At 61.7% G+C, this 113022-nt stretch carries 104 protein-coding genes and 2 pseudogenes (1 of these 106 only partly in view); 48 read left to right on the forward strand and 58 right to left on the reverse strand.

Annotated elements, in window-relative coordinates:
• Positions 1-281: 281 nt before the first annotated feature.
• Positions 282-1400, reverse strand: a complete 1119-nt coding sequence (locus tag EIY72_RS26675) for a transporter substrate-binding domain-containing protein (protein WP_093222624.1) — start codon at positions 1398-1400, stop codon at positions 282-284.
• A 488-nt stretch (positions 1401-1888) separates the two neighbouring features.
• Between EIY72_RS26675 and EIY72_RS26680 the strand changes: the two genes are divergently transcribed.
• Both EIY72_RS26680 and EIY72_RS26685 read left to right on the forward strand, forming a co-directional pair.
• Positions 1889-2944 (forward strand): alpha/beta hydrolase, encoded by a 1056-nt coding sequence (locus tag EIY72_RS26680; protein WP_093222621.1) that lies wholly within the window; start codon positions 1889-1891, stop codon positions 2942-2944.
• Positions 2945-2963: 19 nt separating this feature from the next.
• The gene (locus EIY72_RS26685) at positions 2964-4127 is read left to right on the forward strand and encodes a (R)-mandelonitrile lyase (RefSeq protein WP_093222616.1); all 1164 of its coding nucleotides are present in this window, start codon (positions 2964-2966) and stop codon (positions 4125-4127) included.
• On the opposite strand, the gene EIY72_RS26690 is transcribed toward EIY72_RS26685, so the two are convergent.
• The gene (locus EIY72_RS26690; protein WP_093222612.1) at positions 4115-5008 is read right to left on the reverse strand and encodes a LysR family transcriptional regulator; all 894 of its coding nucleotides are present in this window, start codon (positions 5006-5008) and stop codon (positions 4115-4117) included. The genes EIY72_RS26685 and EIY72_RS26690 overlap by 13 nt on opposite strands.
• Before the next feature lie 439 nt (positions 5009-5447).
• On the opposite strand from EIY72_RS26690, the gene EIY72_RS26695 reads away from it, so the two are divergent.
• The 7 genes from EIY72_RS26695 (at position 5448) to EIY72_RS26725 (ending at position 12288) form a co-directional block, all read left to right on the forward strand.
• Positions 5448-6665, forward strand: coding sequence for an acyl-CoA dehydrogenase family protein (locus EIY72_RS26695; RefSeq protein ID WP_093222607.1), 1218 nt, complete (start codon positions 5448-5450; stop codon positions 6663-6665).
• A 36-nt stretch (positions 6666-6701) separates the two neighbouring features.
• A complete protein-coding gene (locus tag EIY72_RS26700) occupies positions 6702-7211 on the forward strand; it encodes a flavin reductase family protein (RefSeq protein ID WP_093222602.1) in 510 nt (169 codons plus the stop codon).
• 101 nt (positions 7212-7312) lie between these two features.
• Positions 7313-8242 carry a VOC family protein gene (locus tag EIY72_RS26705; protein WP_093222598.1) on the forward strand — a complete coding sequence of 310 codons (930 nt, stop codon included), beginning with the start codon at positions 7313-7315 and terminating at the stop codon, positions 8240-8242.
• Between the two features lie 27 nt (positions 8243-8269).
• The gene (locus EIY72_RS26710) at positions 8270-9136 is read left to right on the forward strand and encodes a fumarylacetoacetate hydrolase family protein (RefSeq protein WP_093222594.1); all 867 of its coding nucleotides are present in this window, start codon (positions 8270-8272) and stop codon (positions 9134-9136) included.
• 61 nt (positions 9137-9197) lie between these two features.
• On the forward strand, positions 9198-10133 hold the full coding sequence (kce, locus tag EIY72_RS26715) for a 3,5-dioxohexanoate:acetyl-CoA acetone transferase (protein ID WP_093222590.1): 936 nt from the start codon (positions 9198-9200) through the stop codon (positions 10131-10133).
• 150 nt (positions 10134-10283) lie between these two features.
• Entirely contained in the window at positions 10284-11462 is a 1179-nt protein-coding gene (locus EIY72_RS26720; protein WP_093222587.1) for an OmpP1/FadL family transporter, read from the forward strand.
• A gap of 70 nt (positions 11463-11532) precedes the next feature.
• The gene (locus tag EIY72_RS26725) at positions 11533-12288 is read left to right on the forward strand and encodes a TetR/AcrR family transcriptional regulator (protein ID WP_231985568.1); all 756 of its coding nucleotides are present in this window, start codon (positions 11533-11535) and stop codon (positions 12286-12288) included.
• A gap of 109 nt (positions 12289-12397) precedes the next feature.
• On the opposite strand, the gene EIY72_RS26730 is transcribed toward EIY72_RS26725, so the two are convergent.
• Positions 12398-13744 carry a DUF1254 domain-containing protein gene (locus EIY72_RS26730; protein ID WP_371315396.1) on the reverse strand — a complete coding sequence of 449 codons (1347 nt, stop codon included), beginning with the start codon at positions 13742-13744 and terminating at the stop codon, positions 12398-12400.
• Between the two features lie 343 nt (positions 13745-14087).
• Here EIY72_RS26730 and EIY72_RS26735 point away from each other — a divergent pair, with 343 nt between their 5' ends.
• A complete protein-coding gene (locus EIY72_RS26735) occupies positions 14088-14996 on the forward strand; it encodes a LysR substrate-binding domain-containing protein (protein WP_093230577.1) in 909 nt (302 codons plus the stop codon).
• A 75-nt stretch (positions 14997-15071) separates the two neighbouring features.
• Here the strand turns inward: EIY72_RS26735 and EIY72_RS26740 are convergent, their stop codons facing one another.
• Positions 15072-16772 carry a BCCT family transporter gene (locus EIY72_RS26740; RefSeq protein WP_093222573.1) on the reverse strand — a complete coding sequence of 567 codons (1701 nt, stop codon included), beginning with the start codon at positions 16770-16772 and terminating at the stop codon, positions 15072-15074.
• A gap of 406 nt (positions 16773-17178) precedes the next feature.
• On the opposite strand from EIY72_RS26740, the gene EIY72_RS26745 reads away from it, so the two are divergent.
• From EIY72_RS26745 to EIY72_RS26780, 9 genes and pseudogenes are all read left to right on the forward strand, one after another.
• Positions 17179-18369, forward strand: coding sequence for an aromatic ring-hydroxylating oxygenase subunit alpha (locus EIY72_RS26745; RefSeq protein ID WP_093222568.1), 1191 nt, complete (start codon positions 17179-17181; stop codon positions 18367-18369).
• A 10-nt stretch (positions 18370-18379) separates the two neighbouring features.
• Entirely contained in the window at positions 18380-19825 is a 1446-nt protein-coding gene (locus tag EIY72_RS26750) for an aldehyde dehydrogenase family protein (RefSeq protein WP_093222563.1), read from the forward strand.
• A 10-nt stretch (positions 19826-19835) separates the two neighbouring features.
• A pseudogene (locus EIY72_RS30180) lies at positions 19836-19997 on the forward strand (rubredoxin); the annotation flags it as partial.
• 39 nt (positions 19998-20036) lie between these two features.
• Positions 20037-21221, forward strand: a complete 1185-nt coding sequence (locus EIY72_RS26755; protein WP_231985596.1) for an FAD-dependent oxidoreductase — start codon at positions 20037-20039, stop codon at positions 21219-21221.
• 10 nt (positions 21222-21231) lie between these two features.
• Complete coding sequence (locus EIY72_RS26760) at positions 21232-22560, forward strand: NAD(P)/FAD-dependent oxidoreductase (protein WP_093222552.1); 1329 nt, start codon at positions 21232-21234, stop codon at positions 22558-22560.
• Positions 22557-22928, forward strand: a complete 372-nt coding sequence (locus tag EIY72_RS26765) for an ethanolamine utilization protein EutQ (RefSeq protein ID WP_093222548.1) — start codon at positions 22557-22559, stop codon at positions 22926-22928. The genes EIY72_RS26760 and EIY72_RS26765 overlap by 4 nt, the downstream gene beginning before the upstream one ends.
• Before the next feature lie 15 nt (positions 22929-22943).
• The gene (locus EIY72_RS26770) at positions 22944-24101 is read left to right on the forward strand and encodes an MFS transporter (RefSeq protein WP_093222544.1); all 1158 of its coding nucleotides are present in this window, start codon (positions 22944-22946) and stop codon (positions 24099-24101) included.
• A 191-nt stretch (positions 24102-24292) separates the two neighbouring features.
• Positions 24293-25003, forward strand: a complete 711-nt coding sequence (locus tag EIY72_RS26775) for a ferric reductase-like transmembrane domain-containing protein (RefSeq protein ID WP_093222540.1) — start codon at positions 24293-24295, stop codon at positions 25001-25003.
• Complete coding sequence (locus tag EIY72_RS26780; RefSeq protein WP_093222536.1) at positions 25000-25392, forward strand: cytochrome c3 family protein; 393 nt, start codon at positions 25000-25002, stop codon at positions 25390-25392. Before EIY72_RS26775 ends, EIY72_RS26780 begins: the two co-directional genes overlap by 4 nt.
• Here EIY72_RS26780 and EIY72_RS26785 read toward each other — a convergent pair.
• Both EIY72_RS26785 and EIY72_RS26790 read right to left on the reverse strand, forming a co-directional pair.
• Positions 25386-25925, reverse strand: coding sequence for an ester cyclase (locus EIY72_RS26785; RefSeq protein ID WP_093222531.1), 540 nt, complete (start codon positions 25923-25925; stop codon positions 25386-25388). The genes EIY72_RS26780 and EIY72_RS26785 overlap by 7 nt on opposite strands.
• The gene (locus tag EIY72_RS26790) at positions 25913-27028 is read right to left on the reverse strand and encodes an alkene reductase (protein ID WP_093222527.1); all 1116 of its coding nucleotides are present in this window, start codon (positions 27026-27028) and stop codon (positions 25913-25915) included. The genes EIY72_RS26785 and EIY72_RS26790 overlap by 13 nt, the downstream gene beginning before the upstream one ends.
• 109 nt (positions 27029-27137) lie before the next feature.
• Between EIY72_RS26790 and EIY72_RS26795 the strand changes: the two genes are divergently transcribed.
• From EIY72_RS26795 to EIY72_RS26810, 4 genes are all read left to right on the forward strand, one after another.
• A complete protein-coding gene (locus tag EIY72_RS26795; RefSeq protein ID WP_093222522.1) occupies positions 27138-28049 on the forward strand; it encodes a LysR family transcriptional regulator in 912 nt (303 codons plus the stop codon).
• Positions 28050-28185: 136 nt separating this feature from the next.
• On the forward strand, positions 28186-28992 hold the full coding sequence (locus EIY72_RS26800) for a lytic transglycosylase domain-containing protein (RefSeq protein WP_093222517.1): 807 nt from the start codon (positions 28186-28188) through the stop codon (positions 28990-28992).
• A gap of 246 nt (positions 28993-29238) precedes the next feature.
• Complete coding sequence (locus EIY72_RS26805; protein WP_231985567.1) at positions 29239-30708, forward strand: DUF1254 domain-containing protein; 1470 nt, start codon at positions 29239-29241, stop codon at positions 30706-30708.
• Positions 30709-30771: 63 nt separating this feature from the next.
• Complete coding sequence (locus EIY72_RS26810) at positions 30772-32067, forward strand: DUF1254 domain-containing protein (RefSeq protein ID WP_093222508.1); 1296 nt, start codon at positions 30772-30774, stop codon at positions 32065-32067.
• Positions 32068-32196: 129 nt separating this feature from the next.
• Here EIY72_RS26810 and EIY72_RS26815 read toward each other — a convergent pair whose 3' ends face one another.
• Together EIY72_RS26815 and EIY72_RS26820 are read right to left on the reverse strand one after the other, a co-directional pair.
• Complete coding sequence (locus EIY72_RS26815; RefSeq protein WP_093222503.1) at positions 32197-33399, reverse strand: FAD-dependent monooxygenase; 1203 nt, start codon at positions 33397-33399, stop codon at positions 32197-32199.
• Positions 33396-33917, reverse strand: coding sequence for a MarR family winged helix-turn-helix transcriptional regulator (locus EIY72_RS26820; RefSeq protein WP_093222500.1), 522 nt, complete (start codon positions 33915-33917; stop codon positions 33396-33398). Before EIY72_RS26820 ends, EIY72_RS26815 begins: the two co-directional genes overlap by 4 nt.
• A gap of 253 nt (positions 33918-34170) precedes the next feature.
• Between EIY72_RS26820 and EIY72_RS26825 the strand changes: the two genes are divergently transcribed.
• Positions 34171-35412, forward strand: coding sequence for an NADH:flavin oxidoreductase (locus EIY72_RS26825; RefSeq protein ID WP_093222496.1), 1242 nt, complete (start codon positions 34171-34173; stop codon positions 35410-35412).
• Between the two features lie 148 nt (positions 35413-35560).
• Here the strand turns inward: EIY72_RS26825 and EIY72_RS26830 are convergent, their stop codons facing one another.
• The 6 genes and pseudogenes from EIY72_RS26830 to EIY72_RS26855 form a co-directional block, all read right to left on the reverse strand.
• On the reverse strand, positions 35561-36409 hold the full coding sequence (locus EIY72_RS26830; RefSeq protein ID WP_231985566.1) for a lipid-binding SYLF domain-containing protein: 849 nt from the start codon (positions 36407-36409) through the stop codon (positions 35561-35563).
• A gap of 120 nt (positions 36410-36529) precedes the next feature.
• Positions 36530-36847: pseudogene (locus EIY72_RS26835) on the reverse strand (N-acetyltransferase family protein); the annotation flags it as partial.
• 6 nt (positions 36848-36853) lie between these two features.
• Positions 36854-37555: an arsenical resistance protein ArsH gene (gene arsH / locus EIY72_RS26840; RefSeq protein ID WP_093222487.1), complete on the reverse strand. Its 702-nt coding sequence runs from the start codon at positions 37553-37555 to the stop codon at positions 36854-36856.
• Positions 37556-37567: 12 nt separating this feature from the next.
• A complete protein-coding gene (locus EIY72_RS26845) occupies positions 37568-38038 on the reverse strand; it encodes an arsenate reductase ArsC (protein ID WP_093222482.1) in 471 nt (156 codons plus the stop codon).
• 27 nt (positions 38039-38065) lie between these two features.
• Positions 38066-39349, reverse strand: coding sequence for an arsenic transporter (locus EIY72_RS26850; protein WP_093222477.1), 1284 nt, complete (start codon positions 39347-39349; stop codon positions 38066-38068).
• 23 nt (positions 39350-39372) lie between these two features.
• On the reverse strand, positions 39373-39720 hold the full coding sequence (locus tag EIY72_RS26855; RefSeq protein ID WP_093222472.1) for a metalloregulator ArsR/SmtB family transcription factor: 348 nt from the start codon (positions 39718-39720) through the stop codon (positions 39373-39375).
• A 265-nt stretch (positions 39721-39985) separates the two neighbouring features.
• On the opposite strand from EIY72_RS26855, the gene EIY72_RS26860 reads away from it, so the two are divergent.
• Entirely contained in the window at positions 39986-40582 is a 597-nt protein-coding gene (locus EIY72_RS26860; RefSeq protein ID WP_093222468.1) for a DJ-1/PfpI family protein, read from the forward strand.
• A gap of 302 nt (positions 40583-40884) precedes the next feature.
• Here the strand turns inward: EIY72_RS26860 and EIY72_RS26870 are convergent, their stop codons facing one another.
• Positions 40885-41919, reverse strand: a complete 1035-nt coding sequence (locus EIY72_RS26870; RefSeq protein ID WP_093222463.1) for a sensor domain-containing diguanylate cyclase — start codon at positions 41917-41919, stop codon at positions 40885-40887.
• 195 nt (positions 41920-42114) lie between these two features.
• Between EIY72_RS26870 and cynR the strand changes: the two genes are divergently transcribed.
• Together cynR and EIY72_RS26880 are read left to right on the forward strand one after the other, a co-directional pair.
• The gene (gene cynR, locus EIY72_RS26875) at positions 42115-43011 is read left to right on the forward strand and encodes a transcriptional regulator CynR (protein WP_093222459.1); all 897 of its coding nucleotides are present in this window, start codon (positions 42115-42117) and stop codon (positions 43009-43011) included.
• A 33-nt stretch (positions 43012-43044) separates the two neighbouring features.
• Complete coding sequence (locus EIY72_RS26880; protein WP_132680187.1) at positions 43045-44604, forward strand: sensor domain-containing diguanylate cyclase; 1560 nt, start codon at positions 43045-43047, stop codon at positions 44602-44604.
• 59 nt (positions 44605-44663) lie between these two features.
• Here the strand turns inward: EIY72_RS26880 and EIY72_RS26885 are convergent, their stop codons facing one another.
• The 5 genes from EIY72_RS26885 to EIY72_RS26905 form a co-directional block, all read right to left on the reverse strand.
• Positions 44664-46037 (reverse strand): DUF1329 domain-containing protein, encoded by a 1374-nt coding sequence (locus tag EIY72_RS26885; protein WP_093222454.1) that lies wholly within the window; start codon positions 46035-46037, stop codon positions 44664-44666.
• A 72-nt stretch (positions 46038-46109) separates the two neighbouring features.
• Positions 46110-46523 carry a GFA family protein gene (locus EIY72_RS26890; protein ID WP_093222450.1) on the reverse strand — a complete coding sequence of 138 codons (414 nt, stop codon included), beginning with the start codon at positions 46521-46523 and terminating at the stop codon, positions 46110-46112.
• Positions 46524-46545: 22 nt separating this feature from the next.
• Complete coding sequence (locus EIY72_RS26895) at positions 46546-47931, reverse strand: MFS transporter (RefSeq protein ID WP_093222445.1); 1386 nt, start codon at positions 47929-47931, stop codon at positions 46546-46548.
• Between the two features lie 72 nt (positions 47932-48003).
• A complete protein-coding gene (locus EIY72_RS26900; protein WP_093222441.1) occupies positions 48004-48513 on the reverse strand; it encodes a flavin reductase family protein in 510 nt (169 codons plus the stop codon).
• A gap of 61 nt (positions 48514-48574) precedes the next feature.
• Positions 48575-49636, reverse strand: a complete 1062-nt coding sequence (locus EIY72_RS26905) for an LLM class flavin-dependent oxidoreductase (protein ID WP_093222437.1) — start codon at positions 49634-49636, stop codon at positions 48575-48577.
• A gap of 88 nt (positions 49637-49724) precedes the next feature.
• On the opposite strand from EIY72_RS26905, the gene EIY72_RS26910 reads away from it, so the two are divergent.
• Complete coding sequence (locus tag EIY72_RS26910) at positions 49725-50648, forward strand: LysR family transcriptional regulator (protein WP_093222432.1); 924 nt, start codon at positions 49725-49727, stop codon at positions 50646-50648.
• Between the two features lie 5 nt (positions 50649-50653).
• Here EIY72_RS26910 and EIY72_RS26915 read toward each other — a convergent pair whose 3' ends face one another.
• Genes EIY72_RS26915 through EIY72_RS26930 form a run of 4 tightly spaced genes read right to left on the reverse strand, consistent with a single transcriptional unit; the run spans position 50654 to position 52433 of the window.
• Positions 50654-50836 carry a DUF1289 domain-containing protein gene (locus EIY72_RS26915; protein ID WP_093222427.1) on the reverse strand — a complete coding sequence of 61 codons (183 nt, stop codon included), beginning with the start codon at positions 50834-50836 and terminating at the stop codon, positions 50654-50656.
• A 2-nt stretch (positions 50837-50838) separates the two neighbouring features.
• Positions 50839-51195 (reverse strand): hypothetical protein, encoded by a 357-nt coding sequence (locus tag EIY72_RS26920; RefSeq protein WP_093222422.1) that lies wholly within the window; start codon positions 51193-51195, stop codon positions 50839-50841.
• Between the two features lie 37 nt (positions 51196-51232).
• On the reverse strand, positions 51233-52138 hold the full coding sequence (gene dmeF / locus EIY72_RS26925; protein WP_093222417.1) for a CDF family Co(II)/Ni(II) efflux transporter DmeF: 906 nt from the start codon (positions 52136-52138) through the stop codon (positions 51233-51235).
• 19 nt (positions 52139-52157) lie between these two features.
• Positions 52158-52433 carry a metal/formaldehyde-sensitive transcriptional repressor gene (locus tag EIY72_RS26930; protein ID WP_093222413.1) on the reverse strand — a complete coding sequence of 92 codons (276 nt, stop codon included), beginning with the start codon at positions 52431-52433 and terminating at the stop codon, positions 52158-52160.
• Between the two features lie 272 nt (positions 52434-52705).
• Here EIY72_RS26930 and EIY72_RS26935 point away from each other — a divergent pair, with 272 nt between their 5' ends.
• On the forward strand, positions 52706-53455 hold the full coding sequence (locus EIY72_RS26935) for an SDR family NAD(P)-dependent oxidoreductase (RefSeq protein ID WP_093222409.1): 750 nt from the start codon (positions 52706-52708) through the stop codon (positions 53453-53455).
• 58 nt (positions 53456-53513) lie between these two features.
• On the opposite strand, the gene EIY72_RS26940 is transcribed toward EIY72_RS26935, so the two are convergent.
• The 9 genes from EIY72_RS26940 to EIY72_RS26980 all read right to left on the reverse strand — a co-directional run bounded on the left by EIY72_RS26940 (position 53514) and on the right by EIY72_RS26980 (position 60932).
• Entirely contained in the window at positions 53514-54413 is a 900-nt protein-coding gene (locus EIY72_RS26940; RefSeq protein WP_093222406.1) for a LysR family transcriptional regulator, read from the reverse strand.
• A 104-nt stretch (positions 54414-54517) separates the two neighbouring features.
• A complete protein-coding gene (locus EIY72_RS26945) occupies positions 54518-54679 on the reverse strand; it encodes a DUF2986 domain-containing protein (protein ID WP_093222402.1) in 162 nt (53 codons plus the stop codon).
• Positions 54680-54738: 59 nt separating this feature from the next.
• The gene (locus tag EIY72_RS26950) at positions 54739-55428 is read right to left on the reverse strand and encodes a class I SAM-dependent methyltransferase (RefSeq protein WP_093222396.1); all 690 of its coding nucleotides are present in this window, start codon (positions 55426-55428) and stop codon (positions 54739-54741) included.
• Between the two features lie 104 nt (positions 55429-55532).
• Positions 55533-56054, reverse strand: coding sequence for a cytochrome C (locus EIY72_RS26955; protein WP_093222392.1), 522 nt, complete (start codon positions 56052-56054; stop codon positions 55533-55535).
• A gap of 209 nt (positions 56055-56263) precedes the next feature.
• The gene (locus EIY72_RS26960) at positions 56264-56785 is read right to left on the reverse strand and encodes a methylamine dehydrogenase light chain (protein WP_093222389.1); all 522 of its coding nucleotides are present in this window, start codon (positions 56783-56785) and stop codon (positions 56264-56266) included.
• Between the two features lie 18 nt (positions 56786-56803).
• A complete protein-coding gene (gene mauD / locus EIY72_RS26965) occupies positions 56804-57430 on the reverse strand; it encodes a methylamine dehydrogenase accessory protein MauD (protein ID WP_093222386.1) in 627 nt (208 codons plus the stop codon).
• 5 nt (positions 57431-57435) lie between these two features.
• Positions 57436-57975, reverse strand: a complete 540-nt coding sequence (locus EIY72_RS26970) for a MauE/DoxX family redox-associated membrane protein (RefSeq protein WP_093222383.1) — start codon at positions 57973-57975, stop codon at positions 57436-57438.
• Between the two features lie 11 nt (positions 57976-57986).
• Positions 57987-59135, reverse strand: a complete 1149-nt coding sequence (locus EIY72_RS26975) for an amine dehydrogenase large subunit (protein ID WP_093222379.1) — start codon at positions 59133-59135, stop codon at positions 57987-57989.
• A gap of 324 nt (positions 59136-59459) precedes the next feature.
• Positions 59460-60932, reverse strand: coding sequence for a PAS domain-containing sensor histidine kinase (locus tag EIY72_RS26980; RefSeq protein ID WP_093222372.1), 1473 nt, complete (start codon positions 60930-60932; stop codon positions 59460-59462).
• 222 nt (positions 60933-61154) lie between these two features.
• On the opposite strand from EIY72_RS26980, the gene EIY72_RS26985 reads away from it, so the two are divergent.
• The 9 genes from EIY72_RS26985 (at position 61155) to feaR (ending at position 69106) form a co-directional block, all read left to right on the forward strand.
• The gene (locus tag EIY72_RS26985; RefSeq protein WP_093222367.1) at positions 61155-62324 is read left to right on the forward strand and encodes an acyl-CoA dehydrogenase family protein; all 1170 of its coding nucleotides are present in this window, start codon (positions 61155-61157) and stop codon (positions 62322-62324) included.
• Between the two features lie 31 nt (positions 62325-62355).
• Positions 62356-62727: a hypothetical protein gene (locus tag EIY72_RS26990; RefSeq protein ID WP_093222363.1), complete on the forward strand. Its 372-nt coding sequence runs from the start codon at positions 62356-62358 to the stop codon at positions 62725-62727.
• A 3-nt stretch (positions 62728-62730) separates the two neighbouring features.
• Positions 62731-63201, forward strand: coding sequence for a nuclear transport factor 2 family protein (locus tag EIY72_RS26995; protein WP_093222357.1), 471 nt, complete (start codon positions 62731-62733; stop codon positions 63199-63201).
• Positions 63198-64343 (forward strand): amidase, encoded by a 1146-nt coding sequence (locus EIY72_RS27000; RefSeq protein ID WP_093222353.1) that lies wholly within the window; start codon positions 63198-63200, stop codon positions 64341-64343. Before EIY72_RS26995 ends, EIY72_RS27000 begins: the two co-directional genes overlap by 4 nt.
• 23 nt (positions 64344-64366) lie before the next feature.
• A complete protein-coding gene (locus EIY72_RS27005) occupies positions 64367-65650 on the forward strand; it encodes an aromatic ring-hydroxylating oxygenase subunit alpha (RefSeq protein WP_093222348.1) in 1284 nt (427 codons plus the stop codon).
• Positions 65647-66147, forward strand: a complete 501-nt coding sequence (locus tag EIY72_RS27010; protein ID WP_093222343.1) for an aromatic-ring-hydroxylating dioxygenase subunit beta — start codon at positions 65647-65649, stop codon at positions 66145-66147. Before EIY72_RS27005 ends, EIY72_RS27010 begins: the two co-directional genes overlap by 4 nt.
• A gap of 10 nt (positions 66148-66157) precedes the next feature.
• Positions 66158-66898 carry an SDR family NAD(P)-dependent oxidoreductase gene (locus EIY72_RS27015; RefSeq protein WP_093222331.1) on the forward strand — a complete coding sequence of 247 codons (741 nt, stop codon included), beginning with the start codon at positions 66158-66160 and terminating at the stop codon, positions 66896-66898.
• Between the two features lie 188 nt (positions 66899-67086).
• The gene (locus tag EIY72_RS27025; protein ID WP_093222326.1) at positions 67087-68037 is read left to right on the forward strand and encodes a PDR/VanB family oxidoreductase; all 951 of its coding nucleotides are present in this window, start codon (positions 67087-67089) and stop codon (positions 68035-68037) included.
• 151 nt (positions 68038-68188) lie between these two features.
• Positions 68189-69106, forward strand: coding sequence for a transcriptional regulator FeaR (gene feaR / locus EIY72_RS27030; RefSeq protein WP_093222322.1), 918 nt, complete (start codon positions 68189-68191; stop codon positions 69104-69106).
• 159 nt (positions 69107-69265) lie between these two features.
• Here feaR and EIY72_RS27035 read toward each other — a convergent pair whose 3' ends face one another.
• The gene (locus tag EIY72_RS27035) at positions 69266-69895 is read right to left on the reverse strand and encodes a response regulator transcription factor (protein ID WP_093222318.1); all 630 of its coding nucleotides are present in this window, start codon (positions 69893-69895) and stop codon (positions 69266-69268) included.
• A 259-nt stretch (positions 69896-70154) separates the two neighbouring features.
• Between EIY72_RS27035 and hpaC the strand changes: the two genes are divergently transcribed.
• Positions 70155-70667, forward strand: coding sequence for a 4-hydroxyphenylacetate 3-monooxygenase, reductase component (gene hpaC / locus EIY72_RS27040; protein WP_093222313.1), 513 nt, complete (start codon positions 70155-70157; stop codon positions 70665-70667).
• A gap of 79 nt (positions 70668-70746) precedes the next feature.
• Here hpaC and EIY72_RS27045 read toward each other — a convergent pair whose 3' ends face one another.
• From EIY72_RS27045 to EIY72_RS27090, 10 genes are all read right to left on the reverse strand, one after another.
• Positions 70747-71541 (reverse strand): ABC transporter ATP-binding protein, encoded by a 795-nt coding sequence (locus EIY72_RS27045; protein ID WP_093222308.1) that lies wholly within the window; start codon positions 71539-71541, stop codon positions 70747-70749.
• An 11-nt stretch (positions 71542-71552) separates the two neighbouring features.
• Complete coding sequence (locus EIY72_RS27050; RefSeq protein WP_093222303.1) at positions 71553-72314, reverse strand: ABC transporter permease; 762 nt, start codon at positions 72312-72314, stop codon at positions 71553-71555.
• 10 nt (positions 72315-72324) lie between these two features.
• Positions 72325-73086, reverse strand: coding sequence for an ABC transporter permease (locus tag EIY72_RS27055; protein WP_093222299.1), 762 nt, complete (start codon positions 73084-73086; stop codon positions 72325-72327).
• 355 nt (positions 73087-73441) lie between these two features.
• On the reverse strand, positions 73442-75712 hold the full coding sequence (locus tag EIY72_RS27060; protein ID WP_093222292.1) for a TonB-dependent receptor: 2271 nt from the start codon (positions 75710-75712) through the stop codon (positions 73442-73444).
• A 420-nt stretch (positions 75713-76132) separates the two neighbouring features.
• Positions 76133-77191: an ABC transporter substrate-binding protein gene (locus EIY72_RS27065; RefSeq protein WP_093222288.1), complete on the reverse strand. Its 1059-nt coding sequence runs from the start codon at positions 77189-77191 to the stop codon at positions 76133-76135.
• Positions 77192-77227: 36 nt separating this feature from the next.
• The gene (locus EIY72_RS27070) at positions 77228-78280 is read right to left on the reverse strand and encodes an ABC transporter substrate-binding protein (protein WP_093222284.1); all 1053 of its coding nucleotides are present in this window, start codon (positions 78278-78280) and stop codon (positions 77228-77230) included.
• A 20-nt stretch (positions 78281-78300) separates the two neighbouring features.
• Positions 78301-79461: an LLM class flavin-dependent oxidoreductase gene (locus EIY72_RS27075; protein WP_093222281.1), complete on the reverse strand. Its 1161-nt coding sequence runs from the start codon at positions 79459-79461 to the stop codon at positions 78301-78303.
• Between the two features lie 273 nt (positions 79462-79734).
• On the reverse strand, positions 79735-81567 hold the full coding sequence (locus EIY72_RS27080) for an ABC transporter ATP-binding protein (protein ID WP_093222273.1): 1833 nt from the start codon (positions 81565-81567) through the stop codon (positions 79735-79737).
• Positions 81560-83341 carry an ABC transporter ATP-binding protein gene (locus EIY72_RS27085; protein ID WP_093222271.1) on the reverse strand — a complete coding sequence of 594 codons (1782 nt, stop codon included), beginning with the start codon at positions 83339-83341 and terminating at the stop codon, positions 81560-81562. The genes EIY72_RS27080 and EIY72_RS27085 overlap by 8 nt, the downstream gene beginning before the upstream one ends.
• Before the next feature lie 36 nt (positions 83342-83377).
• On the reverse strand, positions 83378-84646 hold the full coding sequence (locus EIY72_RS27090; RefSeq protein WP_093222266.1) for an acyl-CoA dehydrogenase family protein: 1269 nt from the start codon (positions 84644-84646) through the stop codon (positions 83378-83380).
• Positions 84647-85000: 354 nt separating this feature from the next.
• Here EIY72_RS27090 and EIY72_RS27095 point away from each other — a divergent pair, with 354 nt between their 5' ends.
• A complete protein-coding gene (locus EIY72_RS27095) occupies positions 85001-86056 on the forward strand; it encodes an ABC transporter substrate-binding protein (RefSeq protein ID WP_093222261.1) in 1056 nt (351 codons plus the stop codon).
• Positions 86057-86071: 15 nt separating this feature from the next.
• Positions 86072-86803 carry a class II aldolase/adducin family protein gene (locus tag EIY72_RS27100; RefSeq protein WP_093222256.1) on the forward strand — a complete coding sequence of 244 codons (732 nt, stop codon included), beginning with the start codon at positions 86072-86074 and terminating at the stop codon, positions 86801-86803.
• A gap of 64 nt (positions 86804-86867) precedes the next feature.
• Here EIY72_RS27100 and preA read toward each other — a convergent pair whose 3' ends face one another.
• The 3 genes from preA to hydA form a co-directional block, all read right to left on the reverse strand.
• Positions 86868-88142: an NAD-dependent dihydropyrimidine dehydrogenase subunit PreA gene (gene preA, locus EIY72_RS27105; protein WP_093222252.1), complete on the reverse strand. Its 1275-nt coding sequence runs from the start codon at positions 88140-88142 to the stop codon at positions 86868-86870.
• Positions 88143-89510: an NAD(P)-dependent oxidoreductase gene (locus EIY72_RS27110; RefSeq protein WP_093222248.1), complete on the reverse strand. Its 1368-nt coding sequence runs from the start codon at positions 89508-89510 to the stop codon at positions 88143-88145.
• 213 nt (positions 89511-89723) lie between these two features.
• Positions 89724-91163, reverse strand: a complete 1440-nt coding sequence (gene hydA / locus EIY72_RS27115) for a dihydropyrimidinase (RefSeq protein WP_093222245.1) — start codon at positions 91161-91163, stop codon at positions 89724-89726.
• Between the two features lie 622 nt (positions 91164-91785).
• On the opposite strand from hydA, the gene EIY72_RS27120 reads away from it, so the two are divergent.
• Positions 91786-93270 (forward strand): NCS1 family nucleobase:cation symporter-1, encoded by a 1485-nt coding sequence (locus tag EIY72_RS27120; protein WP_093222241.1) that lies wholly within the window; start codon positions 91786-91788, stop codon positions 93268-93270.
• A gap of 89 nt (positions 93271-93359) precedes the next feature.
• On the forward strand, positions 93360-94640 hold the full coding sequence (locus EIY72_RS27130) for a Zn-dependent hydrolase (RefSeq protein WP_093222236.1): 1281 nt from the start codon (positions 93360-93362) through the stop codon (positions 94638-94640).
• 126 nt (positions 94641-94766) lie between these two features.
• On the opposite strand, the gene EIY72_RS27135 is transcribed toward EIY72_RS27130, so the two are convergent.
• The 8 genes from EIY72_RS27135 to EIY72_RS27175 all read right to left on the reverse strand — a co-directional run bounded on the left by EIY72_RS27135 (position 94767) and on the right by EIY72_RS27175 (position 104332).
• Complete coding sequence (locus tag EIY72_RS27135; protein WP_093222231.1) at positions 94767-96155, reverse strand: amidohydrolase family protein; 1389 nt, start codon at positions 96153-96155, stop codon at positions 94767-94769.
• A 13-nt stretch (positions 96156-96168) separates the two neighbouring features.
• The gene (locus EIY72_RS27140) at positions 96169-97521 is read right to left on the reverse strand and encodes a nucleobase:cation symporter-2 family protein (protein WP_093222224.1); all 1353 of its coding nucleotides are present in this window, start codon (positions 97519-97521) and stop codon (positions 96169-96171) included.
• Between the two features lie 280 nt (positions 97522-97801).
• The gene (locus EIY72_RS27145) at positions 97802-98848 is read right to left on the reverse strand and encodes a CobW family GTP-binding protein (RefSeq protein ID WP_093222220.1); all 1047 of its coding nucleotides are present in this window, start codon (positions 98846-98848) and stop codon (positions 97802-97804) included.
• A gap of 67 nt (positions 98849-98915) precedes the next feature.
• Positions 98916-99563 carry a UbiX family flavin prenyltransferase gene (locus tag EIY72_RS27150; protein WP_093222216.1) on the reverse strand — a complete coding sequence of 216 codons (648 nt, stop codon included), beginning with the start codon at positions 99561-99563 and terminating at the stop codon, positions 98916-98918.
• The gene (locus EIY72_RS27155) at positions 99560-100945 is read right to left on the reverse strand and encodes a UbiD family decarboxylase (protein WP_093222210.1); all 1386 of its coding nucleotides are present in this window, start codon (positions 100943-100945) and stop codon (positions 99560-99562) included. The genes EIY72_RS27150 and EIY72_RS27155 overlap by 4 nt, the downstream gene beginning before the upstream one ends.
• Before the next feature lie 246 nt (positions 100946-101191).
• On the reverse strand, positions 101192-102097 hold the full coding sequence (locus tag EIY72_RS27165; protein WP_008059304.1) for an amidohydrolase family protein: 906 nt from the start codon (positions 102095-102097) through the stop codon (positions 101192-101194).
• Positions 102098-102101: 4 nt separating this feature from the next.
• Positions 102102-103031 carry an amidohydrolase family protein gene (locus tag EIY72_RS27170; protein ID WP_093222204.1) on the reverse strand — a complete coding sequence of 310 codons (930 nt, stop codon included), beginning with the start codon at positions 103029-103031 and terminating at the stop codon, positions 102102-102104.
• A 377-nt stretch (positions 103032-103408) separates the two neighbouring features.
• Positions 103409-104332 (reverse strand): LysR substrate-binding domain-containing protein, encoded by a 924-nt coding sequence (locus tag EIY72_RS27175; RefSeq protein WP_093222199.1) that lies wholly within the window; start codon positions 104330-104332, stop codon positions 103409-103411.
• A gap of 118 nt (positions 104333-104450) precedes the next feature.
• Here EIY72_RS27175 and EIY72_RS27180 point away from each other — a divergent pair, with 118 nt between their 5' ends.
• The 5 genes from EIY72_RS27180 (at position 104451) to EIY72_RS27200 (ending at position 110177) form a co-directional block, all read left to right on the forward strand.
• Complete coding sequence (locus EIY72_RS27180) at positions 104451-104915, forward strand: (2Fe-2S)-binding protein (RefSeq protein ID WP_093222196.1); 465 nt, start codon at positions 104451-104453, stop codon at positions 104913-104915.
• Complete coding sequence (locus EIY72_RS27185) at positions 104915-107128, forward strand: xanthine dehydrogenase family protein molybdopterin-binding subunit (RefSeq protein ID WP_093222192.1); 2214 nt, start codon at positions 104915-104917, stop codon at positions 107126-107128. Before EIY72_RS27180 ends, EIY72_RS27185 begins: the two co-directional genes overlap by 1 nt.
• A gap of 5 nt (positions 107129-107133) precedes the next feature.
• A complete protein-coding gene (locus tag EIY72_RS27190) occupies positions 107134-108024 on the forward strand; it encodes a LysR substrate-binding domain-containing protein (RefSeq protein WP_093230572.1) in 891 nt (296 codons plus the stop codon).
• Positions 108025-108252: 228 nt separating this feature from the next.
• Positions 108253-109749: a helix-turn-helix transcriptional regulator gene (locus tag EIY72_RS27195; protein ID WP_093222188.1), complete on the forward strand. Its 1497-nt coding sequence runs from the start codon at positions 108253-108255 to the stop codon at positions 109747-109749.
• Positions 109750-109925: 176 nt separating this feature from the next.
• Positions 109926-110177, forward strand: coding sequence for a DUF1652 domain-containing protein (locus tag EIY72_RS27200; protein ID WP_093222184.1), 252 nt, complete (start codon positions 109926-109928; stop codon positions 110175-110177).
• A gap of 519 nt (positions 110178-110696) precedes the next feature.
• On the opposite strand, the gene EIY72_RS27205 is transcribed toward EIY72_RS27200, so the two are convergent.
• The 3 genes from EIY72_RS27205 to EIY72_RS27215 form a co-directional block, all read right to left on the reverse strand.
• A complete protein-coding gene (locus EIY72_RS27205) occupies positions 110697-111464 on the reverse strand; it encodes an SDR family oxidoreductase (RefSeq protein ID WP_085687598.1) in 768 nt (255 codons plus the stop codon).
• A 20-nt stretch (positions 111465-111484) separates the two neighbouring features.
• Complete coding sequence (locus EIY72_RS27210) at positions 111485-112552, reverse strand: phosphotransferase family protein (protein ID WP_093222180.1); 1068 nt, start codon at positions 112550-112552, stop codon at positions 111485-111487.
• Positions 112553-112696: 144 nt separating this feature from the next.
• Positions 112697-113022 carry the 3' end of a 2-hydroxyacid dehydrogenase gene (locus EIY72_RS27215; protein ID WP_093222175.1) on the reverse strand. Its footprint extends 640 nt past the window's final position, so 326 of the gene's 966 nt are visible here — the last part of the coding sequence; the start codon falls outside the window, past its right edge — the gene reads right to left on this strand; it ends in the stop codon at positions 112697-112699.

The raw sequence follows: 113022 nt of genomic DNA on the forward strand, positions 1-113022 counted from the left end.
TTGCGCGCGATGATTTTTACTAAATTGGTGTGCAGAAACTACATCCATACCTAGAGCTCCGAGTCGTATCACCTCAACTATAGCTTCGTGTCGTAACCAGCCACTGGCGAACGTCCGCTTCTGGCCGTTTCCTGCCTGTCGCAAAGGGACGCAGTCGACCCATAGCGGCAGGTCAGTTCGTCTACGAAACCAGGGGCGATTCATTCCACGGCGCAACCTCAACCCGCTCCGGGATTGTGCATGTGCGATCGCGGACTTTCGCCGTGGGCATGCGCAGGTGCCTATCTACTGGGTGAAAACCACTTGGTGTAGATCAGTTCGTAGGTCCCGTCCTCGTACAAGGCGAGCAGTGCCTCGTTGATGGATTTGCGTAACGGGCTGCCGGTAGGCACGGCGATTCCGTATTTTTCCGGCCTGAAAAGCGGCCCGACGACGATCAGGGCGCCGTTGCCGCGCTTTGCGGACCAGTACTGAAGGGTGGGCGCATCATAAACGATGGCCTGCACGTCCCCATGGGTCAGCATCCGGATGCCATCGGCGGCGGTGTAGACGTTGACGAACGGCAGACTGTGCTGGGTAAGGTAATCCGCGGCGACAGACCCCGGTACCGTTGCGATCATTTTGCCTGTCAGGTCATCGGGGCCTCGAATGTTCGACTGCAGGCGCGCGATGGTCTGTGATGAGGTGACGGTCGCCGTCAGCTGGGCAATGAGCACCACGCCAATCAGCCACATCGCGGGCACGAGTATGCGCTTCCAGAGATTGGCGGCGTTGCGTTCACCGTGCTCGCCGGTTGCGATGATCAACATGGTCACCCACAAACCTTCGCCAATGGCGCGCAGGTAGGGCTTCTGAAAATTGGCATCTTGCTTGCGCTCGATCAGCCAGACCAGGTTGGCCAGGAGAAAGACGATGACCAGCGCAATACCCACGAGCTGACTGATGGCCAACCATGGGACTGACCAGAACGTTTCCATGAACGTGTCCTGGTTCTGCGCGCGCACCATGATCCGCAAGCCGGAGTCGAAATAGGGTAATGAGAAGTCCACGACCCTTTCCCTTTCGGGTGTCATGGTGATCGCGGCGATCGCCGCGTCCGCGTCGCCACGCTGCATGGCTGGCAATAAGTCGGCCCCTGCCGGTACTTTGACCCAGGAGAATTCAACGTGCATGCGCCGTGCGACTTCATTCCATAGATCGATACTGAAGCCCTCTGGAATAGTCGTTTGTGGCAGTACGAAGGGGGCGATATCGGCTATCGCGATGCGCAGAGGGGGGAGGGCGGCGCTCGTATGGCTTTTGCTCTCCTGAGTTTGGGATGCCTCCGCGGCGGGGACGATCACTAACATTAAAAGTGTCAGGCAACTGAGAGAGATCAGCCACCGAGCCGGTTTTTTCATCGCATCTCCCTAGGGCGGGGTGGGTCGATTGCAGCGTGAATGGATGTGCCAGTTACCGTTAAACGAGTCTAGCTGCACTGCGCTGAATCGCCCTTGGTATCGGAGACACCCCTAGCTTCCTATCGGGGTAACAGTGCCTTGGACATACGAGTCCGCTTTTGGCTGAATGCTGTCCACCACAACTGTGCCAACCCCACTCAAAATCACTCCCTCCCTCTACAGCGAACCTCGCAGCCAACCTGCACATTTATGTGAATCCGGTATCAGTGCTATGCGATTGGCACGGTTTATCGATCAATCCTTGAGCGGTACTTTGTTTCTCGGCGATATCTGACCCAGAGCAAGCGTCGCTGCAGCGCTTGCTCAATGAAGATTTTCCACGACGACCACATTTCCGAACAGCCGGTCCCCATACGCGTCCAGGACAGCCAACCCGGCGCGATATCGGCCACCGCTGTCAAAATCGTTGCAACACCAGGAGTATTCTCATGATGGGAAGCACGTTGAAGGCCACCTTGATGGCCGCCATGATCGGCTTGTCCGGTGTCGATGCCGAGGCCGCGGACTACCGGCAGAATCCCTTCACCCTGACCTACGACGGTGCGCTGACCCGCAACGAACCGGGCAAGGTCAACATCCATCCAGTCAGCTACAAGCTCAATGGCCTGGACATCGCGGCCAACGTCTACACCCCGGCGAACTATGACGCGGCGAAAAAATACCCGGTGGTGGTCGTCGCGCATCCCAATGGCGGTGTGAAGGAACAGGTCGCGGGCCTGTACGCGCAGCGGCTGGCGGATCAGGGCTACATCACCATCACCGCGGATGCGGCGTATCAAGGCGCCAGTGGCGGTGAGCCGCGCAACGTCGACAAGCCGGCCCACCGCATCGAAGACATCCATGGCATGGCGGACTTCATCGCCAGCTATCCCGGTGCCGATAGCCAGCGCCTGGGCTTGCTGGGTATCTGCGGCGGTGGTGGTTATGCGTTGGCGGCGGCGCGCAGCGACAAACGCTTCCAGTCGATCGCGACCTTGAGCATGTTCAACTCAGGCCTGGTGCGCCGCAATGGTTATCAGGACTCGCAGCTGTCGACCATTCAACAGCGCTTGCAGCAGGCATCGGCAGCCCGCGCCCAGGAAGCGGCGGGCGGGGCGGTGGTTTATGTGGGTGATGCCAAGTTGACGGATGAGCAGATTGCCCAGTTGCCGTTCGACTTGTATCGCCAGGGTTTCGAGTACTACGGCAAGACCCACGCCCATCCCAACTCCACCTTTCGCTACACCCAGAGCAGCCTGATGGACCTGATGAGTTTCGATGCCACGGATCAGCTCGAGTTGATCGACAAGCCGTTGCTGATGATTGCCGGCAGCAAGGCCGACAGTTTGTACATGTCTCAACAGGCCTTCGCCAAGGCCACCGGCACCCAGGACAAAAAGCTCTTCACCATAGACGGCGCCACCCATATCGACACCTATTGGGTGCCGGCCTATGTCGACGTGGCGATGCAGCAACTGACCGGGTTCTATGCCAGAACACTCTGATCTGAAGGGAGTCGACTTGATGAAAAACACCTTGATAGGCATCGCCGTGTGCGCCGCGGCACCTTTTGCCGACGCTGCCGGTGCCGGCGGCGACGAAGCGTCCCGGGCCGTACAGCAGATCAGTCGGGCCGGCAGTCAGGCCTCGACCACCGGCCCCGCAGATTATTTCACCGGTCGCGTGCGGGTCGATCCCTTGTTTGCCCCCAGCGAAGAGATCAATGCGTCCGGTGCTTATGTCAGTTTCGAGCCGGGTGCGCGTTCGGCCTGGCACACCCATCCGGCAGGCCAGCGTCTGGTGGTGACGTCTGGCGTGGGGCGGGTCCAGGAATGGGGCAAGCCAATGCAGGAGATTCATCCGGGTGACGTGATCGTCTGTCCGCCGGGCGTCAAGCATTGGCATGGCGCGGCGCCGGGAAGTTCGATGACCCATCTGGCGGTGACGGGATCGGTGGATGGCAAGAGTGTGCACTGGCTGGAAAAAGTCAGCGACGAGCAGTACAACGCGCAGCAGTCGCCGGCTGCAAAAGCCGAACCGGCGAGCCAAGCGTTATCCGAGACGCTGTCTGCCAGGCAACAGGCGATTCCGTTGATTGCCGCCGCCATGGCCACCAGCAACATGTCCGTCCTCAATGCTGCGTTGAATCGTGGACTGGATGCAGGATTAAGCATCAGCGAAGCGAAGGAAATCCTCGTGCAGCTTTACGCCTACAGCGGCTTTCCACGCAGCCTCAACGCCCTCGGCGAGTTGATGAACGTCGTGCAAGCGCGCAAGCAACGTGGTGTGCAGGATGATCATGGGCGCGAGCCTGTGCGGCCGATTCCTGTCGGTGACGCACTGTTGGCGGCGGGCAAAGCCAATCAGACACGCATTGCCGGCGCGCCTGTCGCGGGGCCGTTGTTCGACTTTGCGCCAGTCATCAACCAGTACTTGCAGACGCACCTGTTCGGCGACATTTTCGAGCGCGATAACCTCGACTGGCAAAGCCGGGAGCTGGCCACCGTTGCGGCGTTGGCGGTCACTCCCGGGGTCGAGGCGCAGTTGCGCTCGCACATGGCTGCCAGTCTGCGGGTCGGCCTGACGGTGGCGCAGTTACGAGCGCTGATTCAACTGTTGGCTGACCAGGGCGAGGACGCTGCGGTCAAGCGGGCCAACGAGGCGCTGCAGAGCGCTCAGCCCTCGTAGCGCAACGCCTCGCGCAGCAAGGTGAAGGCCGGTGAGCTCTGGCGTCGGCTCGGGTAGTACAGGTGGTAGCCGGAGAAGGGTTCGCACCAGTCCTTGAGTACGTGAACCAGCCGACCCTGGGCGACATGTTCGAGGACCAGGTCTTCCGGCATATAGGCCAGGCCCAGGCCCTGGAGGACGGCTTCCAGGCGCATCGCGATGTTGTTGAACACCGCCTGGCCTTCGACCCGCACGTTCAGCTCCTGGCCGTTCTTTTCGAATTCCCACAGAAGCAGGCCGCCGTGAGTCGGCATGCGCAGGTTGATACAGTTGTGCTGCATCAGGTCATTGGGGATGAGCGGTTTGGGGTGTCGGCTGAAGTACGCCGGCGAGCCCACCACGGCCATGCGCATGTCCGGGCCGATGCGCATGGCGATCATGTCCTTGGCCACCTGTTCGCCCAGTCGAACACCCGCGTCAAAACCTTCGGCGACGATGTCGGTCAGGCCGTAGTCGACGATGATTTCGATACTCAGATCGGGGTGCTCGGGCAACAGTTTCGCCAGCACCGGATGCAGCACGGTGATCGCCGAATGCTCGCCTGCCGTGATGCGCAATTTGCCCGCCGGTTTGTCGCGAAACTCGCTGAGCAACTTCAACTCGGTGTCGATTTCTTCGAATCGAGGGGCGATGACTCGCAGCAAATGCTCGCCGGCTTCGGTGGGGGAGACGCTGCGGGTGGTGCGAGCGAGCAACCTCACACCCAGGCGCTCCTCCAGCTGGCGCATCGCCCGGCTCAACGCCGGCTGGGACATGCCGAGCCGGGCAGCGGCACGGGTGAAACTGCGCTCCTGAGCCACGGCCGAGAAGATCGCGAGTTGGTCGTAGCTGTCGACAGTCATTTATACGCCCTTGATATAAACAGGTGCCGATTATGCCATCGATGGCTAGGTCCAGAGACGGTCTTTGATCAACTGGCCGCGCTTTTGGACAATGCAGGCGGTCGCTGGATCCTGCCGCTGCCGGCTCAGTTCGCCAGCGTAACTTCAGCCCGCGCCCGATCAATGCCTCTCGCCCGGTTCCGGATTGCCAGGCAGCCTTGGCCACTCACCGGCCAATTCTCAAAAAAATACCTGAAGCCAGACGCAACAAGGCGTTGAGGGGCTATGGCGCAGTTGCGTCAGAGCCTCCTGCACTGCGTGGCGTCGACCGAGGGAAGACGCACTTCAAAAAAACTATTGATGATGTCATCAAAAATGATGAATATATCAATAACTCGTGGGGAGGCGCCGATCTCAGCCATGAGCATCACAACAACAACAGCAAAAACAGGATGAATTCATGAACGCGATTTCCCCCGCCGACGCCGTGCCAGACGCCGACAAAAGCATTGCCTTGCAGGACTACGCCCGCTCGCTGATCCCTACGCTCAAGGCCCGCGCCAAAGACACCGCTGCCCTTGGCCGTCTGCCGGCAGAAACCATCGCTGACCTGGAAGCCGGTGGCCTGCTGAGCATGACCACCCCACGCCAGTTCGGCGGGCCGGCGGTTTCCGTGCGTACCTTCCTGAATGTGGTGGCCGAGCTCGGCCGCGCCGACGCCGGGGTCGCCTGGGTAACGGCGTTGACCAACGTCACCACCTGGTGCGCGGCCACGTTCTTCGGCGCGCAAGCGGCCGAGGAAGTCTTTGGCGGCAGCAAGCCTGCCCGGGTCACCGGCGTGCTGTCGCCGCGCAAGGCTGTGGTGAAAAAAGTCGAAGGTGGCTACCTGATTGAAGAGGGTCTGTGGGGGTTCAACTCAGGCATCTATCACGCCACTTGGGACATGCTCGGCATCCCTCTCGTAGACGCCAACGGCAAGCTGGTGGACCAGGGCGTGGCACTGATTCCCGTCGAGCAGATCGAAATCCTCAATGACTGGAATGTGATCGGGATCAGCGGCAGCGGCAGCTCGAGCATCTCGGTGAAAAACGTATTCGTGCCGGACTCACGCATCGGCTCGGTCACCAAGGCCATCGTCGGCGATTACCCGTCCAGCCACTTGGCCGACCAACCACTGTTCCAAACCGCCTGCATGCCGATGCTCTCGATTATTCTGGCGTTCCCGGCCCTTGGCCTGGGCGTCGCTGCGCTGGAAACATTCCTCGAAACCCTGCCGCGTCGCAGCATTCAGTACTCCTGGTACGACAAACAATCCGAAGCGCCGATTACGCATCTGCAAGTCGGCGAAGCGTCGGCCAAAATCGATGCCGCGCGAACCCTTCTCGAGCACCATGCCGATGCCATGGACGCCAGCGCCGCCTCTGGCGTGTACATGGACTTCAACGCGCGTGCCAAGGTTCGCCGCGACGTGGGCTACGCGGAAAAACTCATCTGGGAAGCGGTTGACATGCTCGCTTCGGCCTCGGGTGGATCGCTGGCCTCGACCCATAACCCGATGACCAAAATCTGGCAGGACGCGCGCATCGCCTCACTGCACGGCATCGTCACGCCGAACACCAACTTCGAAACCTATGGCCGGATTCTCTGCGGCATGTCGCCTGGTACGCCGTTTATCTGAACGACGCTGACCGTGAATCGATGAGGAGCTCTGGCTATGCAAATGCGTGATGTAGATGCGCGGGCGTTTCGCCGCGTGATGGGCAAGTTCGCCACGGGTGTCACTGTGCTCAGCTTTGTTCATGAAGGGCAACCAGCGGGAATGACTGCCAATGCCTTTATGTCTTTGTCGGTCGACCCGCCCATGGTCCTGATCGCCGTGCGCACCCAGGCGCGGTTCGCCAGCAGCATCAAGGTCGGCGACGCCTTCGGTATCAGCTTTTTGCGTGAAGAACATGAAGAGGCCAGCAGTCATTTCGGTGGCCGCCCCAACCCCGGGCAGGTCCCTGCATTCAGCGAACTTGCCACGGTGCCGGTACTGGACGGTGCACTGGTGCAACTGGCGGTGCGTGCCAACGCCGTGCATATCGGCGGCGACCATCTGATCTACACCGCTGATGTCGAGGCCCTGGAAGAGTCGGACGGGCGCCCGTTGCTGTTCTTCTCCGGTGCCTACAAGCAGCTGCACGCCCTTGATCCGGCCAACTGCTGGTTTGATCGCGGCTGACTGACAACGCCCAGTGATCCAGGGCGGCAGGCGCCGCAAGGGTGTTCTGCACCCGCCAGTCAACAACGCCATGCCGCTGACAATAACAAAAGGAGCAGAGCATGATTGCCATACGTGACATCGCTTATGTGCGTTACCAAGTGCCGGATCTGAATGCCCAGGCCGCTTTCCTGAGCGACTTCGGCCTGCTGCACCACGCCCAAACGGCCACCTCGCTGCACATGGCCACCTACGCCGGTGGTTACCCGGCGTACATCGCCGAACAAGGTCCGAACAAGGCCCTGGGTGTTGGCTACCGTGTCGCCAGCCTGGAAGATTTGCAGCGGGTGGCTGCGCACTTCGACGTGCCGGTGCTGGCTAATGAAGAACTGGGCGCCGGCTGGTCAGTGACCCTGCGCGATCCCGATGGCAGCCGGGTCGATCTGCTGTTTGGCGGTGATGTCATCCGCCCGCTGCCGGTACGTGCGGCCTTGCAACTCAACACCGCCGACAAGCGCCAGCGCGTGGGCACCACCAACCGTGTGCAAGTGCGTGCGTCCCACGTTGTGCGTCTCGGTCATGTGGTGCTGAAAACCGTCGACTACCGCGCCATGTTCGCCTTCTATCACGACCTGCTCGGCCTGCGGGTGTCTGATAGCTACTTCGCCGAGTCCCCGGAAAACACCGTAGCGGCGTTCATGCACTGCGGCCTTGGCGAGCACTACACCGACCACCACACCGTGGCCTTGCTCAACCTCGGGGCACTGGAACCCGGCTTCGACCACTGTGCCTTCGAAGTCGTGGATTGGGACGACCTTGCCACTGGCAGCCAACACCTGGCTCAGCTGCAACACCGGCACTCCTGGGGCATTGGTCGACATGTGCAGGGCAGCCAGGTTTTCGATTACTGGCTCGACCCCAATGGCAACAAGATCGAGCACTGGACCGATGGCGACCTGGTGAACGACGCCACGCCCGTTACCCATGAACCGCTAAGCCCCGACGCGCTATCCCAATGGGCGCCGCCGTTGAATCCGGAATTTCTCGCCTGAACCCACTTCTGAAGAAGGACTGCTGCAATGAAACTTGCTCGATATCGCCATAACGGCACCACCTCCATCGGCCGCGTTGAAGGCGACCGTCTGATTGACCTCGCCGCGTTGTTGCCCGAGGGCGCCGCGGATGTGGCGGCCGTGTTGGCCCTGCCAGAGATACTGGCGACTGCCGCCAAACTCCAGGCTTCGCCACAAAACAGTGTGGCCCTGGACCAGGTTCGCCTGCTGGCGCCGATCGTGCGCCCCGGCAAATTCATGTGCATGGGCATGAACTACAAAGACCACGAAGAAGAAGCACGGCGTCTTGGCGTCGCCATTCCGACTTCGCAAGTCTGGTTCAGCAAGCAGATCACCTGCATCAACGGTCCGTTCGATGATGTGCATTTTCCTCAGGCGGTCGAGCGCCTGGACTACGAGGCCGAAATGGGTGTGGTGATCGGCAAGGGCGGGCGCCGCATCAGCGAGGCCGACGCGTTGAACCACATTGCCGGCTATTTCGTCGCCAACGACGTCAGCGCCCGTGACTGGCAAGCGAAAAGCCCGACCTGGACCCTGGGCAAATCCTTCGACACCCATGGCCCGATTGGCCCATGGATTGTCACCGCCGACGAAATCGCCAATCCGCAAGAGCTGACCATCAGTCTCAGTGTCAACGGCCAGCGCCGGCAGAACTCTTCCACAGAATTGATGACCTACAGCGTCGCCAGGCAGATCGCCTACCTCAGCGAAGTCATGACACTGGAACCAGGCGACATTCTGATCACCGGCACCCCGGCCGGCGTCGGCATCGCCATGGACCCGCCGACCTACCTGCAAGTCGGTGATGTCGTGCGAGTCGAGATCGAAGGCATTGGCCATATCGAAAACACCATCGTCGCCGAACCCCGTTAAGCCATGGCCAGCCGGCGCCTGGCGCCGGCTGGCTGCCAAACAACAAAAAAGGACATTCGCCATGGCAGCGCCGAACAAGAAAATCATCATTACCTGCGCGATTACCGGCTCCATTCACACGCCGTCAATGTCGCCGCATTTGCCCATCACCCCCGAGCAGATCGCCCGTTCCGCCATCGAAGCGGCCCAGGCCGGTGCGGCGGTGGTGCATCTGCATGCGCGACACCCTGAAACGGGTTTCCCCAGCCAGGACCCGGCCTTGTTCGAGCAGTTTCTGCCAACGATCAAGCGCGAATCCGATGTGGTCATCAACCTCACGACCGGCGGCTCGCCGACCATGACAGTGGAAGAACGCATCGAGCCGGCCATGCGCTTCAAGCCGGAAGTGGCCTCGCTGAACATGGGCTCGATGAACTTCGGCATGTACGAACTGTTGCAGCGCTACAAGGAGTTCGAGCACGACTGGGAACAGTCCTACCTGGCCAGCAGCGACGAGCGCATCTTCCGCAATACCTTCAAGGATATTGCCCACATCCTGGGCGCTTGCAGCGAGCAGGGCACGCGTTTTGAGATCGAATGCTACGACATCGGCCACCTCTACACCGCTGCGCATTTTCGTGAGCGCCTGCTGCTCAAAGATCCGCTGTTCATCCAGTCGGTGTTCGGCATTCGCGGGGGCATCGGTACGCACCCGGAAGACATAGCCCACATGAAGCGCACCGCTGACCGTCTGTTTGGTGAAACCTACAACTGGTCGGTGCTCGGTGTGGGGGCGCAACAGCCGCGAATTGCCACGCAGTCGCTGTTGTTGGGCGGCCATGTACGCGTAGGTCTGGAAGACAACCTCTGGCTGGGCAAGGGCCGTCTGGCGCAGAGCAATGCCGAGCAGGTGCGCGCTATCAAAGGCGTGATCGAGTCCTTGGGTTTCGAGGTCGCGACCGCTGATGAAGCCCGGCACATCATGCAGCTCAAAGGGCGCGACAACGTCGCCTTCTAAGCGCCGCGTCACCTCACCACAAACCCTTTAAAGGAAGCCGTCAACAGCTGCCGCAATCAGCGGCAGAGAGTTCGTGCGCGCCGCGTTTGGCGCGTACCCCTGCTGTTACTCATCGATGCCAATAAAAATAACAGTCATACGGGAGTTTCAATGAACACCAATCTTGCGATGCGCTATTCACTGGCAGGCCTGGGCCTGATGCTATGCGGTAGCCAACACTGCCAGGCGATGAACTTCAATATTCCCACCTCGGCCAGTATCGAGTCAGCGCAAATGGGCGGCGCCTCCATGGCGTTTGCCCAATCGAGCATGATCGCCAGCGACAATCCGGCCGGCATGGCCAACCTGGGCAACCGCCTGGACGGGGGCCTGCAAATGTTCTTCGGCAGCTTTCGCTCCAGCTTCGGCAACGAAGAAAATCGTGACGACTTCAAGGTGCAGGTTCCGATTCCAAGCGGTGGTTTCAGCCATGTCCTGGATGAGCGCACGACGCTGGGCATGTCCGTGTACTCCATCGGTTCCGGCTCGGACTACAGCCATGCGGCTGTGCGGGGGCAGGGCTTTCCGGATGTGAAAACCAGGATGACCTACCTTATTTTTGCCCCGACCCTGGCGTACAAGGTCACTGCGGATTTTGCCGTCGGTGTGTCGACGCTGATCGGTGTTCAACAATTGCAAGCCCGTGGGCTGGTAGCGCCACAGCCGGACGGGAGCCTGGGGTTGTCGCCCACCCATGGTATCCAGACACAGACCGGCTATGGCTGGCGGGTAGGGGCCCTGTGGACCATCAACCCATTGCTTAGCGTGGGTGCTTCGTACTCACCGAAGATGCGTTTTGCCGATGCTGACGGCTACGAAAACGACCTGCTGGCGGTTGCCGGCGGCCATCTGGATCTGCCGGCGCAATACGGCGCAGGTATCGCGCTGCACCTGACGCCAACCCTGACCCTGGCCGCCGATTACCTGCGTCTGGAGTGGAGCGATGTCGGTTTTCTCAATGATCCCAAAGGCGCCGGTTTGAACAGTCAGAACGTGTACCGCGTGGGCTTTTCGTGGGACGCGGCCAACAGCATCACCTTGCGCGCCGGTTTCAAACGCGCCAGCGAGGCGGTGGACTCCGACCACACCGCCGCCAACTACTATTCGCCGGGCATTCTCAATGATTCCGTCTCCGCCGGATTCACCTACCACCTGCCTGAGCAGACGGACGTTTCCCTGGGTTACGAATACCACCTGCCAGACACCCTTCGGGGTACCGGGCCGAGCACTGGCAGTAATATCGGTGCGCATTATTCGCAGGTACTGCTGGGCGTTGGCATGAAGTTTTAAGCCAGTTGCGGCGTCACCCCACCGGGGTGACGCCGCAGCCCTGTTGCGGGTTGAGGCGAGTCGGGTATCCTTGTCCGCCAAACGCTCCAGCGCCCCGGAATCGGTGATGAACGACAAGGCCAAGCCTGCACCCAAACGCGCCAAAGCAGCGACGCCTGCTGCTTCCAGACCTGCTCCCGCGAAAAAGCCCGAGCCCTCCGAGCCGGCTGCCGAACCACGGCAACCGCGCATCAACGAAAAAGCCCGGCAACGCACGCGCAACAAACTGCTGCGCGCCGCCCGTTCGGTGATGGGCCGCAAAGGCATTGAAGCCACCGCGATCAATGACATCACCGAAGAGGCCGAGTTGTCGTTTGGCTCCTTCTACAACTACTTCACCAGCAAGGAAGAAGTGGCCCGTGCGGTTTTTATCGAAGACGCGCTGGCCATGATCGAGGAGCTGGACGCCGGTACTGCCCCTGAGGCCAGCATCGCCGAGCGGGTCGGGGTGAATATTCGCCGTACCATCCACCGTGGACTCACCGATCCGGTGTGGGGCTGGTTCCTGGTGCACTCCATGTACAGCATCAATGACATGATCTCCACCATGGGCAATCCCCTGGCCCGCGACATCCAGATCGGCAACAACGAAGGTGCGTTCGACGTGGTCGATGTCGACTCCACCGTTGACTGCATCGTCGGCGGGATGTTGTTTCTGCTGCGCAAGATTCTCGAGGGCGGCCGCCCCGTGAGCGCCGTGGAGAGCATGGTGCAGTACATCTTGCGCGGTATGGGCGTGGCACATGTGGAGGTCGACCGGATCATTCATATTGACCTGGGCAATTGAGGGCATGGGACTGACCGGTCGAAGCCACAGTCCGGTGCGATCCTTCGCCCCAGGCAAATGTCGGTTATGCAGGGTCGAAGGCCTCTGACTCGATCGTACGACCTGCCACCTACATCCGTTTAACCACCGGCGGGTTCCATTTGCCGGTCAGCGCGTCGGCCTTCGGACCATAGAGACGCATGGTCAGGTTGAACGGCCCGGCGGGCGCCGGCAGCCAATTGGCTTCCATCTCCTTGCCCGGGCTCTCGTGTTGGAAGTACAGGTCGAGCGACCCGTCGGCGTTGCTCTTGAAGGGCATCCAGCTGCTGACGGCAAAGCGATTGAGCGCGTTGCCTACCTGAAAGCCATCGCTGTCGTACAGGGTGATCGACCAGAACGCGTTGACCGGTGGGGTAGCGTCTTTGTCGAAGTGCAGTTTGTACTGGTTGGCACCGTTGAGCGGTTTACCCGTGTCGTCGGCGAGGTTCAATGGATAGATCGCGTCCTCCGGGAGGTTGGCGCCCAGGCCTTGTTGCGCAATGATGGCGCGCTTGAGGTAGTAGTTGCCGTAGACCCCCATGGTATCGGTGTTCATCGACCAGCCATTGGCGATTCTGGCAAGCGTCGCCACCTTCCATTTCATCAGCTCCTGCGCTTCTGCCGGCACCGTCTCGAGTGCTTGCTTGAGCGCGGGGTCGAGATTATCGAGGTCAAAACTCTTGCCGGGTTCCAGGCCGATTTTTTTCATCTGCGCGATGATCGGCTGGTCAGTACTGTGCGGGGGATTGACCTTGAGCAGCTCGGCGGCATAGGCGAAGTACTGGCTGGCAGACATGGTATCGACCTGCTCCTTGGGCGGGGTTTTCATGTCCACGTTCGGGTCGATCTGCGCCGTCACCGGCTCTGCGGCCTTGCCCCAGTGCGACAGTGGGGTCACTTTATAGCCGGCCTGGATCTTTTGTACCGCCGGGTAATCGGCCTCGCCGTCGGTCTTGGTGCGGCCGATGATCCAGACGTAAGGCGTCGGTGCGGGCAGGTGGGTGAACCCCTCTGGAACATTGCCGCTCCAGCCCGGTGGCGTCAGCAGGAAGTTGCCCGCCTGGGTGCCGGTGGTCCGCCAGCCGGGGGAGGCAAAGACATCCGACCACATGTCGAGCATCGGCAACAGGTAAAAGCGTCCATCGGTGTCCGGTGCGGAGATCACCAGGGGTTCCCGGGTAAGGTCCAGCCACGCGGTGGAGTAGAGCGTGTCAAAGTTGGGACGCACCACGCCCTTGAAGTCGGCGGGTGGATACTTGGGCAGGTTCACGAACAGGTTCATCGGGCCCTTGCCGATCTCCTTGCCCGGCTCGATGTTGGTGAACTGCTTGCGGGTGAGGTCCATCGTCAACAGTGGGTAGAAATAGGTGTAGGCGTCGATGCCGATGGCGTGCGCCTGGGCAGGGCTGATCGACGCCTCGGCAGCTACCCCCGACATTGGGAGTAGCGCGACTAATGCAGACGAACATGTGACGGCTTTCAGTGTCTTGATGTTCAACATTTGGCTGGCTCCCACGGTCTCGGGCTGGAATCGGGTCATAGAGGTTTAGCACAAGAAATCACTCGCTACTTGCCCGCAAGTGTTGCCCTGCGGCGACGTAGCTGCCTGCGAATGCGAGCAGGCAAGTCGCTGCGCACGACAACCCAGGCAACCCATCGCGACAGGCCCCTGCCTGTTGCCGACAATCATCGCGTTCCATGCATAAAACCTGCGCCTGATCCTTTGCGAATCACTAGAATGGCGAGACTCGAAAAACAAGATTCAGTGGATGCAACCCGCCTTGAAAATTCAGCCTCTTCCGCCGCTCAACAGTTTGATTGCCTTTGAGGCGGCAGCCCGTCATTTGAGTTTTACCTTTGCTGCCAAAGAGCTGAATGTCACGCAGGGGGCGATCAGTCGCCAGGTTCGATTGCTGGAGGATTATCTCGGCAAGACCCTGTTCGAAAGGACCACGCGGACCATCAACCTCACGCCGACCGGTGCCCATTATCACGAGACGGTCCGTGACTGCCTGCAGAGCCTGGCGCGGACTACGGGGGAGATTCGCCAGTGGCGGGGCGATCAGCAGGTGACCGTGGCCACGAGTACGGCCATGGCGTCGTTGTGGCTCTTGCCCAAGGTGGCGGAGTTTCAGCGCCAGCATGAAGAGATCGATCTGCGGATCATTGCCATCGATCACGTGAAGGACTACGCCAAGCTCGATTGCGACCTGGCGATGTATTACTGCAGTGCCGCACCGAAAGGCCTGGAGGTGACACCGCTGTTCTCCGAGGAGATCTTCATGGTGTGCAGTCCGTCCTACCTGGAAAAGCATCCGCAGTTGGCCTCGATCGAAGGGCTGTCGTCCTGCACCTGGTTGTGGCTTGAAGACTCCCAACGCGACTGGATCGGCTGGCCGGACTGGTTCAAGCGCCTGCAACTTGCCCCGGTTGCGCCGAAACACCGGCTCAACATCAACAGCTACAGCATGCTGATCCAGTCGGCCATCAGCGGGCAGGGCGTGGCCCTGGCCTGGAACAATCTGGTCGACGAGCCCTTGAGTACCGGTGCGCTGGTTCGCCCCAACGATCGGGTGCTGCAGACAGACGCGAAGTTCTGTCTGCTCGAACCGCTGAGTAGCCGAGGGCCGCGACACAGTGTGAAGCTGTTTCGCGACTGGTTGATGGGCCTGCCTTCCGTCCAGGGTTAAGCGCCCGATCCGTAATGAAAAACGCCGTCAGTGCTTGGCTGACGGCGTTTTTTCATCGGTAGCGAATGGCCGGTTTCAACTGGCCTTTCTCGCCGTCAGCAAGGATCCTTCGGCACCTCCCAACACGCTACCGCCCTGTGCTGAAAAGGTTTCGCGGACGCTGTCCTGAACCGGCAGGCGAGCGGGTGGCCAGTGCGGCAGGTCGCTGAAGGTTTCGTCCCGCAGGCTGCGAATCAGCGTGTAGCTCATGACCATCATCAACACGGCAATGGGCAGGCCTGCGGCGATACTTGCCATCTGGATGGCCTTGAGCCCGCCCGCCAGCAGCAGTCCCGCGGCGACGCCGCCTTCCAGTACACACCAGAGCAACCTGATCCAGTTGGGCGGGTTGGTGCTGCCCATCGCATTCAATGTACACAGCACCTGGGTGCCGGCGTCGGCGGTGGTCACGAAGTGCACGGCGAGCAGCAGGCAGACGAAGATCGACAGTGCGCCACCGATCACCGGGCCGTCGAGTTTGCCAAGCAGGGTGAACATCGCCGCCGTGGCTTCCTTCTTGGTCGCCAGAAGAATGGTGCCGCCTTCGAAGGGCACCTGTTGCTGCACCTGCTCGGTGCCGGCGACGGTTTTCTGGAATTGCTGGCGTTCGGTTTGCTCACTCTTTAGCGCAGCACCACCGAACACCGACATCCACAGAATGGTCACCAGGGTCGGGACCACCAGGGCACCGACAATCAGCTCGCGAATGGTCCGGCCTTTGGAAATCCGTGCGATGAACAGACCCACGAACGGCCCCCAGGTCATCCACCAGGGCCAATAGAAGGCCGTCCACCAGTTTTGCCATTGCGTGTCTTTCTGCGTGTCCATCCACAGGCTCAAGCCGACCAGGTTCTGCACATAGTCGCCGGTGGATTCGAACATGAGGTTGAGGATGTAACGGGTGGGGCCGACCACCAGCACAATCAGCATCAACAGGATCGACATGTACATGTTCAGTGTCGAGATCCGTTTCATGCCCTTGGACAGGCCGGCCAGCAGTGAGATCGAAGCGATGATGGTCACCCCGAGGATGATCGCCAGTTGCAGGCTGATGCTGACCGGCACGCCGAACACCTGGTGCAGGCCGGTGTTGATCTGCGCGACCCCAAGGCCAAGGGACTGGGACACACCGAATGCGGTGATGGCCACGCCCATGATGTCGACGACATGGCCGATCCAGCCGTAGATCCGATCGCCAATCAGCGGGTAGAGCAGGGAGCGAAGCGCCAGCGGCAGGCCTTTGCGGTAGGAAAAGTAGGCCAGGCTCAGGCCGATCAGGGTGAAGATTGCCCAGGGGTGCAGACCCCAATGGAACAGCGTGATGCGCATGGCCATGCTCGCGGCTTCATCCGTCAGGCCTTTGGCAAACGGGTTGTCGGCGTAGTGCAACATGGGTTCGGCGACGGACCAGAAAATCAGGCCGATGCCCATGCCTGCGCTGAACAGCATGGCAATCCAGGAGCCAAAGCTGAACTCCGGCTGGTCGTCGTGAGCCCCCAGTTTCAGGGTGCCGAAGCGGCTGACGCAGATGTACAGCAACAGGCACAGCACGGCGCTCAGCAGGGCCAGGTAGTACCACTTGAAGTTGGTCAGGATGAAGGTCGACGCTGCTTCAAACGCTTTGGCCGCCTGCTCGTTCTGGAACGCGCAAAACAGCACAAACAGGACCACGGTAGTGATCGAAGCCACGGTTACAGTGGGGTTGAGACCTTTGAGAAGGCCCGATTCTGCACGCATTTTTTTCCCCTTTTATTATTGTTCAAGGGTTGTGGGTTTTGCCGGGTGAGGGAAAGGGCGGTCGTTGGCAAATGCCAAGGGCCGGTCTCTGACGCCTCAGGGTGATCTCGAGGCAGGCTCGGGATGTGGCAACAAAATGGTGGAGACACGGACCGCCGACAACTCATTTATCCTCATCAAGATATGACTTTTGCTCATTAATGTTCCGACTTGCCAAAGCCGGACCATCCCCACTGATCACTGAACCGTATCAGCACTCTATGCCTTCGATATTGATGATTAATAGTCATTAATGACTGCAGGAAAAATCGTTTGTCGAGGCTTGCTCTTGTTGCCGAAACTCGCCGCCATGCAGCAGGCCAGACCTGCGGTGCATTTCCTTTCGTGCCAGCAAGAGAAAACAATAATGACTTCCACGACCGCGACCCGCCTCATCCCCACGCAATCCCTTGAGACTGTCCTGGCGCCGATTCATGAGGCCCATGGCCTGACCAACGAATTTTATACCGAGCAGCGTTATTTCGACCTGGAGCGCGATCACGTGCTCGGTCGTAACTGGGCGTGCGTCGGTTTTGCCAGCGACCTGCCGAGCAACAGCTACGTCAAGCCAGTGGACTTCATGGGCCTGCCACTGCTGTTGATGCGTAACCGCGAGGGCCTGGTCCAGGTCTTCCACAACGTTTGCAGCCATCGCGGAGTAAAGCTGGTGCAGCAGGCGGGTGAAGTGCAGGGCGTGATCCGTTGCCCCTACCACTCCTGGACCTACGACCTCAACGGCGGCCTCAAAGGCACGCCGCACGTGGGCGGCATCAACCAGCACAAGGACGAGCGTTTCGCCTGCGAGAAACACGGCCTGAAGGCTTTGCGCAGCGCCATCTGGATGGACATGGTGTTCATCAATCTGTCTGCCGACGCGCCGGACCTGCATGAACAACTCGCGCCGCTCACCGAGCGCTGGAGCCAATTCCTCGGCACCGACGGCATGGACTTGATGCGCCGCGAGCCCAACAGTGGCGCGGTCAGCATCGAGGTCAACTGCAACTGGAAACTGGCCGTGGAAAACTACTGCGAGGCTTACCACCTGCCGTGGGTGCACCCGAGTCTGAACAGCTACTCGCGCCTGGAAGACCACTACAACATCATCTTCGATCAGTTCGCCGGCCAGGGCAGCCATGCCTATAACCTGTCCGACGTCGCCGGTACACACCTGCCGATTTTCCCGTCCTGGCCGCAGGATCGTCTGCGCACCGCCGAATACGTGGCGTTCTTCCCCAACGTCCTGCTGGGCATCCAGGCCGACCATGCGTTCGCCATGATGCTGGAGCCGATTGCCCCCGGAAAAACCGTCGAACACCTGCGTCTGTTCTACGTCGGCGACTCGGCCCTCGATGAGCGTTTCGAAGCGGCACGCGATGCCGTCCTGCAATCGTGGCGCGTGGTGTTTGCCGAAGACATCGCTTCCGTCGAAGGCATGCAGAAGGGCCGCCATTCGCCTGGCTACGGCGGCGGTGCGTTCTCGCCGGAAATGGATCTGCCGACGCATTTCTTCCACCAGTGGGCGGCGCGTCAGCTGCTCGACAGCGCCCAGGGCGTGTGAGGAGATGAGCATGCATTCGATCCAGTCGCACTGGCTGAACTTCATTGACGGCACCTGGACCGACAGTGAACAGCACATCACCGTCAACAACCCCGGCACCGCTGAACCGGTCGCGACCATCGCCCAAGCGGGCGTGGCCGACGCCGAACGCGCATTAACAGCGGCGCGGCGCTGTGCCGACCGCGGCGAGCTGACCCGCGCCCGTCCAGCGCAACGGGTGACCTGGCTGTTGGAGATTGCCGCGCAGATCCGCGCAGTCACCGAACAAGGCGCGTGGGTGTTGTGCCAGGAAAACGGCAAGAGCCTGCGTGACGCTCGCGACGAATTCGTCGAGGCGGCGCGTTACTTCGAGTACTACGCCGGCATGGCCGACAAGATCGAAGGCACCTCGATTCCGTTGGGCAACGGCTACATGGACTTCACCGTCTACGACCCCATGGGCGTGTCGCTGCAAATCGTGCCGTGGAATTTTCCGGTGTCGATCTGCGCGCGCTCGCTGGCGCCGGCACTGGCGGCCGGTAACGCAGCGGTGATCAAGTCGCCGGAGATTTCGCCGCTGGGCCTGTGCGTACTGTTGCAGGCCATCGAGCGCGCGGGTTTGCCCCGTGGTGCGGTCAACCTGCTGTGTGGTCGCGGCCGCGAAGTCGGGGCCTACATGGCCGGGCATCGCGACGTCGATCAGATTGTCTTCACCGGTTCCGTCGCAACCGGCCAGAGCATCCTGCGCGCTGCCGCCGAGCATGCGATTCCCAGCGTCATGGAACTGGGCGGCAAGTCGGCCGCGCTGGTGTTCCCGGATGCCGATCGCGAACAACTGCTGGCCAGTGTCCGCAACGGCATTTTCTTCAATGCCGGACAGGTCTGTTCGGCCATGTCCCGGCTGCTGGTGCACCGTTCGCTGTACGACGAGGTGGTGGCTGACGTGGTGGCGATGGCCGAGAGCCTGAGCATCGGCCTTGGGCAGGACAACCCGGACCTGACCCCGGTGATTTCCGCCAGTCAGTTGCAGGGCATCCAGGCGATTTGCCGGCGTGCCGAAGAGGAGGGCGCCGTGCTCGCCACGGGCGGCGAAGCGATCAGCGGTTTGCGCGGGCATTTCATGGCGCCGACTGTGTTCCGCGACGTCACTGCGCACATGGACATAGCCCAGACCGAAGTCTTCGGTCCGGTGCTGGCAGTGATCCCCTTCGACACCGAGGAGGAGGCCATTCGCATCGCCAATGGCACCGAATTCGGCCTGGTCGCCGGTGTGTTCACCCAGGACCTCAATCGCGCCCTGCGCTGTGCGCGGCGCCTGTGTGCGGGCCAGGTGTTCATCAACGAATGGTACGCCGGCGGCATCGAAACGCCTTTTGGCGGCGTGGGTCTGTCCGGCTTCGGGCGCGAGAAAGGCCAGGAAGCGCTGTACAGCTATGTGCGGACCAAGAACCTGGCCCTGCGTATTTCCGGCGAGTGAGGGCTTCAGCATGAAAAAGTGGCTCTGCATCATCTGTGGCCTGATTTATGACGAAGCCCTCGGCTGGCCCGACGACGGCATCGCCGCCGGGACCCGCTGGGAAGACGTGCCGGCAGACTGGTTGTGCCCTGAGTGCAAGGTCGGCAAGGCGGATTTCGAGATGATCGAAATCAGTGAGCCGGTCAAGGTTGCAGCCGTGGCGCCGGTTGCGATGAAAGCGGCGCCAGTGAAGGTTGCAGCGGCGCAACCGGTGGTCATCATCGGCAGCGGCCACGCCGGTTACGGCCTGGCTCAAGCGCTGCGCAAAGCCAATCCGCAACTCGATGTGCGGGTGCTGACCCAGGACTGTGGTCACCTCTATTCCAAGCCAGCGTTGTCCATCGCACTGGGCCAGGGTCGCAGTGCCGCAGCCCTGGCATCGGAAAGCCCGATGGCGCTGGAGCAACGACTGGGCATCCGCATTTACAGCCACTGCCGGGTCGAGCGCATCGATACAGCGGCGCGGCGCCTGCACACCAGCCTGGGCGAGATGCCTTATGGACAACTGGTATTGGCCAGTGGCGCTTCACCGCTGCGCCTGCCCATCGACGGATGTGCCGACGCATTGCTCAGCGTCAACAACCTGCAGGATTACCGCACGTTCCGAGAGCGCCTCGACGGTGTGCGCAGTGTCGCGGTGTTGGGCGACGGCTTGATCGGTTGTGAGTTTGCCAACGACCTGGCCGGCAGCGGCTATCAGGTACGGGTCATCGGCCTGGGCAAATGGCCGATGGAGCGCCTGTTGCCGGAACCCGCGGGTGTGCACCTGCAGCAAGCGTTATCCACGCTTGGCGTGCAATGGCATTTGCGCACGACCTTGCAGCGCATCGAACAGGGCAGCCACGGTTATCGACTGCAACTGGCCGATGGTCAGTGCTTCGACGCGGACCTGGTGGTGTCGGCAGTCGGCCTGCGACCCAACCTGGAATTGGCCCAGGCAGCCGGCCTGGCCTGTGGACGCGGCATCCAGGTCGACGGGCATCTGCAGACGTCGCAGCCAGGCATTTATGCCCTGGGTGATTGCATCGAGGTCGAAGGGCAATTGCTGCCGTACCTGGCGCCGATCAACGAGGGCATTCGCGCGTTGGCGAAAACCTTGAACGGGCAACCGACGCTGGTGGCGTACCCCTTGGCACCCGTGACGGTAAAGACGCCGGTTGCACCCTTGTGCCTGCTCGCACCGCCTGCTGGTTGCGCGGGGCAATGGCACTGCGACGCGACCGCCGACGGCCTGAGCGCCGCCTTCCGCGACCACGATGACGTCTTGCGCGGCTTCGTCCTGCTCGGACGGCAAGCCCAACTACAACGTAATGCCTGGCTGCAGAACTGCCAGGACACCCCACAGCCTGTGGCTTGAGAATTGACCCATGAACAGTATCGTTAACCTGCCTCACGATGACCGCAGTTGTGGCTGGTATGCCGCCTTGCCGGAACCGCGTCCGGCCAAGCGCCTGGTCGGTGAGCAAAAGGCTGACTATGTGGTGATCGGCGCCGGCTTTGCCGGTCTCGCCGCTGCGCGTCGCCTGGCCGAGCACAAGCCCGAGTCGCGCATTCTGTTGGTCGATGCCCAGCGTGTCGGCTATGGCGCTTCAGGCCGGAACTCGGGTTTTGTCATCGACTTGCCGCACAAGTTCGCCCTGGAACATCCCGATCCTCAGCACAAGCAACGCCTGCTCGGGCTGAACCGCGCGGCCATCGACCAGCTGCAAACCCTGATCGGTCGCCACGGCATTGAATGTCAGTGGTCCCATGCCGGCAAATACCAAGGTGCGGTGGGCGAGCGCGGGCTGGCTTACCTGCGGCATTTCGAGAAGCTGATGAGCGATCTCGGTGAGCCCTATCGGGTGGTCGAGCGCCAGGAACTGGCTGGCGTGCTCGGGAGCAACTATTACAGCCGCGCCATCTTTACCCCGGGTTGCTACCTCATGCAGCCGGCGGCACTGGTGCGCGGCCTGGGCGCATCACTTCCAGAGAACGTTGAAGTGCTCGAAGAGTCGCCGATCCAGCGCCTGGAAAAAGATGCCGCGGGGAACTGGATCCTCGACGGCAAAGAGGGTTTGATCCGCACGCCGACGGTGCTGCTGGGGACCAGTATCTTTACCCAGGAGTTTGGCTACTTGCGCAATCGACTGCTGCCGGTGATGACCTTTGCCAGTTGGACGCGACCGCTCACCGACGCCGAGATGGCCAGCGTTGGCGCCCAGGCCGACTGGGGGCTGACCCCGGCCGATCATGCCGGTACGACGGTGCGCATGACCCAGGATCGCCGATTGATCATCCGCAATACCTACAAGCATGTGCCGCGCTACGGGCGCAGCATCAATGACTCGACGCGCCTGAAAATCCGCGAGGATCATAACGCGGCGTTTCTCGCCCGTTACCCGCAGCTCGCCCATGTGCCGTTCACGCACACCTGGGGCGGTGTTTATGCAATCTCGCGCAACTTCACCAACTTCTTCGGCAAGCTCGACGACGGTGTTTTCGCCACTGCTTGTGACAATGGGGTAGGGGCCGCATGGGGCACCATCTCCGGGACCCTGCTGGCGGACAAAGCGCTGGGGGCTGACTCTCAACGTCTGCAGGATATTCAGGCGGTGACGGGCATGCCTTCGCGCAATCCGCCGGAGCCGTTCCTTGGTCTTGGCGTGCGTTCCCGTATCCGCTGGGCGGCCTGGAACAGCAGGAGCGAGCTATGAACGCTGCGTCTGCCGAGCGCAAACCGGTGCTGCTGGTCGATCACCGGCACCTCGACTTCGTGCATCGCGGCGGCCCTCCCGGGGGCGCCAGCGTGGCCCGCGCCTTGAGCAATGAGGTGTCGCCGCATCTGGGCATCGGCTTTGCGCGCTGGGCGGGCGCCGAGGTCGCCTGGACCCTGCTGTACGACGAAGTCATTTTTGTCATTGAGGGCTGTTTCGAGCTGCGAGCCAACGGCGAGCTTTATCAGGTGACCCCGGGGCATTTGCTCTGGATTCCCGAAGGCACGGAGCTCGTCTACGGCGGACACGCACTGTTCGGCTATGTCGTGCATCCCGGTGACTGGAAGCAGCGTCACGGCCTCATCTGATCCGGGAAACTCAACATGTTTGCGCTCACCAAGGTGTTTGCAACGATTTATGCGGCGGCGCTGTTGATGCAGCTGGGGTCCAGCCTGCTGATGACCTATCTGGCCTTGCGCCTGGACGCCGCCGGGATCGCCGAGTTCTGGGGCGGTGCGCTGATGGCCGCCAATGCGTTGGGGATGGTGCTGGGGGGACGCGTCGGTTACTGGCTGATCGGCCGGGTCTCGCACGTACGGGCATTCGTGGTCAGTGCGGGGGTGATCGTCACCGCGGTGCTCAGCCACCAGTTGAGTGAGTGGCTGACGCTGTGGCTGGTGCTGAGGTTCGTCGTCGGAGTGGCGATGATGTGCCAACTGATGGTCATCGAAAGCTGGCTCAACGATTGTGCGCCGGGGGAGCGGCGTGGTGGTGCCATGTCGCTGTACATGGTCGCCAGCTACGTCGGCATGATGCTGGGGCAACTGCTGCTGGGTTTTGGCAACGGCCTCGATGCGCTGGTGTTGTCCGGGGTGGCCATCGCTTTTGCCATCGGCTTGATGCCGATGGCCTTGCACCGAGGCGTGCAACCCAGTCCCGTCAGCCAGGTTCGCGTCAGCTTCATGCAATATGTTCGGCGATTGCCGCAATCGTTGGGCACCATTCTCGCCTCGGGGGTACTTAACGGTTGTTTCTATGGCCTGACCCCGATTTTCGCTGCGCAATCGGGCTTCAACCCTGCACAAGTTGGCCAGTTCATGGCACTGACCATCGCCGCCGGGCTCCTGGCGCAATTACCTCTGGGCAGGCTGTCGGACCGCTTTTCCCGCGTCAGCCTGATTCGCCTGACGGCCATTGCGCTCTGCGTCGCCTACCTGCCGCTGGCCTTCCTGCAGGCCCCGGCACCGGGCTGGGTGATGCTGACGGGCGCCGTCATCGGCTTCCTGCAGTTCTGCCTGTACCCGCTGGGCGTTGTGCACGCCAATGACAATCTCGAGCCAGAGTTGCGTGTGTCCGTAGCCGGGGTGCTGTTGGTGACCTTCGGTATCGGCGCAACCATCGGCCCGTTGCTGGCCGGTGCCTTGATGGAGCACTGGGGACGGCAGGCGCTGTACCTGTTCGGCATAGGCGTCGCGGCGCTGGTGGTTTGCCTGGTCAGTGACAGCAAACGCGTACCTGCTGCCGTTGTTCAGGTTCCGTGACTCGGGGGGCTGAAGCGTTGCGATATCACTGTGCGGATTGTGGCTGGACCGGTCATCAGCCCGGTACCTCGGTAACCTGTCACGGACAACAACACGTTTGGCACCCATACACCAAAGCCTGTCAGCGTGCCCGGCGATAATCCAGCGAAAAAGCCCATTGTCGAGGGTGTTTTTCAAGGAGGAGGCCGGGCATGGTTCAGCTCATTTTTCGCCTGGCTGTCCTGTACACCCTGCCATTTGTGCTGTTATTCCTGACCCAGGCGATGCCCGGTATCAACCCGGTTTGGGATTTCGCCAATGCGGCCGGTTTTTTTTCCGGTCTGCTCCTGGCGGCACTGTTTTTCTACAGTGGCCGACCGCTTTCCCAGCCTTTTTACGACGGCAAGTTCTTCATGAACCTGCACCGGGACTTGAGCTACGCAGCCGCGCTGCTTTTGGCCCTGCACATCGGCGTTCTGCTGGTGAGCGAACCCCTGGTCATCGACTACCTCAAGCCTTCAGCCACATGGCCCATGCTCAGTGGCACCCTGGCAACGCTGCTGCTGATCGTTCTGGTGCCCACCAGTCTGGCGGGTGTGCGCAAGAAAATATGGCGTAATCACCGGCGATTCAAAACCTGGCATTACCGGTTGTGCGTGCTGATGCTGTTGTTGATGGCGGTGCACATCATCGGCGTCGGCTTCTACACTGCAGGGCTTTGGAAAGCGCTGTTTTGGGCGGTGCTGATGGCCGCCGCGATCATCAAACCACTGCTTGCGCGCCCATCACCACCCCGTGAAAACGGACCAAGACGGCGAAACACGGCCATTCTTGCCAGTCGCCTGAGTATGGGTATGGCGCTCTTCGCGCTGGCCCTGGCGGTCGGCTACTCGCTACTGGCCAACAGCGACTTGCCGTTATGAAGTGCACACGCTGGCCAGGGTGGCTGATCCTGACAGCTGCGCTTGGATATGCGGTCGTTACCGGCCATGCCGCGCTGGTGCGAGAGCGCCCATTGCTGCCGCTCGATTTCAACCATCAGGTACATGGCAAGGTCAGCTGCCTGACCTGCCACCATGACTACGCCGATCACTCGCCGTCACCCCCTTCGGGTGAGCGTACCTGCCTGCTGTGCCACAAAAAGTCGCCGGCGCTGGCACTGCGCATCGAGCAAGACTTCCATGCCCTGTGCCGCGATTGCCACTTGCAACAGGTCAGGGCGTTTCACCCGGCCGGACCTGTGCGTGAGTGTCAACGCTGTCATGCACCCCCCGTGTTCAGCGTGGCGGAACCGGACCGTCTGGTTCAGTGAGCCACAACGCCGATTTGCTGCAGGAACGTCAGGTTGTCTTCCAGGTGCCAGTTTTCGGCAATCCTGCCATCGGCAATACGGTAGATGTCAGTGGCGATGAAGTTCACTGCCTGGCCTTGTCCTTTCACACCATTGAACGTGCCGGTGAAGTGTCCTGTGAAGTGCAGGTGTGAGATCACCCGGTCAGCGCTGACGATCATCTGCTCGACGTCGCACTTCAGGTCGGGCACGGCCGCATGGAACGCCGTGGACGCCGCCAGCGGTCCGGCTATGCCCTGGGCCCGGCCTGGGGGCAGGGTGCGGTCGGTGAAATCCGTCGCCAGTGCCTCGCGGGCCAGGGCTGGATCGCCGGACGACCAGAAGGTTGCGTAACGCCGCGCCGCGAGGGTCTGCGCCTGGACCTGTTCAGGTTTGCCGGCCGGATCGCTGATCAGCACTTTCGGGCTGATCAGCGTGGACGCGGCGAACGCTGGCTGGACTAGCACGGTGGCGGTGGCGACTGCGGCCACCAGGCCGGAGATCAAACGGCGCATTCGGTTTCTCCGCGGGTAGTGTGCGGATAGTCGCTGTAACCCTGTGCCGAGCCGCCAAACAGCGTGGCGGGATCCAGTGCGGTCAATGGCAAGTCTTGCGCCAGGCGCAGGGGCAAATCGGGGTTGCCCACGAAGGGCCTGCCGAAGGCCACGAGGTCTGCATAGCCCTTGCCGATGACCCATTCAGCACGCTCGCGATCGTAGTTGCCGGCGACGATGATCGGGCGGGTGAAGCGCTGGCGAATCGCCTGGCGGAATGACTCGGTGAACACCGGCGCATCGTCCCAGTCCGCTTCGACCAGATGCAGATAGCCGATCCCCTTGGCCTGCAGGTACTCGGTCGCTTCGAGAATGGTCGGCAGGATGTCCGGGCAATCCATGCCACGGGCGGTCAGAAACGGTGCCAGGCGGATGGCAGTGCGTTCGACGCCGACTTCATCGCTGACCGCGTCGACCACTTCCTTGAGAAAACGCAGGCGGTTGCCGCGTGAGCCACCGTATTCATCGGTGCGCTTGTTCGACGTGGTGCGCAAGAACTGGTCCAGCAGATAACCGTTGGCGCCATGGATCTCCACGCCATCGAAACCGGCACGTATCGCCCGGCGAGCAGCCTGCCGAAAGTCGTCGACGATCTGCGCGATCTCGGCCCGGGTCAGTGCCCGCGGTGTCGGACAATCGAACATCGCGCCCTGACCGGTGGCGGGGTCGACTTTCCAGATCTGCCCAACGAAAGGTTCTGCCGACGGCGCTACCGGCAATTGACCTTGATGAAAGTCCGGGTGCGACAGGCGCCCGACATGCCAAAGCTGCAGGAAAATTCGCCCGCCTTCGGCATGCACCGCCTCGGTCACACCCTGCCAGCCTTGCACCTGCGCTTCGGTGTGGATGCCGGGGGTAAAGGAGTAACCCTTGCCTTGCGGGGAAATCTGCGCGGCTTCGGTGACGATCAATGCCGCCGAGGCACGTTGGGCGTAGTACTGCGCATTGAGGCTGTTGGGAATGTCGCCAGGCTGGCTGCTGCGTGCGCGAGTCATGGGCGCCATCACGACCCGGTGGGGGGCGTTCAGGCCTGCAAAGGTTATCGGGGTAAACAAGCTGGTCATGGTGTCGGTTCCTGAGCGGATGAGAGTAGATGGGCTCAGTCTGCGACCGCGCTTCTGATTTGATAATTGGGCTAGTCTTTGATGGATTTTCAAAAAAAATGGAAGAATGATGGACAACCTTGAAGCCATCCGCCTGTTTGTCGAAGCGGCCCAACTGGGCGGGCTGTCAGCGGCAGGGCGCAAGTTGGGACTGTCGCCTGCGGCTGCCAGCGCCCGTTTGCTCAAGCTTGAGACGTCGCTTGCCACGCGGCTGTTCGAACGCACCACGCGCCAGTTGAGGTTGACTGACGAGGGGCGGATTTACCTGGAGCATTGCCGACTGGCCTTGCAGGCACTGGATGATGCACGAGCAGCATTGTCGGCAGAAAAAAGCGAAATTCGCGGCAAGATCCGCGTGTCCGCCACTTCGGATTTCGGCCGCCATGTGTTGAATGGCTGGCTCGATGAGTTCACTGCGCGCTATCCGCAGGTGGTGCTCGCTCTGCAACTGTCCGACTCGCTGTCGCACTTGATCGCCGATGATGTTGACCTGGTGATTCGCTTCGGTGTGCCGCCCGACAGTTCGCTGATCGCAAGGCCGCTGGCAGCCAATCGCCGGGTGCTGTGCGCCGCGCCAGGCTATCTGCAACGCAAGGGCGCGCCGCAACACCCGCAGCAGCTGACCGACTTCGATCACATCGTCGCCGGTCAGTCGGGATGGTCCAGTGAGTGGCGCTTGCACCGTGGCGACGAAACGCTGCTGTTCAAGGTGCCCCTGGAGGCTGCCCGTGAGACCAACGACGGCGCGCTGGCCCGGCAATGGGCGATTGACGGTCACGGCATCGTGCTCAAGTCGATCTGGGATGTGAGTGCGGACCTGGCGGCGGGGCACTTGAGCCTGGTGCTGCCGCAATGGCATTCGGTCGAAGCGCCGGTGCACGCGCTTTACCCCGGCAGTCGCTATCTGGCGCCACGGGTGCGGGCATTGCTGGATTTCCTCGGCGAACGGTTCGAACAAGCTTCCCGTGAGATGGCCCTGTAAAACGCACAGGCCGACGGCCCTGTGGCTTGCCTGGGGCCGTACGTCAACACAAATTCCAAGGCCAATCAGTAGGGGTATAACTATCAGAGCAAAGGCGCGCCAGACCTGATCGGCGCCAGCAGCGCGGAGCGATGGGATGAATGGCAGCGCATGGCGATGGGCTCGCAAGGGACTGCTTGGTGGCATCAAGCTGGCCTTGCTGGTCACGCCACTGTGCGCCAGCGCCATGTTCAAGTGCCAAACCGTGAACGGAGTCGTCAGCTACAGCAGTCAGGCCATTGCCAAGGCCCATTGCACTCGCGTCAATGGCACCGAGGGCAGCAAGGTCGGCGCCAAGGCCACGAACCAGCCTCGGGTGGTAGGCAACGACGATGCCGGCGCGATGCGGATTCGGGTCTGGACCTTCATGTACAAGGGCGTGCGTCAGTATGTGAGCCGGCGCCCCGTCGGGATCAACACGCGGGTCGATGTTCTTGAGGTGTACTACATCAAGGATTGCTACCTGTGCATGATGCCGAAGGATTTCAAAGTCGCCTCATTGCGCCTGGACACCCAGTCCTATCGACGCGAGATCGAATCCGCCGCCGATCATTATGGCGTCGACAGGGCGCTGGTGCGCGCGGTGATGCATGCCGAATCGGCGTTTCGCCCCAACGCCATTTCCGAAGCCGGCGCCCAGGGCCTGATGCAGTTGATGCCGGCCACTGCCGAGCGTTTCGCCGTGAGCGACCCGTTCAACGCCCAACAGAACATTCGCGGTGGCGTGCGCTACCTGGCCTGGCTGCTCAAGCGCTTCAACGGCAACCAGATGCTGGCGTTGGCCGGTTACAACGCCGGCGAAGCGTCGGTGGACGAGTACAACGGTGTGCCGCCCTATGCCGAGACGAGATCCTACGTCACCCGGGTACAGTCGTTGACCGAGCGGTATCGTAATCATCGCTAGTTCCCTGAGACGCGTGACCCTCGACAGGTCATGTTCGGGTTGAATCCACAGCCAAAAAGAGAACGTTCCTCACCACTCCTGAAATCCTTTACTACACTGCTTCAAGCTCATTCCAGAGCTTTGCGGTACGTCTACCACCCGACAGTATCGCGGCTTGTGCCAACCCTTCGAGTTCGCAACCTTTGAGGTTTACGGGATGTCTTGTTTGCCCTTCAGGAGTTTCCAATGAAAGGAGTGAATTTATTGATGACTCGAATGACCACTCGCCTGCTGCCGTGCCTGCTGGCGACGGCGATTGCCACTTGTGTCATGGCCAGTGCCCAGGCGGCAACCGAGCCGTTGGGTGGTCAACCGCCCCAGGGTTCGGCTCCTTCGGTCAAGGATTTCGACTACCAGATCAAGTACCAGCGTGCGTTTGAAGCCATCCTGTGGAACATGCCCGCCATCGCCATCTACTCATTCCGCCGTGCTGCCGAGAAGGACCTGGGCTACAAGGACAACGACATCATTGCCTATTCGGCAACGGCCACTCCTCAGCTCGAAGCCATTACCGCCAACAGCACCACACCCTACATCGCCGCCTATACCGATCTGCGTAAAGGGCCTGTGGTCCTGGAGATCCCCAAGGCAAGTGCCGAGGGTAGCCTGTACGGCCAGGTGGTGGATGCCTGGCAGCTCACGATCGCCGACGTCGGTCCGGCCGGGCTCGACAAAGGCCAAGGTGGCAAGTACCTGTTCACTGCACCGGACTACAAGGGTGAAGTACCCAAGGGTTATATCCACGTGGTGTCCCCGAACTATCGGATAGCCCTCGCATTCCGTTCCGTTCCGCCACCGGGCAAGAGTGCCAAGGATGCCTACGCCTACGCCAAACGCTTGCGCATGTACTACCTGTCCGAGGCCAAGTCACCCCCTCAGCAGAAGTTCATCGACCCCGCCCATGAACGCTATCCGACGCTGCCGTTCTACGACGAACGTCATTTCGAGGACATGCACGCGATCATGAGCGTTGAGCCGGTGCGTGAACACGACAAAGTCATGATGGGCATGTTGTCGTCCCTGGGCATCGTCAAAGGCAAACCCTTCGCGCCAGACGAGACCGCGAAACGGGCCATGCACCAGGCGGCAATCGATGCCTGGTTCTACCTCCAGCAATGGTTCGACACCGAGATGTCCAAGCGCGTGTATTGGCCAGACCGGCACTACGTCTCGCTGTTGCAGCCAGATGCCAACCGCAAGTTCAATTTCATCTACGACGACCGGATCGACCTGACCGAGCGCGCGGCGGAATACTTCTGGTGCACCTACATGCCCAAGGTACTCAGCGACTCGCCGGCCACTTCCTACCAGATGGCGATGGCTGACAAGGACGGGAAACCGCTGGAAGCCGGCCAGCTTTACAAACTCGATGTGCCCAAGGACATGCCGGTCAAGCAGTTCTGGGCACTGACGGTCTATGACCGTGCCACCTTCTCGTTCATCTACAGCGACAGCAACCGCACCACGCTGTCGTCGTTCGATGTCGAGAAGATGAAGAAGAATGCCGATGGCGGCGTGACGATCTATGTCGGGCCGACGGCTCCGTCGGGCGAGGAAGCCAACTGGATTCCCACCTCGGGCAAGCGCCCATTGCCGGCCATGCGTTTCTATGGCCCCACCGAAGCGTTCAACAACAAGACCTTCAAACTCCCCGACTTTGAACGGGTTAACCCCTGAGTACTGTCAGCCACTTTCGATAACCAAACGACAGGACTGGCCCGCCAGTCCAAAGGAGTCTCGATGAAACCGATGTTGCTTGGCGCAGCCCTGCTGGCCCTGGCCGTGCCGGCCTTTGCGCAAATCCCGGACAAGCTGGCCGAAGACGCTTATATCTACGGCTATTCCATTGATGAGGCCTACAAATTCTTCTATGAGACGGCAGTCAAGACCCACACGCCGCTCAACCGTTTCCAGAACATCCGCCACCTGGCCGATGACACCTACACCGATCACCCGACCATCAACAATGACACCTTGCACCTGCAAGGCTGGCTCGATGTGGCCGCAGAACCGGTGATCATCAGCGTGCCGGACATGGATAAGGGGCGCTACTGGATTCTGCACACCATGGACATGGGCCACTACACGACCTCCATGATCGGTTCGCGCACCCGCGGAACCAAGGGCGGCCACTTCATGTTTGCCTCGCAGGATTGGAAAGGCGAAGTGCCGGCCAGCGTCACCGAAGTGATCCGCCTCGACTCCAACCTGGTGAAGTTGATGGGCCGGATCATGGCCACCGACCCAGAGGATCAGAAGAAAGCGCTTGGCTACATGGATGACTGGAACGTCCGCACGCTCTCCGCCTACCTGGGCGAGCCCGGCCCCAAGGCCAAGGAACGAACCTACCTGGACCCGGCGAAGACCAATTGGCTGCAACGCGTCAACTTCGTCCTGTGCGACGGGACCATGGGCAAGGCCGACAAGAAATGGCTGGATCAATACAAGGCGATCGGGCTGGAACCCTGCAAGGAAAACTTCAGCAAAGAACAACTGGCAGCCGCGAAGAAAGGAGAAGCGCTGGGCAAGAAGCACATCGAGGAACTGGCGCCGAACCTGCTGACGTCCGCCAAGTCTTTGGGCACCCGCGAACAATTGGGTGACGGTGCTCGCGACCTGTTCGCCGTAGGGACCTACGTCGGGCAATGGGGCCTGCCACCGGACGAAAGTGTCTATCTCAAGGAAGGCACTGCCAGCGATGGAAAAAACATCAACGGTGCCAATGGCAAGACATACCGCATCACCTTCAAGGCGCCGGATGTCAGCCAGTTCTGGTCTTTCACGGTGTACGCCGCGGATAACCGTTTCATGGCCCACAACGCGATCAACCGCCACAGCCGTGGTGACCGCACGCTGAAGCCCGATGCCGATGGCAACTACACCATCGAGTTGAGCGCCAAGGGTGACGAGAGCAATCCTAACTACCTGCCAATTCCGGAAAAAGACGCGTACATCGTGATGCGCCTTTATGGCCCGAGCAAGGCGGTGCAAGAAGGTAGCTACAAGTTCCCGCCTATCGAAGTGACCTCACACTGACGGTTCAGGTTTTTGCCCTCCCATCCGGGAGGGCAATTGAACCCGTCCCATTGCTCTATGGAATCGAGTGCCTGACAGGCAGCGGTTGCAGTCCGTCATGACGCTGCAACCAATGGCGGATACTCGAGCCTAGGTCCGCCGCTGCGCCTCATAATCCGGCAGCTCGATCGCGTCCGCCTTTGGCGACAGCATTTTTGCGAAGCATTTCTTCAGTCCCGGCGCGTTCGCCATCCTCAAGACCGCGTGGCCAATAGTGATGCCAAGCCGTGAATGCGGCGAAGCCAGCCTCGGCGCGAAGCCGGGTACGCTTTGCGCCTGCGTCACGTAAGGGCGCATGCGTCTTTCGTAAGCGGCGAACGCATTGCCATGGTCGGCGTGGCGACCCAGTTCGCCCGCCAGCACATAAGCGCCGCACAACCCCAGGCTGGTACCCATGCCGCTGATGGGCGAGGCACAATAGGCGGCGTCACCCACCAGAGCGACGCGTCCCTTGGACCAGCGGGGCATCTTCACCTGACCGACCGCGTCCAGATAGAGGTCGGTGGCATCCTCCAGCGCGGCAAGTACGCGGGGCGTCTCCCAACCGGCGTCGGCAAAGAGTGTCCTGAGCAACGATATCTGCTCATCCCTGGCGAGTTTTTCGTATCCGCTCGGCGCTTGTTGAAAGGATAAAAAGGCGCGGGTGGTGCCCAGGTTATCCGGGCGCAAACAGACACAACGACCGCCAGGGATGTTGTGCCAGCGCATGACCTGAGCATCGCTTGGCTGCCGGGGCAGGGTGAAATAGGCGGTGTAGAGATTCAGCGGGCGGCGCCGGACTTCGTCGCCAAATACCTGGTTGCGCGTCGTCGAACCTATGCCTTCGGCGACAATCAGCAGATCGTAAACCTGCTCGCTGCCCTGTGCGAAGCGCACGTGCACTTGCTCGCCATCGTCCTCGATGGTGTCAACGCTGTCGCCAAATCGATAGGTGACCCGATCCTCGCTGTGCTCGATCAACAGCCGGGCGAGTTCGCCGCGCAGGATCTCAAGTTCGGCAATAGGCCCGTTACCGTCAAAGGCGTTCACATCGATGAAAGCCCGGGTCCGGTTGTCCTGATCGACAAAGGCGACGCCCTGTTCAGCGGTGGTGTTCGCCCGGATCCGCTCCTCCAGGCCCATGCGCTGAACGACGAGGCGACCGGCACCACGCACATCGATGGTCTGCCCGCCATCGCGAAACTCCGGCGCCTTCTCGACCACGGTGACATCCATGCCCTGTCGGGACAGCCAATAAGCCAGGGCAGGGCCGACGATGCTTGCCCCGGTCACCAGCACTTTTGCGGCTTTCATCGCGAGTCCTGTGGGTTGGAAACGGGCCCGGTGTTGCCTGGCAAAGTGCTGCGGTAGACCTCGATCACCTGCCCGAGAAACGCCTCGACCACGGCCCGGTCCTGACCGCCCAGTGCGCCAAGTACAGCGCCCAGACCCTCGAGCATCGGCGAAATATGCCGATAAGTCCGCGCCACTGAGTCAGGCACAGGACACACCAGCACCCGGCGCTTGTCATCGAGTTGGCGCTCTCGCACTACATGCCCTGCACGCTCCAGTCGGTCGATGACCTGGGTAATGCCGGCGGTGGTCACGCCAAGACGCGAAGCAAGCTCGGTGGGTGGCAGTGGTCCGTCAGTGATCAGGTGCTCCAGCGCCGCCACGTCAGTCTGATTGATGCCCAGAACCGTGCCCAGATGGCCGGCTGCTTTGCGGGTCAGAATCGCGATCTGTTGCAATTGCTGGGCGACGGTGTCACTGGCGATTTGCAGGTTGCGCGGATCTTCGGTTGCAGGCGCTGGGGGAGGGGGCAACTTCATTGGAGGGGGTGTCCGGGATCCATGGGGTGATGGGGCAAGTTAGCACATAGCTAACTTGCTTAGCTAGTTTTCTGGGGCGAGATAAAATGGCGGAGTTCGGCCAGGATCAGGCGTTGAGACGTTTCGCCAAGCGCCACCGTCCCGCGCCCTAGTCCAGTCGGACGATGTTGCTGCCGGAAGGGAAGGAGAACAATCCTGCCAGTTCCCAGGCAGGCGCCACGCCACCGATAATTAGAACAACAAAGGATCCGCCATGCAGGACCACAACGTTCAGGCCAATGCGCCGTCCCCCTTCAGCCCGCTGACCATCGGCCCGCTGACACTGCGCAACCGCTTCATCAAGTCCGCCACCAACGAGGGCATGTCCCCCGGCGGCGTCCCGAGCAAACAACTGGCCAAATTCCATGGCGACATCGCTGCCGGTGGCGTGGGCATGACCACATTGGCCTACTGCGCCGTCAGCCCGGACGGCTGCACTCTGCCGAACCAGATCGTCCTCGACCGCGAAAGCCTTGCGCACCTGCGCGTGCTCACCGACACCGTGCACCGCCATGGCGCCGCAGCCTCGGCACAGATCACTCACGGCGGCTGTTTCACCTTCCTGCAGCCGCAACAGAGTGCCCGTCCGCTATCGGCCAGCGGTGGCTTCAACAAGGTCGGCATTCTCAGTGGCATGTTCCGCAAGCAGGCGATGACCGAAGCCGACATGCACCGGGTCGCCGACGAGTTCGTGCGCGGCGCGCGACTGGCTCGCGAAGCCGGCTTCGATGCGGTTGAACTGCACATGGGCCATGGCTATCTGCTCAGCCAGTTCATCTCGCCGTTGTACAACAAGCGCCGCGACCCCTATGGCGGCAGCCTGGACAATCGCCTGCGCTTCCCCAGCCTTGTATTGCGCAGGGTGCTCGATGCGGTGGGCAAGGAGCTGGCGGTGGTGTGCAAGTTCAGCATCACCGAGGGCGTGCGGTCCGGCCATACCGCCGAGGACGGTGCCGCCATCGCCCGCATCCTCGAACGGGAGGGCGCACACCTGCTGGTGTTGAGCGCGGGGATGAACGTCGAGTCGGCGACCACCATGTTCGGCTCCTCCTTTCCCAAGGAAAACCGTGTCACCGTGCGCAACCCGATCGTCGCCGCCGGCCTGTTCATCCAGGGCTTGATCGAACCCAAGGTGGCGTTTCACGAGCTGTACCTGCTCGAGCATGCGCGCAAGGTCCGGGCGGCAGTGAAGATGCCGCTGGCTTACCTGGGCGGCGCCAAAAGCCTGGCCGGAATCGACAACCTGATGGGCGAGGGCTTCGATGCAGTGGCCCTTGGGCGCGTGCTGATCGCCGAGCACGACTATGTCAACAAACTGCAATCGGGCGTCAGTCGCGATTCGATCTGCACCGCGTGCAATCGCTGCGTGGCAATGATGTACACCCCGGGCGGCACCTCATGTGTATTGGGGCAACCCGGTGACCCACAGCTCAATAGCCAGGGCGCCGCGACCTGATGTTGTACGCGTCGCTTCGGCGGCCAACACTCAAGCAACATCTCTCGAGTGATAACCAGCAGGCCCGCGGCCCGCGCAATTTCTGACGGCAGCGAGGAGGCTCGTTGGTTGTCCCACGAGCCTCCAGCTGAAGCGACCGGCCGATGGCTCAGCGATCGAGCCTGGTAATTTTTGAACCCTGCAGTCCCAGCCCGGCCATCAGGCCCTTTTGATCAAAGATGAACGCATAGACATCGGACTGAGCCGTTGCCGTCGTCAGCGACTTGGCCGCGCCTGAATCTACGACAACAATGCTTGGGCCCACGCCGACCTCAAAGCCATTGACACTTTTCAGATCGTTCATCGCTGAATAGGTCATGAAGAACATCACGTAACCAAACTTCTGCGCACCCGCCTGAAGACCGTATGAGGCTGCAGTGGTCGAGAAGTATCCCGTGACCTTGCCGTTCTCGATCAATTCGCCCTGGCCATGCTGTGCCCCGACGATGAGACCCGCTTTCAGCACGTCCGGGAAAACAAGGATGCCCTTGGCCTTCTGCGCCAGGACACGCGCCTGCGGCGTACTGGTATATAAACTTTTTAACGCCGCTTTAGCCTCCTGATCCATCTGAGCGTTCTCGGCCTTCACATCAGCGGCGGAAGTCGATTGATTCGTTTGGCACCCCGCTGCGATCGCGAAGATAGAAACCAATGCCATTATTTGCAGGTGTTTGATCATGAGGAATACTCTTTTTCTACCCCCGCCACTGATGAGCCTGCATGACGACAGCCATTGCTGATTGACGTCTGACAGGTCCGACCTTTGATGCATCGTGCTCACAAACAACTGGACTTTAGCCCGGCCAGGCGTTTGGTCAAATACGATGCGATGAACGCTGCGGATCGGCGCGGCAATACCCAAGTAGATCGCAGTGGTTTTGAACAGCTTGCGTCCTCTCTGGGCCGTCTTTTCAACGGAACACAATCCACCTATCGCAGTAGTGATGCGCAAATACATGACTGGTAATCTTCGCGCCACGTTCGCCAGACATTAAGGGATGGAGGCGAAAATAGAAGCCCCGAAGCCGCGAACCTTCGGGGCTTTGCTTTTTCTGCAACCCTTCTGCTCACACAGAATTCAGTCTTGTTGCGTCGACCGGTTGAGTACACAGCCAAGAGCTGACGCACAATCCGTTATTTGCGAATACGGGCGGATTTCACTTGGCGGGCATGTTCTCGCTTCCAGTTCAAGGTGCCAGTAGCCGACATCGTGCCACTGACCAAGCTTATAGCCGACCTTCGGATAGGTGCCGATGTGTTGATAACCAAGTCGTTCGTGCAGCCCGACGCTATCCGGATTCGGTTGGGAAATACCCGCATAGGCTGAGCGATAACCCTGCCGAGCGAGGAGGGGCAGCAGCACGTCATAGAGTCGACGCCCCACGCCAGTGCGACGTTCGCCTCAGATTGAACGCTGATTGACCCGCGCCATGAGCTGTTCGGCGCTCTCTTTGCGTTCCGAGTAGCGATTCACCAGAAAATCCTGGCGGTCACGCAGCAGCACGGTGAACTTCACCAGCTCTTCCATCACGTCGACCACCCGGTCATAGAACGCCGAAGGTTTCATCCGGCCGGCTTCGTCGAACTCCATGTAAGCCTTCGGTACCGAGGACTGATTAGGGATGGTGAACATGCGCATCCAGCGACCCAGCACACGCAGTTGATTGACCACGTTGAATGATTGGGAACCGCCGCAGACCTGCATGACCGCCAGGGTCTTGCCCTGGGTTGGGCGAACTGCGCCCAGCTCCAGAGGAATCCAGTCGATCTGCGCCTTGAACACGGCGGACATCGCACCGTGGCGTTCCGGCGAACACCAGACCTGGCCTTCCGACCACAGCACCAGATCGCGCAGTTCTTGCACCTTGGGATGATCTACCGGTGCATCGTCCGGCAGTGGTAAGCCGGACGGATTGAAGATGCGAGTCTCTGCGCCAAAGTGCTCCAGCAGGCGCGCGGCTTCTTCGACCAGCAGACGGCTGAACGAGCGTTCGCGGGTCGATCCGTACAGCAACAGGATGCGCGGTTTGTGCTCGCCCGGCCGGGGCGCGATCTGCACATCGTCGAACAAGGAAAGGTCAAGGTTGGGCAGTTGCTCTGACATACATACTCCGGCTCAAAGAGCGCCGATTCGATCCAGCTCGCGCTTGAGTTCATCACGGCTGAGGCTGTTGAAGGGCAGGGCGAGGAAGGCTTTGCAGCGTTGCTCGATGTGCGCCAGCGTGGCGCGGAAAGCGGCGTCGACGGTTGCTTCGTCGCCGACCACGTCGGAAGGGTCTTCCAGGCCCCAATGGGCTTTCAGCGCCGGGCCGAAATACACCGGGCAGCTTTCGCCGGCGGCCTTGTCGCACACGGTGATGACGATATCCGGCAGGTTGTCCTCGAAGGCGTCATTGCCTTTGCTACTCAAGCCGTCAACGGAGATTCCGGCTTGCTGCAGCGTGGTCAGGCTGCGGGGCAGCACTTGCCCTTTGGGAAAGCTGCCGGAGCTCACCGCTTCGAATCCCTGCGGTGCCAGGTGATTGAACAGGGCTTCGGAAAGGATGCTGCGGCAGCTGTTGGCCGTGCACATGAACAGGACTCGCATGGATTGCTCCTTCCGCCTTGGCGGACATCAAAGGCTCAGGCGCAAGGCAAGCGCCGAGAGGGTGATCAACAGAACCGGCAGGGTCAGCAGGATGCCGACCTTGAAGTAGTAACCCCAGGTGATGCGCATGCCCTTGCGCTCCAGCACATGCAGCCAGAGCAGCGTGGCAAGGCTGCCGATGGGGGTGATTTTCGGGCCCAGATCGCAACCAATGACGTTGGCGTAGATCATCGCCTCGCGAACCAGTCCCTCAGCGCCGCTGGCTTGAATGGACAGCGCGCCGATCAGTACGCTGGGCATGTTGTTCATCACCGACGACAGCAACGCGGACAACAGCCCTGTGCCAATGGCGGCGCTCCAAAGACCCTGTTCGGCCAGCCGGTCGAGCACGTGGGTGAGTGCATCCGTCAGTCCGGCGTTTTTCAGGCCGTACACCACCAGGTACATGCCCAGGGAAAACACCACCACCTGCCACGGGGCTTCGCGCAATACGCGGCGAGTGGAAATCCTGTGGCCTTTGGCGGCGACGGCAAAGAGGATTGCCGCACAAACTGCCGCGACCGCACTGATGGGAATGCCAAGGGGCTCCAGGGCGAAAAGGCCTACCAGCAAGACCAGCAATGTCCACCAGCCAACGATGAACGTCGCTCGGTCGCGAATGGCTGATTCAGGTTCCGGCAGTGTCTCGACGGCATAGCGCTGCGGCAGATCGCGGCGGAAATACACAAAGAGCACCAGCAAGGTGGCGGCGACGCTGGCCAGGTTCACCGGCACCATCACCGAGGCATACTCGGCGAAGCCCAGCTTGAAGTAATCGGCAGAGACGATGTTCACCAGGTTGGACACCACCAGCGGCAGACTGGCGGTGTCGGCGATGAAACCAGCGGCCATGACAAAAGCCAGGGTTGCGGCAGGGGAAAAGCGCAACGCCACCAGCATGGACATGACGATGGGCGTGAGGATCAGCGCCGCGCCGTCATTGGCAAACAACGCAGAGACAGCCGCACCCAGCAGCACGCAGAACGCGAACAGGCGGTAGCCGCTGCCATTGGCCCAGCGCGCCACATGCAGGGCAGCCCATTCGAAGAAACCCGCCTCATCCAGCAACAGACTGATGACGATGACGGCGATGAACGTGGCGGTGGCGTTCCAGACGATGGCCCACACCGTGGGAATGTCCTGCAGCGACACCGCGCCGACCAACAGGGCAATGACCGCGCCTATCGTAGCGCTCCAGCCAACACCGAGGTCCTTGGGTTGCCAGATGACCAGAATGAGGGTGAACACGAAAACAGCTATGGCGACCAGCATTGAAAGCTCACTCGTCCAGGGGATCAGCAACAGGCAGCATCGCGGACAGGACGTCCATCCATGTTCTGCAGGCGGGAAGCGTTGTTCTGCAGCCACTGTGTGTTGGCCTGCAGCGTTACCTGGAGCATCTCGTGCACCCAGGCGGGGAGATCCGGATTGAGGCGGTAGTAAACCCATTGACCCTGGCGACGATCCAGCAGCAAGCCGCTGCTGCGCAGTTGGGCAAGGTGGCGACTGATCTTCGGCTGGCTGTCGTCGAGGGCGCACATCAGTTCGCAGACGCACAGCTCGCCCTGATTGGCGATCAGCAAAGTGGCGCGGGCTCGGGTTTCGTCAGCGAGGCTTTTGAAGACTTCCGGAGGGGTGATCATGCCGGGGACCTTTTACATATGGATAATCAAATATACGGATATCCATATGTTTAAGGCAAATCATTTATTGGTGCAGGACCGCTTCTGGCCGGTTTCAACCCGTCGCGAAGGATCGAAATCCACATCCAACAGCTGACGCTCCAGAGTCATGCCCAATGGCAGCGCGCCGTTACCGTCAGTTAAATGTATCCAATACAATTTTTTGAATGTATTGGTTTGTCGATAATACGATTGGCCTCACGACTTCTCCGGCGCGAGGTTCACCATGCACATTGCCATTCTTACCTTCGAAGGTTTCAACGAACTCGATTCGCTCATTGCGTTCAGCATTCTCAACCGGGTTCAACGACCTGATTGGCGAGTGTCTATCGCCAGCCCGGCAGAGCATGTGCTCTCGATGAATGGCTTGAGAGTCGAGGCGCAGGTTTCCCTGGAGGACGCTTGCGGCGCGGATGCAGTGCTGGTGGGTAGCGGGCGACTGACGCGCGATGTCGTCGCGGACGACGCACTCATGTCTCGACTGAAGCTCGATCCGAATCGCCAGCTTCTGGGCGCCCAATGCTCGGGCACGCTGATACTTGCAAAGCTCGGCCTGCTTGACGACGTTCCGGCCTGCACCGATCTGATCTCCAAGCCATGGGTCGAAGAGGCCGGTGTGGCGGTACTCAATCAGCCATTCGTGGCCAAGGGTAATGTCGCGACGGCTGGCGGTTGCCTGGCTTCGCAGTATCTGGCCGCCTGGTTCATTTCACGCCTGGCAGGTGAAGAGGCTGCTCGCAGCGCGCTTCATTACGTGGCCCCGGTGGGAGAAAAGGACCTGTACATAGAGCGTGCGATGAGCAACATTTCGCGGTTTCTTTAACCTGGTTGCTGCCGTTCGCTGTAGGCAGTATTCGGCCGTTAAGAGACAGTGGACATTACCCACGCCAAGGCGCTAGCGTCAGCCCCTTCAGTACAAATGAAAGCGTAAAAGCCTTCTATGAAGCTCTGGGCTACTCGACTGAGCCGCGCATCAGTATGGGGAAGAAGATCGAGGCGAACATTGTGCGGCCAGAAAAGAAGCCTGGGTGAGTGCCCGCGAAGGGTCGAATATCTTCCTTCACACACACTCACATTCGCTGCCCCTCCCACTCCGAACCAATAGTTCGCAGCCACTCGACGCAGTCACAGCCGTTGATGTTTGCGCTGCTGTTTGACTTTGTACATCTCGCGGTCTGCCAGCTTGGTGGCTTCGTCCACGGCGATATTGTCCGGCATCACCGCGACGACGCCGACGCTCGCGCCGGTGTAGTGAATGTCACCCAGGCCGTGCTCCAGTTCATAGCGGCCTATCGTCGCTTTCGACAGGCGGTCCTGCAGCAGTTCGGCGGCATGGCGTCGGTCGGTTTCCGGGTCGGCGTGCTGAGAGGGTGTACCCAGGGCAATCACGATGAACTCATCGCCACCGGTACGCCCGATGATGTCGCTGGTTCGCAGGCAATGCTGCAATTGTGTGGCCACGCCACGCAGCAGCTGGTCGCCTGCCAGGTGGCCGCGGGTATCGTTGATGTACTTGAAGCCGTCCAGATCGATGACGCCCAGCAGGACGTACTTGTGTTCGCGCTGGGCGAGGGCGAACAGGCGCGCCGCATCGTTGAGGATTGCGCGTCGGTTGGACAGGCCGGTGAGGGGATCGGTCAGGGCCAGTTTGGCCAACTCGGCGTTGGCCGCCTGCAGCCGCTCGACCAGCAGCCCGCGCTCAAGGGCATAACCGAGCAAGCCTGCGAGCAGTTTCAACAAGGGTTCCACGGCAGCGGAGCGGGGCACCTGACTCGAGCTGGCGGCACAGACCGTGCCCAGCACCTGGCCATCCTGGGACCTGATCGGCGCGCTTACGTAAGTCCTGATGCCCAGGACTGCGGCGGCTTCGGAGTCACCCCAGCATTCGGCGACGTTGTCCGAGTACGGGCGATTCTCGTCCAGCGCGCGCTTGCACAACGTATCGGCCCAAGGCACCACCAGCCCTTCGGGGATCAGCATGTCACCGATGTTGCGGGCGAACTCGACTCGCTGGACCCCCTCGTCGGTATCGATGGTCGTCAGGTACGTCGACTCCATGCCGGTGACCTGGCTGAGCAGAACCAGCAAGGGGCGGGTCAGTTCCTCCAGGGTCTGGGCCGTTGGAAGGGTATCGCAGAGAAGGGATAGGATCTGATCCATGTAGGCCTGCCGATCGCTGAGGTGTCATTCGATTATCGACCAATTGGCGGATTTCTGAAGATGGCGGGCGTGATTCTGCCTCTGGGTAGCCAACTGTCTCGCGCAGTTGCAGGGGTTTTGCCAAGCGTTGATCGATAGCGCAGAGTGTCGATATACACTTCAATGCATAAGTAACACCTATGGAGAGAACGCCTGATGCTGCTACGACACCTGCGGTATTTGCTGGCGGTCGCCGACCATGGCGGTTTCACCCGGGCCGCTGAGGCGTTGTACGTGTCGCAACCGACCCTGTCTCAGCAGATCCGCCAACTGGAGGAATCACTGGGGGTGGTCCTGTTTGACCGCACCTCGCGGACGGTCAAGCCGACCGATGCCGGGCTGGCCTACATCGAATGCGCCCGTCGTGTGCTGGTGGAACTGGAGGCCGGCAAGCGGGCGCTGCATGACGTGAAGGATCTGTCCCGCGGCAGCCTGCGCCTGGCCATGACGCCGACCTTCATGGCGTACCTCGTCGGTCCGTTGGTACGCGACTATACGGCGCTCTACCCGAACATCCATCTGCAGATTTTCGAGCTTTCGATGGAAGACATCGAAGCCGGGCTGGCCGATGACTCGCTGGATATTGCGATTGCGTTTGATGGTGTGAGGCACGCCGACATCGAATCGATTCCGGTGTTTACCGAGACGCTGGGCGTCATGGTCGGGCGCAACCACCCGTTATGGCAAAGCCGGGCCATGCTTTCTCAGGAACAGCTGACTCGGCTGGAGTTCGCCCTGCTGACCCCGAACTTCATCACCCGCAGCCGAATCGATGAGTACTTTGCCGAGAGGCAGGTGGCACCCAACGTGGTGATCGAGGTCAATTCGGTGAACACGCTGCTGGAAGTGGTTCGTCATACGGCGGTCGCAACCATCCTGCCCGAACCAATTGCCACGGTTGATCGCGCCTTGTGCAGGATTCCCCTGGCAAGAGGGGCGCCACAGCGCGGGGCTGCGTTGCTGCGGCGCAAGAACAACTACCACAGCGCAGCGTCAGTGGCTTTTTTGAACCTGGTCACCCGCACTCAAGGCCAGACAGCAACTAACCTGTAGTACGTCTTCCCGATGAACTCCTCAGGATGCGACATGAAGCGCTTTTGGCCTTTGCCGCTCGATCTGCGTGCCCTCATTCTGCTGTTTGTCCTGTTGTCAGTGCTGGCCACGCTCTGCAACAACTTCATTGTTGCCTACCGGATCCAGCGTGATGCGCTGATTCATACGACACTGGAATCCAACAGCGCCTACGCCGCGAAAGTCGCCTCGAGCATCGAAGCCTTCATTGAATCGGCACAGGGGCGAATGAAATTCAGTGCGCAGGTACTGGCCGCCCATTGGAGCGAGCCAGAAGTGCTGCGCGCCGAGGCCAGTCGCTTGCAACAGCAGGACACGGACTTCAATGCGGTGGCGATCACCGATGGGGATGGCAGGGTGTTGCAGACGGCACCCGAGGCGTTGAAGGCCGAAGAATCCATGCTGGACTCCGAGAACATGCGCCAGGCCCTCAAAGAACACCGGGCGTTGGTCAGTGCTGCCTACACCTCGGTCTCGGGCCATTTGGTCATCTTCATTTCCCAACCCATCGTCAGCTCCTCGGGGCAGTTTTTGGGTGTGATCGGCGGTTCCATCTACCTTTTGCAACAGAGTGCCCTGCATTCGGTCATCAGCAGGCACTTCCACCATGAAGGTACCTTCGTCTTCGTGACTGACGGCAACCGCCGCCTGCTGTATCACCCGACCCCACAACGAATCGGCGCAATCCTGGGTTCAGACAAACCGGTTGATGCGGCCCTGCGCGGGGAAAACGGCGCGATGGTGGTAACGGGCGAGGAGGGCGAGCCACTGCTGGCCGGCTACGCACCGGTCGTGGATGCACATTGGGCCGTGGTCGCCGTGCAACCCGAAGAACGTGCGCTGGCGCCACTGACTCCGCTGATGAGCCACATCATCATGGGCATGATTCCGGCAGGCATTGTCGGCTTGGGGCTGATCCTGGCGTGCACGGTCCTGATTGCACGGCCATTACGCCAGCTATCCAATGCCGCAACCCAACTGACGGCGCCGGAAACCGAGAGCCGTTTGCAGCGCGTGCAAGGCTGGTACCTTGAAGCGGCCGCGATCCGCCGGGCGCTGCTCGGCGGGGTGAAACTGGTCCAGCAAAAACTCGGCCGTCTCAATCAGGAAGCGCGCAGCGATGCACTCACCGGCCTGGCAAATCGACGGGCGATGGACGACATGCTGGACATGTTGACCCAGGCTGAATTGCCTTACGCGGTGCTGTCCCTGGACATCGACCACTTCAAACGCGTCAACGACACCTTCGGCCACGATGCAGGAGATGTCGCACTGAAACACATCGCCGACATCCTCCAGTCGAATTCAAGATCCAGCGACCTGGCTTGCCGCTCCGGGGGAGAGGAGTTCGTGTTGATCATGCCGGACACCTCGATCGCCATCGCGCAAACCATCGCCGAGCGCATCAGGGAAAACGTGGCGGGCAGCGATATACCGGGCGTCGGCAAGCTGACGCTTTCCGTCGGCGTGGCCTTTCGAGAGGAGGCCCCGACCTGCGATGGGTTGTTGAAGCTGGCCGATGAAAGGCTTTATCTGGCCAAGCAGGGTGGGCGCAACAGGGTTGTGGCCAGCTAGCGGCAGATCAGTCTGCAAGGCGACGGGGTAGCCGCCTTGCATCGGAGTTGCTGACGAGGCTAGCGGACACCCGCCTGGCGCAGCGCGGCCGGCGTGTAGTTGTTCGCCGAAGCGACGGCACCGAATTCGATGCTGCGTTTTTCCTCGTTCTTCAAGCCCAGTACCGAGTAACGGCCGGACTGCAGGTCGTACAGGGCTTCGGCGGTATAGCCGGGCGCCTGCTTGTGGTAGTACTGCTGGGCATGCCCTTCACCCACGCGCCACAGCTGGCCACGCCCGTCGTAGTGATCGACTTCCGCCAGTTGCCAGGTGTCCTCATCGAAGTACATGTGTCGAGTGGCATAGATGTGACGCTCGTTCGGCTTGACCTTGGCGACGACTTCCCAGACCCGGTGCAACTCGTAGCGGGTCAGGTCCTGATTGATGTGACCGGCCTTGAGAATGTCCGCGTACTTGAGGTTGGGTGAGTCGAGCTTGTAGCTGTTGTAAGGGATGTACAGTTCCTTTTTTCCGACCAGCTCCCAGGTGTAGCGATCCGGTGCGCCGTTGAACATGTCGTAATTGTCGGTCGTGGCCAGGCCGTCGGCGGCTGTCGCCGGACCGTCATAGGAAACCTGCGGCGCACGACGCACACGGCGCTGTCCGGCGTTGTACAACCAGGCATCGCGCGGCTCTTTCACCTGGTCGATGGTTTCGTGAATCAACAACACGTTGCCGGCCAGGCGCGCCGGGCCGGTTATCCGCTGGATGAAGTAGAACAGGATGTTGTCAGCCTTGCTCTTGTCGAGGTCCGGCAGCTCGCTCGGGTAGGAAATCTCGTCCTCCAGCTCGATCATGCTGAAGGCCCCATCGGCCTGTGGCTGGACGCGGGTTGCCAGGCGCTGGAGGTTGCCGCCGCGATAACGCGTCATGTGGTTCCACAGCACCTCGACGCCATTTTTTGGCAAAGGGAACGCGTAGTAGCGGGTATCGGAAAAGCCGCTCAGGCCATTACCGCCGTCAACTTCTTCCGTCTTGAGCGCACTGGCCTTGATCACCGAGTAGATGCCTGTCGGGACCGCTGCGGTGCGATGAGTGGGATAGACCGGGATCCTGTAGCTGTCCGGGTAACGTTTGAACATCGCCAGCTGGCCTGCGGTCAGCTTGTCCTGGTATTTGTCAGCGGTGGCGGCGGTGATGATGAGCAAGGGTTTCTCGTTGGCAAACGGATCACTCAAAAAGCCTTTGCTGTCCACCGTTCCGGCGTTGGTCGGCAAGCCTCCGGTCCAGGCCGGAATGCTGCCATCAGCGTTCGCAGCCTTGACCGCGCCCATGGGCGTCAAAGTCGTGCCCAACTGTGCCGCCTCCTCGGGCGTGACCTTGGCCATGACGGCGGTGGTCAGCAGGGAAAGGCTCAGGACGCCGGTTCGTACCAATGTTTTTGTTGTTTTCATGGAGTCGCTCTCAAGTTTTTCGATTGGCTTGGGATACAGCGCAACGGCTTTGCGATGGGGTGGCGGGAGGGGCTATTCGCTCGGTGCCTGCTCGTAGCACGCCAGGCTGCGATCGATCGCCACCCACGGCTGCGCGGAGGCGCACCACAGATGCACGGCAGGTTTGAACGCCGATGGATCGCTGAGGCTGCCGGCCTTGAGCACAAACAACCCGGGCAGGGTGGTCACCGCGCTGTACAGCGCAGAGCCGCAAGTGCTGCAGAAAAACCGCTGTACTGGCAGACCGCTGCCGCCATTGCTGGCATAGCTGCACAGGCCAGGGCCCGAGACTTCGAAGCCTTCCGTGGGCACCAGTACGTTGACCGAAAAGGCACTGCCCGACTGTTTCTGGCAATCGCTGCAGTGGCAGACAGCGGTCATCAGCGGTTCAGCGAAGGTGGAGTACTGGACATTGCCGCACAGGCAACTGCCATTGATGTTGTTCATGGGCGTTCTCTTCAGTGTGGGTTCAAATGTTGTGGGTTGCGGGGCGCCATTCACCGGCGTGACGGACCGTGGTTTTGAAGCTGTGGCGCGCACAGAACAGCAGCGGGCAGGCCAGGGCGCAGGCAATCAAGGTGACGATCAGGATGGAGTAGCGAATGGCCGCGGGGTCGACCAGCACGTAGTCGGTGATCACGCCGATTGCCAATGGGCCGATGCCGACACCGAGCAGGTTGAGTATTCCGGTGTACAGCGCGATGAATTGCCCACGCATCGGCGCCGGGGCGATATCGACGATCAACGCCGGACCGATGCCGAACAGGCAAACCCAAAGGCCTGCGCTGAGTGCCAGGAATGGCATCGCCATGGTCGCGGTGGGGGCGAGCAGCAGCGGTGTGGCGCAGAGCGGCAGGAGCAGGCTGGCGCAGATCGCCACGCGCAGGTTGCCGTTGGCCACGCCGCGGCGGCGCCAGTACTCGCCCAGCCAACTGGCACCGAGCACGCCCAGCGGCGAGCTGACGCACATGATCAGCCCCATCACGGTGCCGGCCTTGGCGTACGTCCAGCCAAACTCGCGGACCAGGTAGCTGGGCACCCAGGCACCGCCGCCATATACCGCGGCGTTGTAGCAGCCCATACCGACCACAATGGCAAGGAAAGTGCGCCGGTTTGCGCGCAGGAAGGCCAGCACTTCCTTCAGCGGCACGTTGGCTGCTATGGCGGTGGCAGTCGTTCGTGGGACGCGATCCCGTCGCGGCTCCGGCACGCCGAGCATCAAAAACAGGACGATCAGGCCCGGCAGACCGATCGACATCAGCGTGGTTTGCCAGGGTGCCAGGGTGCCCAGCCAGGGCAAGGTCAGTGGATAGGTGCTGAAGTAGCCGAGCACCAGGCCGGTGGCGAGCAATCCGCCACCGACACCGACCGGGCCACCGGCACCGAATACACCAAGGGCACGGCCACGTTTCTCCACCACGAACAGGTCACTGATCAGCGACACGGCTCCCGGCAGCAACACCGCCTCGCCAACGGCCACGCCCACGCGCGCCAGCAGCAGGTGCCAGAACTCGCTGGCCAGGCCGCTGGCCGCGGTGGCCAGACACCACAGGCCAATGCCGACAATGATGATCAGGCGTCGGTTGCCCCGATCGATCAACCGCGCAATCGGCAGGCCGGCGAGGGAGTAGAAGGCGGCGAAGGTGAAGCCATGGAGCATGCCCATCCACGCATCGTTGACGTGCAGCGATTGCTGGATCGGCCCGACCAGCAGGCTGAGCACCTGTCGGTCCATGATCGAGAAGACATAAGCGAGCAGCAGTACGCCCAGGGCGTAATGGGCACGGCCCCGATTGGGCAGTGACAACGTCGCGTAGGGCGTGGCCGGCGCCGGGATGGTCGTGGGGCTGGTCATCGACGAATTACCTCATGGGCTTGTTCTTGTAGTTGAGGTTGAGCGGCGCACGGGTCGCCGCGCGTGACTGGCTCAGCTCGCCGCGGCAATGGCGTCGGGTGGCTGCAAACGTCGATAACCGCCGCCATGGAACACCAACGGGGCTTTGTCGAAACGGTCGAACGCCAGCACTTCACCGACCAGAATGATGTGGTCGCCACCTTCGTATTGATAAGTCGTCTTGCACTGAAAACGTGCCGAGCAGCCGTCCAGCAGCGGGATCTCGTTGGGGCCACGTTGCAGTTCAAGCGCAGCGAATTTTTCCCCGCCGCTTTTGGCGAAGCGGTTCGACAGCGGTTCCTGGTCAGTGGCCAGGATATGCACGGCAAAGTGTGAGCCCTGGGTAAAGGCCTGCGCCGACGAGGAGTCCTTGTTGATGCTCCACAGCACCATCGGCGGGTCGATTGATACCGAGTTGAAGCTGTTGGCGGTCATTCCATAATCCAGACCGTCCTGGCCGTGAGTGGTGACGATGGTCACGCCGGTGGTAAAGGCGCCGAGCGCCTGACGGAACTGCTTGGGATCGAAGTCAGAAGTGTTCATTTACGGGAACTCCGTTGCCGCCGACTGTGCCGGCGGCTGATTGTTATGGGTTTGGAGTGGTTCAGCGCTTGAGCAGTGGCATGACCAGGCGGCCGAAGCGCTCGGCTTCCTCGTGGTGCGGATAGCCGGACAGGCAGAAGCCACTGCAACCGGCGTCGACGAACGCCAGCAACTGGTCAGCCACCTGCTGTGGGTTGCCGACCACGGCGATACCGGCGCCGGGACGCACTTCGGTGATGCCGGTCCACAGGTGGGGCGTCATCTTGCGGCCGGCGGTTTTCGAGAGCTCTTTCATGCGCTGGTTGGCAACGGACTCGGCCATCATGGTCTTGACCTGTTCGGTCCAGGCCGGATCGGCGCCGTTGACCAGGGTATCGGCTGCGGCCCAGGCCTCTTCTTCGGTTTCCCGGCAGATGATCTGCAAGCGCATGGCGAATTCGATGTCATCGCCTCGACCATATTTGGCAGCCCGCTCGCGCATGTCCTTGATCTGTTCGGCAATGCGCTCCGGGTAGTCGCCCCAGAACAGGTGCACGGCGGAATGCTTGGCGGAAATTTCCGCGGCATGCTCAGAACCGCCGCCGAGATAGAACGGCGGATGCGGCTGCTGGAAGGGCGCCGGAATGACTTTCGGGCTGTGTGCCTGATGGTATTTGCCTTGGTACTCCACGCCTTCCTCGGTCCACAGGCGCTTCATCAGTTCGACCTCTTCTTCCAGCTGCTCGTAGCGGCTGTCCTTGGCGACGATCTGACCTTCGGCGTAGGCGTCCTTTTCGCTGAGGCCGGCGATCAGGTTGATGTAGATGCGTCCCTTGGACAGTTGGTCGAAGGTGGCAAACATCTTGGCCTGCGCCACCGGGTGGATGAAGCCGGGCTTTACCGCCACCAGGGCCTTGAGCTTCTCGGTGCGGGCGATGACGAAGGACGCCGTCACCCAGGCATCCCAGCAGAAGGGGGTAACAGGAACCAGAACGTAGTCGAATCCGGCCTGTTCGGCGGCAACCGCGACCCGTTCGAAATGTTCGAGGGATTGCGGGATGGCTTTACTCGGGTCACTGAAGGCTGTGGTGTCGCCAATCGTTGGAATGAACCAACCCATCTGCAGCGATTTTTTATTGTTCATGCGCTTGGGCTCTTGTTATCGGGGGAACGATGGAGCCACTACAACAAACAAGATAAAGTGATGGAAATGAATAGTTGGAATTCAAGGTATGCACAGTGTAAATACACGTACCCTGGACCTTAACCTGCTGGTGGTGTTCGCCACGCTGTGGGACACGCAGAACGTGACCCGCGCCGGCGAACGTCTGGCGCTCAGCCAGCCGGCGGTCAGCCATGCACTGCGACGCTTGCGCGAACGTTTGGACGATGAGCTGTTTGTCATTGGCCGCCACAGCCTGGTACCGACGGCCCGGGCGATGGAATTGATTGGCCCGGTGCGCGAAGCCCTCGGTCGGCTCGACGACGTGCTGCAAGGTTCCACGGCATTTTCACCGGCCACCGCGCAGCGCAAATTCCGCATCGCCTCCGGCGACTTCGTCGAGTTCCTGATCCTGCCGCGGCTGATCCAGCACATCGCCAGTGAGGCGCCCGGCGTGATGATCGAGGTGGTGCCCTTGCCGGCGAACAATGCTTTGCCGTCATTACTGGAAAACGGTGAAATCGATCTGGTCATCAGCACGCCCGTGGCGTTCGGGGCGGGATTGCGTGAAGAGACCGTCACCAAGGTGTCGCTGCTCACCTTGATCTGGCAGCGCGAGGGCTTGTCGCCGGGCCGCTTTCCACTGGATCTGTACCTGGAGCGGCCGCAAGTGATGATCGAAATGCACCAGCGCGAAGGCAACATCATCGACGCCAGCCTGCGTGCCCAGGGGCTCGCACGTCGCGTGGGTGTGTTGGTGCAGAACTTCATGGCGATGCCGGTGATCGCCTCGCAAACGGGCTACATCTGCAACCTGCCCGGGCCGATCGCACAGGCCTTTGCCCAGACGTTCGGCCTGAGCTGTCACCAGCCGCCAATCGATTTCCCCGAACCCGAGCTATTCGCCTATTGGCACGCCCGATTCGATGCGGACCCGGGTTTGAAGTGGTTGCGTGAGCGGATAAAGGAGTGTGCCAATACCTCTGACGAGTGAAGTGCTCACCCCCGGGTTTTCTTCAGTCCTTTCAAGCGCAAAGTCGCCCTCTGCACAGCGGCCATTTTTTCCGGCCGCTTCATGCGCTTCCACTTTCTGATGTCTTCCTTGCTGCGACCGCAACTGACGCACAGGTCGCCACTCAATTGGCAAACCGCGATGCACGGGTTTTCAATGTCCTTGGCCATCCTCAATAACCCTTGGCCTGACGTTTCTGCCAATTGCCGGCGTGGCTTCGCTGGCATTCTTCCTCTGAGTCAAACCGAACCGTGCGCTCGGATGGCATCAGGTCGATACCGGCTTCGCGCAAGGCGATGGCCGTCAGTTCAAAAATACGTGCCTTTGCGTTGCTCTGGGCGAGCTGCTTGTCGGCCAGGGTTTCGAATACCCAGATGACGTTCAGTGTCTGCGCCAACGCGCTCAGGTCCGCCGTGTGGGTGAGCCAGGTAAAACCTTTGATCTCGGTCTTTGCGGTTTCGCAGGCTTCGGTGAGCGTAGCGATCAAATGGCGTTCGATCCGCGCCAGTTCACGTTTGCCAGGGGTCATTGCGGCTTCCTTAGGAAATAATGGTGGATGCAGCGAATCAGGCCGGTCGAAACTCGACCGTCAGATGGCTGATTTCATGAACCGGCTTGAGACGTTCGCGAATGCTGTCGGCACTCGCACAAGGCTCACCGAGGACGCTGACAATGGCTGCATGGGCTTGCGGTCCAACCCGCCAGACGTGCAAGTCGGTGATGGTGGCATCCCCCGGTTTCTCCACCCGTTCGCGGATCTCCTCGGCAATGTGCGCATCGGTCTGATCCAGCAATACGCCAGCCGTCACCCCCATCAGTGTCCAGGCCCAACGCGCAATGACGAGCGCACCGACGAGGCCCATGGCCGGGTCCAGCCACACCCAGCCCAGATAACGGCCGGCGAGCAACGCAGCGATGGCCAGCACCGAGGTCAACGCGTCGGCGAGTACGTGGACGTAGGCGGATTTCAGGTTGTTGTCGTTGCCGTGATGATCATGGTGATCGTGATCGTGACTGTGCCCGTGGCCCAGCAACAGGGCGCTGACGATATTGACGATTAATCCGACAATCGCGATCAGCGTAGCGGTACCGAACTGTACGTCCGTGGGCTGCACCAGGCGCATGATCGATTCGACGGCGATGCCCAGCGAGACCATGCCGAGAATCAATGCCGAGGCGAACCCACCCAAGTCCCCAACCTTACCGGTACCGAAGCTGTAGCGTTGGCTGCGAGCATGGCGTTTGGCGTAGCCATAAGCGGCCGCCGCGATGCCCAGTGCGCCGGCGTGGGTCGCCATGTGGAAACCATCGGCGAGTAACGCCATCGAGCCGGTGATGTAGCCGGCGCTGATCTCGCCAACCATCATCACCACGGTCAGTGCCACGACCCAAAGCGTGCGCTTGGCATTTTCGTCGTGGGCCGCACCAAGGAACATGTGGTCGTGGCTGTAGTTGAGATGACTGCTGTTCATGGGTAGGTGCCTGGGTGGGTCACTTGGAGTAGCGGCGAATGGCTTCAAGCAGCTCTTCGACGCCCCGGTTGCGTTCTTCTTCGCTGAGCGCCGGATTCGCGACATGTTCGCGCGCGTGGTCCTCGATGATTTCTTCCATCAAACCGTTGATGGCGCCGCGAGTGGCGGCAACGAGGTGCAGTGTCCTGGCGCAATCGTGATCCGCTTCCAGTGCCCGTTCAATCGCCTGGATTTGCCCGGCAATGCGTTTGACGCGTTTGAGCAGTTCGTCTTTGTTGGCTGCAATATGACCCATTGGATACCCCCCCTGCCTATGTGTTGTGCATGATAGGTATACCCCCTATACCTATGCAAGATTTGCTTGGAGAGCTATAGAGAGCAGCGTTCTCTGCCGATGGGGCAAGTCGCACCAGTATTCGTGTTTAACCAATGTTTAACTATCCATGGATATGGATAGATAAATCGGATTAGCCAGCTTTTTCCGCTCAATCGACCGTCCTAAAGTGGCGTCACCGGTTCGAACCTTCGAACCGACACCTCACTACACAGTCGATTGGAGATTCCAAAATGAGCAATAAACTGGCAGGCAAAGTTGCACTGGTAACCGGCGGCACCACCGGCATTGGCCTGGCTTCGGCCCAGGAGTTCGCCGCACAGGGCGCAACGGTGTTCATCACCGGCCGCCGTCAGGCTGAGCTGGATGCCGCGGTGGCGCAGATCGGCGACAAGGCCGTCGGCATCAAGGGCGATGTGGCCAACCTGGCTGATCTGGACCGTGTGTTCTCGGTGATCGCGGCCAAGGCCGGGCACCTCGATGTGGTGTTCGCCAATGCCGGTGGCGGCGACATGCTGCCGCTGGGCGCGATCACGGAAGAGCATTTCGATCGCATCTTCAGCGTCAACGTCAAAGGCCTGTTGTTTACCGTGCAGAAGGCGCTGCCGCTGCTCAAGGACGGTGGTTCGGTGATCCTCACTGCGTCCACCACCGCCACCCAGGGCACGGAAAGTTTCAGCGTCTACAGTGCGAGCAAGGCCGCCGTGCGCAACTTTGCCCGCTCCTGGTTGCTGGACCTGAAGCCGCGCAACATCCGCGTCAACGCCATCAGCCCCGGCCCGGTCGCCACGCCAGGCCTGGCAGGTCTGGTGCCGGCCGAACACCTCGATGGCCTGCACGCACATCTGGCCAGCCTGGTGCCCATGGGCCGTCTGGGTGATCCGCAGGAAGTGGCCAAGGCGGTGTTGTTCCTGGCGTCGGACGACAGCAGCTTCATCAACGGCATCGAACTGTTCGTCGACGGTGGCGCCGCGCAAATCTGATGACCCGCGCACGAGTTGCAGGTGCTTTTTCCACGGGCCTATTTTCCAAAAGGCTAAGTCACTGCAACGTGGAAAAATGCTCCACCAACCAGTCGATGAATACCCGCACCCGGTTGCTGAGATTGCGATCGGGTGGGTAGGCCACATGAAAGGGATAGGGGGCCGGGCACCAGTCTTGCAGGATGGGCACCAGTGCCCCGGTCTCGAGGTGGGCTTGCACGGCGTAATTGAAGGTATGGATGACCCCCAGGCCCGCCAACCCGGCCGCAATGTGCGCATTGCTCTCATTGACACTCAGCGCACCGTTGCCGATCACTTCGACGCGTTCGTCGCCACGCTGAAAAACTGCCGGTAGCGCTCGACGAGTGCGCGCCGAGTGATAGCTGATCAAACGATGCTGTTTTTCCAGCGCCGACGGATCGCCGGGAACACCAAAGCGTTGCAGATAGGCCGGTGCCGCGCAGGTGGTCCAGGAGGCCTGCCCTAGGAACCTTGCCGCCAATGACTGCTCCATGATGGCGCCGCCGCGAATGACACAGTCGACGTTGTCGCTGATCAAGTCGACATGCCGATCACTCACGCCCAGTTCGATTTTTATCTCGGGAAACCGCGCAAAGAATTCAGGCAGCGCGGGAATGATCAGCGCGGTCGCCACGGAACTGCCGACATCGACATGGATTTTGCCGTGGGGATTGAACTGTGCGCTTTGAAAACCGGCGTCGATCTCTTCCAGGTCACGGATGAGGCGCGCGGTTTGTTCATAGTATCGGGCGCCGTCCGGGGTGACGGTCACGCTGCGTGTCGTGCGTTGCAGCAAACGCACGCGCAGGAAACTTTCCAGGTCCTGGATCAGTTTGCTCACGGTCGCCTTGGGCATCTGCAGCGAGTCTGCCGCCTTGACGAATGACCCGGCTTCGACGACGCGGGCAAACACTCGAATGGCTAACAATTGGTTCATGGTCGACGCTACCCGGCGAGATGAATCGAGTCACGGCCTAATGTGCAAGGCGCCGAAAGCCGCCTCTTGATGCCCTGTTGGACGACAATGAGCGTCAAGGGTACTCAGTCCTCGGACGTCACCACCGGCTCCTGACCGGCCTCGGCCGCCAGCTTCGCCCGGTCAGCCTTGCTGATGTACTTGGGCTTGCTTTTCGGTGCCAGTTTGGCGCTGGCTTTCTTGGCGTTGGCCTTGAGGATCTGGTTGATTTTTTTACGGCGGTTCATGTTTTTCTACTCGGCTGATCAGGCGCGGGATGATATCAGTTTGAAAGTCCAGATTCTGCTCAAGCGTCAGCGTAAAACTGGCGACGAGGCACGGCCACCAGCAGCAGCGACTGCGGCACGGCGCTTTGCGGGTGCTGCGGCTCTTGCAGGCTGGCCAGGGTAAAGCCGGCCATGTCCAGCGCGGTCAGCCAGGTGGACAGGGTGCGGAAGTACCAGGGCATCGGTTGCCATTGGCCGTTGAACCCGGCGAAGGTTTCTTCGCGCCAGCCGTCCTGGTAGTCGCCCGCCGCGACGGCCCACGGGTGCAGGGTCTGGATCACCAGCGCGCCACCGGGGGCGAGCAAGGCGTTCATCGCGGCGAGCAGCGGGATGATGTCCTGGTGCAACAGGGCGAAGTTGGCGCAGATCAGGTCGTAGTCGCGGCCAATGTCGACCCTGGCCTCCGCCAGTTCTTCATAGCTCGCCAGCCACACCGGGCAGGCGCTGGAGGCGCGTGCGGCCTCGACCAGCGTCCCATCGCCGTCCACGCCGACCGCGCTGATGCCGCGATCAGTCAGCGCCCGCAATAGCCAGCCTTCGCCGCACCCCAGGTCCAGCACACGTTCGGGTTGCCGGCCGAGGATCGCCAGCATAATCGCTTGATCAGTGACCTTGAGGCGGCTTTCGATGCTGCCGCTGCGGATCGCCTCGATCCAGGCGTGGGCGTTGTGGTGCCAGCTTTGCAGGAGGGTCGATTGCGGGGCAGACATGGGGGTATCCGACGTGGTGGCTTGGCCTCAAGGATAGGTCAAACGCTGATGAAATCGAACCACGTCGGGTAACAAACAGAGCGTTCACGAGAGCCTCGACGCCCTCAGTAATTCATCCCGTCTTCAATCGCGATGCCTTGGGCGCGCATGGCCTTGATCAGCTCGCCACGGGTGCCGGGCAGGTTGAGCATGGTCTTGGCGCGCAAGGTCGTGACTTCTTCGGCGGTGTAGGGCTGGTAGTCGGCGGGTACGCTGTCACCGGCCATGCCGTCCTTGCGCATCAACCAGTTGAGCAGGTCGGCCAGTTGCGCATTGTTCAGTGCCGATTGCGACATGCCCGGCACGCGCACGAGAAACTCACGACCGCCGGGGACTTTGAGGAAGTTGCCGACGAAACCCTTCATGCGTGGCGTGTCGTTGGCGGCCGAACCGGTGCCGTCGCTCAGGTGGCAACCGGCGCATTGCAACTGGTAGTTCACACCGACGCTGTAGCCGGCCTGGGCAATCGGCGTTTGCGGCGATTCATTGCCCGGTGCGTGCTTCTGGTGAGGGTCGGGAATGGCCCGGGCGAACGCGAGCGGGGCGCTCAAGGCGCAGACGAGACCGAGGAATAACAACTTGCGCATAACGGGCCTCTCTTGTTGTTGTGGCCGAAAAATAAAAAGGCTGTGACGCCGATAAACTGTGGCGAGGGAGCTTGCTCCCGTCGGGTTGCGAAGCAGCCCATGTGAGTGCTGCGCACTCAAGCGCGAGCATGCTCCCTCGCCACAGGTAACCGTTGAGGATCCATAAAAAAACCGCCGATTGCGCGAGCAATCGGCGGAAACCTGCGCGTTTAAATGGCGACGCCGCGAATGACCGAAACGGTGCAGTGATAGATGTGCGATTTGGCGGCCAGGCACCAGTTCACATCGTTGTTGTTGAACGGGCGGTAGGCCGGTTCTTCACTGTCGTTACGGGTGCAGGCGCACTGGGCGCAGCTCTGCTTACCGCAGCAGTCGTTATAGGAAATGATGTAGTCCTTGCCGTCGGCCGGGTTGCGGCAGGTGCCGATCCAGGACACTTGCGAGGCTTCGGTACCGGGTGGGCAGGACGTTGCCGAACCACCGCAGCAGCTGCACAGGAAGCCGTCGATGGAGCAGTAGCGCCAGTAGTCGCAGCTGTTCGGATCACCTGGATCGCCCGCTTGCGCAGGCTCGGCGGCCAATGCCTTGCTGGTGCGATCCAGCGGCAGCAGCAGGGGCAGGGCAGCACCGGCCACCATCAGCGAACCCATGCGCGACAGCAGTTTGCGCCGGGAGGTGGTGTCGGCCACACGGCGGGTCGAACGTTCAAACAACAGATCCAGCAGTTTCATAAAGGTCTCCCTGCCTAATCAGTGGCTATGGCCGTGGCTGTGGTCGTGATCGTGGGCGTGCGGTTGGGCATTGAGGTACTGCTGCAGCGTGGCGTGTTTCAGATGCTCGACTTCGAACAGGCTGTCCAGGTGCTCGCGGGAGTTGACCAGGCCTTTGGCGCGCAGGGTGCCGGCCTTGTCGATCAGTGCGGCGTACGGCAGCTTGCCGATCTGGTAGGTCATGCCCACTTCCGGGCCGACTACGTAGGTGGCGTCTTCCAGTTTGTGTTCGCGGATCAGCGCTTGCTGGGCGTCCATGTCGCCATCGCTGACGAACACAACGTCGAGAGTGCCTGCCTGTTCCTTGGCGATGGATTTGATCGCCGGCAGCAGCGACTTGCAGATCGGGCAGGTCGGCGAGAGGAAGAACAGCAGTTGCGATTTCTCGCCGGCGTAGCCGAAGTTCACCGGGCGACCATGACGGTCGGCAGCCGTGACTTGTGGCGCGGGTTCATTGACCGCCACGCCTTTGTCGACCATCAAGGCGCCTGCCGGTGCGAGACGACCGTGCAGTACGCCAATCTGCCGCACCAGGCCCATGACGACAAACGCCACGGCCACCAGCAGCACCCAGAGCAGAACGTTGGAAACGATCAAGCCTTCCATTTCGATTACCTACCAATCAATTTGAGCAGAAGAGGGGAATTCGCCAGCAAGCCATCGGCGGCGGCGTAGATGAGCAGCGCAACGGCGGCCGCAGCCAGGGTCACGAAGCCATCGAACAGGGTCAGGTCGCGGGCCATCGGTGCCACGCTGGCCACCAGCGCCAGCGCCACCAGTGCGCTGTTGCGCAGCAGCAATACCGGACGCAGTGGCTGTGCCTGGTCGGGACCGGCGCAACCGCAGTCGATGTCCGCCCGGCCACGCCACAGGTTGATGCCGATGGCGGCGGCGTACAGCGCCAGCAGGCTGGCTGCGCTCAGCGCGGCCATGCCACGGCTGACCGGAACCAGCAGGGCAAACGCAATGGCCAGTTCCAGCAGCGGCACCAGGCGTGCAACCGGGCGCACCAGGCCCTGAGGCAGCAACTGGTAGTCCGCCAGTTGCCGGGTGAAGCGGCCCGGTGCACGCAACTTGTGGGTCGCGGCACTGGCCAGAAACACCGCGATGGCGATGGCGCTGGCAATGATGAAGATCGGATCTGTGTGCATGGCCGAACCTCTTAGTAGCTCATGACCTGAGTCGCGGTTTTTGCGACTTTCGGCATGCTGCCGGACAGCTTGTTGGTCTTCAGATCAAAGATCTGTAGACCGCCTTCGACGTCGACACCCAGCAGCAACGGTTTGTCGTCGCCGGTGGCCTGCATGCTCCACACCGGAACCGGGGCTTCGAGGGTCGCGATCTTCTTGTGGGTCTTGAGATCGAAGGCCCAGATCAGCGTACTCGGGTCTTCCCACTTCATCGGTTCATGGGCGTCGTGCATCAGCACGTACAGGCGGTCCAGCTTCGGCGAAGCGGCCATCAGCTGCCAGCCACCCGGGGCCCAGCCGGCTTTCTTCTCTTCATCGGAAACGAGCGACCAGGACGGCAGGATCTTCGGTGCATCACCGGAGAAGTCCACCGGACGCACGGTGCCCAGAGTGGTGGTGAAGTAGTAGGTTTCGCCGACGTTGATCGCCCGCTCTACCAGTTTTTCCGCGTTCGGATCAAAGAACGGCGTGCGGCTGCGCGCTGTTTCCTTGCCTTCGTCGTTGAGCGTGACCACTTGCAGGCTGCCGTCGCCGCACAACGAGGCAAAGCGGCGATTGCCGATCGGGTAGTTGAGCACGCAGCCAGGGATGGCGATTTCACCGGCCACGGCCTTGGCCTGGGTGTCGACCACAGTGACCGAGGTCGACGGGGTGAAGTTGTAGACGTAGATAAACTTGTCATCGCCGCTGGCGTTGAGCGAATAGCGTTGGGTCAGCGACTCGGCGCGCTTGTTCGGCAGCGGCACTTCCCAGGCCGGCGACAGCGTCGAGCTGTCCCAGGCGGTCAGCACGTCGGTACGGGTACCGCGGGTACCGCGGGAGTACCAGATGTCGGCGCTGTAGAGGGTCTTGCGGTCATGGCTGAGGGTCGATGGCGCGGCAAAGCCGGTTGGCACCATGCCCAGCACACGCTTCTGATCCGGGTCGACCACGGTCACGCGACCGACCACAAAGCTGTCGAATTCGACGTCGATGATGAAGGCGCGGTGAGCTTCCGGAGGAAAGGGTAGAACGGTCTGGCCAACGGTGCCGGCGGGCAGGTCCGCGCGGGCACTGTTCAAACCGAGTACAAGCAGGCTCAGGCCTAGCGCTGACTGTACGGAGATCCTGTTTGTTCGCATAAGGGGAACTTCCTGAATTGTTGGTAACGCGGATCGCGGGTGCTTTGGCAGATTTTTACCCTTTGATTCTGCCTCGCCCGGCAATCGGGAGAATTGCCCTGCCTGCCAAGTGTTTGTGTGTCTGTGCCAGTGTCACTGGCACGCAACAAAACCCGGGTTTGCAATGACCTGTGTCGAGGGAGCTTGCTCCCGCTGGGATGCGAAGCGGCCCAAAAAACAGTGCAGACAAAAAATCCTTGCGTCTGCTACACAGCCGAACGGGACGGTGCGGCGATCCGACAAGCTCCCTCGCCACAGGGCTTGTGTGAAGTCAGGTGTTTTGCGTCAGGCGAGTGGCAGGGAGAAGGTAAACACCGCGCCGCAGGGCGCCAGGTTTTGCGCCCAGATGTCGCCGCGATGGCGGCCGATGATGTTCTTGCACAGCGCCAGGCCGATGCCGTTGCCGCTGACCTTGGAGGAGAAGAAGCCGTCGAACAGCTTTTCTTGGGCCTGGGCCTGGATGCCGCGGCCACTGTCTTCGATGCGCACCAGCGCCACATCGTTTTCGCGGCTGGCATGGATGCGCAGCACCCGGCGTTCGGCAGGCAGGTCGGCCATTTCTTCGATGGCGTTGAAGGCCAGGTTGAGGATCACCTGACCGATCAGCACTTTCTCGCAGCTCACCCGCAATGGCTCGGCTGACGTCACCACCTCGATGCGCACCCGGCTCGGCTCGGCACGCAGGCTGATGAAGTAGCGGGTTTCGCTCAGCAGCTCATTGAGGTCGATCAGTTCTTCGCTTTGCTCCAGCTTGACCACGTAATCGCGCACGCTCTTGATGATCACCGACGCGTGCTCGATCTGCCGCACCGCGTTCTGCAAACCCCAGGCGACGCCTTGGTCGGTTTCGCCGGCATTGCCCAGGCGAATCAACGTGCCTTCGATGAAGTTGCGGGTGGCGGCCAGCGGTTGGCTCAACTCATGGGCGATGGCCACTGCCATTTCCCCCATGGCGTTGTAGCGTGCCAGGTATTCGAGTTTCTGTTCGCTGACGCGCCGCGCTTCTTCCGCCTGGACTTGCTCGGTGACGTCGCGAAACAGCAGCAGGTGGCCGACCAGATCGTCCTCGATTTCTATGTAACGACAGGTCGCGTCGTGCCAGCGCCAGGCGCCGTCACGTCGCTGCACCTTGTAGTGCACGCTGAAGGGCGCGTGTTCCGGGGTGTCGCTGGCCAACTGGCGCAGCAGGCGCTGGCGTGAAGCGTCGTCGCACCAGTCGAGGAAGTTCTTGCCCATCAGCTTGTGCACTTCGCTGTTGAGCAGGTGTGCGCCCGAGTCACTGATAAAACCGATATCGCCCTCGGGGCCGAGTACTGCCACGCCTTCGGCCAGGTCTTGCATAAAGGCCTTGAGCCGACTCTCGAAGCGCTTGAGGTCGCGCTTGACCTTGTCTTCTTTGGAGATGTCGCGGAACTGCACCATCAGCACATCGCGACCGTCCAGGTGCACCAGGGTCGCCACTGCCTCGGACAGGATCTCCACCCCTTGTTTGGAGCGATAGCACCACTCGATGGCCCGCTGGCCGGTGCGCGCTGCCCCTTCGAGCCAGCGCAAACCCACGGAGCGCCGGTACTTCGGCGCATCGCGCGTCATGTCCGGGGCCTTCAGCGGCGTCAGTTCTTCCAGGGTAAAGCCCAGGGCCGCCAGTGCCGCGGCGTTGGCCCAGAGAATCTCCTTGGTGTGCGCGTCGTGAAGAATGATGCACAGCGGCATGGCTTCGATCAGCGCGTAAAAGTCGTTCGGTTTTGGCTGGTACATCACGCGGCCCTTGGCGGCAGAGGTTTGCAGTATGGCGTTTTATACCTGCTCGCGCCGGGGGATGCGCTCAGAGGTAACCGGTGCCGCCCTAGGGGTTTTCTTTAGGCGGGGGGCTGCACGCACCAATAGTGGCGTCCGGATGCGGTTTTTACACTGGACCGCAATGCAAGGGCAACGACACCGCTTGTCCCTCTAACAATAATCACAACGGAGAACTCGCCCATGCTGCGTTCAGCTGCCGCGCAAAAAGACCCCGTGTCCGCCCCGGTCGAACCAATGGTCGACAGCCAGCTCTTCCAGCAAGTACTGGAAGAAGTTCGCCAGCGTCGCCACGAATTCGACGCCGGGTCCCACGTCCCACGGGACATGATCGAGCGCTTCAAGCAGGTGGGCATCTACCGCGCCGCCACGCCGAAATGCTTCGGCGGCGATGCACTGGCCCCGGCGCTGTTCCTGCAAATGATCGAACGCATCTCCGAAGCCGACGGCTCGGCGGGCTGGGTTGCCAGCTTCGGCAGCGCCGGTGTCTACCTCGCGGCCTTGCCAGTGGAAACCCTCGCTGAACTCTACGCTGATAGCCCGGACCTGGTGTTCGCCGGCGGCCTGTTCCCGTTGCAACCGGCAGAGGCCGTCGAAGGCGGCTGGCAGGTCAACGGCACCTGGAAATTCGCCAGTGGCTGCAAAGGCGCAGACCTGCTCGGCGTCGGCATCGGCGCCAGTGCCGCTGGTGGCAAGCCGCGCACCGCGGTGTTCCCGGCCAGTCAGGTGGAAATCGTCGAGAACTGGGACGTGGTCGGCCTCAAGGGCACCGGCAGCCATGACCTGCGTGTCTCGGACAAATTCGTCGAAGACCGCTGGACCTTTATCCGCGGTGGCGCAGCCACCATTGATGAACCGCTGTTCCGCTACCCGTCGATCGCCTACGCCGCGCAAGTGCTGGCGGTGGTCAACCTCGGCCTGGCCCGCGCTGCACTCGACGAAATCAGCCGCATGGCTGGCGGCGGTGGCATCACCGGCGCGCCGAAGCTGTCCGACCGCGCCTATGTGCGCATCGAGGTCGCCAAGGCCGAAGCCAAGTTGATGGCCGCGCGCAGCTTCTTCTACAACGCCACCGAACAGGTGTGGGATTCGATCCTCGCCGGCAACCCGGTGACCCCGGAACAAACCAGCCTGCTGCGCCTGTCGGCGATCCACGTGTCCCAGGCCGGTGCCGAAGTGGTGCAAAGCGCCTACAGCCTGGCCGGCACCACCGCCATTTACCTGCGCCACCCGCTGCAACGCTACCTGCGTGACTCGATGGTGGTGACCCAGCACGCCTTCCTCAGCGAAGGCCTGTACGACGGCGCCGGCTCGGTGTACCTCGGCGTCCCGCCGTTCCCGGGCTACATCTGAACCCCTTTCAACTCATTCAAGGATCAACAGCATGTCCCAAGCTACCCAGGAACCGTTGCGCGTCGTCTTCTGCATCGGCATCACCCAGAACTTTTTCGACCTGCCCACCGGCGAAGGCCTGAGCGTGTGGAAAGGCTTCAGCAAAATGATGGCCGACCTCGGCGCCATGCCTGGCATTACCGTGCTCGGCGCGATGGATGACGATCGCCTGATGGTCGGCCCGTCCACCACCTCGCCCTGGACCGTCTACATCATGGCCGACGTTGACTGCCACCAGACGGTGATCGACGCCTGCAACCTGTTCCGCACCACCCCGGTGAACGAGTACAGCCTGTGGCGCTACGCCAAGGTTGAAGCACGCATCGGTCGCCCCCTGACCATCCCTGACGCGGCCAAGGTGTAAGCCATGAGCGAGGCCTTGTTGCAGCGTCTGGCGACGCTCGAAGGGGAAAGCGCAGTACGTCGTCTGATGGCCTGTTACATGGACCTGTGCGATGTGCCGCGTGCCGCTGTTCACCTCAGTCAGTTGGCGCAGCTGTTTACCGAGGACGCGATCTGGGAAGGCCTCGGCAGCCAGACCGCGCAAACCTTCGGCAAGCACCAGGGGCGCGAGGCCGTGGCCGCGTTCGTCGGTGGTTACCTGCCGCCGTCCGACCACTTCAAGCTGAACCTGCATTACCTCACCAGCGAGTCGATCGAGGTCGACGGCAAGGCCGCGCGAGGGCAGTGGATCATGCAGCAGATCTCGACCTACGCCGATGGCCGCAACGAGTTGTTCGGCACTCGCCTGAACATCGATTTCCGTTGCGTCGACGGCGTCTGGCTGATTGCGCATTTCCGTACGCAGCGCCTGTTCAATACGGAGTTGAATGCATGAGTACCTTCATCAGCGAATTCCTCCTCGGCGGCAGCGGCAAACGTGTTGCCATCAAGGACTCCATCGATATTGCCGGTTATCCGACCCGCTCGGGCAGCCGTGCCTTTGCCGATGCCCCGGCGGCGACAAAAAATGCCGAAGTGGTGGATGCCATTCTCGAAGCCGGCTGGCAGATCGTTGGCAAGACCAACCTGCACGAACTGGCGTTCGGCGTCACCGGCATCAACGATTTCACTGGCACGCCGATCAATCCGCAAGCGCCGGATCGGGTCCCGGGCGGTTCCTCCAGCGGTTCGGCCTCGGCCGTTGCCGCAGGGCTGGCAGACATCGCCCTTGGCACCGACACCGGTGGTTCGGTGCGGGTACCGGCGGCGTGCTGCGGCATTGCCGGGCTCAAACCGACCTATGGCCGGGTCAGTCGCGTTGGCGCCCATCCGCTGGAATCCAGCCTCGATTGCGTCGGCCCGTTCGCCAGGACCATGGACGACCTGATCGCCGCCATGCAGGTGATTTGCCCAGGGTTCGCTGTCGCGGGCATGCCGGGTGAGGGCACCAACGTCGGCTTTCTCGACGTGGACTGCGATGCGCACCTGCAAGCCAGCCTCGGTGCGGCCGCCGACCGCGCCGGCTGGCGTCGCAGCCACCTGCAACTGAGCGAATTCGAAGCCGCGTTCGCCGCCGGCCTGACCGTGATCAATTTTGAAAACTGGGCGGCCTTCGGTCACCTGACCGGCAAAGGCCTGATCGGTGCAGACGTCGAAACCCGTCTGCTGGCCGCCAGCCGCACTTCCCGCGAAGAGCTGGCCGAGGCCAATGCCGTGCGCGAACGCTTCACCCGCCAGGTGGATGCCGCGCTGGAAGACTTCGCCGTGCTGCTGTTGCCGACCCTGCCGACCTTGCCACCGACCCTGAGCGAAGCCCGCGCCGGCAGCAAGGCCGTGGCTGGCATGACCCCGCTGGTACGGCCTTTCAACCTGAGCGGGCATCCGGCGCTGACCGTGCCGGTGGAACTCGATTGCGGCGGCCTCAAGGTTGGTTTGCAGATCGTCGGTCGCAAAGGTCAGGACGAACTCGTCTGCGCCTTCGGCGCGCAGTTGCAACAGAGCATGGCCGGCGAACGGCCAGCCCCTAAAAAATCATAAAAAGAAGCCATGAGGAGAACCGCATGAGCACTCATGAATATCAGCTGATCGCCACGTCGAAAAGCCCCGAAGAGCTGGTCCAGCACGACCGCGTCGATGTCTCGCTGTACAACGATCCGGCACTGTTCGAAGCCGAGCTGGAAAAGATTTTCTACCGCACCTGGGTGTGGGTTGCCCACGAAAGTGAAGTGCGCAACAGCGGCGACTTCAAGACCGCCATGGTCGGCCGTCGCCCGGTGATCGTCGTGCGCGACAAGAAAAACACCATCAACGTGCTGGAAAACCGTTGCCGCCACCGTGGCGCCACGGTGTGCGAGAAGCACAAGGGTAACGCCACCGGTTTCACCTGCCCGTACCACAGCTGGTCCTATGGACTGGACGGCAAGCTGCGTGCGCTGCCATACCCGGATGGCTACGAAGGCATCCTGGAAAAATCCGAACTGCCGCTGACCAGCCTGCGCGTGGAAAGCTACGCCGGCATGATCTTCGCCAGCTACAACGACGAAATCGAACCGCTGGAAGACTTCCTCGGCGGTGCCAAGCACTGGATGGACCTGTTCATGAAACAGGGCGCCGGCTACCCGATCAAGACCCAGGGCGAACACAAGTTCAGCTTCAAGGGCAACTGGAAGATCCAGCTGGAAAACACCACTGACGGTTATCACTTCCCGATCGTGCACAAGTCGTTCATGTCGTCGGTGGATGAAGAAACCTCGGAAATGCTCTCGTTCATGACCGACGAGCAAGCCGTGACCCACTCGCTGGGCAACGGTCACAGCGTGATGGTGATGGTGCCGGAGCACGTCGATCTTGATCACGACGACGGTACCGAGCAGTTGCAGGAGCGTTTCGCCCACGTCACCGAAGAACTGTCGAAAACCATGCCGGCCGATCAGGTGCGCCGCATCGTGCGTTCGCTGCACGGCGCCGGGTTCAACCTGAACCTGTTCCCCAACGTCGCCATGTCGATGTCGTTCTTCCGTGTACTGCGTCCGGTGTCGGTCACCGAAACCGAGATCCGTCACGTTGCCCTCGGCATGGACGGCGGCCCGGAAATCGCCAACCGCGAGCGCATGCGCATTCACGAACACTTCCAGGGCCCGTTCGGCTTCGGCAGCCCTGACGATGCCGAGGCCTGGGACCGCGTGCAGCGCGGCTCGTACGCCGGCGTCGATGCACCGATCCTGGTCAACCGCGGCCTGAACCGCGAAATCACCGCTGAAAACGGCGACAAAGTCAGCCACGCCACCGACGAAGGCGGCATGCGCGGCGCCTACGACATGTGGAAAAGGATGATGAGCCAATGAGCAATCAAGACACCCTGAACGGTTTTTCCGGCCCGTTGGCCCAAGCCATCGAATTCATCTGGCGCGAAGCCGAACTGCTCGATCACAAGAACTACGCCGAGTGGGCGACCTTGTGGAGCGAGAGCGGCAAGTACATCGTGCCGATCGACCCGGACACCGAAGACTTCGAGGCAACCCTCAACTACGCCTACGACGACGCGCGCATGCGTGCCCTGCGCATCGAACGCCTGACCGCTGGCTACTCGCCGTCGGCGGTGGATGCGGCGAAAACCATTCGCACCGTGTCGCGTTTCCGCCTGGTGGAAGCGGCGGGCGATATCGTCGAAGTCAACTCGGCGCAATTGCTCTACGCCTACAAGCGTGGCGTGCACACGCCGTTCGTGGCCGACCTCAACCACCGCATCCGCTTCACCGATGGCGTGCCGTCGCTGGAACGCAAAGTGGTGCGTCTGATCAACTCCACCGACAGCCTGAGCGCGCTCGGCTTCCTGCTGTGAGGACTTCATCATGAGTCGAGTTGCCCTGGTGACAGGTGCTTCCCGCGGACTGGGCGAGTGCATCGCCCGCCGTCTGCACGCGGCGGGTTATCGCGTCGCGCTGGCCGATCTGCGTGTCGAGGGCGTGCAGGCACTGGCGGCCGAGCTGGATGGCAGCGGTACTACCGCGCTGGCCATCGAGCTGGATGTACGCAGCAAGGCCGACTTCCAGCGGGCCCGCGATCTGCTCGCCGAGCAGTGGGGCGGCACCGACATTCTGGTAAACAACGCTGGGGTGTCGAAAGTGGCCGCGTTGATGGACATCACCCCGGAAGAGTTCGACGAGTCGATGGCGATCAACCTGCGTGGCACTTTTGTGGCCTGCCAGGTGTTCGGCGCGCACTTCGCCGAGCGTGGCTTCGGACGCATCGTCAACATCGCGTCCCTGGCCGGGCAGAACGGCGGCACGGCGACCGGCGCGCACTATGCGGCGGCCAAGGGCGGCGTGGCGACCCTGACCAAGGTCTTCGCCCGTGAGCTTTCAGCGCAAGGCGTGACGGTCAACAGCATCTCGCCAGGACCGCTGGACTTGCCGATCGTGCGTGAATCGGTGGCGCCTGAGCGCCTGGAGCAGATCCTCAAGATGATCCCGGCCGGCACCCTCGGTGATCCGACGTTCATCGCCGACAGCGTCTTGCTGCTGATTGCCGACAACGCGATCTCCGTAACCGGCGCGTGCCTGGACGTCAATGGCGGCTTGTTCATGCGCTGAGATGCGCCGCGACAAGAACAACTGTGGTGAATGGTTTCAACTGTGGCGAGGGAGCTTGCTCCCGTTGGGCTGCGAAGCAGCCCCTTTTTTTTGCGATTGCTGCGCAATCGAGCGGGAGCAAGCTCCCTCGCCACAAGGACAGAGTTGGCCCCAAGACTTAACCGAAACAACAGAATTCAGGTGATGCAATGATGAAGGTGAAGATCGAAAGGATCGTCGACGAAGCGCTGGATATCCGTTCCTTTCGCCTCGTGCGCAGTGACGGCCAGCCGCTCGACACCTATGAGCCGGGTGCCCACGTCGACCTGACCGGGCCGACCGGTGTGACCCGCCAGTATTCGCTGTGCAGCCCGCCGCAGGATCGTCGCGCCTATCTGGTCGCGGTGAAAAAAGAAGCGCAATCGCGGGGCGGTTCGCTGGCGCTGCACGAGCACGTCGAAGAGGGCATGGAGCTGGAAATGGGCGCGCCGCGCAACCTGTTCCGTCTCGATGAAGCGGCCTGTGAACACGTGCTGTTCGCCGCTGGTATCGGGGTCACGCCGTTGCTGAGCATGGCTTATCGCCTGGCGGAAAGCGGCCAACCGTACCGACTGCATTACTTCGCCCGTTCGGCGCAGTACGCGGCGTTTACCGAACTGTTGGCCACCGAGTTTGCCGACAACGTCGAATTCCACTACGGCGTCGAGCCGGCTGACCTGGACGCAGCGTTGAGCGCCTGCCTGGATCGCGCCAACCCGGCCGCCCACGTCTATACCTGCGGCCCGGCACCGTTCATGAACAAGGTGGTGGAAGTCGCCTCGCGCAGTCGCCCGGACGAATCCATCCACCTGGAACACTTCGCCGCCGACCCGGCTGCCAACAGCGCACCGACCGGCACCTTCGAAGTGGAACTGGCCAGTTCCGGCGTGGTGTTGCAAGTGCCGGCCGACACCAGCCTGGTCGACGTCTTGCAGGCCTACGGCTGCGACATCGACACCGAATGCCGCGAAGGCATCTGTGGCACCTGTATTGTCGAGGTGCTGGACGGCGTTCCGGAACACCGTGACAACTGCCTTTCCAACAAGGAAAAGGCCTCGAACAAGCAGATCTGTGCCTGTGTTTCCCGGGCGCTGTCCGCTCGTCTGGTATTGGATATATAAGACCAAGGAAGGCTGGAAAGCCCACGCCGGAGCCTGTTAAATCGGCGCCCGGCGGCCATCGAGGGAGGCGATGGTCACAGCAACAACCGTGTTGGCGAACCGCTCGATGAAGCGGTCGAAAATAACAACAAAAACGTGAGGCTCTGCGGACATGATTACAGCATCGACGGTGCGCAATGAGGCGTTCGAAAGTTGGTTGAGCCAGGTGAACCAGGCTTGCGGGCGTTTCGATGCCCGGGCGCTGGACACTGACTTCTATGGTGAACTGGCGGAGTTTCGCAGCGGCGCGATCAACCTGAGTGTGGTCGACATGGCGCATGTGCATCTGTATCGCACCAGCAAGGACGTCAGCACCAGCAGCGACGGCCACTATTACGCGGTGTTCCAGATGCGTGGCAGTTCGCAACTGGAGCAGGGCGACAACCGCGCTCAGTTGGGTTGTGGCGACATCGCCCTGATCGACGCCAGCCGTCCCAGCGATATGATCTACCACGAAGATTGCCGGCAGTTGTCGTTGATCCTGCCGCGCCAGGTGGTCGAGCGCGGCTCGCACTTCAACGCGGTCAATTGCGCCACGCGCATCTCGGCCAGCAGCCCGCTGGCTTCACTGGCCAACAAGCTGGTGCTCGATACCCGCCAGCAGGAAGGTCTGGACATGCAGGAGAGCGAGGCCGTGCTCGATGCCCTGGCCAGCCTGTTACTGCCCGGCATCAGTGCCCGCGACAGCAGTGCCGACCCGCACGAGCGGCAGTTCCGCAAGATCATCGCCTTCATCGATGCTCACCTCAGCGACGAAGAATTGTGCCCCGAGCTGATTGCCCGGGAAGTGGGGATTTCCGTGCGCGGGCTGTACCGCATGTTCTCCAAGCGTGGCCTGGTGGTGGCGCAGTACATCAAGCACCGCCGTCTGGATTTCTGCGCAGAAAACCTGCGCCGCGCCGATGTCGAGCTGAAGCTCTCGGCCTTGTGTTATGCGTGGGGGTTCTCGGATTCCAGCTACTTCTCGTCGGCGTTCAAATCACGCTTCGGTGTCTCGCCGGGGGCTTATCGCAAGCGCTATAGCTGCTGATATCGAGGGTGGCAGGGCTGGCCCCATCGCGAGCAAGCTCGCTCCCACGGTAGGTCTCCGTTGGCCACAAATCATGTGTATGACGGTGATCTTCTGTGGGAGCGAGCTTGTCTCCGGGCGGCGTTCCGACGATGGCGGCCGAACGGCCGCCACACCCTCTCAATGCCGAACCGGCTCATCCACCGGCAAATGCAGCACTTCGCGCACCAGCATGGCGATGCTGGTCACGCCCATCTTTTCCTTGATCTTGGTGCGGTGCACGTCAACGGTCTTGACGCTGATGTCCAGCTCCCGGGCAATGACCTTGCTGGCCTTGCCATCGATCACCAGCATCAACACCTCACGCTCACGGGCGGTCAACAGCGCCAGTTTGCTTTGCATCTGCTGGCGCTGCGCCTGATCGGCCTGGGCGTGCACGGCGGTCTTCAGGGCGGCCTGGATACGGTCGATCATCTGTTGCGGGTTGTAGGGTTTTTCGACGAAGTCCAGCGCGCCATTCTTCATCGCCGTGACCGACATCGGAATGTCGCCATGGGCCGAGACGAAGATGGTCGGCAGGCTGCTGCCGCGCTGATTGAGGATTTCCTGCAACTGGAAGCCGCTGGTTTCCGGCATGCGCACGTCGAGCACCAGGCAGGCGGGCTGCTTGGGGTCGTACTGGCTGAGAAATTCTTCGGCGCCGGCAAAACACTGCGCCTGGACACTGACCGACTCCAGCAACCACGCCAGCGAGGTGCGCAGGTCCTTGTCGTCGTCAACGATGTAAACAATCGGTTTGCGGGTTTCCATCGGGGCTGCCACGAAATCTTCTAATTATTGTTTTCGCACGCGAACGCGCGGCACACATCGGCTGATCTTTTTCGAGCCAGTGTGCAGAATACCCACAGTCGGCGGCCCTTGCGATAAAGAAACCACCTAGTCGACTAGCGGAAACCCAACCCTGTCATGGTGATCGTCAGAATGGTTGCGCGCAGGCTGCCGCCTTAGTCTTGTTCCATCACCTACGGGCCGCCCACGTCGCGGCCCTCCAGACGGAAGGGGCAAAGACATGGCCGACCTGAGCCAGCAGCAAATCGACTTTCGCAACGCCATGGCGCAACTGCCGGCTGCGGTGAACATCATCACCACCAACGGCCCGGGCGGCCGTTGCGGCATCACCGCCAGCGCCGTGTGCTCGGTCACCGACTCGCCACCGACCGTGCTGGTCTGCGTCAACCGCAACAGCGCCACCCACGATGTGTTCCGCACCAACGGTCACCTGTGCATCAACGTGTTGTGCGGTGAGCAGGAAGAGCTGGCCCGCCATTTTGCCGGCATGACCAAAGTGCCGATGGCCGAGCGTTTTGCCTGGGACCTGTGGGACGACGGCGCCGCCGACGTGCCGGTGCTGCGCGACGCCCTGGTGCAGCTGGAAGGGCGCATCAGCGAGTGCAAGGAAGTCGGTTCGCACTCGGTGATGTTCGTCGAGCTGACCAAGGTCGGCGTGCGCGAACCCCGTGACAGCCTGGTGTACTTCAACCGCCTGTTCCATCGCCTGGAACACGCCGGCGCACATTGCTGAGGAGCTCCGCCAGGTTTCACAGCAGCGTTGGCGTGCGGTAAAACCTGGTTTCTTTCGTGGCTGACGGCGCGCTGCGAGGTCAGTGCCCGACCAGTTCATCCAGCAATTGCTCTTTGTAGCCCTGCAGCACGCTAGAGGCGCGATCCCGCGGATGGGGCAAGTCGACCTTGATTTCGTGTTTGATGCGGCCCGGGTGTGCGTCCATGACAATGACCCGGTCACCGAGGTAAAGCGCTTCTTCGATATCGTGGGTGACCATGATCACCGTGCAGCGCTGTTGCACCCAGATGCGTTGCAACTCGTGTTGCAGGCGCACCCGGGTCAACGCATCGAGGGCGCCGAGGGGTTCGTCGAGCAACAACACTTTCGGCTTGTTGATCAAGGCACGGGCAATGGCCGCGCGTTGTGCCATGCCGCCGGAGAGTTGGTGCGGGTAGGCATTCTCGAAGCCTTCGAGGTTGACCAGGGCAATGTGTTCGGCCACCAGGCGGTCTTTTTCCGCCTGGGACAGTGGATGGTTTTTCAGCGCCAGGGCAATGTTCTGGCTCAGGGTCATCCATGGAAACAGCCGATGATCCTGAAACACGATGCCGCGTTCCAGGCTGGTGGCGACGATCCGTTTGTTGTCGAGAACAATGTCGCCTTCATAGTCGGCTTCCAGCCCGACGATCAGGCGCAGCAGGGTGGATTTGCCGCAACCACTGGCGCCGACGATGCTGACGAACTCACCTGGGCGCACGTCGAGGTTGATGTCTTGCAGCACCGGCAACGGCTGGCCTTCGATCCGGTAAGCCTTGCTCAGGCCACGAATCTGCAGGGCACCGGAGTGCAATGGGGTACTGTGGGGCAGGGCATGTTGGGCGATAGCGTTCATGGAAGGGCCTTTCAACGAATGTTGCGCCAGCGCAGCAAATGGCGGCTCAGAAGGGTGAATAGCAGGGTCATCAGGTAGCCGCACAGGCCGATGCACAACACGCTGAGGACAATGACCTCCATGCGTGAGCCGGCTTCGGCGTTCATCATCAGGTTGCCCAGGCCGGCACCGGAGGACAGGAACAGTTCGCTGCCCACCGCCGTGACCCAGGCAAACGCCAGGGCGTGCAACACGCCAGTGGCCATGCTGGGCAGGGCCGCCGGCAGCAGCACGTGACGCAAGCGTTGCCAGGGCGTCAGTACCAGCACCTGGCCGACTTCGCGATAGCGCACTTCGACATGGCTGAAACCCTGATAGGTGTTGAGCACCATCGGGTAGAAAGCCGCGAGACTGACGATCAGCACTTTGGAAAACTCGCCATTGCCGAACCACATGGCAATCAGCGGAATCCAGCCGAGCATCGGCACTTGCCGCACCGAATGAAACAACGGGCCGATCAACCGATTGGCGGTGTTTGACAGCGCCATCGAGGCGCCCAACAGCACGCCGAAGAAGATGCCCAGCGCGAGGCCGGTGCTGGTGCGGACGAGGCTGGCGAGCAGGTTCACCAGCAGCTCGCCGTTCGCCAGCATTTCGATCAGCGCCGCGCCGATGGTCGACAGCGGCACAAAGGCGTAGGCCCCGGCGGCGTCCTGGCGCGAGAGGTATTCCCAGGCGCCGATCAGCAGCAGTGGCAGCAACAGGCCACGGGATTTGGCAATGAGTCCAGGCATTGAAACGCTCCTAACGGGTCTGCCAGCGGAACAGGCGTTGTTCCAGCTGACGAAAGCTGAAGTCCAGGGCGAAACCGATGACGCCTGTGACCACGATCCCCACCATCACCACGTCTATGCGCAGCATTTGCCGGCTCATTTCGATCATCTGGCCCAGGCCGCTGTCAGCGGCCAGTAGCTCGGTGGCCACCAGCACCACCCAGGCGCGGGTCAGGCTGATACGAAAGCCGGTGATGATCGGCGGCGTGGCGGCGGGCAGGGCGATCTCGCGAACGAAGGTCGGCCAACGCAGGCGATACACATCGGCCACTTCGAAGTAACTGCGCGGGATAGCCTTGACACCCTCGCTGGCCGCCAGCGCGACCGGGAAGAAAGCGGTCTTGGCAACAATGATGATCTTGAAGGTTTCATCGATGCCGAACAGCAGCACGAACATCGGGATCAGCGCGATGCTGGGGATCTGGCGCAGGGTGTGGAACAGCGGCGCGCAGTAGATCTCGACGTTTTTCGACAAGGCCATGAGCACACCGAACAACAATCCGCACAGGGAGCCGATGCCGAAACCCAGCCCGAGCCGGGACAGACTGTTGAGCAGGTGTTCGAGCAGTTCGCCGCTGGCGGACAGCTGCCCGAAGGTCTGCCACACCTGCACCGGCGGGACCAACAGGTTGCGTGGAAAAATGCCCGCCTCGGCCACCGCCGCCCACAGCAACAGCAGGGCAACGGGGGAGATGAGCCAGGTCAGGGACGACAACAGACGATGGATGCGCATGGCAGGCCTTGTTTCGGCGAAGTACAGGAGGGTTATCGCAAGAGCTGTGCCAGCTCTGAACATTGGCGCTGTGGGTGATGACTCGGCGCTGGTCGGCCAGCGCCTGCAGGCCGCAGACGACCTGTGGGAGCTGGCTTGCCAGCGATGACGTCAGCAATCGCAGTACCTATTGATGCTTTATCAGCAGCCGTTGCTGCTCCAGCAACACTCCGGCAGCAGCCCCCTCAGAACTCGTCACTGAAACTGGAGCAGTGCCTGCCGGCGATGGCGTCCTTGAGCGTGACGCAAGGCTCACAGGCCCCATCGCCGGCAAGCCGGCTTCTGCGGTGGTCGGGTGGGTGACGGGGCGCGGGTATCAGAAGCGGCTGGTCACGCTCAGGCCGACGGTGCGCGGGTCGCCATAGGTGATGACGTACTGACCCAGGGTGCCATTCGGCCGGCCATGGACCTGATAACGCCGGTCAGTGACGTTGTTGACGAAGCCGGTGAGGCTGAGCTTTTCATCCGCGCTGAACCAGGTCAGACGGGTATTGGCCAGGGTGTAGTGTGGCTGGCTGAGGGTCTTGTCGGCACTGCTCTGGCGGTCGGCAAGGAAGTACTCCTTGTCGCGGAAACTCACGTCGCCACCGGCCACCAGCTTGCCGCCGATCTCCAGCGGGAAGGTGTAGTCACCGCCCAGCGACACCACGTTGCGCGGTGAACGCACGAAACTGTTGCCGCTGTAATCGCCAGTGACGGCGCCGGTGTTCGGGTTGGTGTTCTTGAAGTCGGTGTACTCGGTATCGAGGAACGACACCGCTGCGCGCAGGTGCAGGTAATCGGTCGCTTGCGCTTCCAGCTCCAGCTCCGCGCCCTTGACCTTGCCTTGGGCGCCGTTGGTCAATGCCGTGGTCAACACGCCGTTGTTGACCGTCAGCAGGTTCACCTGAATGTCCGAATAGTCGTAGTAGAAGACGTTGGCGTTGGCGGTCAGGCGATGATCGAACCACTCGGATTTCAGGCCCAGTTCGTAGGCATCCAGCTGTTCCGGATCGACCGTGGTCAACTGCGCGAGACTGGTGGACAAACCGGTGTTGAAACCGCCGGAGCGGAAGCCGTGGGCGTAACGGAAGAACACCCGCACGTTGTCGTTGATCCGGTACTCCGGCGTCAGGTCATAGGTCCAGGCTTCCCAGGTCTTGTCCTCCTGCCGATTGCCGTTGGTACCCACCCCAGGCAGCGGCACCAGCGGGCCATTGGCGGTGTTGCGGGTCAGTTGCGTCAGGTCGAGGTCGATGTCTTTCTTTTCCTGGGTCCAGCGCAGGCCGCCGGTCACGGTGAAATCATCGGTGAAGTCATAGGTGAGGTTCCCGAACAGCGCGTAGCTGTCGGTCTTGTGTTCGTAGTCCAGGTCGCGGAAGTCGGTGACGCCGCCAATCTGGTTGGAGCCGGTGCCGTTCGGCGTCGGGCCGGGTGTGACGATGCGCTGGGCCGAGCTGTCGAGATTTTCGTGGAAGTAATGCGCGCCCACCAGCCAGCGCAGGGTTTCCTGCTGGGGCGAGGCCAGGCGCAATTCCTGGGAATATTGCGCGTACTTGTTGTCGGCAATCGCCGCACCGTTGACCTCGTAAGGGGTGTAGTCGGCGTCGCTGGTGGACTGGCCGCGAATGTAGTCATAGGCGGTGATCGAGGTCAGGGTGTAGTCGCCCAGGTGCCAGTTGAGGGTCAGCGAGGTGCCGTCATGATCGAGCTTGGAGTCTTCATTGACGTTGATCGCGATGTCGCGCCCGCTGGGCCTTTCATACCCCACGTTGTAGTAACGCCCGACCGTGAGCGAGCCGTTGCTGCCATCGCCCTTGTATTCACGACTGTGGATTTTCAGCAAGGCCTCCAGGTCATCGTTGACCCGGGCGAGGAACTGCAAGCGCACGGCTTTCTTGTTGACGTCACCGTAGGTGTCGTCGTCCACCAGGTTCTTCTGGAAACCATCGCGCTCCTCGGAATACAGCGCGATACGGGCCGCGAGTTTTTCATCGACCAGCGCGCCACCGATAGCACCGCTGACAATGCGTTCGTTCTTGGTACCGAAGCCGAGGGTGCCGTAGCCGTCGGTGTCGAAGGTCGGTTTTTTCGAGATGACGTTCACCGCCCCCGCGGTGGTGTTCTTGCCGTACAGCGTACCTTGCGGCCCACGGAGGATTTCGATGCGCTCCAGGTCGAACAGCGGGCCGCCCCCGGCAATCGGTGCGTTCAGGTACACGTCATCGGCGTAGATCCCCACCGGATAGACCGTTGCAGCACCGGTATCACCGGTCCCCAGACCGCGGATGTACCAGCGCGGGCGACCATCGCCATCCGGGTTTTTCGCCGAAGCGTTAGGCACGAAGGTGGTGATGTCGCCCATGTTGCGCACGCCGTCTGCCACCAGGCTGGTGCCTTGGACGGCGGAAACGGCCACCGGAATCTCCTGCAGCGTTTCTTCCTTGTGCTGGGCCGTGACGGTGACGGTCTTGAGTGCCGGCTCGGTCGCGGTTTTATTGGACTCGGCATCCGCCGATTCTGCCGCCAGCACTGCCTCACTGACAGCGCCCCCGGCGAGCAGCAAGGTCAGCCAGATACTTTTGGTGATTGGATTAAGTTTATGCATGTAAGTCTCCCCCGATAAAGTTTCTATGAAGGGGTAGAGCAGAGATCGTGCCAAGTGTTTTTATGGGAGGATTAGTATTGTCAAGATATTGATAAATAACGTTTCTATTGATTGTGTGAGTTTGGTTTTGTTTGTTTTTATATGGGCTGATTAGTTGGCTGTTTATGGGCTGGCAAGTGTGTGTCAGTCATTCAGCAGAAGTTGCTTGGCGGGTGCTGCTGGAGCAGCAGGAGGCGGGCGGGGACGTGTTGGTCAGGCAGCAGTTCAGTGATCACCCCGTATTACTGTGGGAGCGAGCTTGCTGGCGAAGGCGGCGGCACATCCAGCATATGGGGCGCTTGACACGCCGCTATCGTCGGATCGCCGCGCGGAGCAAGCTCGCTCCCACAGGCTTGCAGGAACCGGCTTGCCCCGAAAATCTCAAACGGCCAATCGCGAAGTCGAACCGATAACCCTTTCCAGCACGCTGAAATCAATCCAGTCGCGCACATCGAAACGCCGTGGAATGAATGCCCAGCGATGGAGGAAATCGGTGAAGTCCTGCAAGGCTTCGATCGAGCGCGCATCCAGCGTGGTGCGCAATCGCCGATGGGCATCTTCACCGTAGGCCGCCGCCACCCAGTACTCGCTGGTGTTCAGTTCGCGGGCGAGAAAACGCCGGGTGTCTTGCGGATTGGCCCATGCCCACTGCTCGGTGCGCAGTACGGTATCGACAATCTTCACGCTGGCATCAAAGTGTTCGTGGAGCAAATGGGTATCGACGGTGAGCGTGCGTGGCGTGCCGTTGTTCGAGCGAATCAACGGATCAGGGTGCGAGCCGGTATCGACCACCACCTGCAAGCCGAACTCGTGGGCCAGGTGCACGGCGTGCGCACCTTTCAGGAAAATCGCATCAATGTCACCGCGCAGCAGGCCGATCAGTTCGTTGTTGCGCCGGCTGACGCGGGTGACGCCGAGGCTGACTTCCGAACCATGGACATGCTGCTTCTGTTCGTCGCTGTAGGTCCCGCCGTAGGGGTAGTCCACCAACTCGACGTCGGACACTTGCAGGCCTTCGAGTTTCAGGGCGTTTTCCAGCCCGCGCAGGGCTTGGGCGCGGGTAAAGTCAATCTGCACATTGGCCCACTTGGGCACGCCGAACCTGCGATTTTTCAGGTCGCGAATCCCTTTGATGCCACTTTCTTCCGTGGTCAGGATCAGCTGTACTTCATCACTCCAGGACAGGCCCAGCACCCGGGTTTGCACGCCGCTGGCGTAAGCCCAGATGGCCGGGATATTGCCGCCGTGGCGCACCGAGTTTTGCAGGTGATGGTCGTAGTGGGCTTCGCGCACTTCGCGTTCGCTGGATTCGCGCAAGGATTGAATGTTGGTGCCGAACGGCAGAAAGGCTTCGGCCAGGCGTCCGGATTGCACGGCGATGCCCAGCCCCGTGGGCACGGGGCTGTGGGTGTACCAAAGCGTATCGAGTGGTTTGCTCATAAAGGCCTTCAGTTCGAGTCCGTGAAACCTGGCGGGTCAGCCCGCCAGCGCCGTGTGGGTGTTGAGCAGCGCGTCCAGTGGTCGCGGGTCGATCCAGTCGCGCACGTCGAAGGTGTTGGGGATGAAGCGCCAGCGATGGAGGAAATGCGTGAAGTCCTGCAGGGCTGCGATCGCCTGTTCATCCAGTTCGGTGCGCAGGCGCAGGTGGGCGTCGTTGCCATAGGCGGCGCTGACCCAGTATTCGCTGCTGTTGGTCTCGCGGGCGAGGTAGCGGCGCGTCTCCTCGGGATGGGTATGCGCCCACTGCTCGGCGCGGCGCACGGCGTCGAGGATGCCGGTGGCGACATCGAAGTGCTTGTCCAGCAGGTTGAGGTCCACCGCCAGTGTGCGCGGTGTGCCGTTGTTGCTGCGAATCAGTGGTTCGGGGTGCGCGCCGGTGTCGATGACCGTGTGCAGGCCAAACTCATGGGCGAGGCGGGCCGCACTGGCGCCCTTGAGGAAGATCGCATCGACTTCGCCGCGCAACAGACCGACCAGTTCAAGATTGCGCCCCTCCACCTGTTGCACACTGACCGGTGTGCCGTTCACGGTGCTGACCGGGGCATCACTGAAGGTCCCGCTGTAGTGGAAGTTGATGACCTGCACATCACCCACTTGCAAGCCTTCCAGCAGAAGGGCGTTCTCCAGGCCGCGCAGGGCCTGGGCGCGGGTGAAGTCGATCTGCGCGCCGGACCAGTCGGGCAAGCCGAATCGGCGTCCCTTGAGGTCTTTCACGGTCTTGATGCCGCTGTCGGGGCGGGTCAGGATCAGCTGCACTTCATCGGCCCAGGACAGGCCGATGACCCGTGTTTCCCGGCCTTGGGCCCGGGCCCAGATCGCCGGAATGTTGCCTCCGTGGCGGACCGAGTTGCGCAGGGTGTGATCGAAGTGCGATTCCCGCACGGCCTTGTCAGTGGATTCGCGCAATGACTGCACCTGGGTGCCGAGTACGCTCAAAGTGTCTTGCAGCCAGCCCTGTTGAACGGCAATACCCAGGCCTGTAGGGACCGGGCAGCGGGTGTACCAGAGGGTGTCGAGAGGTTGCGTCATCAGTGATTCTCCCGCAGCGCTCAGGCGCTGGCCTTGAGTTGAGTGGCGGTTTCCACGGCTGGCCGCTGGTGCACCAGTGGCAGGACTTCCTGGCCAATGCGCAGGGCTTCTTCCAGGTGCGGGTTGCCAGCGAGGATGAAGGTCGAGAAGCCGGCGTCGCGGTATTCCACCAGGCGCTCGGCGATGTTCTGGTGGCTGCCCACCAGCCCTACGGTGGGCCCCGGTTTGGCTTTGGCGAAACCGGCCCAGAGATTGGGACCGATGATCAGGTCATCGAAGCGGTCGATGTTCTGGTGGTAGGCGGTCTGGCGGGCGCCACCGACCGAGTCGGAACCACTGGTGAAACCCTTGGCGAGCGCGCTGCTCTGACCTTCCAGCTTGTCGAACTGGCGACGCAGGTCCTTCCATGCCAACTCTTCGGTTTCCCGGGCGAACAGGTCGACCCGGAGGCCGAAGCGCACCGTGCGGCCCTGTTTATCGGCCAGTTCGCGCACGCGGTCGATATGCGGCTTGAGCTTGTCGATGGGCTCGGCCCAGTTCAGGTAAACGTCGGCATGTTTGGCGGCGACGTCCAGGGCAGCGTCGGAAAAACCGGAAAAGTACACCCCGGGCTTGCGTTCGTTCTGCAGGCCGTGGGGCAGGGCGCCGTTTTCCAGTTGGTAGACATCGCCCTCATAGGAGAAGCGTTCGTTCTGCCAGAGGCCCTGGATGATGTCGAGAAACTCGCCGGTGCGCTTGTAGCGCAGGTCATGTTCGAGGAAGTCGCCGTTGGCCCGCTGGCTGGCGGGATTGCCGCCGGTGATGATGTTCCACTCCAGCCGTCCGCGGCTGAGGTTCTGCAGGATCGCCGCCTGTTGGGCGGCGTAGGCGGGCAGGGTCCAGGTGGCCTGGAAGGCGATCAGGAACTTGATGCGCCGGGTTTCCCGGGCGAGGGCAGCCGCAGCGATCCACGGCTCGGGACCGGTAGGCAGCAAGGCGCCTTCGAAACCGGCCAGCTCGGCGGCCTTGGCCACCTGGGCGATGTAGTCGATGTAGGTGAAGTCGTCCGGCTCGCCGTTGGGCAGGCGACCGGGAGCGATGTTGCCGGGGCGATAGTGCGGGTTGCCACGGTTGTGTTTGTCGGTGGTCAGTTGCGGACCGTCGGTGCCCAGTGGCAGGCGCCAGAAAAATTCAGTGCTCATGGGGTGCTCCTGATTCAAGTGCGAGGACGTCTTGCCAGGAGGTTTGCAACGGACATGCCATGGTTGGCTTGGCCGACGCTGGCCAGTGGAGCCGGGCGTTTGGTGAGGGTGTTGCGGTTTTTTCAAGTGAAGGGTGCTGCTGTGGCAGCAGCCTGTCAGCAATGGTTGCGCGGGGTGCAGCAGGGCGGTTTTTGCGTCCTGCAGATCGCCATCGCGAGCAAGCTCGCTGCCACCGGGTCAATGGTCGGAGCTTGCTGGCGATGGCGGTGTTGATTATGCCGCTTCGGCACTGCGTAGATAGGCCTGGTACAGCGCCGCGTAAGCGCCACCCTGATCGATCAACTGACGATGCGGCCCTTGCTCGACCAGTCGTCCATGGCGAATGACCGCAATGCGATCAGCGTCGCGGATGGTCGCCAGGCGGTGGGCGATGATGATCGCGGTACGCCCCTCGCACAGGCGTCGAAACGCTTGCTGGATGCGCCGCTCGGTGTGAATGTCTACCGCCGAAGTCGCTTCGTCGAGCACCAGTACCGCCGGGTCCGCGAGGTAGGCGCGCACCAGGCACACCAGTTGCCGCTGGCCATGACTCAGGTGCGCGCCCAACGGCCCGACTTCGGTCTGATACTGATGGGGCAGACGCTCCAGCACTTCGTCGGCCCCCAACTCACGGGCGGCGGCAATCAACTGATCATCGTCGGCGTGGGGCGCTGCCAGTCGCAGGTTGTCGAGAATGCTGCCGCTGAACAGCACGTTGTCCTGCAGCACCACGCCGACATTGCGCCGCAGATCCTGCTGGCTGAGCTCGCGGATGTCGATGCCGTCGAGTTTCACCACCCCCGATTGCACGTCGTAGAAACGCGTCAGCAGTTGCACCAGGGTGCTCTTGCCATGGCCGGAGGGGCCGACAATCGCCACCACCTCACCAGCGCGAATATGCAGGTCGAGATCGTCGATCACAGGCGTTGGGCTATCGGTGTTGTAGGCAAAGCGCACGTGCTCGAAACTGACCTCGCCCCGGGCCTTGTCGACGCTGATCGGCCGGTCGCTGCCGGTGATCTGCGGCTGGGTGTCGAGCAGCAGGAAGATCCGTTGCGCCGAGGCCGAGCCGGTAGCGTAGCGCTCGAACAGGTCGGAGAGTTCCTGCAATGGACCGAGGAACAGGAACACGTAGAACAGGCTTTCGGCGACCTGGCCAACGCTGATGTCCGACTGCGCCAGCCCATAACCGCCGACTAGCAACAGCACCGCCATGGCCACGGAACTGAGCAGGGCGGTGAACGGCGCAAACCAGCTCGAACGCAAGCTGCCACGAATCAGCGCCTGGTTGAAATCCTCCAGCAGCCCGCGATAACGCCGCAGGTTGGGCGCCTGTTGCGCGCACTGTTGCAGCATGCGCACGCCGCTGACACTTTCCACCAGGTGTGCGGTAAAGCGGCTGCGGTGTTCGGCGACCTTGGCCCAGTTGCGTTGGGAAATGCGCTTGAAGCTCCAGGTGGCCAGCACCAGCAAGGGCACGGTGGCCGCGAGGCTGAGGAAGAATCGCGGCTCGATCCGCCACAACATCACCGACGCCAGCCCGCAGCGCAGCAAGGCACCGAGCAGTTCGGGCGGGCCCTGGATGACCAAGGGTTCCAGCGCATCGACATCCCGGTCGACACGGGAAATGATCCGCCCGGCCTTGGTCCGGTCAAAGTAGCTGACACTCAGGCGCTGCACATGGGCGAACACCTGCACCCGCAGATTGTTCAGCACGCGGATCGCGGCACTGCCAGCGACGAACTGCGACACCCCGGCCAGCAGGAAACGCCCACCCCAGCTCAGCGCCAACCCGAGGCCCAGCCACAGCACCAGGTGCTCGTCCAGCAGCCAGTGATCGTCCTGTCGAATCAGGCCGCGGTCGAGCAACTCGCGGACGAACCAGGGCCTGAGGAACACGGTGAACACCAGCAACAGCTCCAGACCGATCACCGCCAGAATCTGCTGGCGAATCGGTTTCAGCAACGGCAGCAGGCGGCTGAACATGCTGCGGTCCAGCGCCTTTTTCGCCAGCAGTTCTTCAATTTCGATATCGCTCAGGGCTTTGCTGGCGATTGGGTTAGCCATGGTCGATCCCCAGCAGGTCGCGGTAGTCAGGCGAAGTTTTCAGCAGATCGGCGTGGGTGCCGTCGGCGGCGATGCGGCCGTCCTTGAGCATCAACACCCGGTCTGCCAGGAGAATGGTCGAGAGCTTGCTGGAGATCACCAGCACGGTGGTGGCCCGGCCCTGATCCCGGCGCAACTGGCGGATGTTGTTCAGCACCTGGCGTTCGCTGATCGCATCCAGCGCACTGGTGGCGTCATCCAGGCACAGGATGTCGGGCTCGGTGAGTAACGCCCGGGCCAGGCTCAGGCGCTGGCGCTGGCCACCCGAGAGCGTCACGCCGCGATCCCCCAAGGGCGTTGCCAGACCTTGGGGCAAGCGCTGCAGCACATCGCTGGCGGCGGCCAGATGCAAGCCGTGGTGCAATTGCTGTTCGCTGGCGCCTGCTGCGCCAAAGCGCAGGTTGGCGGCCAGGGTGTCGGAAAACAGCAAGCTTTCCTGAGGCACCACGTGCACCCGCCGGCGCAGTTCATCCAGCTGCAACTGACGAATGTCCTGCCAGCCACCGCTGTCGGAACCGATCAGCAGGCGCCCGGCACTGATTTCGCTCAGGCGTGGCAACAGACTGGCGAGCAGGCTTTTGCCGGTTCCCGTCGCACCCACCAGCGCGACGATTTCACCGGGGTGCAAGGCCAGCGAACAGTCCTCCAGAATCGCCTTGCCACCGTCCGCTGCGCTGACGCTGACGTGCTCCAGTTTCAACCCCAGCGGCGTGTCGGGAAGCGTGATGTTGCCGCTGCGAATGGCGGCAGGTTCATCGAGCAGCTGCCAGATGCGCTCGGCGCTGGAGCGTGCATCGGCGAAGGTTTGCATGACGCGGCCGATGCCTTCGATGCGAAATACCAGGGTGGTGGCGATCAGCAGCGAGGTCACCAGCTCGCCGATGCGCAAGCGGTCGGTGGCGACCAGATGGGCGCCATAGCCCAGAATCCACACGTGGCCCAAGGCGACGACGGCCTGGGGCAAGGGTATTCGCGAACTGGAGTAGGCCAGGGCCTGTCGGGCGTGCTCGGCGAACACCGCGACCTGCGTGGCGAAGCCTTGGATGCGGCTGTGTTCCAGACCAAACGACTTGATCACCCGTACGCCGCCGATGCCTTCGCTGAGGTCCTGGTTGACCCGGTCATAGGCTTGGCCGACGGCCCGGTCGAGGTGCACCAGGCGCTCGGTCTGGCGCACGAAAATCCACAGGCCGAACACCGTCAGCAACAAGGGCACCAGTCCCAGCATCGGGTTGTACCAGGTCAGCAGTCCGACGGTGGCCAGCACCACCAGCGGTGTTTCCACCACCTGACGCCAGAAGCTGATCAGCGCATCGCGCACCTTGTCGGCATCGCGTGTGGTGCGGGTGATCATTTCGCCCATGCCGTGTTGCCAGTGATAACCCAGGTGCAGGTGTTGCACCTGGTGCAGGATGCGTTCACGCAGGCGGGTCAGGAGTGCCTGGCTGAGGATCAGCGACAACACGCTGGCGGCGTATTGCAGCACGCCACGGCCCAGCGCAACGGCGAGCATCAGCCACAGCCAGTACCAGCCAAGGCTGGCATCCAGACTGCCATCGGCCTGGCGAATCACCGCGCGACCGGCGCTGACGTCGTTCACCGCGTGGCCAATCAGCCATTGCTGCCAGACCAGCCCGAGGTTGACGGCGATGAACAGCGCTGCGACCAGGGCGAAGCGCCAGGGCATCTCCCGGTAGATCGCCAGGCTGCGCAGGAGGGGGTGTTTTTCAATCATGTAGAGGCTCTGGTTTGAAGGGCAAGTGGCGGAGAATCATTGCGCCGGACGGGTCGCACCCTGTGTTTCCTTGGCATTGAGAATCGCCGTGTATTCACCCGGGTCCACGCCGTTGAGGTAGTAGTTGCCGACGTGGTGCAGGCGCCAGCGGATCGGGTCGTGGGTGGTGTGGACGCGGGCGTTGCGCCAAAAGCGGTCGAGGTTCCATTTACTCAAAGAGGAACTGGCGCCCAGTAGCGAGAAGATGTCGCTGGAGATTTTCAGTGAAGCGGCGTCCGAGTGCGCGCGGGCAGTGGCCACCGAGAGAATCAGTTCGTCCTGCAGGGCTTTGTTGTCCGGGTCCAGTTCGTGTTGGTCGAACACCCGCGCTGCGTCGCGCAACAAGGACTGCGCGCCACGCAAGGCCACGGCGTATTCACCGATCTGCTTGATGATGTGCGGCTCCTGGCTGGCCTGCTCGACGGTGCTTTCCACCCATGGCCTGGCGTTGTGATTGAGGTAGTCCACGGCGGCCGACAGCGCGCCCTCGGCAATGCCGGTGTCGATGGCGGCATGGAGGATCTGCGGGAAGGTCAGGCCGGTGCGTTTCATCGGGCCCTTGCGCGGGGAAACGAAGCCTTCGTCGAGTTCGATGTTGTCGAAAATCACCGTGCCGCTGACCGAGTTTTTCTGGCCGAAGGCTTCCCAGTCGTCGACCAGTGTCAGGCCCTTGGTGTTGCGATTGAGCAGCACCCCGGCACCGCCGTCATCGCTGGCGGCAGTCAGGGAAATCCACTCGGCCAGGTAGGCACCGGTGGAGTAGAACTTGCTGCCATTGAGGATCAGCTTGCCGTCGGCGCGTCGTTCAACACGGGTCTTGAGGGCGAATTTGTTCTTGCCGCCGACTTCGGCCAGGGCGTTGCCGAAACGCTTGCCGGCCAGCACATCGCGGATCAGCCGGTCGCGGATCTCGTCGGCGTATCCGCTGAAAATCCCCCGCAGCATGACGTTGTGGATTTGCAGCAACTGCCCGACGCCGCCGTCGGCAACCGAGATCAGGCGTACGGTTTCAACGATGGTTTGCACCGACGCGCCAAGCCCGCCAAAGGCCTTGGGCACACCGATGGCGGTCAGGCCACTTTCCGACAACAGCTGTGCCTGACGCCAGGGCAACTGGCCGTTCTGACGGGTATCGGCAGCGATTTCGGCAATCTCCCGGGCGATATCCCGGGCCACGGCGATGGCCTGGTCTTCGCTCTGCAGCAAGCGGATGGGCGCCTGTTCCTGGACCCGTTGCCCGGCGGGTTGTTGTTCGACCTTGCTCATTGTTCGACCTCTACTCATTGATTCCGATGTGGATAGGGAAAGCGCGCGATACGCGTCCTTCCGCTGTTGAGAGGGCCTTGAGCAAGTTCTGCGCCAAGGGCTTGCGCGGCTCATTGGCGCTGCGTTTGGCGTAAGGGAGAGCAGGCGAGTGCTGCTGGAGCAGCAGAGTGCAGAGGGCGACTGCTTGAGCAGCAGCAGTCGTCGCGCAACCCTGCTGTCAGGTCAGCATTCTGCGACCGCGTACGTCTCTGAAGTTGCAGGAAAGCCTGGGGAATCGGGGCTTTGCGCGCTTGGCACGTACGCTGCAATGGCTCTGGCAACCCGATTGACGTGCCCAACGAGATGGAGCCTCCCATGACGCTTGCTGCCAAACAGACCCGACCTGAATCACTGAATCAACTGGAGCAGATCTGGTTCACCCGTTGCCCGGTGCCAACCGCTTCCGGCATCGCCTACAAACTCGGTTGGCTCAGCGATGAGTTCGCCGCTGACGGCCTGCCGGTGTCGACCTTGCAAGAGGCCCGTCAACTCGGCCACCACCATTACGATCACGACCTGCCAGGGCTGTTTCGCGAGGGCGGCAACGTCCCGGCGCTGGCGGCCCGGGCGGGCGGTGCGCCAAGCCGGTTGATCGGCCTGACCTGGATCGAAGAATGGCAGACCATCCTGGTTCGCCCGGACTCCGGCATCCAGCGTCCGCAGGATCTGCGAGGCAAGCGCCTGGCGTTGCCGGCCTGGGCCGACAGCCGTGCCGGCAGCATCGCTCGCGCCATGAGCCTGCACGGCTACAAAGGCGCATTGCAGTTGGCCGGGCTGGGCTTCGATGATGTCGAGCTGGTGGAAGTGGCGTTGCAGAACCAGGAGCAGGCCGCCACCCCGCAGGAAGGCTTGCAACGGCTGTGGTCAGGCCTTGATTACCTGGTGCGCGGCGAGGTCGATGCCGTGTATGTCAAAGGCGCATCGGCCGCCGACGCCGCGCGTCGCCTGAGTCTGGTGGTGGGCATCGATCTGGACCTGATCGCTGAACCGCGCTACCGCATCAACAACGGCACGCCGCGGCCGATCACCGTGCACCAAAGCCTGCTGGACAACCATTTCAATCTGGTGGTGCGCTTTCTCGCGCAGACCCTCAGCGCTGCGGATTGGGCCGCCAACAATCGCGAGGGCCTGAACGCCATTCTCGAGGAAGAAACCCGCGCCGGCAGCGCCGGAGTCGCCGAGGCCTATCGCGGCGATTTCCACACCACGCTGGCGCCGGACCTGTCTGCACAGCGTCTTGAGTTTCTCGGTATCCAGAAGGATTTCCTTTACCTGCACGGCTTCCTCGAACGCGATTTTGCCATCGCCGACTGGGTCGACCCGCGCCCGTTGCAAGCTGCCCATGAACTGATGGCCAAGCGCCGCGCCTGAACCTGGAGAATTGCCATGACCGTACTCGTCAATGAAAAACCCGTCACCCTCGAACTGAAAACCTTCGTCGACAAGGTGCTGGCCGAAGCCGAAGAAGCCTTCAGCGTATTCCGTGAAACCAACACCATTACCGCAAACGGCACCGTGGGCTTCATCGAGCGTGTACCGGGGCAGGAGCTGCTGGTGTCGGTCAGCTACGGCGGGCCTTGGAACTACCGCAAGCCGCTGCAGGCAACCGTCACCGACTTCCAAAGCAATGTGATTGTCGGCAAGGGCAAGGGTGGATTAGGTCGCTACACCAAACTGTTCCAACAGCATGCCGACATCACCACAGTGTCCCATGTGCATTCGCCGTATCTCGGCGCCTGGGCCCAGACCCATCGCACGCTACCGTTCCACTACGTGCCGGTGCAGCGTTATCAGCTCGCGCGCGAGCTGCCGGTGTACATCGACCGACGTCAGCCGGAAGTGGAGTTCATCCTCGACAGGATCGCCGAGAACCCCTTCAACCTGGCGATTCTGGAAGCCAACGGCGGCTCCACCGTGTGGGGCAAGCAGGGCTTGCGCGCCACCGCGGAGTTCATTTTGTTGCTGGAGGAGGGGGCGCAACTGCAATTGCTTGCCGATGCCCTGGGCGGCTCGCGACCCTACGGTCCGGGCGTGCTGACCCAGCAATGGAAGATGAGCGGCTTGTTCGAAAAAGCCACCGAGCTGGGCCTGGTGCCCGCCATCGACCGTCGCACCTGACACCAGTCAGCACCCTGTGGGAGCCGGTTTGCCGACTCCCACGGGCTCAAGTGCTCAGCCCATTTCAAGGGCTGACGTGGAAGGGATTGCGCGGATCATGGTTCCAGTCCAGGAATGGCTTGCCGGTTTCCACCGGTACCATCTCGATGCAGTCCTGTACCGGACAAGTGATCTGGCACAGATTGCAGCCCACACATTCCTCATCGATCACTTCGTATGTGTGCGTACCGTCCGCCTGTCGCAGGCTGGCGATCGCCTGGTGTGAAGTGTCTTCGCAGGCGATGTGGCAGCGCCCACAGCCAATGCACGCCTCCTGGTCGATTTTGGCGATCACCTGATAGTTGATGTCCAGGTACTTCCAGTCGGTGGTGTTGGCCACTGCGCGCCCGGAAAACTCGGAAATGTTGGCGTAGCCTTGACTGTCCATCCAGCGCGACAGGCCATCTTTCATTTCTTCGACAATGCGGAAACCATGGAGCATTGCCGCGGTGCATACCTGCACCGAGCCGCAGCCCAGGGCGATGAACTCCGCCGCGTCGCGCCAGTTGCCGATACCTCCGATGCCGCTGATGGGCAGTGCTGCGGTCTGTGGGTCGCGGGCGATTTCGGCGACCATGTTCAGGGCGATCGGCTTGACCGCCGAGCCGCAGTAACCGCCATGGGTGCTTTTACTGCCGACCACTGGATTGGCGACCATGCGCTCCAGATCGACACTGGTGATCGAGTTGATGGTGTTGATCAGCGACACCGCGTCGGCGCCGCCACGGTGAGCGGCGCGGGCGGCGACGCGGATATCGGTAATGTTTGGCGTGAGTTTGACGATCACCGGCAACGAGCAATAGGTCTTGCACCAGCGGGTGACCTGTTCGACATACTCCGGCACCTGGCCGACCGCTGCGCCCATGCCGCGTTCCGGCATGCCATGTGGGCAGCCGAAGTTCAACTCGATGCCGTCGGCGCCAGTGGCCTCCACCAGCGGCAGGATGTGTTTCCACGACGCTTCGACACAGGGCACCATCAGCGACACGATCAACGCACGGTCCGGCCAGTTTTTCTTGACTTGGGTGATTTCCCGCAGGTTGATTTCCAGTGAGCGGTCGGTGATCAGTTCGATGTTGTTGAATCCCAACACTTCGCGGTTCGCGCCGAAGTGCGCCGAATAACGCGAGGACACGTTCACCGCCGCCGGGTCTTCACCCAGGGTTTTCCAGACCACGCCACCCCAGCCCGCCTCGAAGGCGCGGACCACGTTGTAGGCCTTGTCGGTCGGTGGCGCGGAGGCCAGCCAGAACGGATTGGGCGCTTTGATGCCGGCGAAGACAATCGACAGATCGGCCATTTACGCAGCCTCCTCGTTGAGTTTCAGTTGCGCGTTGATCGCCTCGGCGGCGCGTTTGCCGTGCTGAACCGCTTGCACCGTGAGGTCCTGGTCGAGGCTGGTGCAGTCGCCACCGGCATACACGCCGGGGATGCTGGTGCGCAGGTTGTCATCCACTTCAATACGCTCGCCGGCACGTTTGAGTTCTCTGGCCAGCGGATCGTTGAGGGCGCCGCTGTCGAAGGCCTGGCCGATTGCCTTGAAGATGGCGTCGGCGGCCAGTTCGAAGGTTTCGCCGGTGGGTTGCAGGCGCCCTTCGATCAGCCGGGTTCTCGCGAAACGCATGCCACGCACGCGGCCTTGATCGTCGAGCAGGACTTCCTGCGGTTGCGCCCAGGTCATCAGGCGCACCTGATTGGCCTTGGCGATGTCCTGTTCGTGATGGGTGGCGCCCATGTCTTCGGCACCGCGGCGGTACACCAGATTGACGTCGTGAGCGCCGAGGCGGGCCATTTGTACCGCCATGTCGATCGCGGTATTGCCGGCACCGAGGACGATGCAGTGGTCGGCCAGTGGCAGTTGCGTGAGGTCATCGCTCTGGCGCAGTTCGCGAATGTAGTCGGTGGCGGCGAGCAGGCCGGGCGCATCCTCGTCAGGCAAACCTAGCTGCTTGCTGGCGTTGAGACCGAGGCCGAGGAACACCGCGTCGAACTGCTGGTGCAATTCGCTGAGGGTCAGGTTGTCGCCGAGTTTCTGCCCGTGGCGAATCTCGATGCCGCCGATCTGCAGCAGAAATTCCAGCTCCTTCTGCGCGTAGTCGTCCACCAGTTTGTACTTGGCGATCCCGTATTCGTTGAGACCGCCGGCCTTTTCCCGTGCTTCGAAAATCACCACGTCATGGCCGTGCATGGCACTGCGGTGTGCGCAGGCCAAACCCGCCGGGCCGGCACCGACCACGGCGATGCGTTTGCCGCTGGCGGGGGCGCGCTGGAAGGGGTGTTCAGTGAAGTGCGCGTTATCCACGGCATAGCGTTGCAACAGGCCGATCAGCACCGGCGCGCACTCGTGAGCGTTGTTGCGCACGCACGCCTGCTGGCAGAGGATTTCCGTCGGGCAGACCCGGGCGCAACTGCCGCCGAGGATGTTAGCCGAAAGGATTTTCTGCGCGGCGCCCTGGACGTTTTCCTGGTGGATATTGCGAATGAACGAAGGGATATCAATCTCGCTCGGGCAGGCGTTCACGCAGGGCGCGTCGTAGCAATACAGGCAGCGAGAGGCTTCCAGGTGGGCCTGGCGCTCATTGAGCGGCGGTGCCAGGTCGGTGAAATGAGCGGCGAGGGCGGCTGCATTCTCTACGGGATGGGGGAGGTGGGTCAGGGACTTGATCACGGTTTACGGCCTCACGGTTATTTGAGGTTCTCTGCCTCTGGTGGGCAGTGGTTTTTTTTCTCCCGTGGCGAGGGAGCTTGATGCGGCGAGGAAGCTTGCTCCCGTTGGGCGGCGAAGCCGCCCCCTCCTGACACTACGAGTCAGTTGGTTTTGGGCCCGCTACGCAGGCCAACGGGAGCAAGCTCCCTCGCCACAGGTCTCACACGCTCGGGATCAGCGTTTCACGGCAGTTGGCTGATTGAACTCAGCGCGCTTGCTCAGCAAATCAAACACCGCCGGATACGCCGGCCGTTCGATGTAGCGCCCGGCACCACGCTCGGCCCGCAGGTCGCCATCGGCCCAGACCACGCGGCCCTGGCTGATGGTGTGGCTGGGCACGCCGCGAACGGTCTTGCCTTCGAAGATGTTGAAGTCCACCTGCTGATGGTGGGTCTTGGCGGAAATGGTCCGGGTGCCCTCCGGGTCCCAGAGCACCAGATCGGCATCGGCGCCGACACGGATCGCGCCCTTGCGTGGATAGAGGTTAAAGATCTTCGCGGTGTTGGTGGAGGTCAGCGCGACGAACTGCTGCATCGAAAAGCGCCCGCTGTTGACCCCTTCGTGCCACAGCACCGCCATGCGGTCCTCGATGCCGGCTGTGCCGTTGGGGATCTTGCTGAAATCGTCACGGCCGGCCGCTTTTTGTTCGGCGCAGAAGCAGCAATGGTCAGTGGCGGTGGTGTGCAGGTTGCCGGCTTGCAAGCCGTGCCAGAGGGCTTCCTGGTGGCCGATGGGGCGGAAGGGTGGGCTCATCACGTAGCCGGCAGCGGTTTGCCAGTCCGGATGGCGATAGACACTTTCGTCCAGCAGCAAGTGTCCGGCCAGGACCTCGCCATACACCGGTTGGCCCTTGGCCCGGGCGTAGGTGATTTCGTCGAGGGCTTCCTTGGTCGAGACGTGCACCAGGTACAACGGCGTGCCGAGGGTTTCGGCAATGCGGATCGCCCGGCTCGCCGCTTCGCCTTCCACCTGCGAAGGCCGCGACAGCGGATGTGCTTCTGGACCGGTGATGCCCTGGGCCATCAGCTTGCGTTGCAGGTGAAACACCAGCTCGCCGTTTTCCGCGTGCACGGTGGGCACGGCGCCGAGTTCCAGGCAGCGTTCGAAACTGGCGACCAGGGTGTCGTCGGCGGCCATGATCGCGTTCTTGTACGCCATGAAGTGCTTGAAGCTGTTGATGCCGTGGTGGCTGACCAGCTCGGCCATTTCCTCACGCACCTGTTCGCTCCACCAGGTGATGGCGACGTGAAAGCCGTAATCGGACGCTGACTTCTCGGCCCAGCCACGCCACTGATGGAAGGCTTCCATCAGGGACTGCTGCGGGTTGGGAATCACGAAGTCGATGATCGAGGTGGTACCGCCGGCGAGCCCCGCCGCGGTGCCGCTGAAAAAGTCTTCACTGGCCACGGTGCCCATGAAGGGCAGTTGCATGTGGGTGTGCGGGTCGATGCCGCCGGGCATCAGGTATTGACCGCTGCCATCGAGTGCTTCGGCGTCTGCGGGAACATTCAGGTTTTCACCAATGGCTTTGATTACGCCGTCTGCGCAATACACATCGGCACGGTAGCTTTCATCATGGGTAACAACGGTGGCGCCACGGATCAACAGAGACATTCCGAGTTCCTCGCAGGCAATGACCGGCTTGGGCCGGTTCTAGCTGTTTTATTGTTTTCGGCGCCGACAATGCATTCCTGTCAGTGCTGTCAGGAATAAACGCTAGTCGCAGTTGTGCAATTGGGCAAGAATATTTTTTATAAGCTTATGCATGTTTTAACTAATTGAAAAATAACAATAAAAATCACAATTCACCAAAATGGTGAGGCCCTTCACCATTTTGACGCACTTGACAGGATGGAAATATGGTCAAGATTTCCTATGTGAAATCAGCTGCTTGAAGTTGAGCTGCGGGTGATCGATCTGGATGAAAAATAATGCGTTGCACCAGATTGAGTCCTGACAGTTCGGAGAACTTGCCTGGCATTTGGCCTGAGTGTTCAGCCAGGTTTCTCTGAGTTCACCACGCAAAAACTAAAACTGATAAACATCAGTAAGTTAATGCGTGTTTGCAGCACGGCCCGATGCGCAAGCGGGGCACTCGGCACGTTTATTGATGCCGCCGCTGACACCGTGGCCGGTGCAGGAAAGATGTCAGTTCCTCCGGCCATCGTCCGGTTCGCACCTTCGTGTGGAACCGTCTGATGAGCAAAAAAATAATCAGAAGAACAGTGGAGCGGCCATGCAACAGAACAGATCGCAAGTGACCGAACGCGACGGCTTGTTCGAGCTCGAAGCCGGCAGCGACGTCCTCGACAGTCCCCGATACAACCATGACATTGCCCCCACGAAAGTGCGGGAGCGAACTTGGAACAAATGGCACATCACCGCGCTTTGGGTCGGCATGTCGATCTGCGTCCCCACCTACACGCTAGGCGGCGTGTTGACGGCGTATTTCGGCCTGAGTGTCGGTGAGGCACTGCTGGCGATCCTGTTCGCCAACATCGTGGTATTGGTTCCGTTGACGCTCAATGCCTTTCCCGGCACCAAGTACGGCATTCCCTTCCCGGTGTTGTTGCGCTCATCCTTCGGCATACTCGGTTCCAACATTCCCTGTCTGATCCGCGCGCTGGTGGCCTGCGGCTGGTTCGGCATCCAGACCATGTTCGGCGGCCTGGCGATCCATCTGTTTCTCGGCTCGATCTTCGACGGCTGGAAATCCCTCGGCGGGACGGGCGAGGTGATCGGCTTCATGATCTTCTGGGTGCTGAACCTGTGGGTGGTGATTCGTGGTGCCGAGTCGATCAAATGGCTGGAAACCCTCTCGGCGCCGCTGTTGGTAGCGGTCGGTATCGGCTTGCTGGTGTGGGCGATGCCCAACGTGTCGATGACCGAGTTGCTGGCGATCCCGCCCAAGCGTCCCGAGGGGGCGAGCGTGGTCAGTTATTTCGCCGCCGGGCTGACGGCAATGGTCGGCTTCTGGGCCACGCTGTCGCTGAACATTCCGGACTTCAGTCGCTACGCCAAGGGCCAGAAGGATCAGATCCTCGGGCAGATTTTCGGCCTGCCACTGACCATGTTCCTGTTTGCATCCCTGGGTGTGGTCATGACTGCCGCTTCGGTGAAACTGGTGGGGGTCACAGTGTCCGATCCGGTCAGCCTGATCGGCCACATCCAGAGCCCGGTGTGGGTGGCGGTGGCCATGGCGCTGATCATCATCGCCACGCTGTCCACCAATACCGCGGCCAACATCGTTTCGCCAACCAACGACTTCCAGAACATCGCGCCCAAGGTGATCAACCGCACCAAGGCGGTGTTGCTCACCGGCTTTGTCGGCCTGGCGCTGATGGCGCACGAACTGCTGAAAAAGCTCGGGCTGATCATCTCCGATGTCAGTCTCGAGACCGTGTATTCCAACTGGCTGCTGGGTTATTCAAGCCTGCTCGGGCCGATTGCCGGGATCATGGTCGTGGACTATTTCCTGATCAAGAAGCAGCAATTGGACCTGGCCGGGCTGTACCGCGATGACGTTTATCCGGCCTGGAACTGGAGCGGGTTCATTGCCTTCGGCGTGCCGGTGGTGCTGACGCTGCTGTCTCTGGGCAGTGACGTGTTCAGCTGGTTCTACAGCTATGGCTGGTTCACCGGCTCGGCGCTGGGCGGTTTGATCTATTACGGGTTGTGCGCGATGCGTGCGCAGCCTTCTGTCGTGAAATCGGCGGTGTGAGTGCAGGCCGCTATCGCTGGCTTGCCAGCGATAGCGGCCTCGCTGGCACCCCTGCAACATCCATAAGAAACAAGCCTGAGGAGATCCCCATGAACGCTGCCGTAGACGTTCTGCAATCGACCCATCAGCACATCGACCGCGACCGCCTGTGGCAGTCGCTCATGGAACTGGCCAAGCTCGGCGCCACGGTCAAGGGCGGGGTCTGTCGCCTGGCGTTAACCGACCTCGACCGCCAGGCACGTGATCTCTTTGTGAAGTGGTGTGAAGGCGCTGGTTGCAGCGTCACGGTCGATGAAGTCGGCAACATCTTCGCCCGTCGTCCCGGGCGCAATCCGCACCTGCCGCCGGTGATGACCGGCAGCCACATCGACACTCAACCCACCGGCGGCAAGTTCGACGGCTGCTTCGGCGTGCTGGCCGGGGTCGAGGTTTTACGCACGCTCAACGACCTGGGCGTGGAAACCGAAGCACCGCTGGAAGTGGTGGTCTGGACCAACGAAGAAGGCTCGCGCTTCGCCCCGTGCATGATGGGCTCCGGCGTGTTCGCCGAGAAATTCACCCTCGAGGAAACCCTGGCCAAGGTCGATGCCGAGGGCGTGACCGTGGGCCAGGCACTGAACGCCATCGGCTATGCCGGCTCGCGCAAGGTCACCGGTCACAAGGTCGGCGCCTATTTCGAGGCACACATCGAGCAGGGCCCGATCCTTGAAGATGAGCGCAAGACCATAGGCGTGGTCATGGGCGCGCTCGGGCAGAAATGGTTCGACCTCAAGTTGCGCGGCGTCGAAGCCCATGCCGGGCCGACCCCGATGCACCTGCGCAAGGATGCCCTCGTTGGTGCAGCGGTGATCGTCGGCGCCGTCAACCGCGCCGCTCTCGGCCATCAGCCGCATGCCTGCGGCACCGTGGGTTGCCTGCAAGCCTATCCGGGATCACGCAACGTCATCCCGGGCGAGGTGCGCATGACCCTGGATTTCCGCCATCTGGAACCGGCGCGGCTGGATTCGATGATTGCCGAAGTGCGCCAGGTCATCGAAACCGTCTGTGATGAACACGGCCTGACCTACGAGCTGACACCGACTGCCGACTTTCCGCCGCTGTATTTCGACAAGGGTTGCGTAGACGCTGTGCGCGATTCCGCCAAAGGCTTGGGCATGTCACACATGGACATCGTCAGCGGTGCCGGCCATGACGCGATCTTCCTCGCCGAACTCGGCCCGGCGGGGATGATCTTTGTGCCGTGCGAAGGCGGCATCAGCCACAACGAAATCGAAAACGCCGCACCGGATGACCTGGCGGCGGGGTGTGCGGTGTTGTTGCGGGCGATGCTGGCGGCGTCGACGGCGGTGGCGAAAAAAGCGGGAGTTTAAATCATATGGAAGATCCCTGTAGGAGCGAGCATGCTCGCGATAGCGGTGTGTCAGCCAGAGCAGTGCTGACTGATACTCAGCAATCGCGAGCCTGCTCGCTCCTACAGGAATGGTGATGGCAGTGGATCAGTCGTCCACCTTCATCATCTGCTGCACACCTTCCCACGCCTCGGCGCGCATCTGCTGCACGTCCAGCCCCGGAATGACGCCATCGTCGACCACCACCCGGCCACCGACCAGGCTGTACTTCACGGCAATCGGCTCGCCCGCCACCACCGGCGCCACGGCGATGTCGTGAAAACCGAAGAAGCGTGGATGATCGAGGCCATAGATCACCAGGTCCGCTGCCTGGCCGATTTCAAGGGTGCCGACGGCGCCAAGGCCCAACACCTGCGCGCCGCCAGCGGTGCCCCAATGGATGACATCCTCGGCCGTGGTCGCCGACGCGCCCTGTTCGGCGCGATGAATCAGCCAGGCGGTATTCACTTCGCCGACCATGCTTCCGGATTCATTGGACGCCACGCCATCCACACCCAGGGAAATCGGCACACCGGCCTCATACATCTGCGGAATCGGCGCCACGCCGCTGCCCAGTCGCGCATTGCTCACCGGGCAATGGGAAACCCCGGTACCGGTTTGCGCAAGCATGCGGATTTCGCCGGGTTGCATGTGCACCGCGTGGGCGAACCACACGTCCGGGCCGAGCCATTCGTGTTCGGCGACGAATTCCACCGGCAGGCAGTTGTACTTCTCGCGGCAGAAGTTCACATAGTTCTGGGTCTCCGACAGGTGCGTGTGCAGGCGCAAACCCATGCCCCGGGCGGTGTGTGCCAGTTCGCGCAACAGCGTCGGTGGCAGGGAGAAGGTCGGCGTGGTCGGCGCCACCACGACACGGCGCATGGCGTCCGGCGTGTCCTGGTGATAACGCGACTTCAGTCGTTCGAGGTCACCGACCATCTGCTCGAGGGTTTCCGGTTGCAGCGCGGTTTTCGAGAACCCCGGGTGAGCGCTGGCTGACTCCAGTGCGCCGCCACGGCACAAGACAAAACGCAGGCCGAAGTCATCGGCCATGTCGAACAGCAGGTCGCCGGTCTCGGTGGTGCCGTGGGCGTGATACAGGTAATGGTGATCGGCGCAGGTGGTCACCCCGGACAGCAGCAATTCGACCATGCCCAGCTTCGCCGCGATCTTCGCCAGTTGCGGGGTGAAGCGATTGAGACGCGGGTAGGGCACGCTGGCCAGCCAGCCTTGCAGGTCCTGGTTCAGCCCTTCGGGCACGGCTTTGAGCAGGTTCTGGAACAGGTGATGGTGGGTGTTGATCCAGCCCGGATAGACCACGCAATGCCGCGCGTCGATCACCCGCTCGCCCGGTTGCGCTTGCAGGTCTTCAGCCATTTCGGCGATGCGACCGTTGACGATGCGGATGTCCACCGCGCCGGCCCGGGCACGGGGGCCACGCAGACCGGTCATGACCGCGAACGGGTTCTTGATCAGGATGTTTTGCACTTGAGTCATGGCAAGGCTCCAGTCAGAGGCTGTGAGAGGCAGGTTTGCCGGCGGTATCGGGCACGCTGACGCCATTGAGCGCAGCGTTGAGCAGCACCGACACCAGGCAGGCGATCACCACGCTGCTGTGCAGGAACGGCTGCGACCACTCGGGCAATTGTTTGAACAGGGCCGGGGCCAGCACCGGCACCAGTGCGGCGGAAATGGTGAAGCCGACGATGAGTACGTTGTAGCGATTGCGCTCGTAGTCGACCTTGGCCAGGGTCTGGATCCCGGCTGCGGCGACCACGCCGAACATGGCGATCCCGGCGCCACCCAGGGCGGCGGTGGGCATCGAGGCGATGATCGCCCCGGCCTTGGGCACCAGCGCCACCAGGCACATCAGCAAGCCGCTGATCGCTACCACCCAGCGACTGCGCACGCCGGTCAGGATCACCAGCCCGACGTTTTCCATGAAGGCAATGAACGGGAACGCCGCAAACATCCCGGCGATGGTGCTGGCCAGGCCATTGGCCCGCAGGCCGTTGATCACCTGCTTCTCTTCCACCGGTTTGTCGACGATGTCGCCGATGGCCACAAACAGCCCCATGGACTCGACCATCTGCACGATCATCACCACGACCATGGTCGCGATGGGGATCAGGCTGAAGGTCGGCAGGCCGAAGTAGAATGGGTAGGGCACGGTGAGCCAGGGCGACTCCTGCACACTGTGAAAACTGCCCATGCCCAATCCATACGCCAGCGCGGCGCCGACCAGCATGCCGACCAGCACCGCCATGTTGCGCATCATCGGACTGCCGTAGCGGTTGACCAGCAGGATGCTGAGCAATACCACCGCGGCGACGGCGAGGTAGGCCGGTGCACCGAAATCACTGGCGTGCCGGCCGCCGCCGACCCATTCGTAGGCAATCGGAAACAGCTGCAAGCCGATCACGGTGACAATGCAACCGGTGACCACCGGCGGGAAGAAGCGCCGTAATCGACCGACGAAGGGCGCCATCAACAGAGTGAAAATGCCGGCGCCGATCACTGCCCCGCAGACCCCGGCGAAACCCACCTCCGGGTTGCTGCCGATGGCGATCACCGGGCCGACGCTGCTGAACGCCACGCCCTGCAGGATCGGCAGGCGTACGCCGAATTTCCAGAAGCCGACGGTTTGCAACAGGGTGGCGATGCCGGAGCAGAACAGTGTCGTACTGATCAGCACCACGGTGTCGGCCTGGGACATTTTCAGGGCGCTGGCGACGATCAACGGCACGGCGATGGCGCCGATGTACGAGACGGCCATGTGTTGCAGGCCGAGGGTGAGCATTTGTCGCACCGGCAGAATCTGGTCGACCGGATGCACGGTGGCGGGGGTAGTGGCTGACGACATGGAGAAACACCTCTTGCTGTTGTTGTTAGGTAGAGAGGGGTATTCGGTCTGATGCCAATCAATTGATTGATGCCGCGAAAAGATACCTGTGGCGAGGGAGCTTGTCGGATCGCCGCACCGTCCCGCTGGACTGCGTAGCAGGTCCAGTTTTTAAAAGAAGGGCCGCTTCGCGCCCCAGCGGGAGCAAGCTCCCTCGCCACAGATTCGGTATGACTGCCAATTGATTGCATCAGTCATTCATGTGCCCGGAACCGCCATCCACCGGCTCCGATGCCTTTCTTCAGCCTGCCAGGCAGGCGGCAAAGCCCTGGTTCAGGGCCGCGCGGTCCAGGTCGCGGCCGATGAACACGATCTTGCTCGAACGTGGTTCGTTGCCCCACAAGGTCGAGGCACGGAATTCGACCAGGCTGTGCACGCCTTGCAGGACATAGCGCTGGTCCTGGTCGGCAACCGCCAGCACGCCTTTCATGCGGTACAGGTTGTCGGCCTGTTCCGTGCGCAGTCGGGTGATCCAGCGGTGAAAGTCACCGAGATTGACCGCGCCATCCACGGCAATGCCCACCGAGGTCACGCTGGCGTCGTGCTCATGGTCGAGGTCGTCATGTTCGTGGTGATGTTCGTCGGCGTGATGGTTGTGTTCGGCGCCGATTTCCATGAGTTTCTGCGAGGATTCGAAGGCGCCGATGCCAAGGATTTTCGACAGATCGATCTCGGCGTAGCTGGAGGTGACCAGGTCCGCAGTCGCATTCAATCCACGAATTTTGTCGCTCAAAGACGCCACTTCAGCGGCGCTGACCAGGTCGACCTTGTTGATGACGATGCGGTCGGCGCAGACGATCTGGTCCACGGCCTGGTTGTCCACGCCGTCGAGCTGCAGGTCTTCCAGGTGCTGGGCGATGTGTTTGGCGTCGACCATGGTGACGATGGCATCCAGTTCTACCTCTTCGGCGATGGGGTCGTTGATGAAGAAGCTCTGGGCCACCGGGTAAGGGTCAGCCAGACCGCTGGTCTCGATCAGGATGTGATCCAGACGCACGGGGCGCGCCACCAGTTCACGGACGATGCGCACCAGATCCTCGCGAACCTCGGCGGTGCAGCACACGCAGCCGTTGACCATCTCGTAGATTTCTTCGGTTTCGGAACTGAGGACCAGATCGCCATCGATGCCGACTTCGCCGAATTCGTTTTCAATCACGGCGATCTTGCGCCCGTGGTTTTCCTTGAGGATGTAGTTGAGCAGGGTGGTTTTGCCGGCGCCGAGGAAGCCTGTGAGGATGGTCACCGGGATTTTGGTGTTGGGGGTTGGGGCGTTGAAGGGCGTGGTCATGTGATGCTCCTTGATGGGTCGCAGTGTTAACAACTGTGGGAGCGGGCTTGCTCGCGATGTGGCCGGGTCAGCAGACGTTGATGCTGCCTGACCCACCGCTATCGCGAGCGAGCTCGCTCCCACAGGTTTTGTGGTTGGCTGAAGGGTTGTGCGGTTCACGCCACCGCGTTGCGGTCCCGGCATCCAGACCAAACAGGTCGAGTACCCGGCCGAGGCTGTGGTCGACCATTTGCGCAAGGTCCTGCGGGCGGGCGTAGAACGCCGGGACGGGTGGGGCGATGATCCCGCCCATTTCGGTGACGGCGGTCATGTTGCGCAGGTGGGCGAGGGTCAACGGCGTTTCCCGGGCCATCAGCACCAGGGTGCGACGCTCCTTGAGGGTCACGTCGGCGGCCCGACCGATCAGGCCCGAGGAGGTGCCCGTGGCGATTTCGGCGAGAGTGCGCATCGAGCACGGCGCGACCACCATGCCCAGGCAACGAAACGATCCGCTGGCAATGCCGGCCGCGACGTCATCGGCACGGTGGAAGTGACTGGCACGCGCCACCACATCGGCCAGTTTGTAGTCGGTTTCGTGGGCCATGGTCAGCAGCGCAGCGCGGCTGATGATCAGGTGGCTTTCGATGTTCAGCTCGGCCAGCAGCTCCAGCAGGCGCACGCCGTAGATGAACCCGGACGCGCCGCTGATGCCGACCACCAGGCGCTGGCGGTTCATGATGCAAGGCTCGCGAGCAGTTGCCGGGCGCGTTCGACCACGTCCTGATCGAGTTGCGCCTTGATCCCGTCAAAACCCGAGCCGCGCGTGGCATCCAGGCCCATGCGCGAGGTGGTGCCGTTGACCGAGGACGAAGGATCGAGCGGACTGCCGGGCAAGCCATCAATGACGAAGATGTCCTGATGGGGCTGGAAGTGCGTGGCCAAGGCCCACAGCACCTGGCTGTCGTCGGTGATGTCGATGTCGCTGTCCACCGCAATCACGGTTTTCAGGTACGGGTCCCAGCCGAGCAGGGCGAGCATGATCTGCCGCGCCTCGCCATCGCGGCTCTGATCCAGCGCCACGTAGCAGTGAAAATGCGTGCCGGAATTAGGGTAATGCACGGCGGTGACCGAGGGGAAACGCGCCTTGAGTTTCTCGCTCATCTCCGCTTCCCGGGGCAGGCGTGCCAGGGTCAGGTGTTCGGCATAACGGCCGCCGACCACGTCCACCAGCCAGGCGTCCTTGCGCCGCATCAGGGTGTCGACCCGCAGCACGTTGTTGGTCGAACGATCCGAGGAGTAGCCGCTGAACTCGCCGAACGGACCTTCCTCGGCATAGGCCGCCGGATCGATGGCGCCTTCCAGCACGAACTCGGCATAAGCCGGCACACCGATGCCGTAGCGCGGGGTTTTCACCAGTTCCAGCGGCGCGCCGAACAAGCCGCCGGCCACCGCACGCTCATCACTGCCGAAGGGCAAGCGCGCGGCGGCGGCGAGCATGAACAACGGGTGCGCGCCGACCACCATGGCCACGCGCAATTCTTCGCCGCGTTCGCGGGCGGTTTGCAGCATGCGCCACAGGTGCCCTCGGGAGTGCAGGCTGGTGGCGAGGGTTTGCCGGGCATGGCGCATCGAGCGGTGATAGCTCATGTTGGCGATGCCGGTGAGCGGGTCTTCGGCGATGATGATCGCGTTGGTGATGTAGGGGCCGCGGTCGCTGTCGAAATGCTTGAGCATCGGCAGCAATGCCAGGTCCACGGCTTCACCTTCGAAGATCTCGTCCAGCACCGGCCCGCTTTCCACGTAGCGTGGGGCGATGGGGTGGTTGGCGCGGCTCTGGAAAGTTTCGTGCAACTGCACCGGGGTAACGCCGAAAATCCGTGCGATGCGGGTGCGGGAGGCAAACAGGTTGGTGGCCACCGGGACGCCGAGTTGGCCGACGTTTTTGCAGATCAGCAGCGGATCGTCGCCTTGGCAGGTCAAGGCATCGACCAGGGCGGTGACGTCCTGATCGGCAGAAAGAGCTTGGGTGATGGTCAGCACATCGTCCGGGTACTCACGGCGATAGGCATCGATGAATACGTGAAAGTCCTGGGATTCGCCGAGCGTCGAACGGGTCATGGTTTCACCTCGTAAAAAGCAGGCGCGCAGGGGTGAGGGCGACGCCCGATCGACAAGCCGTTGGCCCGCCGGTCGATCGAACGCCGGTTCATCTTCGCGCCTGTAAAGTCGCTGTGTTGTTGCACTTCGGGTTGGCGAAGCACTTGTGGGAGCGAGCTTGCTCGCGATGAGGGCAGTCCATTCAAAATCAACAATGACTGACCCGACGCAATCGCGAGCAAGCTCGCTCCCACAGGTGATGCCAACCTAGAGGTAAGTCGTGGTCAGGCGAATGTCCGCCTCGGCCAGGTCCTTGGGCGGCGGCGTCGGTTCGATGCCGCACAACCGGGCGATGTTGTTGCCCAGGTAGTCCTCCAGGTGATCCTCATCGATACCCAGGCCCTGCGGCGCCGGCGAGCACAGCACCTCCAGTTCGCGCAGCCACATGCCCGGCTCGTTGGGCGGTGAGTCGGTGCCGAAGACGATCTTGTTGCGTGGCAGGTCCTTGGCGAACTCGACGATCCGCGACTGGAAGCACCAGCCCGATTCGCAGTACACGTTCGGCGTGTCCATGGCCATCCAGAAGGCTTCGAACGAGTAGTTGCCCCCGGTCTGGATGCCGAAGTGACCGATGATGAAGTTGACCATCGGGAACTCGCGGATGATCGGGTAGAACATCGTCGGGATGGTGTACGGGCCGTCACCGGTGTGGATCAACACGACGATGTTGTACTTGGCGCAGACCTTCATCGCCGGCCGCAGCCAGTCCAGTGCCCGGTCCGGACGATAGCCGTGCATGTTGGCGTGCAGCTTGAGCATCTTGAAGCCGTATTCCTTGATGTGGAATTCCAGCTCTGCCGCGCCGTTTTCCGGTCCCCAGCGCGGGTTGAAGTTGAAGTTGCCGATGAAACGGTCCGGGTACTTCACGCAGAGTTCGGCGACATAGGACATGTAGTCCCGCACGCCCTCGCGGCCACGGCGGTTGCCGTCGCGATAACCGGTGTTGCCCGGCGGTGGCTGGATGAAGCCCATGTCGATGCGGCGCGGCTTGCCGTTGATCATGTACGGGCCGTCCATCAGCTTGAGCATGCGCTCGCCGGTGAAGGGTTCGCCGGTGTGGCGCCAGGCCTCGTCGACCAGGTTGGTGGGGTGCAGATGGGTATCGATGATCATCGGTTCAGCTCCTGGCCAGTTGCGTGGTGACGGGACGCTTGAGTTGCGCCTCTGCTTCGGAAACGGAACGTGGCGGCGGGGTCGGCTCCAGGCCGATCATCCGCGCGGTGTTGTTGCCCAGGTACTCTTCGAGGGTGTCCTCGTCCAGGTTCAGGCCTTGCGGCGGCTCGTGGCAGAGCACTTCGAGCAGGCGCAGCCACATGCCCGGTTCGTTCGGCGGGGTGTCTGTGCCAAAGAGGATCTTGTGGGTCGGCAGGACCTTGGCGAATTCGACGATCCGCGATTGCAGGCACCAGCCCGATTCGCAGTAGACGTTGGGCAATTCCATCGCCCATTGCATTGGTTCGAACACGTAGACCCCGCCGGTCTGCACGCCGAAGTGCGCCATGATGAAGTCGACGTTGGGGAACTCCTTGATCATCGGCACCCATTCCGAAGGGATGCTGTAGGGCCCGTCGCCGGTGTGCAGCTTGACCGGAATGCCCAGTTCAGCACATTTCTCGAAGGCCGGGCGCACCCAGTCCAGTGCGCGGTCCGGGCGGTAGGCGTGCATGTTGGCCTGCATCTGGACCATCTTGAAGCCGTGTTCCTTGACGTAGCGCTCGATCGCCTCGACACCGTTTTCCACGCCGCAGCGCGGGTTGTAGACGAAGCAGCCGATGAAGCGGTCCGGGTAGGTCTGGACCATTTTCAGCGTGTAGGCCATGTAGGCGTCGATGGATTCGCGGCCCGACAGTTCGCCGTCGGTCCAGGTGTAGATGGTGTTGCCCTGCGGTGGCTGGATGAAGGCTTTGTCGATGCGGCGAGGCTTGCCGTTGACCATGTACGGGCCATCCATCATCTCCAGCAGACGCTCGCCGGTGAACGGGTCACCGTCATGCCTCCAGGCGAGGTCCACGAGGTCCGTGGGATAGCAGCTGATATCGATGATCATTGAAGTCGATCTCCTGATAGCGGGTAGGGAACCTTGCGGTTCACAGCAGCCACGTCCGGGCAATCGGCCATTTCTATGCGCTAAGACTCACGCATTCCCTCGCCTGTGTGCATCCGGCCCGGTGGGTGGTTGCTGGAGGCGAGTATTGGAAGGCGGGGGAGGGTTCGTACAATATTAATTGGGTGGGGTGGTGATATGTGTTGGATATGGACTCAGGATCAAAAGCCTTGCCCTCACCCTAGCCCTCTCCCGGAGGGAGAGGGAACTGACCGAGGTGTCTTGCGGTTCACATCGACCTGAAAGATCGGGTCGATTATGGATTCGGTAAAGCAAGTTCAGCTCGGCGGACTTCTTGAGCATCCCCCGATCGGTCCCCTCTACCTCTGGGAGAGGGCTAGGGTGAGGGCTGCGTTCTCAAACGTACTCAAAGCCAACTGCCGGACCGCCTCAACCACAGGCGCCACCTGCGCCGCCTGCCCTGGCGGCCACACCGCATACAGGTTGTAATGCGCCGCAATCTGCACCTCGTTCAACACCACCAGCCTGCCACTGCGCAGCGCATCCGCTGCCAGTAAGCCGCGCACCAGACCGGCGCCAACACCGGCTTCGGCCGCGGCAATCAGGTTGGCCGCGTTGTCGAATACCACCCGCGCGGGTGGTTCCACCGCTGGCATGCCCGCCGCATCCAGCCATGGCAGCCACGAGCGCCGGGTATACCCCAGCAACGGCAGCGCGAGGATCTGCGCCGGGCTCAACGGTACTTGCAACCCATGGCGTTGAATCAGTTCAGGCGAGGCCACCGCCATCACTCGATCACCACAAATTTGCGTCATCTCACAGTCATCCCAATCGCCATAACCGTAGCGCAGCGCCAGGTCCACCCGCTCAAAAGCACTGCGGTCCGAACGCGGCATCGACAGCATCACCACTTCGTGTTCCGGCAACAGATCAAGCAATTGCGCCAGACGCGGATTGAGCCAGCTCTGCGCCAGCTCGCTGTCGACATCCAGGGTCAGGCGCTGCGCCACGTTGCGGTTCTGCACCGAGGACAGTGCCCGGTCGATCTGTGCCAGGCCGTCGGACAGGACGCTGGCGAACAATTGCCCGGCATCGGTCAGGTTGCTGCCGCCGCCTTCGCGCACGAACAGCGGCTGGCCGACAAACTCTTCGAGGGTGCGGATCTGCTGGCTGATGGCGCTGTGGGTCAGGTCGAGCTTGCGTGCGGCGCTGGAGAAGCTGCCACTGCGCGCGGCCTGTAGGAAGGCGTTCATCGACTGCACCGAGGGGTATCGCTTGTACATGCTGTTAGTCCTACTTACACAGGATGGCAGAAATCGTCGCTGGCCCGATGTTTCCGGGGCTCCCACTATTCGCTGACCAGGCCCGCACAAAGACGGGCCGCTCTCACGGAGCCTGACAATGATCGAATTCACGGTAAACGGCGAAAGGCGCGAACTGCCCGAGACGTCCTCCACCACGCCCTTGTTATGGGTGTTGCGTGACCACTTGCAACTCACCGGTACCAAATTCGGCTGCGGCATGGGCCTGTGCGGCGCCTGCACCGTGCACCTGGATGGCGTCGCCGTGCGCTCCTGCCAGTTGCCGGTGGCGGCCGTGGCCGGGCACAGCATCACCACCATCGAAGGCTTGTCCGCGACCGAGCAGCATCCGCTGCAACTGGCCTGGGTTGCCGAAGATGTGCCGCAATGCGGTTACTGTCAATCCGGTCAGATCATGTCGGCAGCGGCCTTGCTCAATACCGGCGCGCCCGTCACTGACGATTCGATTCGCAACGCCATGTCCGGCAACCTGTGCCGTTGCGGCACCTACGGGCGCATCAACAAGGCGATCAAACGGGCGGCGTCCGCGTCGAAGGAGGCGTGATGACGAGCCTCGACGAGCTGCAACTGCAACCCTCACGCCGCACCTTCCTCAAGCAGGCCGCCACCGTCGCGTCGGGGCTGGCAGTTGCGTTTTACCTGCCCGCAGGCGCAGCGGCGAGCGACCCCAAGGCCCCGGCGCCCATAGGTGAATTCGAGCCCAATGCCTGGGTACGCATCCTGCCCGACGGTACGGTGAAACTGGTGGTGCACAAGCACGACTCGGGCACCGGTACCCACACGGCGCTGGCCGCCTGCGTGGCCGAGGAACTGGACGTCAACCCGATGACCGTGCAGGTGATCAGCCCGGAGAATCCATTCTTCGACACCTACATCCACCCGATCTGGAAAGTCTTCTCCACCGGTGGCAGCACCAGTGTCTCGCTGGAGTACGAGCGCCTGCGCATGGCCGGTGCGACGGCGCGTGCGTTGTTGGTCACGGCGGCCGCCAATCAGTGGAAAGTCAGCCCGGACAGTTGCACCACTGAAGAAGGCCGCGTGGTGCACAGCGCGAGCAAACACAGCCTCGGTTACGGCGAATTGGCCAGTGCGGCGGCGCAATTGCCGGCTCCGCAAAAGGTTACGCTCAAGGATCCCGCGCAGTTCAAATACATCGGCAAGCTGCGCCACAAACGCGATGCCCAGGCCAAGGTCAGCGGGCGTTTCAAGTACAGCATCGACGTGGTCCTGCCAGAGATGCTGGTGGCCGTGATTCAACGGTCCCCGGTGATCGGCGCGCGGGTCTTGTCGGTGGATTCCGCCGCCGCGCTGCAAGTGCCCGGCGTGCGCAAGGTGATCAGGGTACCGGGGCGGCCGGATGTACTCGGCGGCAACGTTGAAGGCGTCGCGGTGCTGGCGGACAACTACTGGGCGGCGCATCAGGGTCGCGAGCAACTCAAGGTGCAATGGAGCGATTCGCCGTTGGCCGCTTTCGACAGCGACGAACTGGCCAAGGCCCAGGCCGCGGCACTCGACGACAAGGCCGCGCAACGGGTCAGCGCCATGGCCGCCGGCAATGTCAGCGAGCAATGGCCGAGTGCTGCCAAACTGATCGAAGCCGATTACCGCATGCCCTACAAGATGCAGAACCCGCTGGAGCCGATCTGTATCACCGCCCAGGTCAAGGACAACGCCATCACCTATTGGGGCGGCGTACAGGTGCCGTCGTCGGCGCTGGAAGCGGCGCAGACCGTGTGCCAGATCGCCAAGGACAAGGTCACCATCAACGAGATGGTGTCCGGGGGCAGCTTCGGTGCGCGGGAGGCCAAGTACTGGCTGTTCGAAGTCGCCTACCTGGCGCAGCAAGCGCAGGTGCCGGTGAAGTTGATGAACAGCCGCGAAGACGAAATGCGCGCGCTGTTCATGCATCCGGCCACGCTGCATCGGGCCAAGGGCGCGCTGGATGCGCAAGGCAAGCTGACCGCGTTGCAGCTTAACGCCGTATCGCCGGCTTCGCCGGAGCAGTGGGAGCCGGGTTACTTCGAACGCCCCGACAAGATGGACTACAGCACCACCGAAGCCATCACTGCGTGGGACTTTGCCTACCGTCCGGCGAACCTGGACCTGGTCTGGGTCCGGCACGAGAGCAACGTGCCCAGCGGCTGGTATCGCTCGGTCAGCTTCATTCCCAACGTGTTTGCCGTGGAAAGCTTCATGGATGAACTGGCCCATGCTGCGGGGCAGGACCCCTTGGCCTTTCGCTTGGCCAACATGCAGGACCGACCGCGGCATGTCGCCGTCCTGAAAAGCGCAGCCGAACGCGCCGGTTGGGGCCAGACATTGCCACCCGGTACGGCGCTGGGGATCGCCACCAATCAGGGCTATACCAGTTTCATTGCGGTGGTGGCGCGGGTCTCGCAGAAGGACGGCGTGGCCAAAGTCGATAAGCTGACCTGTGTGGTCGACTGTGGCCTGGCGGTATCGCCCGGCGGCGTCGAAGAACAGATCTACGGCGGCCTGATGTGGGGCCTTGGTCATGCCTTGTTCGATCGTCTGGACATCAAGCAGGGCAGGGTGGTGCAGAGCAACTTCCACGATTACCGGGTGACGCGCATGTCGGACATGCCGGCGGTGGACATTCTGTTGGTCGAAGGCGAGCCGGCAAAGCCTGGCGGTGTCGGTGAACTGGGCAGCCCGTCGGTGGCGCCGGCCATCGCCAATGCACTGTTCAGCCTGACTGGAGTGCGCCAGCGCTCGACACCATTGAAGTTGGGGTGACCGCCATGGATTTGCGTTTGCTGCGCTACTTCATGGCCCTGGCCGAAGAGCTGCACTTCGGCCGGGCGGCCGCTCGCCTGCACATCTGCCAGCCGCCGCTGAGCCAACAGATCCGTCTGCTGGAAGAGGAACTGGGCACGCCGTTGTTCGAGCGCAGCCATCACCGGGTCGAGCTGACGGCGGCCGGACAGATGCTCAAGGACCAGGCGCCGCTGGTATTCGAACAGCTCAACCGTGCACTGGACCTGACGCGCCAGACTGGTCGGGGCCAATTGGGCGAGCTGGAAATCGGCATGATCAGCTCGGTGATGGTCGGTGTCTTGCCTCGGGCCTTGCACCTGTTTCGCGAGCGCTACCCGCAGGTGAACTGGCGCCTGCATGAAATGACCCCGGCGGCACAGGTCCAGGCGTTGAAGGAGAAACGCATCGATGCCTGCGTGTTCCGGGTCGGTTATGACGATCCGCTGTTGCGCAACGAGTTGCTGATTTATGAGCCGATTCGGGTGGTCATGCCGGTCGATCATCCGTTGGCACAGCGTGACAGCCTGGCGCCCTCGGATCTCGCGGCGGAGCCGTTCGTGGCGCTGGAACTCAAGCAATCGCGGTTTGCCGGGTTTCTCTATCAATGCTGTATCCAGGCCGGTTTTACCCCGCAGATTCGTCAGCAGGTGATCGAGGTACAGACCTTGCTCAGTCTGGTCCGGGCCGGGTTCGGCGTGGCGTTGTTGCCCGCGTCCATCGAGCAACTGGCACCCGCCGGGCTGGTGTTTCGCCGCCTGACCCCGGCGTTGCCGGAGGTGCCGCTGTACGTCACTTATCGCGCGGACGACAATTCGCCGGTGCTCAAGCTGTTTCTCGATACGTTGCGCGAGTTGGTGCTGCAAGACGCACATTGACGCTCCTGTCCGCGAAGACTTGGGTGCAGTCGAAATCCATTTCGCCTGATGCATCGCCATCGCGAGCAAGCTCGGTCCCACGGGTTCATCAGCGTTCACACAGTCGGTGAGCGCCGAAGAACCTGTCGGCTTGCTGGCTTATCGCAATGCGCTGGTATCAGGTGCTTCGCACGATCAGAAACACTCGCGGTCGTAATCTTCACATGCGCATAGAGTTGTGGAGATGCAATGAGCCAGGACGTCTTGACCACCGAAACCAATCGCCGCCAGTTGCAGCAGATCATTACCGATCTGTCCGACGGGGTCATTCTGCTGGACCCTGACCAGACGATTCTCTGGGCCAATGACGCCGCGCTGGCGATGCATGGCGTCGCGCGTATCAGCGATCTGGGGGCAGACGCCAAGGCCTATGCAAAGCGTTTTTCCCTGCGCTATCGCAATAATCACGCCGTGCCCACGGGCAGCTACCCGATCAACCGCGTAGCCCGGGGCGAGTCGTTCAGCGACGTGCTGGTGGAAGTGACATCGGCGGCTGATGACGAGCGCGCCTGGGTCCATCGCGTGCGCGGGCTGGTGCTGGCGGATAACGCCGGCGAAGCGCAATCGCTGGTGTTGATCATGGACGACGTCACCGACTGGGCCAGTGCCGAGCAGCGCTTCGAAAAAACCTTCGCCGCCAACCCGGCACCGGCGGTGATTTGCCGGCTCAGTGACCTGCGTTACATCAAGGTCAATCCCGGTTTCCTCGAAATGACCGGTTATTCCCGTGATCAGGTCATCGGTGTCTCGACCTATGAGCTGGACGTACTCGAGCAGGCGGAAAACAAGGACCTGGCCAAGCAGCGTCTGCGTGAGGGCGTGACCATCACGCAGAGGCAGGCCGAGTTGCGCCTGCCGGATGGCGGCAGCAAGCAAGTGATAGTGGCCGGGCAGCCACTGGAACTCAACGATGAGGCATGCATGCTGTTTTCGTTCGTCGACATGGAGCCACGGCACAAGGCCGAGGTCGCCCTGCGCCAGAGCGAAGAACGTTTTGCCAAGGCCTTTCGCCTGTCACCGGTGCCGATCCTGGTATGCAGTGCGGATGATCAGAGGGTACTGGACGTCAACGAAGCATTCCTGAGCACCTTTGGTTATTCCAGCGAAGAGGTGCTGGGCGAGCACATCGCCCACATCGACTTCTTCGACGACAAACAGGCCCGTCAGCGGCTGTTCGCGGCACTGGAAAAGACTGGCAGCCTGGATCGCATCGACGTGCGGATGCGCCGTAAGGACGCCATGTTGATCGATTGCGCCGTCTCGGCCGACACCGTGAACATTCAGGACAACCCCTGTTATCTGCTGGTGTTGATGGACATCACCGAGCGCAAGCGCACCGAGCTTGAATTGGTCGCGGCCATCGAAGAAGTCATGAAAGACGCTTCCTGGTTCAGCCGCACGCTGATCGAGAAGCTGGCCAACGTGAAAAACGTCAACTCACCGAAATTGCCCAGCGTGTCCTACACCGACTTAACCGCCCGGGAGCGCGACGTGTTGGGCCTGATCTGCGAAGGTCTGGCGGACAAGGAAATTGCCGCACGCCTGAAACTGGCGCCGAACACGGTGCGCAACCACGTGGCGACGGTCTATTCCAAGCTCGATGTGCACAGCCGCAGTGAGGCGATTGTCTGGGCCCGTGAACGCGGGCTGTTCGCCAGTGAATGGCGACCGAAGGCTCAGCGATAGGTGCAAATGCACCAGGCCGGAAGGTGCAAATTGATGTGTTGAGCGGGTGCACTGCTTCTTAGGCTGATGGGGTGCGACAGCTGTCTTGCGGCGGTTGCCGCGTCCTCCGGAAGCCGTAGAAGGAAGCGTTACATGCAGCAAAGACCCGAAATCGTTTTCCGTCAGGGTCCGTGGCAATGATTTCCCTCGCACAGTTGCGGATGTTGATTGAGCAGAGCTTTTCGCCACTGGCCTGTGAGTGCGCCGTTACGGGGGAGCATTCGTTGACGGTCAAGCTCTATCACCCGGCGTCGGGGCAAGTGGATCTGGTGGTCAGCGGCCTGAACACGGCCATTCTGCAACGAGCGGAATCGGTCGCTGCCTTGATCGAAGAATTGCGTGAGGAGTTGCACAGCAACCCGCTGCATCGTTCTGATTCGCTGCTGTAAAAACTGTCAGCTTTTGCCGCTGCCGGCCAATGACAGGGCCACGAGAGTTTTGCAGATACATTTTTTGTGACAGGTGCATGGATTTTGCGCGGTGTTTCTGTTGTCACAAAAAATGTGTCTCTCTCTTATCGCGGGTCAACCTATGAAAACTCTTGGGAAACGCGTTTGTACACCTCTGTCTCTGGCTTTCTGCGCTGTGATTCTCGGCGGCTGCGCCAGCCCGCCACCGCCACCGCACGTGACCCCGCCACCGCCGCCTGAACGCACCTGCCAGACGATGGATAAAACCGATGTGATGGGTGATGTACGTGGCGAAGACGGGCAGGTGACACGGCTGACCACGACTACGCGCTGTATTACTCAATAGATCTGGCGCAGCCGGCTTAATGTGGGAGCGAGCTTGGTCCGGGCGGCGTTCCGACAATGGACGTCAACGATGACGCGGGTTACCTGAAAACCCGCGTTGCCTGGACGCATTTCGCGAGCATGCTCGCTCCTACAGGGATCGGGTTGTTGCGATCAGGACAGGAAACCGCCGTCCACGTTCAGCGATACACCGGTGGTGTAGCTGGAGGCATCGCTGGCCAGGTACAGCACGGCGCCGGCCATTTCGCTCGGATCGGCAACACGCTTGAGCGGGATCTGGGTCAGCGCCTGTTTCAGGATCGCGTCGTTCTTGACCAGTGCCGAGGCGAACTTGGTGTCGGTCAGGCCCGGCAGCAGCGCGTTGCAGCGGATACCGAACTGCGCGCATTCCTTGGCGAACACCTTGGTCATGTTGATGACCGCGGCCTTGGTCACCGAGTAGATGCCCTGGAAGATCCCCGGCGAGATGCCGTTGATCGAGGCGACGTTGATGATGCTGCCACCGCCGTTCTCGCGCATCAGCTTGCCGGCTTCCACCGACATGAAGAAGTAGCCGCGGATGTTCACGTCGACGGTTTTCTGGAAGGCGCCGAGGTCGGTGTCCAGCACGTTGCAGAACTGCGGGTTGGTCGCGGCGTTATTGACCAGGATGTCGAGGCGGCCGAATTGTTCCTTGATGCCGGCGAAGACCTGGCTGATCTGTTCCATTTCGCCGATGTGGCAGGCAACAGCAGTGGCTTTGCCGCCGGCGGCGATGATCGCGTCGGCGACGTGCTGGCAGCCTTCGAGTTTACGGCTCGAAACGATCACATGGGCGCCTTGCTGGGCCAGCAGTTTGGCGATGGCCTCACCGATGCCACGGCTGGCGCCGGAGACGAAAGCGATCTTGCCGTCGAGGTCGAACAACTGGGTCTTGGACATGGATTTTCCTTGTTATCGAGTCACAAACTGGATTTTTGAATGACCTGCAGGCTCATCTGCTCCAACAACTTGTTCATGTGAATGAACTGCGCGAAGCGTTTGTCCTGGGTCTGGCCATGGTAGAAGCGGTAGTAGATCTGCTGGACGATGCCGGCCAGGCGGAACAGGCCGTAGGTGTAGTAGAAGTCGAAATTGTCGATGCGAATGCCTGAACGTTCGGCGTAGTAATCGACGAACTGTTGGCGGGTGAGCATACCCGGGGCATGGCTCGGCTGGCGGCGCATCAGTTGCACGGGCGCCGGGTCATTGGCTTCGATCCAGTAGGCGAGGGTGTTGCCCAGGTCCATCAGCGGATCGCCGAGGGTGGTCAGTTCCCAGTCGAGCACGCCGATGATTTGCATCGGGTTGTGCGGGTCGAGGATCACGTTGTCGAAGCGATAGTCGTTGTGGACGATGCTGGAGGTCGGGTGATCGGCCGGCATCTTGTCGTTGAGCCAGGCCTTGACCGCTTCCCACTGAGGTGCGTCCGGGGTCAGGGCTTTTTCGTAGCGGTCGCTCCAGCCTTTGATCTGCCGCGCGACGTAACCTTCGGGTTTGCCCAGGTCACCCAGGCCATAGGCGTTGTAGTCGACCTGGTGCAGTTCGACGAACTTGTCGATGAAGCTTTTGCACAGGGCTTCGGTTTTCGTTGCGTCCAGGCCCAGTTCCGGCGGCAGGTCCGAACGCAGGATGATGCCGTTGACCCGTTCCATCACGTAGAACTCGGCGCCGATCACCGATTCGTCAGTGCAGTGCACGTAGGCTTTCGGGCAGTACGGGAAGCCGTCGCGCAGCTGATTGAGGATACGGAATTCACGGCCCATGTCATGGGCGGACTTGGCCTTGTGGCCGAAGGGCGGCCGTCGCAGGACGAACTCCTGTTCCGGGTATTCCAGCAAGTAGGTCAGGTTCGATGCCCCGCCCGGGAACTGGCTGATTTTTGGCAGACCACTGAGCCCCGGAATGTGGGCCTTGAGGTAAGGATCGATCAGGCTGGCATCGAGCTCTTCGCCGGTGCGGATACGGGTGGACTGGTCAGTAAGCGCCATGCTTATCCCTTCTGCTTATTCTGGAGGCCTGAAACTATTGGCTAATCTAATGCGCACTCCGCTCACCCACAACCGCGAACGGCTCTTATAGGCGAGCGTGTTGCCGGCCAATCATTGTTTTTGATACAGCTGTTTGAATTGCCTTCAACGTGCGGCCCGGCTCCTGGCGGGTGGCAAGTCGATCGGCGTCAAGACCGGCTGGTTGGAGAAAAATGCCGCGAGGTTTTTGCCCACCAGTTCGACGGTACCCTGGGTGGCTTCGGGTGAGAGCCCGGCAACGTGCGGGGTGAGGATGACGTTGCTCAGGCTTTTCAACGCTTGCGGCACTTGCGGTTCGGCATCGAAAACGTCCAGCGCCGCGCCGGCGATGCGCCGTTGTTCGAGGGCGGTGATCAGGTCGGCCGTGACCACCACGCTGGCCCGGGCAATGTTGACGATAAAACCCTTGGGGCCCAAGGCATCGAGCACCT

The sequence above is a fragment of the Pseudomonas vancouverensis genome, assembly GCF_004348895.1.
Taxonomy (GTDB): domain Bacteria; phylum Pseudomonadota; class Gammaproteobacteria; order Pseudomonadales; family Pseudomonadaceae; genus Aquipseudomonas; species Aquipseudomonas vancouverensis.

Coding starts and splice junctions, on each gene's coding strand:
- EIY72_RS26695 (WP_093222607.1), top strand. CDS start 5,448: ATGAACGCGATTTCCCCCGCCGACGCCGTGCCAGACGCCGACAAAAGC.
- EIY72_RS26935 (WP_093222409.1), top strand. CDS start 52,706: ATGAGCAATAAACTGGCAGGCAAAGTTGCACTGGTAACCGGCGGCACC.
- EIY72_RS27015 (WP_093222331.1), top strand. CDS start 66,158: ATGAGTCGAGTTGCCCTGGTGACAGGTGCTTCCCGCGGACTGGGCGAG.
- EIY72_RS26700 (WP_093222602.1), top strand. CDS start 6,702: ATGCAAATGCGTGATGTAGATGCGCGGGCGTTTCGCCGCGTGATGGGC.
- EIY72_RS26890 (WP_093222450.1), bottom strand. CDS start 46,523: ATGAACAACATCAATGGCAGTTGCCTGTGCGGCAATGTCCAGTACTCC.
- EIY72_RS27200 (WP_093222184.1), top strand. CDS start 109,926: ATGATTTCCCTCGCACAGTTGCGGATGTTGATTGAGCAGAGCTTTTCG.
- EIY72_RS27025 (WP_093222326.1), top strand. CDS start 67,087: ATGATGAAGGTGAAGATCGAAAGGATCGTCGACGAAGCGCTGGATATC.
- EIY72_RS27010 (WP_093222343.1), top strand. CDS start 65,647: ATGAGCAATCAAGACACCCTGAACGGTTTTTCCGGCCCGTTGGCCCAA.
- EIY72_RS27175 (WP_093222199.1), bottom strand. CDS start 104,332: ATGTACAAGCGATACCCCTCGGTGCAGTCGATGAACGCCTTCCTACAG.
- EIY72_RS26880 (WP_132680187.1), top strand. CDS start 43,045: ATGAAGCGCTTTTGGCCTTTGCCGCTCGATCTGCGTGCCCTCATTCTG.
- EIY72_RS26705 (WP_093222598.1), top strand. CDS start 7,313: ATGATTGCCATACGTGACATCGCTTATGTGCGTTACCAAGTGCCGGAT.
- EIY72_RS26860 (WP_093222468.1), top strand. CDS start 39,986: ATGCACATTGCCATTCTTACCTTCGAAGGTTTCAACGAACTCGATTCG.
- EIY72_RS27210 (WP_093222180.1), bottom strand. CDS start 112,552: ATGGCGCTTACTGACCAGTCCACCCGTATCCGCACCGGCGAAGAGCTC.
- EIY72_RS26720 (WP_093222587.1), top strand. CDS start 10,284: ATGAACACCAATCTTGCGATGCGCTATTCACTGGCAGGCCTGGGCCTG.
- EIY72_RS27080 (WP_093222273.1), bottom strand. CDS start 81,567: ATGGCTAACCCAATCGCCAGCAAAGCCCTGAGCGATATCGAAATTGAA.
- EIY72_RS27000 (WP_093222353.1), top strand. CDS start 63,198: ATGAGTACCTTCATCAGCGAATTCCTCCTCGGCGGCAGCGGCAAACGT.
- EIY72_RS26850 (WP_093222477.1), bottom strand. CDS start 39,349: ATGCTGGTCGCCATAGCTGTTTTCGTGTTCACCCTCATTCTGGTCATC.
- EIY72_RS26920 (WP_093222422.1), bottom strand. CDS start 51,195: ATGACCCCTGGCAAACGTGAACTGGCGCGGATCGAACGCCATTTGATC.
- EIY72_RS26940 (WP_093222406.1), bottom strand. CDS start 54,413: ATGAACCAATTGTTAGCCATTCGAGTGTTTGCCCGCGTCGTCGAAGCC.
- EIY72_RS27155 (WP_093222210.1), bottom strand. CDS start 100,945: ATGACCCGTTCGACGCTCGGCGAATCCCAGGACTTTCACGTATTCATC.
- EIY72_RS27005 (WP_093222348.1), top strand. CDS start 64,367: ATGAGCACTCATGAATATCAGCTGATCGCCACGTCGAAAAGCCCCGAA.
- EIY72_RS27205 (WP_085687598.1), bottom strand. CDS start 111,464: ATGTCCAAGACCCAGTTGTTCGACCTCGACGGCAAGATCGCTTTCGTC.
- EIY72_RS26915 (WP_093222427.1), bottom strand. CDS start 50,836: ATGGCCAAGGACATTGAAAACCCGTGCATCGCGGTTTGCCAATTGAGT.
- EIY72_RS27070 (WP_093222284.1), bottom strand. CDS start 78,280: ATGACGCAACCTCTCGACACCCTCTGGTACACCCGCTGCCCGGTCCCT.
- EIY72_RS26775 (WP_093222540.1), top strand. CDS start 24,293: ATGGTTCAGCTCATTTTTCGCCTGGCTGTCCTGTACACCCTGCCATTT.
- EIY72_RS26845 (WP_093222482.1), bottom strand. CDS start 38,038: ATGCGAGTCCTGTTCATGTGCACGGCCAACAGCTGCCGCAGCATCCTT.
- EIY72_RS26990 (WP_093222363.1), top strand. CDS start 62,356: ATGTCCCAAGCTACCCAGGAACCGTTGCGCGTCGTCTTCTGCATCGGC.
- arsH (WP_093222487.1), bottom strand. CDS start 37,555: ATGTCAGAGCAACTGCCCAACCTTGACCTTTCCTTGTTCGACGATGTG.
- EIY72_RS26750 (WP_093222563.1), top strand. CDS start 18,380: ATGCATTCGATCCAGTCGCACTGGCTGAACTTCATTGACGGCACCTGG.
- EIY72_RS27045 (WP_093222308.1), bottom strand. CDS start 71,541: ATGAACGCTATCGCCCAACATGCCCTGCCCCACAGTACCCCATTGCAC.
- EIY72_RS26870 (WP_093222463.1), bottom strand. CDS start 41,919: ATGGATCAGATCCTATCCCTTCTCTGCGATACCCTTCCAACGGCCCAG.
- EIY72_RS26955 (WP_093222392.1), bottom strand. CDS start 56,054: ATGCGCAAGTTGTTATTCCTCGGTCTCGTCTGCGCCTTGAGCGCCCCG.
- EIY72_RS26690 (WP_093222612.1), bottom strand. CDS start 5,008: ATGACTGTCGACAGCTACGACCAACTCGCGATCTTCTCGGCCGTGGCT.
- EIY72_RS27165 (WP_008059304.1), bottom strand. CDS start 102,097: ATGATCATCGATACCCATCTGCACCCCACCAACCTGGTCGACGAGGCC.
- EIY72_RS27135 (WP_093222231.1), bottom strand. CDS start 96,155: ATGACTCAAGTGCAAAACATCCTGATCAAGAACCCGTTCGCGGTCATG.
- EIY72_RS27195 (WP_093222188.1), top strand. CDS start 108,253: ATGAGCCAGGACGTCTTGACCACCGAAACCAATCGCCGCCAGTTGCAG.
- EIY72_RS26785 (WP_093222531.1), bottom strand. CDS start 25,925: ATGCGCCGTTTGATCTCCGGCCTGGTGGCCGCAGTCGCCACCGCCACC.
- EIY72_RS26820 (WP_093222500.1), bottom strand. CDS start 33,917: ATGAAGTTGCCCCCTCCCCCAGCGCCTGCAACCGAAGATCCGCGCAAC.
- EIY72_RS27170 (WP_093222204.1), bottom strand. CDS start 103,031: ATGATCATCGATATCAGCTGCTATCCCACGGACCTCGTGGACCTCGCC.
- EIY72_RS26710 (WP_093222594.1), top strand. CDS start 8,270: ATGAAACTTGCTCGATATCGCCATAACGGCACCACCTCCATCGGCCGC.
- hydA (WP_093222245.1), bottom strand. CDS start 91,163: ATGTCTCTGTTGATCCGTGGCGCCACCGTTGTTACCCATGATGAAAGC.
- EIY72_RS26930 (WP_093222413.1), bottom strand. CDS start 52,433: ATGGGTCATATTGCAGCCAACAAAGACGAACTGCTCAAACGCGTCAAA.
- EIY72_RS26685 (WP_093222616.1), top strand. CDS start 2,964: ATGAAAAACACCTTGATAGGCATCGCCGTGTGCGCCGCGGCACCTTTT.
- EIY72_RS26790 (WP_093222527.1), bottom strand. CDS start 27,028: ATGACCAGCTTGTTTACCCCGATAACCTTTGCAGGCCTGAACGCCCCC.
- EIY72_RS26740 (WP_093222573.1), bottom strand. CDS start 16,772: ATGCGTGCAGAATCGGGCCTTCTCAAAGGTCTCAACCCCACTGTAACC.
- EIY72_RS26905 (WP_093222437.1), bottom strand. CDS start 49,636: ATGAACAATAAAAAATCGCTGCAGATGGGTTGGTTCATTCCAACGATT.
- EIY72_RS26855 (WP_093222472.1), bottom strand. CDS start 39,720: ATGATCACCCCTCCGGAAGTCTTCAAAAGCCTCGCTGACGAAACCCGA.
- EIY72_RS26780 (WP_093222536.1), top strand. CDS start 25,000: ATGAAGTGCACACGCTGGCCAGGGTGGCTGATCCTGACAGCTGCGCTT.
- EIY72_RS26985 (WP_093222367.1), top strand. CDS start 61,155: ATGCTGCGTTCAGCTGCCGCGCAAAAAGACCCCGTGTCCGCCCCGGTC.
- EIY72_RS26980 (WP_093222372.1), bottom strand. CDS start 60,932: ATGTACCAGCCAAAACCGAACGACTTTTACGCGCTGATCGAAGCCATG.
- EIY72_RS26805 (WP_231985567.1), top strand. CDS start 29,239: ATGACTCGAATGACCACTCGCCTGCTGCCGTGCCTGCTGGCGACGGCG.
- EIY72_RS27065 (WP_093222288.1), bottom strand. CDS start 77,191: ATGAGCAAACCACTCGATACGCTTTGGTACACCCACAGCCCCGTGCCC.
- EIY72_RS26680 (WP_093222621.1), top strand. CDS start 1,889: ATGATGGGAAGCACGTTGAAGGCCACCTTGATGGCCGCCATGATCGGC.
- EIY72_RS26910 (WP_093222432.1), top strand. CDS start 49,725: ATGCACAGTGTAAATACACGTACCCTGGACCTTAACCTGCTGGTGGTG.
- EIY72_RS26800 (WP_093222517.1), top strand. CDS start 28,186: ATGAATGGCAGCGCATGGCGATGGGCTCGCAAGGGACTGCTTGGTGGC.
- EIY72_RS26795 (WP_093222522.1), top strand. CDS start 27,138: ATGGACAACCTTGAAGCCATCCGCCTGTTTGTCGAAGCGGCCCAACTG.
- EIY72_RS27100 (WP_093222256.1), top strand. CDS start 86,072: ATGACCGTACTCGTCAATGAAAAACCCGTCACCCTCGAACTGAAAACC.
- EIY72_RS27055 (WP_093222299.1), bottom strand. CDS start 73,086: ATGCGCATCCATCGTCTGTTGTCGTCCCTGACCTGGCTCATCTCCCCC.
- EIY72_RS26885 (WP_093222454.1), bottom strand. CDS start 46,037: ATGAAAACAACAAAAACATTGGTACGAACCGGCGTCCTGAGCCTTTCC.
- EIY72_RS26900 (WP_093222441.1), bottom strand. CDS start 48,513: ATGAACACTTCTGACTTCGATCCCAAGCAGTTCCGTCAGGCGCTCGGC.
- EIY72_RS27145 (WP_093222220.1), bottom strand. CDS start 98,848: ATGACCACGCCCTTCAACGCCCCAACCCCCAACACCAAAATCCCGGTG.
- EIY72_RS27035 (WP_093222318.1), bottom strand. CDS start 69,895: ATGGAAACCCGCAAACCGATTGTTTACATCGTTGACGACGACAAGGAC.
- feaR (WP_093222322.1), top strand. CDS start 68,189: ATGATTACAGCATCGACGGTGCGCAATGAGGCGTTCGAAAGTTGGTTG.
- EIY72_RS26730 (WP_371315396.1), bottom strand. CDS start 13,744: ATGTCGGGGGTAGCTGCCGAGGCGTCGATCAGCCCTGCCCAGGCGCAC.
- EIY72_RS27050 (WP_093222303.1), bottom strand. CDS start 72,314: ATGCCTGGACTCATTGCCAAATCCCGTGGCCTGTTGCTGCCACTGCTG.
- EIY72_RS27140 (WP_093222224.1), bottom strand. CDS start 97,521: ATGTCGTCAGCCACTACCCCCGCCACCGTGCATCCGGTCGACCAGATT.
- EIY72_RS26975 (WP_093222379.1), bottom strand. CDS start 59,135: ATGCGAACAAACAGGATCTCCGTACAGTCAGCGCTAGGCCTGAGCCTG.
- cynR (WP_093222459.1), top strand. CDS start 42,115: ATGCTGCTACGACACCTGCGGTATTTGCTGGCGGTCGCCGACCATGGC.
- dmeF (WP_093222417.1), bottom strand. CDS start 52,138: ATGAACAGCAGTCATCTCAACTACAGCCACGACCACATGTTCCTTGGT.
- EIY72_RS27150 (WP_093222216.1), bottom strand. CDS start 99,563: ATGAACCGCCAGCGCCTGGTGGTCGGCATCAGCGGCGCGTCCGGGTTC.
- EIY72_RS27130 (WP_093222236.1), top strand. CDS start 93,360: ATGAACGCTGCCGTAGACGTTCTGCAATCGACCCATCAGCACATCGAC.
- EIY72_RS26895 (WP_093222445.1), bottom strand. CDS start 47,931: ATGACCAGCCCCACGACCATCCCGGCGCCGGCCACGCCCTACGCGACG.
- EIY72_RS26825 (WP_093222496.1), top strand. CDS start 34,171: ATGCAGGACCACAACGTTCAGGCCAATGCGCCGTCCCCCTTCAGCCCG.
- EIY72_RS26760 (WP_093222552.1), top strand. CDS start 21,232: ATGAACAGTATCGTTAACCTGCCTCACGATGACCGCAGTTGTGGCTGG.
- EIY72_RS26960 (WP_093222389.1), bottom strand. CDS start 56,785: ATGAAACTGCTGGATCTGTTGTTTGAACGTTCGACCCGCCGTGTGGCC.
- EIY72_RS26830 (WP_231985566.1), bottom strand. CDS start 36,409: ATGTATTTGCGCATCACTACTGCGATAGGTGGATTGTGTTCCGTTGAA.
- EIY72_RS26945 (WP_093222402.1), bottom strand. CDS start 54,679: ATGAACCGCCGTAAAAAAATCAACCAGATCCTCAAGGCCAACGCCAAG.
- EIY72_RS27185 (WP_093222192.1), top strand. CDS start 104,915: ATGACGAGCCTCGACGAGCTGCAACTGCAACCCTCACGCCGCACCTTC.
- EIY72_RS26675 (WP_093222624.1), bottom strand. CDS start 1,400: ATGAAAAAACCGGCTCGGTGGCTGATCTCTCTCAGTTGCCTGACACTT.
- EIY72_RS26970 (WP_093222383.1), bottom strand. CDS start 57,975: ATGCACACAGATCCGATCTTCATCATTGCCAGCGCCATCGCCATCGCG.
- EIY72_RS26810 (WP_093222508.1), top strand. CDS start 30,772: ATGAAACCGATGTTGCTTGGCGCAGCCCTGCTGGCCCTGGCCGTGCCG.
- EIY72_RS27075 (WP_093222281.1), bottom strand. CDS start 79,461: ATGAGCACTGAATTTTTCTGGCGCCTGCCACTGGGCACCGACGGTCCG.
- EIY72_RS27090 (WP_093222266.1), bottom strand. CDS start 84,646: ATGAGCAAGGTCGAACAACAACCCGCCGGGCAACGGGTCCAGGAACAG.
- preA (WP_093222252.1), bottom strand. CDS start 88,142: ATGGCCGATCTGTCGATTGTCTTCGCCGGCATCAAAGCGCCCAATCCG.
- mauD (WP_093222386.1), bottom strand. CDS start 57,430: ATGGAAGGCTTGATCGTTTCCAACGTTCTGCTCTGGGTGCTGCTGGTG.
- EIY72_RS27120 (WP_093222241.1), top strand. CDS start 91,786: ATGCAACAGAACAGATCGCAAGTGACCGAACGCGACGGCTTGTTCGAG.
- EIY72_RS26815 (WP_093222503.1), bottom strand. CDS start 33,399: ATGAAAGCCGCAAAAGTGCTGGTGACCGGGGCAAGCATCGTCGGCCCT.
- EIY72_RS26745 (WP_093222568.1), top strand. CDS start 17,179: ATGACTTCCACGACCGCGACCCGCCTCATCCCCACGCAATCCCTTGAG.
- EIY72_RS27180 (WP_093222196.1), top strand. CDS start 104,451: ATGATCGAATTCACGGTAAACGGCGAAAGGCGCGAACTGCCCGAGACG.
- EIY72_RS26765 (WP_093222548.1), top strand. CDS start 22,557: ATGAACGCTGCGTCTGCCGAGCGCAAACCGGTGCTGCTGGTCGATCAC.
- EIY72_RS26995 (WP_093222357.1), top strand. CDS start 62,731: ATGAGCGAGGCCTTGTTGCAGCGTCTGGCGACGCTCGAAGGGGAAAGC.
- EIY72_RS27085 (WP_093222271.1), bottom strand. CDS start 83,341: ATGATTGAAAAACACCCCCTCCTGCGCAGCCTGGCGATCTACCGGGAG.
- EIY72_RS27095 (WP_093222261.1), top strand. CDS start 85,001: ATGACGCTTGCTGCCAAACAGACCCGACCTGAATCACTGAATCAACTG.
- EIY72_RS26770 (WP_093222544.1), top strand. CDS start 22,944: ATGTTTGCGCTCACCAAGGTGTTTGCAACGATTTATGCGGCGGCGCTG.
- EIY72_RS26755 (WP_231985596.1), top strand. CDS start 20,037: ATGAAAGCGGCGCCAGTGAAGGTTGCAGCGGCGCAACCGGTGGTCATC.
- EIY72_RS27060 (WP_093222292.1), bottom strand. CDS start 75,712: ATGCATAAACTTAATCCAATCACCAAAAGTATCTGGCTGACCTTGCTG.
- kce (WP_093222590.1), top strand. CDS start 9,198: ATGGCAGCGCCGAACAAGAAAATCATCATTACCTGCGCGATTACCGGC.
- EIY72_RS27190 (WP_093230572.1), top strand. CDS start 107,134: ATGGATTTGCGTTTGCTGCGCTACTTCATGGCCCTGGCCGAAGAGCTG.
- hpaC (WP_093222313.1), top strand. CDS start 70,155: ATGGCCGACCTGAGCCAGCAGCAAATCGACTTTCGCAACGCCATGGCG.
- EIY72_RS26950 (WP_093222396.1), bottom strand. CDS start 55,428: ATGTCTGCCCCGCAATCGACCCTCCTGCAAAGCTGGCACCACAACGCC.